This is a genomic window from Rahnella sp. BIGb0236 (assembly GCF_004364755.1).
GTDB lineage: Bacteria > Pseudomonadota > Gammaproteobacteria > Enterobacterales > Enterobacteriaceae > Rahnella > Rahnella victoriana.
The window spans coordinates 1-115,343 of record NZ_SOAO01000011.1; the positions used below are offsets into that span (position 1 = coordinate 1).

104 protein-coding genes and 3 tRNA genes (1 of these 107 running past the window's edge) are annotated in these 115,343 nt (G+C 54.0%); 44 read left to right on the top strand and 63 right to left on the bottom strand.

The annotated features are described in order from the left end of the window. Positions 1 to 392: 392 nt before the first annotated feature. Positions 393 to 1,820, bottom strand: a complete 1,428-nt coding sequence (sbcB, locus tag EDF78_RS19055; protein WP_133823669.1) for an exodeoxyribonuclease I — start codon at positions 1,818 to 1,820, stop codon at positions 393 to 395. A 227-nt stretch (positions 1,821 to 2,047) separates the two neighbouring features. Between sbcB and EDF78_RS19060 the strand changes: the two genes are divergently transcribed. Together EDF78_RS19060 and EDF78_RS19065 are read left to right on the top strand one after the other, a co-directional pair. Beyond that, positions 2,048 to 3,145 carry an FUSC family protein gene (locus EDF78_RS19060; protein WP_133823670.1) on the top strand — a complete coding sequence of 366 codons (1,098 nt, stop codon included), beginning with the start codon at positions 2,048 to 2,050 and terminating at the stop codon, positions 3,143 to 3,145. Positions 3,146 to 3,311: 166 nt separating this feature from the next. Then, positions 3,312 to 3,644 carry a DUF496 family protein gene (locus EDF78_RS19065; RefSeq protein WP_013574907.1) on the top strand — a complete coding sequence of 111 codons (333 nt, stop codon included), beginning with the start codon at positions 3,312 to 3,314 and terminating at the stop codon, positions 3,642 to 3,644. A gap of 77 nt (positions 3,645 to 3,721) precedes the next feature. Here the strand turns inward: EDF78_RS19065 and EDF78_RS19070 are convergent, their stop codons facing one another. The 7 genes from EDF78_RS19070 to vgrG form a co-directional block, all read right to left on the bottom strand. Beyond that, positions 3,722 to 4,681, bottom strand: coding sequence for a D-2-hydroxyacid dehydrogenase family protein (locus EDF78_RS19070; RefSeq protein ID WP_133823671.1), 960 nt, complete (start codon positions 4,679 to 4,681; stop codon positions 3,722 to 3,724). 84 nt (positions 4,682 to 4,765) lie between these two features. Next, the gene (cirA, locus tag EDF78_RS19075) at positions 4,766 to 6,739 is read right to left on the bottom strand and encodes a catecholate siderophore receptor CirA (protein WP_133823672.1); all 1,974 of its coding nucleotides are present in this window, start codon (positions 6,737 to 6,739) and stop codon (positions 4,766 to 4,768) included. Positions 6,740 to 6,789: 50 nt separating this feature from the next. Next, on the bottom strand, positions 6,790 to 7,896 hold the full coding sequence (locus EDF78_RS19080) for an ABC transporter substrate-binding protein (RefSeq protein WP_165497952.1): 1,107 nt from the start codon (positions 7,894 to 7,896) through the stop codon (positions 6,790 to 6,792). 212 nt (positions 7,897 to 8,108) lie between these two features. After that, positions 8,109 to 8,801, bottom strand: coding sequence for a hypothetical protein (locus EDF78_RS19085; RefSeq protein ID WP_133823673.1), 693 nt, complete (start codon positions 8,799 to 8,801; stop codon positions 8,109 to 8,111). Further along, positions 8,798 to 9,487, bottom strand: a complete 690-nt coding sequence (locus EDF78_RS19090; protein ID WP_133823674.1) for a hypothetical protein — start codon at positions 9,485 to 9,487, stop codon at positions 8,798 to 8,800. Before EDF78_RS19090 ends, EDF78_RS19085 begins: the two co-directional genes overlap by 4 nt. Then, on the bottom strand, positions 9,484 to 11,496 hold the full coding sequence (locus tag EDF78_RS19095) for a DUF3274 domain-containing protein (protein WP_243839467.1): 2,013 nt from the start codon (positions 11,494 to 11,496) through the stop codon (positions 9,484 to 9,486). The genes EDF78_RS19090 and EDF78_RS19095 overlap by 4 nt, the downstream gene beginning before the upstream one ends. Positions 11,497 to 11,671: 175 nt before the next feature. After that, positions 11,672 to 14,215, bottom strand: coding sequence for a type VI secretion system Vgr family protein (gene vgrG / locus EDF78_RS19100; RefSeq protein ID WP_133823676.1), 2,544 nt, complete (start codon positions 14,213 to 14,215; stop codon positions 11,672 to 11,674). 85 nt (positions 14,216 to 14,300) lie between these two features. Between vgrG and EDF78_RS19105 the strand changes: the two genes are divergently transcribed. Then, positions 14,301 to 14,570: a PAAR domain-containing protein gene (locus tag EDF78_RS19105; protein ID WP_131693225.1), complete on the top strand. Its 270-nt coding sequence runs from the start codon at positions 14,301 to 14,303 to the stop codon at positions 14,568 to 14,570. Positions 14,571 to 14,631: 61 nt separating this feature from the next. On the opposite strand, the gene ugpC is transcribed toward EDF78_RS19105, so the two are convergent. After that, positions 14,632 to 15,735 carry a sn-glycerol-3-phosphate ABC transporter ATP-binding protein UgpC gene (gene ugpC, locus EDF78_RS19110; RefSeq protein ID WP_095922465.1) on the bottom strand — a complete coding sequence of 368 codons (1,104 nt, stop codon included), beginning with the start codon at positions 15,733 to 15,735 and terminating at the stop codon, positions 14,632 to 14,634. A 276-nt stretch (positions 15,736 to 16,011) separates the two neighbouring features. Here ugpC and EDF78_RS19115 point away from each other — a divergent pair, with 276 nt between their 5' ends. The 6 genes from EDF78_RS19115 to EDF78_RS19140 all read left to right on the top strand — a co-directional run bounded on the left by EDF78_RS19115 (position 16,012) and on the right by EDF78_RS19140 (position 23,229). Continuing rightward, positions 16,012 to 17,238, top strand: coding sequence for an extracellular solute-binding protein (locus tag EDF78_RS19115; protein ID WP_095922464.1), 1,227 nt, complete (start codon positions 16,012 to 16,014; stop codon positions 17,236 to 17,238). Between the two features lie 76 nt (positions 17,239 to 17,314). After that, positions 17,315 to 18,616 (top strand): sugar ABC transporter permease, encoded by a 1,302-nt coding sequence (locus tag EDF78_RS19120; protein ID WP_095922463.1) that lies wholly within the window; start codon positions 17,315 to 17,317, stop codon positions 18,614 to 18,616. A 14-nt stretch (positions 18,617 to 18,630) separates the two neighbouring features. Further along, positions 18,631 to 19,482, top strand: a complete 852-nt coding sequence (locus EDF78_RS19125; RefSeq protein WP_095922462.1) for a sugar ABC transporter permease — start codon at positions 18,631 to 18,633, stop codon at positions 19,480 to 19,482. Positions 19,483 to 19,546: 64 nt separating this feature from the next. Beyond that, the gene (locus EDF78_RS19130; RefSeq protein ID WP_229921118.1) at positions 19,547 to 20,698 is read left to right on the top strand and encodes an arabinogalactan endo-beta-1,4-galactanase; all 1,152 of its coding nucleotides are present in this window, start codon (positions 19,547 to 19,549) and stop codon (positions 20,696 to 20,698) included. Between the two features lie 64 nt (positions 20,699 to 20,762). After that, positions 20,763 to 22,832, top strand: coding sequence for a beta-galactosidase (locus EDF78_RS19135; protein ID WP_133823678.1), 2,070 nt, complete (start codon positions 20,763 to 20,765; stop codon positions 22,830 to 22,832). A 79-nt stretch (positions 22,833 to 22,911) separates the two neighbouring features. Continuing rightward, positions 22,912 to 23,229, top strand: coding sequence for a glucose PTS transporter subunit EIIB (locus tag EDF78_RS19140; protein ID WP_131693221.1), 318 nt, complete (start codon positions 22,912 to 22,914; stop codon positions 23,227 to 23,229). Between the two features lie 252 nt (positions 23,230 to 23,481). Here EDF78_RS19140 and EDF78_RS19145 read toward each other — a convergent pair whose 3' ends face one another. Further along, positions 23,482 to 24,738: a maltoporin gene (locus EDF78_RS19145; RefSeq protein ID WP_133823679.1), complete on the bottom strand. Its 1,257-nt coding sequence runs from the start codon at positions 24,736 to 24,738 to the stop codon at positions 23,482 to 23,484. A gap of 279 nt (positions 24,739 to 25,017) precedes the next feature. On the opposite strand from EDF78_RS19145, the gene EDF78_RS19150 reads away from it, so the two are divergent. Together EDF78_RS19150 and EDF78_RS19155 are read left to right on the top strand one after the other, a co-directional pair. Next, complete coding sequence (locus EDF78_RS19150; protein WP_095922457.1) at positions 25,018 to 26,088, top strand: LacI family DNA-binding transcriptional regulator; 1,071 nt, start codon at positions 25,018 to 25,020, stop codon at positions 26,086 to 26,088. 74 nt (positions 26,089 to 26,162) lie between these two features. Next, complete coding sequence (locus EDF78_RS19155; RefSeq protein WP_133823680.1) at positions 26,163 to 26,639, top strand: DUF805 domain-containing protein; 477 nt, start codon at positions 26,163 to 26,165, stop codon at positions 26,637 to 26,639. A 26-nt stretch (positions 26,640 to 26,665) separates the two neighbouring features. Here the strand turns inward: EDF78_RS19155 and EDF78_RS19160 are convergent, their stop codons facing one another. From EDF78_RS19160 to EDF78_RS19200, 9 genes are read right to left on the bottom strand one after another with little or no spacing between them, the layout of a single operon-like run. Further along, positions 26,666 to 27,214, bottom strand: coding sequence for an alpha/beta hydrolase (locus EDF78_RS19160; RefSeq protein WP_133823681.1), 549 nt, complete (start codon positions 27,212 to 27,214; stop codon positions 26,666 to 26,668). Then, positions 27,211 to 28,050: a triphosphoribosyl-dephospho-CoA synthase CitG gene (gene citG, locus EDF78_RS19165; protein ID WP_133823682.1), complete on the bottom strand. Its 840-nt coding sequence runs from the start codon at positions 28,048 to 28,050 to the stop codon at positions 27,211 to 27,213. Before citG ends, EDF78_RS19160 begins: the two co-directional genes overlap by 4 nt. Then, a complete protein-coding gene (citX, locus tag EDF78_RS19170; RefSeq protein ID WP_133823683.1) occupies positions 28,028 to 28,567 on the bottom strand; it encodes a citrate lyase holo-[acyl-carrier protein] synthase in 540 nt (179 codons plus the stop codon). The genes citG and citX overlap by 23 nt, the downstream gene beginning before the upstream one ends. Further along, positions 28,567 to 30,093: a citrate lyase subunit alpha gene (citF, locus tag EDF78_RS19175; RefSeq protein ID WP_131693216.1), complete on the bottom strand. Its 1,527-nt coding sequence runs from the start codon at positions 30,091 to 30,093 to the stop codon at positions 28,567 to 28,569. The genes citX and citF overlap by 1 nt, the downstream gene beginning before the upstream one ends. A gap of 30 nt (positions 30,094 to 30,123) precedes the next feature. Then, positions 30,124 to 30,999, bottom strand: a complete 876-nt coding sequence (gene citE, locus EDF78_RS19180; protein WP_133823684.1) for a citrate (pro-3S)-lyase subunit beta — start codon at positions 30,997 to 30,999, stop codon at positions 30,124 to 30,126. After that, entirely contained in the window at positions 30,996 to 31,286 is a 291-nt protein-coding gene (gene citD, locus EDF78_RS19185) for a citrate lyase acyl carrier protein (RefSeq protein WP_015696741.1), read from the bottom strand. The genes citE and citD overlap by 4 nt, the downstream gene beginning before the upstream one ends. Before the next feature lie 15 nt (positions 31,287 to 31,301). Further along, positions 31,302 to 32,396 (bottom strand): [citrate (pro-3S)-lyase] ligase, encoded by a 1,095-nt coding sequence (gene citC, locus EDF78_RS19190; RefSeq protein ID WP_133823685.1) that lies wholly within the window; start codon positions 32,394 to 32,396, stop codon positions 31,302 to 31,304. After that, positions 32,383 to 33,270 carry a fumarylacetoacetate hydrolase family protein gene (locus tag EDF78_RS19195; RefSeq protein ID WP_131693214.1) on the bottom strand — a complete coding sequence of 296 codons (888 nt, stop codon included), beginning with the start codon at positions 33,268 to 33,270 and terminating at the stop codon, positions 32,383 to 32,385. Before EDF78_RS19195 ends, citC begins: the two co-directional genes overlap by 14 nt. A gap of 38 nt (positions 33,271 to 33,308) precedes the next feature. After that, positions 33,309 to 34,673 carry a 2-hydroxycarboxylate transporter family protein gene (locus EDF78_RS19200; protein ID WP_133823686.1) on the bottom strand — a complete coding sequence of 455 codons (1,365 nt, stop codon included), beginning with the start codon at positions 34,671 to 34,673 and terminating at the stop codon, positions 33,309 to 33,311. 371 nt (positions 34,674 to 35,044) lie between these two features. On the opposite strand from EDF78_RS19200, the gene EDF78_RS19205 reads away from it, so the two are divergent. Beyond that, the gene (locus EDF78_RS19205) at positions 35,045 to 36,661 is read left to right on the top strand and encodes a sensor histidine kinase (protein ID WP_095925159.1); all 1,617 of its coding nucleotides are present in this window, start codon (positions 35,045 to 35,047) and stop codon (positions 36,659 to 36,661) included. Beyond that, a complete protein-coding gene (locus tag EDF78_RS19210; RefSeq protein WP_166654478.1) occupies positions 36,661 to 37,347 on the top strand; it encodes a response regulator in 687 nt (228 codons plus the stop codon). Before EDF78_RS19205 ends, EDF78_RS19210 begins: the two co-directional genes overlap by 1 nt. A gap of 10 nt (positions 37,348 to 37,357) precedes the next feature. On the opposite strand, the gene EDF78_RS19215 is transcribed toward EDF78_RS19210, so the two are convergent. Together EDF78_RS19215 and EDF78_RS19220 are read right to left on the bottom strand one after the other, a co-directional pair. Then, positions 37,358 to 38,788: an EmmdR/YeeO family multidrug/toxin efflux MATE transporter gene (locus EDF78_RS19215; RefSeq protein WP_133823688.1), complete on the bottom strand. Its 1,431-nt coding sequence runs from the start codon at positions 38,786 to 38,788 to the stop codon at positions 37,358 to 37,360. A gap of 232 nt (positions 38,789 to 39,020) precedes the next feature. Continuing rightward, on the bottom strand, positions 39,021 to 40,505 hold the full coding sequence (locus EDF78_RS19220; protein WP_279586836.1) for an AMP nucleosidase: 1,485 nt from the start codon (positions 40,503 to 40,505) through the stop codon (positions 39,021 to 39,023). Between the two features lie 91 nt (positions 40,506 to 40,596). On the opposite strand from EDF78_RS19220, the gene EDF78_RS19225 reads away from it, so the two are divergent. Further along, a complete protein-coding gene (locus EDF78_RS19225; protein WP_133823689.1) occupies positions 40,597 to 41,238 on the top strand; it encodes a glutathione S-transferase family protein in 642 nt (213 codons plus the stop codon). A gap of 66 nt (positions 41,239 to 41,304) precedes the next feature. On the opposite strand, the gene shiA is transcribed toward EDF78_RS19225, so the two are convergent. From shiA to EDF78_RS19245, 4 genes are all read right to left on the bottom strand, one after another. After that, positions 41,305 to 42,624 carry a shikimate transporter gene (gene shiA, locus EDF78_RS19230; protein WP_133823690.1) on the bottom strand — a complete coding sequence of 440 codons (1,320 nt, stop codon included), beginning with the start codon at positions 42,622 to 42,624 and terminating at the stop codon, positions 41,305 to 41,307. 250 nt (positions 42,625 to 42,874) lie between these two features. Further along, positions 42,875 to 44,011 (bottom strand): lysozyme inhibitor LprI family protein, encoded by a 1,137-nt coding sequence (locus EDF78_RS19235; RefSeq protein ID WP_133823691.1) that lies wholly within the window; start codon positions 44,009 to 44,011, stop codon positions 42,875 to 42,877. Positions 44,012 to 44,136: 125 nt separating this feature from the next. After that, positions 44,137 to 44,212, bottom strand: a tRNA-Asn gene (locus EDF78_RS19240). A 150-nt stretch (positions 44,213 to 44,362) separates the two neighbouring features. Further along, complete coding sequence (locus EDF78_RS19245; RefSeq protein ID WP_133823692.1) at positions 44,363 to 45,571, bottom strand: pyridoxal phosphate-dependent aminotransferase; 1,209 nt, start codon at positions 45,569 to 45,571, stop codon at positions 44,363 to 44,365. Positions 45,572 to 45,774: 203 nt separating this feature from the next. Between EDF78_RS19245 and EDF78_RS19250 the strand changes: the two genes are divergently transcribed. Further along, positions 45,775 to 46,977, top strand: a complete 1,203-nt coding sequence (locus EDF78_RS19250; protein WP_131693209.1) for a gamma-glutamyl-gamma-aminobutyrate hydrolase family protein — start codon at positions 45,775 to 45,777, stop codon at positions 46,975 to 46,977. Here the strand turns inward: EDF78_RS19250 and EDF78_RS19255 are convergent. From EDF78_RS19255 to EDF78_RS19295, 9 genes are all read right to left on the bottom strand, one after another. Continuing rightward, the gene (locus tag EDF78_RS19255) at positions 46,963 to 47,382 is read right to left on the bottom strand and encodes a PIN domain-containing protein (protein WP_095922438.1); all 420 of its coding nucleotides are present in this window, start codon (positions 47,380 to 47,382) and stop codon (positions 46,963 to 46,965) included. The genes EDF78_RS19250 and EDF78_RS19255 overlap by 15 nt on opposite strands. Then, positions 47,382 to 47,615 (bottom strand): type II toxin-antitoxin system VapB family antitoxin, encoded by a 234-nt coding sequence (gene vapB / locus EDF78_RS19260; RefSeq protein ID WP_095922437.1) that lies wholly within the window; start codon positions 47,613 to 47,615, stop codon positions 47,382 to 47,384. Before vapB ends, EDF78_RS19255 begins: the two co-directional genes overlap by 1 nt. Before the next feature lie 209 nt (positions 47,616 to 47,824). Beyond that, positions 47,825 to 48,745 carry a dihydrodipicolinate synthase family protein gene (locus EDF78_RS19265; RefSeq protein ID WP_095922436.1) on the bottom strand — a complete coding sequence of 307 codons (921 nt, stop codon included), beginning with the start codon at positions 48,743 to 48,745 and terminating at the stop codon, positions 47,825 to 47,827. Positions 48,746 to 48,779: 34 nt separating this feature from the next. Next, positions 48,780 to 49,964, bottom strand: coding sequence for a Xaa-Pro peptidase family protein (locus tag EDF78_RS19270; RefSeq protein WP_095922435.1), 1,185 nt, complete (start codon positions 49,962 to 49,964; stop codon positions 48,780 to 48,782). Then, positions 49,961 to 51,058 (bottom strand): mandelate racemase/muconate lactonizing enzyme family protein, encoded by a 1,098-nt coding sequence (locus EDF78_RS19275; protein ID WP_133823693.1) that lies wholly within the window; start codon positions 51,056 to 51,058, stop codon positions 49,961 to 49,963. Before EDF78_RS19275 ends, EDF78_RS19270 begins: the two co-directional genes overlap by 4 nt. A gap of 10 nt (positions 51,059 to 51,068) precedes the next feature. Next, complete coding sequence (locus tag EDF78_RS19280) at positions 51,069 to 52,232, bottom strand: M20 family metallopeptidase (protein WP_133823694.1); 1,164 nt, start codon at positions 52,230 to 52,232, stop codon at positions 51,069 to 51,071. A gap of 82 nt (positions 52,233 to 52,314) precedes the next feature. Next, complete coding sequence (locus EDF78_RS19285) at positions 52,315 to 53,058, bottom strand: amino acid ABC transporter ATP-binding protein (protein ID WP_095922432.1); 744 nt, start codon at positions 53,056 to 53,058, stop codon at positions 52,315 to 52,317. A 10-nt stretch (positions 53,059 to 53,068) separates the two neighbouring features. Then, positions 53,069 to 53,782, bottom strand: coding sequence for an amino acid ABC transporter permease (locus EDF78_RS19290; RefSeq protein ID WP_095922431.1), 714 nt, complete (start codon positions 53,780 to 53,782; stop codon positions 53,069 to 53,071). Positions 53,783 to 53,828: 46 nt separating this feature from the next. Beyond that, the gene (locus tag EDF78_RS19295; RefSeq protein ID WP_119822283.1) at positions 53,829 to 54,647 is read right to left on the bottom strand and encodes an ABC transporter substrate-binding protein; all 819 of its coding nucleotides are present in this window, start codon (positions 54,645 to 54,647) and stop codon (positions 53,829 to 53,831) included. Between the two features lie 192 nt (positions 54,648 to 54,839). Between EDF78_RS19295 and EDF78_RS19300 the strand changes: the two genes are divergently transcribed. The 3 genes from EDF78_RS19300 to nac all read left to right on the top strand — a co-directional run bounded on the left by EDF78_RS19300 (position 54,840) and on the right by nac (position 57,827). Continuing rightward, positions 54,840 to 55,739 (top strand): GntR family transcriptional regulator, encoded by a 900-nt coding sequence (locus EDF78_RS19300; RefSeq protein WP_095922429.1) that lies wholly within the window; start codon positions 54,840 to 54,842, stop codon positions 55,737 to 55,739. 39 nt (positions 55,740 to 55,778) lie between these two features. Continuing rightward, positions 55,779 to 56,564 carry an SDR family oxidoreductase gene (locus tag EDF78_RS19305; protein WP_133823695.1) on the top strand — a complete coding sequence of 262 codons (786 nt, stop codon included), beginning with the start codon at positions 55,779 to 55,781 and terminating at the stop codon, positions 56,562 to 56,564. Positions 56,565 to 56,900: 336 nt separating this feature from the next. Beyond that, a complete protein-coding gene (gene nac / locus EDF78_RS19310; RefSeq protein ID WP_095922427.1) occupies positions 56,901 to 57,827 on the top strand; it encodes a nitrogen assimilation transcriptional regulator NAC in 927 nt (308 codons plus the stop codon). A 108-nt stretch (positions 57,828 to 57,935) separates the two neighbouring features. Here nac and EDF78_RS19315 read toward each other — a convergent pair whose 3' ends face one another. The 4 genes from EDF78_RS19315 to spy form a co-directional block, all read right to left on the bottom strand. Further along, complete coding sequence (locus EDF78_RS19315; protein WP_133823696.1) at positions 57,936 to 58,271, bottom strand: phage holin family protein; 336 nt, start codon at positions 58,269 to 58,271, stop codon at positions 57,936 to 57,938. Positions 58,272 to 58,525: 254 nt separating this feature from the next. Next, the gene (locus tag EDF78_RS19320) at positions 58,526 to 58,831 is read right to left on the bottom strand and encodes a CstA-like transporter-associated (seleno)protein (protein ID WP_119822285.1); all 306 of its coding nucleotides are present in this window, start codon (positions 58,829 to 58,831) and stop codon (positions 58,526 to 58,528) included. Further along, on the bottom strand, positions 58,824 to 60,890 hold the full coding sequence (locus EDF78_RS19325; protein WP_133823697.1) for a carbon starvation CstA family protein: 2,067 nt from the start codon (positions 60,888 to 60,890) through the stop codon (positions 58,824 to 58,826). The genes EDF78_RS19320 and EDF78_RS19325 overlap by 8 nt, the downstream gene beginning before the upstream one ends. Positions 60,891 to 61,180: 290 nt before the next feature. Next, positions 61,181 to 61,690 carry an ATP-independent periplasmic protein-refolding chaperone Spy gene (spy, locus tag EDF78_RS19330; protein WP_133823698.1) on the bottom strand — a complete coding sequence of 170 codons (510 nt, stop codon included), beginning with the start codon at positions 61,688 to 61,690 and terminating at the stop codon, positions 61,181 to 61,183. Positions 61,691 to 62,058: 368 nt separating this feature from the next. Between spy and EDF78_RS19335 the strand changes: the two genes are divergently transcribed. Further along, the gene (locus EDF78_RS19335) at positions 62,059 to 63,480 is read left to right on the top strand and encodes a PLP-dependent aminotransferase family protein (protein WP_133823699.1); all 1,422 of its coding nucleotides are present in this window, start codon (positions 62,059 to 62,061) and stop codon (positions 63,478 to 63,480) included. A gap of 10 nt (positions 63,481 to 63,490) precedes the next feature. Here the strand turns inward: EDF78_RS19335 and EDF78_RS19340 are convergent, their stop codons facing one another. The 7 genes from EDF78_RS19340 to EDF78_RS19370 all read right to left on the bottom strand — a co-directional run bounded on the left by EDF78_RS19340 (position 63,491) and on the right by EDF78_RS19370 (position 70,988). Next, on the bottom strand, positions 63,491 to 64,099 hold the full coding sequence (locus EDF78_RS19340; RefSeq protein ID WP_133823700.1) for an SIS domain-containing protein: 609 nt from the start codon (positions 64,097 to 64,099) through the stop codon (positions 63,491 to 63,493). Continuing rightward, positions 64,096 to 65,736, bottom strand: a complete 1,641-nt coding sequence (locus EDF78_RS19345) for an FGGY-family carbohydrate kinase (RefSeq protein WP_133823701.1) — start codon at positions 65,734 to 65,736, stop codon at positions 64,096 to 64,098. The genes EDF78_RS19340 and EDF78_RS19345 overlap by 4 nt, the downstream gene beginning before the upstream one ends. A 29-nt stretch (positions 65,737 to 65,765) precedes the next feature. Beyond that, entirely contained in the window at positions 65,766 to 66,719 is a 954-nt protein-coding gene (locus EDF78_RS19350) for an ABC transporter permease (protein ID WP_095922417.1), read from the bottom strand. Position 66,720: 1 nt separating this feature from the next. Beyond that, positions 66,721 to 67,710: an ABC transporter permease gene (locus tag EDF78_RS19355; RefSeq protein WP_095922416.1), complete on the bottom strand. Its 990-nt coding sequence runs from the start codon at positions 67,708 to 67,710 to the stop codon at positions 66,721 to 66,723. Further along, a complete protein-coding gene (locus tag EDF78_RS19360) occupies positions 67,703 to 69,241 on the bottom strand; it encodes a sugar ABC transporter ATP-binding protein (RefSeq protein WP_133823702.1) in 1,539 nt (512 codons plus the stop codon). Before EDF78_RS19360 ends, EDF78_RS19355 begins: the two co-directional genes overlap by 8 nt. 269 nt (positions 69,242 to 69,510) lie before the next feature. Beyond that, the gene (locus EDF78_RS19365; RefSeq protein ID WP_095922414.1) at positions 69,511 to 70,497 is read right to left on the bottom strand and encodes an autoinducer 2 ABC transporter substrate-binding protein; all 987 of its coding nucleotides are present in this window, start codon (positions 70,495 to 70,497) and stop codon (positions 69,511 to 69,513) included. Positions 70,498 to 70,742: 245 nt separating this feature from the next. Continuing rightward, positions 70,743 to 70,988, bottom strand: a complete 246-nt coding sequence (locus EDF78_RS19370; protein WP_133823703.1) for a hypothetical protein — start codon at positions 70,986 to 70,988, stop codon at positions 70,743 to 70,745. A 286-nt stretch (positions 70,989 to 71,274) separates the two neighbouring features. Here EDF78_RS19370 and EDF78_RS19375 point away from each other — a divergent pair, with 286 nt between their 5' ends. From EDF78_RS19375 to astE, 5 genes are read left to right on the top strand one after another with little or no spacing between them, the layout of a single operon-like run. Continuing rightward, positions 71,275 to 72,495, top strand: a complete 1,221-nt coding sequence (locus EDF78_RS19375; protein WP_133823704.1) for an aspartate aminotransferase family protein — start codon at positions 71,275 to 71,277, stop codon at positions 72,493 to 72,495. Between the two features lie 28 nt (positions 72,496 to 72,523). Continuing rightward, positions 72,524 to 73,597 (top strand): arginine N-succinyltransferase, encoded by a 1,074-nt coding sequence (gene astA / locus EDF78_RS19380; protein ID WP_133823705.1) that lies wholly within the window; start codon positions 72,524 to 72,526, stop codon positions 73,595 to 73,597. After that, positions 73,594 to 75,072 (top strand): succinylglutamate-semialdehyde dehydrogenase, encoded by a 1,479-nt coding sequence (astD, locus tag EDF78_RS19385; protein WP_133823706.1) that lies wholly within the window; start codon positions 73,594 to 73,596, stop codon positions 75,070 to 75,072. Before astA ends, astD begins: the two co-directional genes overlap by 4 nt. A gap of 10 nt (positions 75,073 to 75,082) precedes the next feature. Beyond that, positions 75,083 to 76,426, top strand: a complete 1,344-nt coding sequence (gene astB, locus EDF78_RS19390; RefSeq protein WP_133823707.1) for an N-succinylarginine dihydrolase — start codon at positions 75,083 to 75,085, stop codon at positions 76,424 to 76,426. A gap of 20 nt (positions 76,427 to 76,446) precedes the next feature. Continuing rightward, on the top strand, positions 76,447 to 77,427 hold the full coding sequence (gene astE, locus EDF78_RS19395; RefSeq protein WP_133823708.1) for a succinylglutamate desuccinylase: 981 nt from the start codon (positions 76,447 to 76,449) through the stop codon (positions 77,425 to 77,427). A 243-nt stretch (positions 77,428 to 77,670) separates the two neighbouring features. On the opposite strand, the gene EDF78_RS19400 is transcribed toward astE, so the two are convergent. After that, positions 77,671 to 77,760 (bottom strand) — tRNA-Ser (locus tag EDF78_RS19400). 276 nt (positions 77,761 to 78,036) lie between these two features. Between EDF78_RS19400 and EDF78_RS25850 the strand changes: the two genes are divergently transcribed. After that, a complete protein-coding gene (locus EDF78_RS25850; protein WP_243839468.1) occupies positions 78,037 to 79,269 on the top strand; it encodes a GolD/DthD family dehydrogenase in 1,233 nt (410 codons plus the stop codon). Positions 79,270 to 79,339: 70 nt separating this feature from the next. Here the strand turns inward: EDF78_RS25850 and EDF78_RS19410 are convergent. Next, positions 79,340 to 79,429, bottom strand: a tRNA-Ser gene (locus EDF78_RS19410). A 396-nt stretch (positions 79,430 to 79,825) separates the two neighbouring features. Here EDF78_RS19410 and EDF78_RS19415 point away from each other — a divergent pair. The 4 genes from EDF78_RS19415 to EDF78_RS19430 all read left to right on the top strand — a co-directional run bounded on the left by EDF78_RS19415 (position 79,826) and on the right by EDF78_RS19430 (position 83,798). After that, entirely contained in the window at positions 79,826 to 81,304 is a 1,479-nt protein-coding gene (locus EDF78_RS19415; RefSeq protein WP_119822296.1) for an oligopeptide:H+ symporter, read from the top strand. A 125-nt stretch (positions 81,305 to 81,429) separates the two neighbouring features. Beyond that, positions 81,430 to 82,371 carry a glyoxylate/hydroxypyruvate reductase GhrA gene (gene ghrA / locus EDF78_RS19420; RefSeq protein WP_095922405.1) on the top strand — a complete coding sequence of 314 codons (942 nt, stop codon included), beginning with the start codon at positions 81,430 to 81,432 and terminating at the stop codon, positions 82,369 to 82,371. 68 nt (positions 82,372 to 82,439) lie between these two features. Next, positions 82,440 to 83,180: a phosphatase gene (locus EDF78_RS19425; protein WP_095922404.1), complete on the top strand. Its 741-nt coding sequence runs from the start codon at positions 82,440 to 82,442 to the stop codon at positions 83,178 to 83,180. 60 nt (positions 83,181 to 83,240) lie between these two features. Beyond that, the gene (locus EDF78_RS19430) at positions 83,241 to 83,798 is read left to right on the top strand and encodes a molecular chaperone (protein ID WP_133823709.1); all 558 of its coding nucleotides are present in this window, start codon (positions 83,241 to 83,243) and stop codon (positions 83,796 to 83,798) included. Between the two features lie 310 nt (positions 83,799 to 84,108). On the opposite strand, the gene EDF78_RS19435 is transcribed toward EDF78_RS19430, so the two are convergent. From EDF78_RS19435 to mdtH, 6 genes are all read right to left on the bottom strand, one after another. Further along, entirely contained in the window at positions 84,109 to 85,602 is a 1,494-nt protein-coding gene (locus EDF78_RS19435) for a hypothetical protein (RefSeq protein ID WP_133823710.1), read from the bottom strand. Beyond that, on the bottom strand, positions 85,595 to 86,518 hold the full coding sequence (locus EDF78_RS19440) for a glycosyltransferase family 2 protein (protein WP_133823711.1): 924 nt from the start codon (positions 86,516 to 86,518) through the stop codon (positions 85,595 to 85,597). The genes EDF78_RS19435 and EDF78_RS19440 overlap by 8 nt, the downstream gene beginning before the upstream one ends. Beyond that, positions 86,515 to 86,877, bottom strand: a complete 363-nt coding sequence (locus EDF78_RS19445; RefSeq protein ID WP_133823712.1) for a GtrA family protein — start codon at positions 86,875 to 86,877, stop codon at positions 86,515 to 86,517. The genes EDF78_RS19440 and EDF78_RS19445 overlap by 4 nt, the downstream gene beginning before the upstream one ends. 450 nt (positions 86,878 to 87,327) lie before the next feature. Further along, on the bottom strand, positions 87,328 to 87,891 hold the full coding sequence (locus tag EDF78_RS19450) for a lipoprotein (RefSeq protein WP_133823713.1): 564 nt from the start codon (positions 87,889 to 87,891) through the stop codon (positions 87,328 to 87,330). A gap of 151 nt (positions 87,892 to 88,042) precedes the next feature. Further along, the gene (grxB, locus tag EDF78_RS19455; protein ID WP_133823714.1) at positions 88,043 to 88,690 is read right to left on the bottom strand and encodes a glutaredoxin 2; all 648 of its coding nucleotides are present in this window, start codon (positions 88,688 to 88,690) and stop codon (positions 88,043 to 88,045) included. 265 nt (positions 88,691 to 88,955) lie between these two features. Beyond that, positions 88,956 to 90,161 (bottom strand): multidrug efflux MFS transporter MdtH, encoded by a 1,206-nt coding sequence (mdtH, locus tag EDF78_RS19460; RefSeq protein WP_095922400.1) that lies wholly within the window; start codon positions 90,159 to 90,161, stop codon positions 88,956 to 88,958. Between the two features lie 212 nt (positions 90,162 to 90,373). On the opposite strand from mdtH, the gene rimJ reads away from it, so the two are divergent. From rimJ to murJ, 4 genes are all read left to right on the top strand, one after another. Further along, entirely contained in the window at positions 90,374 to 90,961 is a 588-nt protein-coding gene (rimJ, locus tag EDF78_RS19465) for a ribosomal protein S5-alanine N-acetyltransferase (RefSeq protein WP_013575017.1), read from the top strand. A gap of 10 nt (positions 90,962 to 90,971) precedes the next feature. After that, positions 90,972 to 91,625 (top strand): YceH family protein, encoded by a 654-nt coding sequence (locus EDF78_RS19470; RefSeq protein WP_095922398.1) that lies wholly within the window; start codon positions 90,972 to 90,974, stop codon positions 91,623 to 91,625. A 12-nt stretch (positions 91,626 to 91,637) separates the two neighbouring features. After that, positions 91,638 to 92,552 carry a Gfo/Idh/MocA family oxidoreductase gene (locus tag EDF78_RS19475; protein WP_119822301.1) on the top strand — a complete coding sequence of 305 codons (915 nt, stop codon included), beginning with the start codon at positions 91,638 to 91,640 and terminating at the stop codon, positions 92,550 to 92,552. Between the two features lie 191 nt (positions 92,553 to 92,743). Next, positions 92,744 to 94,279: a murein biosynthesis integral membrane protein MurJ gene (gene murJ / locus EDF78_RS19480; RefSeq protein ID WP_095922396.1), complete on the top strand. Its 1,536-nt coding sequence runs from the start codon at positions 92,744 to 92,746 to the stop codon at positions 94,277 to 94,279. A 66-nt stretch (positions 94,280 to 94,345) separates the two neighbouring features. Here murJ and argS read toward each other — a convergent pair whose 3' ends face one another. Then, complete coding sequence (argS, locus tag EDF78_RS19485; RefSeq protein WP_133823715.1) at positions 94,346 to 96,079, bottom strand: arginine--tRNA ligase; 1,734 nt, start codon at positions 96,077 to 96,079, stop codon at positions 94,346 to 94,348. A 227-nt stretch (positions 96,080 to 96,306) separates the two neighbouring features. On the opposite strand from argS, the gene EDF78_RS19490 reads away from it, so the two are divergent. Next, the gene (locus EDF78_RS19490) at positions 96,307 to 96,867 is read left to right on the top strand and encodes a VOC family protein (protein WP_133823716.1); all 561 of its coding nucleotides are present in this window, start codon (positions 96,307 to 96,309) and stop codon (positions 96,865 to 96,867) included. Here the strand turns inward: EDF78_RS19490 and EDF78_RS19495 are convergent. After that, a complete protein-coding gene (locus tag EDF78_RS19495) occupies positions 96,864 to 98,012 on the bottom strand; it encodes a PatB family C-S lyase (RefSeq protein WP_133823717.1) in 1,149 nt (382 codons plus the stop codon). The two genes, EDF78_RS19490 and EDF78_RS19495, sit on opposite strands and share 4 nt — an antisense overlap. A gap of 113 nt (positions 98,013 to 98,125) precedes the next feature. On the opposite strand from EDF78_RS19495, the gene cutC reads away from it, so the two are divergent. Next, positions 98,126 to 98,884: a copper homeostasis protein CutC gene (gene cutC, locus EDF78_RS19500; protein ID WP_095922392.1), complete on the top strand. Its 759-nt coding sequence runs from the start codon at positions 98,126 to 98,128 to the stop codon at positions 98,882 to 98,884. A gap of 344 nt (positions 98,885 to 99,228) precedes the next feature. Here cutC and EDF78_RS19505 read toward each other — a convergent pair whose 3' ends face one another. The 6 genes from EDF78_RS19505 to EDF78_RS19530 all read right to left on the bottom strand — a co-directional run bounded on the left by EDF78_RS19505 (position 99,229) and on the right by EDF78_RS19530 (position 103,446). Continuing rightward, the gene (locus EDF78_RS19505) at positions 99,229 to 99,432 is read right to left on the bottom strand and encodes a hypothetical protein (RefSeq protein WP_095922391.1); all 204 of its coding nucleotides are present in this window, start codon (positions 99,430 to 99,432) and stop codon (positions 99,229 to 99,231) included. 177 nt (positions 99,433 to 99,609) lie between these two features. Beyond that, on the bottom strand, positions 99,610 to 100,581 hold the full coding sequence (gene cmoB, locus EDF78_RS19510) for a tRNA 5-methoxyuridine(34)/uridine 5-oxyacetic acid(34) synthase CmoB (protein WP_133823718.1): 972 nt from the start codon (positions 100,579 to 100,581) through the stop codon (positions 99,610 to 99,612). Next, positions 100,578 to 101,321 (bottom strand): carboxy-S-adenosyl-L-methionine synthase CmoA, encoded by a 744-nt coding sequence (gene cmoA, locus EDF78_RS19515; RefSeq protein WP_095922389.1) that lies wholly within the window; start codon positions 101,319 to 101,321, stop codon positions 100,578 to 100,580. The genes cmoB and cmoA overlap by 4 nt, the downstream gene beginning before the upstream one ends. Before the next feature lie 136 nt (positions 101,322 to 101,457). Then, entirely contained in the window at positions 101,458 to 101,853 is a 396-nt protein-coding gene (locus EDF78_RS19520) for an MAPEG family protein (RefSeq protein ID WP_095922388.1), read from the bottom strand. A 111-nt stretch (positions 101,854 to 101,964) separates the two neighbouring features. Next, on the bottom strand, positions 101,965 to 102,783 hold the full coding sequence (locus EDF78_RS19525) for a DUF72 domain-containing protein (protein WP_133823719.1): 819 nt from the start codon (positions 102,781 to 102,783) through the stop codon (positions 101,965 to 101,967). An 87-nt stretch (positions 102,784 to 102,870) separates the two neighbouring features. Further along, positions 102,871 to 103,446, bottom strand: coding sequence for a hydrolase (locus EDF78_RS19530; RefSeq protein ID WP_095922386.1), 576 nt, complete (start codon positions 103,444 to 103,446; stop codon positions 102,871 to 102,873). A gap of 336 nt (positions 103,447 to 103,782) precedes the next feature. Here EDF78_RS19530 and aspS point away from each other — a divergent pair, with 336 nt between their 5' ends. From aspS to ruvB, 6 genes are all read left to right on the top strand, one after another. Further along, positions 103,783 to 105,579, top strand: coding sequence for an aspartate--tRNA ligase (gene aspS, locus EDF78_RS19535; protein ID WP_095922385.1), 1,797 nt, complete (start codon positions 103,783 to 103,785; stop codon positions 105,577 to 105,579). Further along, the gene (nudB, locus tag EDF78_RS19540; RefSeq protein ID WP_133823720.1) at positions 105,579 to 106,025 is read left to right on the top strand and encodes a dihydroneopterin triphosphate diphosphatase; all 447 of its coding nucleotides are present in this window, start codon (positions 105,579 to 105,581) and stop codon (positions 106,023 to 106,025) included. Before aspS ends, nudB begins: the two co-directional genes overlap by 1 nt. A gap of 25 nt (positions 106,026 to 106,050) precedes the next feature. Beyond that, on the top strand, positions 106,051 to 106,794 hold the full coding sequence (locus EDF78_RS19545; protein WP_013575035.1) for a YebC/PmpR family DNA-binding transcriptional regulator: 744 nt from the start codon (positions 106,051 to 106,053) through the stop codon (positions 106,792 to 106,794). A 109-nt stretch (positions 106,795 to 106,903) separates the two neighbouring features. Beyond that, a complete protein-coding gene (gene ruvC / locus EDF78_RS19550; RefSeq protein ID WP_015696865.1) occupies positions 106,904 to 107,425 on the top strand; it encodes a crossover junction endodeoxyribonuclease RuvC in 522 nt (173 codons plus the stop codon). Between the two features lie 87 nt (positions 107,426 to 107,512). Next, the gene (gene ruvA, locus EDF78_RS19555) at positions 107,513 to 108,127 is read left to right on the top strand and encodes a Holliday junction branch migration protein RuvA (protein WP_095925158.1); all 615 of its coding nucleotides are present in this window, start codon (positions 107,513 to 107,515) and stop codon (positions 108,125 to 108,127) included. A gap of 8 nt (positions 108,128 to 108,135) precedes the next feature. Then, entirely contained in the window at positions 108,136 to 109,143 is a 1,008-nt protein-coding gene (gene ruvB / locus EDF78_RS19560; RefSeq protein WP_047610532.1) for a Holliday junction branch migration DNA helicase RuvB, read from the top strand. 83 nt (positions 109,144 to 109,226) lie between these two features. On the opposite strand, the gene EDF78_RS19565 is transcribed toward ruvB, so the two are convergent. Both EDF78_RS19565 and EDF78_RS19570 read right to left on the bottom strand, forming a co-directional pair. Next, positions 109,227 to 111,605: a glycoside hydrolase family 3 N-terminal domain-containing protein gene (locus EDF78_RS19565; RefSeq protein WP_133823721.1), complete on the bottom strand. Its 2,379-nt coding sequence runs from the start codon at positions 111,603 to 111,605 to the stop codon at positions 109,227 to 109,229. Next, positions 111,602 to 113,014: an MFS transporter gene (locus tag EDF78_RS19570; RefSeq protein WP_095922382.1), complete on the bottom strand. Its 1,413-nt coding sequence runs from the start codon at positions 113,012 to 113,014 to the stop codon at positions 111,602 to 111,604. The genes EDF78_RS19565 and EDF78_RS19570 overlap by 4 nt, the downstream gene beginning before the upstream one ends. Positions 113,015 to 113,324: 310 nt before the next feature. On the opposite strand from EDF78_RS19570, the gene EDF78_RS19575 reads away from it, so the two are divergent. The 3 genes from EDF78_RS19575 to bglF form a co-directional block, all read left to right on the top strand. Further along, entirely contained in the window at positions 113,325 to 113,840 is a 516-nt protein-coding gene (locus tag EDF78_RS19575) for an Rrf2 family transcriptional regulator (protein WP_133823722.1), read from the top strand. A gap of 128 nt (positions 113,841 to 113,968) precedes the next feature. Beyond that, positions 113,969 to 114,631, top strand: coding sequence for an NAD(P)H-dependent oxidoreductase (locus EDF78_RS19580; protein ID WP_133823723.1), 663 nt, complete (start codon positions 113,969 to 113,971; stop codon positions 114,629 to 114,631). Positions 114,632 to 114,935: 304 nt separating this feature from the next. Further along, positions 114,936 to 115,343, top strand: partial view of a PTS beta-glucoside transporter subunit IIABC gene (gene bglF, locus EDF78_RS19585; protein WP_133823724.1) — the beginning only. It continues 1,464 nt past the right edge of the window; only the first 408 of its 1,872 coding nucleotides appear in the window; it begins with the start codon at positions 114,936 to 114,938; its stop codon lies off the right edge, out of view.

Sequence of the window (115,343 nt, forward strand, 5' to 3'; positions counted from 1 at the left end):
GCATCCGGAAACTGGTGACAATCCTGAATGCGATGGTGCGAGATGGTCGTGAATGGGCAGCAAATTAATCGCTGCCGGATTGACATTCGACACAGTTGCTCCCCCTTCGCAGGGGGAGGAGCAAACACACGACGGCTTAATCATACCGCTGTGGTTGAGTGAGTTAACTGCTCTGCTCCCACCCCTGCGAAGGGGAGGAGCAAACACACGACGGCTTAATCGTACCGCTGAGGTTGAGTGAGTTAACTGCTCTGCTCCCTCCCCTGCGAAGGGGAGGGCTGGGGTGGGGTATTAAAGCGAAATCAACGAGTTGAAGTTTGCTTTGACGAGAGGTTAGCCCTTTATACACCGCTCGCAGCCTTTCCCCTTCGCAGGGGGAGGAGCATCACCGGTTAACCCACCAGTTTCTTCCCATATTCAAACAGCGCCTTGAGAAGCGCCATCTTCTCAACGTCCCCCTCATGCAAATTATAGAGCGATTCAAGCTCTAAAATGTACGCCTGCACACGTTCGTCCGTCAGTTTCTCCTGCCGGTGCAACATCCAGCGCTTCTGCTCGGCATCGGTCAGCGTGGCGGGGTAGTTGCGCGCACGGAAGCGGAACAACAACGGCTCGATGCGGGAATCATTAAAAGTCAGATCCAGTGCGGGCAGATTTTCCGGACGGGTTTCCAGAATAATGCGCATTGCGGCGCGATCGGCATCGCTGAAGAAACCGTCGTACAGGCGGGCATCCACGTCATCGGAAGGTGTAAACGGTTCGGCTTCGGCAAACATCGTGACCACTTTCTCGCGCACCTGCGGGTTCTGCCGCAGTAACTGCAAATTCTCAAGACAACGCTGACGGTCAATCCCCAGCCGTTCGGCATTTTCCGGTAACAGCGTTTTGGCCGGTGCCAGCACCGGACATTTATTGATATGCACCAGCTTGACCGGCAGCGGAGACTGGCCCGCCTGCAACGCATCGCGGCGGCTGTACAGGCGTTCACGCATCTCATCAGGATTGAGATCCAATAACGTCGACATATCACCGGCGAGATCGCACATGATCACGGCGTTCTTATTTTCAGGATGCCAGGCCAGCGGCGCGACCCAGGCGGTATTACCGCGTGCTGCGCCAAACATACCGGAAACATGCACCAGTGGCGCCATCGCAGGGATGTCGATCAGGGTATTGAGTTTATGTTTGCTGCGGTGTTCAAGCAGAAAACTGAACAGACGCGGCTGCGCCTGCTTCACCAGTTTCGCCATCGCGATAGTCGCGTAAACGTCGGCCATCGCATCATGGGCATTTTCATGCTCGATGCCGTTGGCCCTGGTCAGATGCTCAAGGCGGAAACTCGGGAGACCGTCATCGTTTTCCGGCCAGTTGATCCCTTCCGGACGCAGCGCATAACAGGCGCGCATCACATCAAGCAAATCCCAGCGGGAGTTTCCGTTCTGCCAGCTGTAGGCATACGGGTCGTAAAAGTTGCGATACAGGATATTGCGGCTGACTTCATCGTCGAAACGGATATTGTTATAACCGACAATGCAGGTGCCCGGTACGCTGAATGCCTTGTGGATTTGCGCGGTAAACTCCGCTTCGGTCACGCCGCGTTCCAGCGCGATCTGCGGTGTAATACCGGTGATCATCACCGCTTCCGGTTCCGGCAGGTAATCGTCAGAAGGGCGGCAATAAATGACCAACGGTTCTTCGATGATGTTGAAGTCTTCGTCAGTTCTCACCCCGGCAAACTGCGCCGGACGGTCCAGCGCCGGATTCTTACCGAAGGTCTCGTAATCGTGGAAGTAGAACGTTTTTTGCGGCTTGTCTGACATTACGAAAATAACCTTAATCAGTGCGGAATGGGTAAACTCGACGGCGACTAGGATACCATCCGCCGCAATGAAGTCATGACAAAATGCACAGCCCCGGAACACATCGTTAAAATTTACATACACGCTGGCAAGATCCCCCAAAACCCTGATAAAAGCAGGGTGATCCCCTTTCCCAACTCGGCTAAACTACCGCCTAATCTGAATTCACGCCTTACGGCAGGCCTAACGTGCGTCTCGACAAGAAAATTTCTCCGCTGGATAACGTCATTTACCGTCATTACCGGATTACTCACGCCCTGCGTATCGCGGTGGCGTTCATTTTGACATTTCTGATTGTCCGGTTGACTGAAATCCCCGAAGGCACCTGGCCGCTGATCACCCTGGTCGTGGTAATGGGGCCGATTTCGTTTTGGGGAAATGTCGTGCAGCGCGTACTGGAGCGCATCAGCGGCACTGTTTTAGGTGCAGCTTCCGGGCTGATCGCGTTGTGGCTGGAGCTGTATTCATTTCCGCTGATGCTGGTGTGGTGCGGCGTCGTGATGTTCGTCAGCGGGTATCTGACCCTCGGTAAACGTCCTTATATGGCGTTGCTGATTGGTATCACGCTGGCGGTAGTTTGCGGGGCGGGGCCGGGCGACATGAAAATGGCGCTGTGGCGATCGGGCGATGTGATTTTCGGATCCCTGCTGGCGCTGCTGTTCGCCAGTATTTATCCGCAGCGTGCCTTTATTCACTGGCGTATGCAGATGGCGGATTATCTGATGTCGCTGAATAAACTCTACAGTGCGTGGTTGTCGCCGAACATGCTCGAACGCCCGCATCTGCATGGCAAAATGAAGACATCTATGAGCCAGATGATCAAGATGCGTTCTCTGTTCGCGCCCGCCAGTAAAGAATCTCATATTCCGCGCGAAGTGTTTGACGCGATCCAGACGCTGAGCCGCAACCTGCTGTGTACGCTCGAACTGCTGGCCGATGCTTACTGGAGTTCGCGCGAAAGTCATTTCCTGATGCTCAATGCCCGTACGTTGCGCAGCGCGCAGTTGCTGATGCTCAGCACGCTGGAAAAACTCAGCCAGATGTTGCTGAACGGCACCAAAGGTGACGAGCTGACGATCAACCACCAGCTCAATGAATCGGCGGAAGAACTTAAAGCACTGATGGCGGAAATGAACGCAGCGAATCATCTGGAAGCGCAGGTGTATGGCTACGTCTGGCTCAGCGCGCAGGTGGCCGAGCAACTGAAATCCATGGGTGACCTGATCACCATGACGATGCAAAAAGAAGACGCTCAAATAAGCAGCGTTAAAACGACGAAAGCATGAAGGGATTTTTGTCTGCGGCCTAAAACGGGTAAGATGGGCTTATTGGACGATTATCTGAGCGCGCAGCCCGATCTTTGCTACTCTTCCTGCTAAGCTTTTGCGTAAAGGCAGGCAAAGCGGTTGCGACAAGTCACTGAATCTGTGTAACTTAATCGAAGGTGTTAAAATGGACAATATCAATAAGCCGAGTTTCCAGGACGTTCTGGAGTTTGTGCGCATTTTCCGTCGTAAAAACAAATTACAACGCGAAATTGCTGATAATGAAAAGAAAATCCGTGACAACCAGAAACGTGTTCTGCTGCTCGACAACCTGAGCGACTACATCAAACCCGGTATGAGCATCGACGAAATTCAGGCGATCATTGCCAGCATGCGCGGCGACTATGAAGATCGTGTTGATGACTACATCATCCGCAATGCAGACCTGTCGAAAGAACGTCGTGAAATGTCCAAAAAGCTGAAAGCGATGGGCGAAATCAAAGCCAACGAAACCAAGTAATTTCGTCGCTGCTGAAAGCAAAAACCGGGTTCAGGCCCGGTTTTTTTACGCCTGTGATTTACGTTCAGGATTGAGCCTTATTCCAAAATGCGCAGCGGTTTACCCGCCAGAAATGCCTGAATATCCTCAACCGCTTCCCTGAAATAGACCTGATAATTGCCGTCGGAGACATAGCCCAGATGCGGCGTCGCCAGCACATTGGGCAGGGTCCGGAAAGCATGACCGGCGGGCAGTGGCTCAGCATCAAACACATCCAGACCGGCACCGGCGATCACACCGCGTTGCAGTGCATCAATCAGGGCGGGTTGATCGACAATTGCGGCGCGCGAGGTATTGATCAGCAGGGCGGACGGTTTCATCTGCGCCAGTTCGCTGACGCCGAGTAAACCGCGTGTCCGCTCGCCGAGCACCAGATGAATGGACACCACGTCGCTGGTTTGCAGCAATTCTTGTTTCGATGCGCAAAGTGTTACGCCATGTTCCGCTGCGCGTTCTGCGGTCAGGTTCTGGCTCCAGGCGCAGACATCCATGCCAAAAGCCTGCGCGATATGCGCCATCTTTTGCCCGATTTTCCCCAGTCCCAGCAGCCCCAGCCGTTTACCGCTCAGGCCAGCACCGAGCGTGCTTTGCCACGGGCCGTTCTGGCGCAGCGCATTATTTTCTGTGACCAAATGCCGTGCCAGCCCGAGGATCAGCGCCCACGTCATTTCGACCGGGGCGGATTGCCCGCTGCCGGTACCGCATACGGTCACGCCATGGCGCTTCGCGGCGGTCAGATCGATGGCTGCATTACGCATGCCTGAAGTGATCAGCAGTTTCAGATTGGGCAGACGTGCAAACAGCGCGGCGGTGAAGGGCGTCCGTTCACGCATAATCACCAGGATATCGGCGTCTTTCAGCGTCTCCGCCAGGGTATTTTCGTCTTCGATGTGTTCCGTCAGCGCACGGCATTCTACCTGCGGCGCGAGTGCCTGCCAGTCAGCCAGCGAAAGGGCAGCGTTTTGGTAATCATCAAGAATGCGGCATTGCAGTGGCATGAGAACCTCTTATCGGAAAAATAATGATAAGAGGTATAGCACTGAAACTGCCGGGGCGTGAAGCGACCCGGCAGGAGGTTATTGTCAGAAACTGTAATCGACAGCGGCGAAATATCTCCGGCCATCTTCGTTATAGCTGTAATCGTCGCGGTTGAGGTCTTTATCCGTCAGGTTGAGCACCCCGGCGCGGATTTTTACCGCTTTACTGACCTGATACGAACCGCCGGTGTTCCAGATGGTGTAACCGCCCGGCGTGGCGTTGCCGTCAGTGACGGTGCGGCTTTTGCCTTTATAGTTGGCGGAAATATAGAAGCTCCAGTCTTCCAGCGGTTTCCAGTCAACGGTCGCATTGCTGGTGTGGAACGGCAGTTCCGAGAGGGGCTTATTGCCGCCGTTACTCAGGTCGCGGGCGTCGTTGTAGGTGTAATTCAGCCTGAGGTTCAGCGTATCGGAAAGCGGCAAACCCAGTTCGGTTTCCAGCCCGCGGATCCGCGCCTTGTTGACGTTGTAATACCGGAAGATCGGATTGCCGCTGGCGTCGAAACCGACAAAGTTCTGATAAGTCGGTGCCAGATTGCGGTTGGCGGTACGGATCACGGTGATCATGTCGTCGATGTCGTTCTGGAACACTGTCGCGCTGGCGGTCACGTCTTCCAGCAAGCCTTCCTGACCGGCGTAATACAGGCCAAACTCCACGCTTTCGCTGGTTTCCGCTTTCAGATCTTTGCTGCCCACCACATTACAGCTGCCACGGCAGGAGGCACTTTGCCAGTCCGGGCTGAGTTGCAACAGGGAAGGGGCCTTGAACGCTGACGCCCAGCCACCTTTCAGTGTCACGCTGTCGGTGGCGTTGTAGACCAGATAGGCACGCGGGCTCCAGTTGACGCCGTAGTTTTCGTGGTCATCCATGCGCACGCCGCCGGTCAGCGCCAGATTTTCGAAGATACGCCATTCGTCTTCGAGGAACAGCGCGTACTGATTGGCCTGCGTGCTGCCACCGTTTTTCATGTTCACGCCGTCTTCCAGTTTGTCGTTGCGGTATTCGCCGCCGAACGTCAGAAACTGATTGTAATCGCCGAGCGGGATCACCACTTTGCCGTCGAGAGAGTTGTTTTTTGAGGTAATGGTTTCGGCGTTTTTGTTCTCGATATTTTCACCGTAGAAACGCAGCTCGGTATTCATCAAACCCCAGCGGCCGTTGTGGCCGAGAGAATAATTCTCGCGTTCGATACGGTTTTTATCCAGCGTATCGGAATCGCGATCCTGACGATCCAGACCGTAGCCAAAGGTCATGTCCTGATCTTCATCCGGCGTCAGGGAGAATTCGACGTTGGCGTTACGCGAGGTATACCCTTCAATGCGCGGCTGACCGGTGCTGCCGCTGGCGGAACTGGCCTGATCTTTCTGACGTTTACCGAGTGCGCCGTAAACTTTCACGCCCAGTAAATCGTCCACCAGCGGACCGCTGGCGAAGAAATTCCCGTTGCCGCTGTCACCGCGATCGCGGTGTTCCTGCACGGTGGTGTCGGCGCTCAGCGTGCCGTGCCATTTTGTACCGACTTTGCGGGTAATAATATTGACCACGCCGCCCAGCGCGTCAGAGCCATATAAGGAAGACATCGGCCCGCGCACCACTTCGATGCGTTCAATGGATTCCGCAGGGATCCAGCTTAAATCGAAATCGTTATGGCGGAATACCGCATTGCGGGAATTCACGCGCTTGCCATCAACCAGAATCAGCGTATAGCCGCTGCCCAGCCCGCGGATACTGACGCCCTGACGGTTATCGCTTTCATTGGTGATTTGCACGCCGGGGACATCTTTCAGTACGTCTTTGAGGTTTTGTACCGGTTTCTTTTGCAGGTCTTCGCGGGTGATCACGCTGATACTGGCGGGCGCATCTTTGAGGTTTTGTTCAATCGCGGAAGCCGTCACCACCATCTGATCTTCTTTTTCTTTCACTTCGCTGACGTCTTCCGCCATCACCGGACACGCGGCAGCAATCAGTTGTGCGAGCAGCCCGGCTTTGATCGCCGGTGTGAATGTCATCTTAGCCATGTTTTCTCTCCGTGAGATAAAAAGCCCCGGCAGCGCGGGGCGGTGTCCCTTTACTCTGTCCAGTAAGTGCCGGTCGGTTCGACGGCGAGGAACTGTTTATAAAGCTGTTGCTGCGTTTGCTGCGGATCGAGATCGGCAAACTTCTGCGGATAAAACGCTTTGGCGAAAACCTGAACGGCCAGCACGTTATACGGGGAATTGTAATAGTTGTGCCAGATGCCAAAACTGCGGCCATCTTCGACAGCTTTCAGGGTGCTGATGCCTTTGCGCGCCAGCAGCGGTTTCAGGCTGGCGCTGGCCTGTTCCGGCGTGGTTTGCGCGCCGAGCACTAAACCCGCAGGTTGCGGATCGCCAGCTTTCGGCGGTTTGCCACCACCGCTCACCAGATAGACATCCGGTTGTGCGGCAATCACTTTCTCCAGATTCACCTGACCGAGAGGGCCGGGCAGCAGAGGTTTGGCGATGTTCACGCCGCCCGCCTGATCGATAAAATCGCCCATATTGCCGTTACCGGCCGAGCGGCAGCATTCATCCGCCGTCGAGGCGCGTAACTCGATGAACACCTTCGGTTTATCCTGCTCAGGAATGTCTTTGGTGACGTCGGTGACGCGTCTGATATTGTCCTGATAGAAGCGGATATAGTCCTGCGCCTGCTTCTCACGGTTCAGCACTTTACCCAGCAGCTCCATGCTCGGCAGGGTGTTTTTGAGCGGAGAGGTGCGGAAATCCACAAACACCACCGGCACTCCGGCTTTCTGCAACTGCGTCACCAGTTCGCTTTCCCGGCCCGGCCCGTGGCCTGACAAACCAAAGATCGCCAGTTGCGGGTTCAGCGTCAGGACTTTCTCCGGACTGATGCTGTCGGCGCTGGTGTTGCCAATCAGCGGGATCTTGTCGATTTGCGGGAATTTTGCCTGATAGGTGGCGTAGGTTTGCGGATCAAGCTTACGGAAATCTCCCTGCCAGCCGACAATCCGGTCGAAGGGTTTCTGGCCTTCGAGCAGGGAAAGGGCGAAGAACAACCGGCCTTCTCCCAGTACCACACGCTGAATATCATCCGGCACGGTAACAGTGCGCCCGGCGATATCGGTCACGGTGACAGCCTGCGTGGCGAAGCTAAGCACGCCAAGCGTGAGTCCGGCTAATCCGCCAGCCATGCGCTTAGCGGTGAGCGTCGTGAAAAAATTCTGCTGATAATTCATCTTCTTCCGATTCCTTTACGTTTCCCTGAAGAGGCGCTAACAATAAAAGAAATGATAACGATTATCAATGCGGTTTACATTAGTGCGGAAGAGGAGGGAAAAACCGCCCCGAAAGGGCGGCGGGTAACATTACAATGGCTGGATTCAGGCAATGCGTGGATGTTTTTTCATTTTTCCTCAAGCCCTAACGCCGGATTACATTTCATATGATCCCATCCCTGATAATTTATTACATCGGGTACTTTTTGCGGGAAATCATCCCAATTTGAATGTAATTCCATTGTTGAACCTTTTAATCCATCTTTTGAAAGGAATTCCCTTCCCCATGCCCGCCCCGATGATTGTGGCGTAATCGTACCGCGCTCACCCTCTACGAAATAATCTATCCCCGGCCCCCCCGGGAGGATACGCGGATCATCAAACGGCGCTGAACTTACGTATAATCGCCCATCTTTTGTCAGAAAATAACCACGATCATTAACAACGGTAAGAGATTTGGCCTCTTTGCTGCTTGGGGCGTAGTCTCCTGAGATTGGTGCAGTTTGCCATGTCTGCCCATAATCTTTTGATACTATAAACGCCCCACCATCCCAGTCAGGAATAACTATATAACGCTCAGAGGGATGAATATATTTTTCTGAAAAAGCCCTGTAAAACTGGCTAGCTATTTCCGATTTCATTCCACGTTTTGTATCGACATAATTTAAAGCCCCCTGACAATAAAACCCCACAATTTCCAGATAGCGGTGATCGTCAAAACGGTAAATAATTTGTGCCGGTTTTTCGGTGGTGCGGCCATAACAACCGGCAATCAGTAAAAGCGCCGCCAGGCCGGCGGCAATGCGTGGATGTTTTTTCATTTTTCCTCAAGCCCTAATGAGGGATTACATTTCATATGATCCCATCCCTGATAATTTATTACGGCGGGTACTTTTTGCGGGAAGTTTTGCCAGTTTGAATAATATTGGATTGTTAAATTAGAGATATCTTTTTGTTTTATAAATTCCATGCCCCACGACCTTCCGGGAAATTGTGGAGTAATACTATGATTCTCACCATCAATATTATAATGAATGCCCGTCCCTCCCGGCATAACACGTGGATCATCAAACGGCGCTGAACTCACGTATAATCGACCGTCTTTTATCAGCATATACCCGCGATTATTAACGACAGTGAATGAAATTACGTCTTTTCGGTTTGGTCTACCGTCACTTATTGGCGCTACCTGCCACGTTTGCCCATAATCTTTTGATACTGCAAAACCTCCCACCTCCCAAGATGGGATCGCGATATATTTATCAGATGGGTGAATATATTTACTACCAAAAGCTTGATAAAATTGGCTTTGTACTTCTGATTTTATTCCGAGTGTTGTATCGACATAATTTAAAGCCCCCTGGCAATAATACCCCACTAATTCCAAATAGCGGTGATCGTCAAAACGGTAAATGATTTGCGTCGGTTTCTCACTGGTGCGGCCATAACAACCGGCAATCAGTAAAAGCGCCGCCAGACCGGCAGCAATGCATGGGCGTGTTTTCATGTTCTTTTTAATTCCTTTTCGGTCAGCGTTGGCGGCATCGGCCACTGGTAAACGGTGACCTCCTGGTTATGGATTGCAGGATAACGGGCCGCATGAATACGGGTGCGCGGGCCATAATCATTAACTACCTCAAATTCTCCCTTTGGTAAATACTCATCTGGATTGTTCATAAACTTTTTAATTAAATCTTTGTTTAACTTTCCGCTGCGGTAATATTCTGCGGTGTCATCATTGGGATTATATTCCCGCCGCCAGTCTGCACGGTGCAACAAACTCCGCCAGAATCTGCCGTCTTCAATAACGTGAGATTTACACTGACCGATGGCCAGATCGTAAGCCATTGCCATGTCTGGCGCTTTATCACTCATTACAATAGACGAATGCTGACTTAATACCGTAGATTGCGCCTCATCTATTTCCTTTCTGACTTCTTCCCTGGTTTTTGTACGACGGTAAGAAAAATATTTTTCTCCGTTAACATCAATAATCACCGCCGTTTCTATAACGGCTTGCCCCGCCGGATATAAATACGCACTCAGAATACGGCATTCATTCGTGGTTAAATTGTGCCCGGCCTGCATTGTGCTGAAAGGTTGATACGGGGGAACTTCCCGCCGTTCAGATACAGTGGTTTGGCTGGCAAGGTTGGCGCTGGCGATCTCAATATCCGGCCCGCTCATTTTTGAACGGTATTTTTCTTCTCCCTGATTGCGCTGCCCCTGCAATTCAAAAATAAAAGGCTCTGGCAGTTCTTCCCCCGTCACCGTCACATCATTAAACGAGTATGAAGCGTATGAAAACCAGTGCGCCGCGCCTGTATAAACGCCTTTACCCTGCGTTATTGGCCCCGCAAACCGGTACGGGGCGGAGGCTTTCACGCCTACTAATTCATCCTGCGCGAATACCCGCTGGCGCAGATTAGGGATGGTGTTGGCTATCTTGTCAGGGACGCCACGCCAGCCGAAGCCCTGTATCGGTTCAAGGGATACGGTCTGATCATTCGGGCAAAAGTAGTTATAAACCTTGCCGAAATTATTACGCCGGTGGCGCGGATCCTGATACCACGCCCCCGCCTTTTTAATGCAAATCGTATCGTACAGTTTTTGGGTGTCTGCTTCGCTATGCAGTCCGTCGCTGCCGTCCTGATACCTTGCGTTTGTACGCATAAGTGCGCAGAAGTTTTTAAAGGTTTTTTCGCGGGCGGCGGTGGTTTGCTGATTTCCCGGCAGGCCCATTTCCATGATCCGGTTTTCAAGTGAATAGGGCGAATGATTGAAAATCACGCAGTCCGCAGGGGCTAACCCTTGAGATTTAACCATCATATTGGCTAGCATGGTGATGATTGTCCCCTGACTGTGGGCGACGATATTGATCGCATCTTTTTCCGTTGTGGGATTTCGCCTGATTTCCATAATCAGATCGGCCAGCCGGTGCGCTGCAAACACCTGATAAATCCGGTGCGGATTATCATAAATGGGGTGTGTGCGGTCCGGCGCGTTATTCTGGCTTATGGCCTTGGGAATGCCCATCATTGCCCCGTTTGCGCCCGGCCCGAACATATCCGGGATATTTGTCGTGGCGTTGGCAAAGGTGCCGCCGCCTTTGGCAAAATTCGGATCTAAAACGTTGCTGTAATTATCAATATTTTTCCCGTCATGCCTTCTGATTGTCCATTCGTTATATTCCTGAAAAGCGTCATACGGCAGCGGCGTTTCAGGGCTGCGGTAAGTCTTTTGCATTTGCTTTATGTATTCTTCCTGATCAGCAACGTAGGTTGCGTGGTCAACCGGTTTGTAACCCCAGTAAAACGGAATAACGGGGGAAGCCACATCCGATAACACTTCCCGTTGTGTGTTATCGGTGTCAGTACACGTCTGCTGCTTTCCGTCTGCGTCCATGATTTGGAATTCTTTCTCTGACCATTCGTGACACGTCAGGTCATCGCGGCCTAAACGCTGATTCAGCCCCGCAATAATGCCTTTTTCCTGATTCTGATAGGCTTCCCCCACGTCGTTAACGCCGTGAACCAGAATCACAATGCAGGGCATAGGGCGCGGAACCGCGCATTTTGTGACGTACATCGATGGCCCCGCATCCGTAGGCACACCAATACAGCCTGTCGCCAGCCAGACCGGCGGGCGCGGCGGTGTCTTTTTTTCTGTGTTATCTGTCATGATGATTTCCCTATTCTTGTTCGTCGTGAATGAGTCTTAACGAATAACTTTCCAGTTCTGACGGGTTCAGCAAAGGAGAATGGCCGTCAGCGTCTGTGATCCCCTCAATCTGTACGCCGTTTTTAATCAGCATAAATTTCTGGTTGGTGAGCGGGTGATCCGGTTCCCCGTCGGCATGGAGTAAAAATTGCTGCGATAATTCACCGTTTTTGAAAACGGGTAATGCTTCCTGAATGCTGGCCGCAGGCAAATAACGCACATCCATGGCTTTATAAAGAATGCCCTGCGGCGCTAATACCTCAACCACGCCGTTTTTTATACGGATGCCCGCGCCACCGGACATCAGGACAATTTCATTTTTCGCATTGAAAGAAATGCGCCCGTTTGAACTGGTGGTGATCACGTCCCCGAATGCCGTTAGCTTGATTTCATCTTTTTGCGCTTTCAGGTGGAGCGGGCCACCTGCAGCTGTCAGAAAAATCCCCGCCTTACGGACGAAAACGGAAAATAGTTCCGCAGCGGCAACCGTAAAGCGGCCAAAAGCATTTAAGGACGTGTCCTTGTGCGACGTGGTGATCACGTTCTGACCCGCGCTGATTTGCGCGGTTTTCGGCGTCGTCTGGGCTATGCCCGCATCGGCATAGAGTGCGATCACCGGTTCGGCCAGCTTGTCAGTCGCCTGGCGTAATGCCTGCTGTTTGCCGGTGTCTGTGGCGGGGGTATCGCTGGCTGTGGTGCTGGCCGAAAGGGATTGCGCTAATTGTAAAGCCGCCTGCAGCTGGGCGACCGTCGCAGCCATGTCTGACTGATGGCCGCTGGCTTTTGGCTGTCCTTCTGTCGTGATATGCAGCCCCTGATCCGCACGTAACGCGCCGTGTTTATCCGTGCGGATTTCAAAACCTTCCCCGCGTGGTTCCCCGCTGGCGTCAACCAGATGGCCTAAATTGACCTGTGATTTTCCGTATTCGGTGGCCAGCTTGATATGTTCCTGATCCCGCTTATCTTCCATCCTCAATTTATTATTTCGTTGGGTGCGTATCACGTTGCGGGTGTTGTTGCGGTTGGTGACTACATCGGGATTTGTGGCGTCGTGCAGGGCGTGGGCAATGTATGGCCGTTCAGGATCGCCCCCCTCAAAGGCGATCGCGACTTCGGTATTATCCTGCAAAGGGAAATGGAAACCGTAAGTATCACCGGCATAAGGGCGGGCCAGCCTTACCGGCAGGCTTTCGTAGCCTTTTTTCCATTGATCTTCTAAATCGAAATGAAATTTCACGCGATAACGCCCGAAAGCATCAATATGTGCCAGCGTGTCATTAAACTTTAATGCGGAAATGCGGGCGGGAACAGTGCCGGAAATGCAGGGACGCGGCAGACGTTCAGGCCGGAAACAAACATCTTCACTGTAGGGAATGCCGCTTAATTCTGACCTGTAGGCATTTTTTCGGGAACCGGTGGCCTTCATGGCCGTCACAACAAAACTGTTTTTAAAGGCGTCGGAAAGGTTGCCGTCAATGATTAATTCCGTACCCGGCAGGATCTGCGGGCTGTCGGTTACTCCTGTCAGCCGGTGTTGTTCATTCAGCAGGAGTTCATGACGTATACGGGCATAAAAAACACTGGTCTCAGCGGGCTGGCCGCGCCCGTGCGCGTAACGTTCGCCGGGGGCCTGGTGTATGTCCGCGTAAATATATTGCGTACCCTGCGTTTTATCGTCGCCGCGGGTCACGTCTATTGTCTCTGTGGTGATGTCATAGTTACGCAGCGGGTAATAGTAGTTTTTTGCCATCACGCTGGCCGGCACCACATTATGACGGGCTTTCAGTTCGCGGATCGTATAATCATTGCCTGACATTCCCGCTTCGTTATACAGGCGGATGGCATGATTAAACAGGTACAGACTCTGACTGTCTGCAAAAACCATCGTAACAATTTCATCGTGTTTCGGGTGCTTCTCAAAGCGGAACCAGATCCCCACCTCAGAAAGCAAACGGCGGATAAACTGTAAATCGGTTTCGCCCCACTGTACGATCATTTCACGGCGGGGGTAAATCCACGCCAGACCATCAAAATTAATTTCATACCCTTCGAAATGATGTTCTTTGAGTATTTGCTTAACTAACTCAGGCACGGAAATATCCTGATAAATCGCGGAGCGCCGCTTGTTATTCATCAGAGCCATAGGATGAGATAAAGTTATTTCGTAAAGTGATTCATCTGCGGACGTGCTGAGCCGTTCAAATACGCTGATTACCCCTTCAACCTGCCGGTTTTTTTTCCAGTATTCTGAACCCGGTAAATAAAGCGACCAGGCCGGATTCGGTACACGCATTTCGAAAGAAGCGTATTGTTTTAACAGGCTGGTGGCCGGAATATCCTTCTGGTGTGAGGTGAAGCGAATAACATAGAAATAAGGTTCGCTTAATGCCTCATGCCCGGTGAAGGATTCAACGTCGGCGACGACATCCGAATTAAATAAGTGAAGTAAATAACGGTTTTGACTATTAACAGGATTAAAAATTGTTTCCGCGAGTGAAATCACATGACCGGTCATGATTTTATTTCCTTGAGATTAATATCCTTTTTAAACCGGTGGTATTATAGCGCCCGGCGGACTTAAAAAATAAAGGGAATTTAAAATGAAGCAACCATTAATCGTCACCGGAGATACCACAACTCACGGCGGAACGTTAAGGGAAGGGGAATATAATTTTACGGTTGATGGACATTATGCCGTACTTACCGGTCACGGCTTTTTATGTCCGATATGCAACGTGAGATCGGTTTTCCTGAACGGCGCGCCAAATATCCTGATCAACGGAAGACAGCGTATCAGGCAAGGGGATAAAGCCACCTGCGGCGCAAAAGCCCTGCATACGGGGAACGGCGTGAATGAACTTAACGGCTGAAATCCCTTTGCGGGGCAGGGCAGGGGCAAAACCGCCCGAAAGGGCGGCCTGAAGCGAGTGATTAATGCAGATGAGAAAGGCTTGGCGCGCTGATGCGCAGTCCGTCCTGGCTGAACACCATGCAGCGTTTGGCATCGAACCAGGTGGTCAGGCTCTGATAAGGGTTGAAGGCCATGTCGCCCGGCAGCAGCATTTTAAAACCGTCGGTGCCGTAACATTGCCCGAACAGGTACGTGCTGTTGCCCAGACGCTCAACCACTTCGCAGTTAAACTCCAGCACGTTTTCGGTTTCCTGCGACAGCAGATGTTCGGGGCGAATGCCAAGGGTGATTTTATCGCCCGCCGCCAGTTGGGCGGTGCTGAGTGCCAGCGTCAGGGTTTTCTCCGGCGTCAGTCGTACTTCCAGCCGCTCAGGCTGCCAGCTCAGCACTTCTGCGGGCAGGAAATTCATCTTCGGTGAGCCGATAAATCCGGCCACAAACTGATTTACCGGGTTGTAGTAAAGATCCATCGGCGCACCCATCTGCTCGACTTTGCCATAGTTCATCACCACGATTTTATCGGCCAGCGTCATGGCTTCGGTCTGATCGTGCGTCACGTAAACCATGGTGGTTTTCAGTTCCTGATGCAGCTTGGAAATGTGCAGGCGCATGTCCACGCGCAGTTCGGCATCCAGGTTAGACAGCGGTTCATCAAACATAAAGACCTGAGGGTTACGCACAATCGCCCGGCCAATGGCGGTACGCTGGCGCTGGCCGCCGGAAAGCTGCTTCGGTTTTCGGTCCAGCAGATGAGAAAGTTGCAGGGTTTTGGCGACCATCTCCACCTGATGACGAATTTCTTCCTTTGGCACGCCGTTCACTTTCAGTCCGTAACCCATGTTTTCGGCAATGGTCATGTGCGGATACAGCGCGTAAGACTGAAACACCATCGCCACGCCACGCCGTGACGGGTCAACGTCATTGACCCGCTGCTCGCCAATGTAAACGTCTCCTTCCGTAATGTCTTCCAGCCCGGCAATCATGCGCAGCAGGGTGGATTTCCCGCATCCCGATGGCCCGACAAAGACAGTGAACTCCCCGTCTTCAATATCAATATTGATGCCATGCAACGTCACGGTTTTATCGAAACGTTTGACCACATTTTTAAGTCTGATGCTGGACATGTTTGACCTCATAAAGAATTCATACCGCTGATGTTTCGGACTATAACCACCTTGTGTAAGCGTTTGCACAGGCGGGTTCGAATTTTGGAGAGAAGATCACACAATACGCATCTTTTTGTAGTGATTTATGGCTTGTAAGTTTAACGTATAACATAGTTTTCAGGACGACATTAATCACTATGCAATCAGCGTTTAAAGGGTTTTTGGCATGGGTTGTTGATTCGGTGTCGTGTTTAACCCTACAAAAATGTTATACCTTCACATTCAGGAGCAACAATGAAAATTACACACCTTACTGCCCTGGTACTGATGTCGTTAAGCCTTAGCAGCCAGGCCGTCCGGGCAGCCGAGGGTCAGTTACTTATCTGGGAAGATATTAAGAAATCTTCCGGTATTGCCGACGCGGTGAAAGATTTTGAAAAAGAGAACAACGTCAAAGTCGTGGTGCAAGAAACGCCTTATGCACAACAAACGGAGAAATTACGTCTGGATGGTCCGGCAGGTATCGGCCCCGACGTCGTCGTGATCCCCAATGACCAGTTAGGGACCGCTGTGGTTCAGGGGTTGCTGGCACCGATGACCCTCGACAAGGCATTTCTCGGCAGCTTTACCCCGTCGGCATTAAACGCATTCCAGCTGAAAGGCCAGACCTACGGCGTGCCGAAAGCCGTGGAAACGCTGGTGCTGATTTATAACAAAGATTTGCTGCCGCAGGCTCCGGCAACGCTCGACGAGTATTACACCTTCTCGAAAGCGGAAAGGGCGAAGGGCAAATACGGCCTGCTGGCCAAGTTTGACGAAGTCTATTACGCCTACGGCGCGATGGCTTCCATGGGCGGCTATATCTTCGGTAAAGACGCCAAAGGCGAAATCAACGTTGAAGATATCGGCCTGAACAAACCGGGCAGCATCGAAGCCATTACTTACCTGAAAAAATTCTATGCCGACGGATTATTCCCGGCGGGGATTGTCGGTGATAACGGCCTGAACGCCATCGATTCACTGTTTACGGAGAAGAAAGCGGCCGCGGTGATCACCGGCCCGTGGGCATTTCAGCCGTATGAAGCGGCGGGCATCAACTACGGTGTCAAAGCGTTGCCGCAGTTGCCGAACGGCAAACCGATGAGCTCATTCCTTGGCGTGAAAGGTTATGCGGTCTCGACGTACAGCAAGCAAAAACCGCTGGCCGAGAAATTCATCACCTTCATCAACCAGCCTAAGTACGCCAAAGTGCGTTACGAAGTGACCAAGGAAATCCCGGCACTGACGGTGCTGGTGAATGATCCGATGATCAAAAACGATGAGAAAGCCAATGCGGTGGCTGAACAGTCTACCCGTGCCACGGCCATGCCGGGTGTACCGGAAATGCAGGAAGTCTGGGGTCCGGCCAATAATGGCATCCAGCTGGGTGTGACCGGTAAACAACCGGTTGACGCGGCACTCAATGATGCCGTGAAAAATATCCAGATGCAGATCGAAGCGGCGAAAGCCAGCAACGAGTAACCGGTAACACCTCCGTATGTCTGACAAGAGGGCGTGAATTCACGCCCTCACCAGTGAAAGGAACATCTTTGTGTCTATGCGTCTTCATGAGGAAAACCCGGCGCCACTTTCTGCCAGCCACCATGCACCGGTGGCACTGGCTGTGGCGCTGATCCCCGGTTTTGGGCAGTTCTATAACCGGCAATGGGCCAAGGGAATCGTGTTTTTTATCATTCTTATTTGTTTCGCCGGCGTGTTCTATGATTTCCTGCGTCAGGGATTATGGGGGTTATATACGCTGGGCGAAGAAGTGCCGCGTGATAATTCCATATTCCTGTTAGCCAAAGGCATTATCAGCGTGCTGATCGGCGCATTTGGCGTGGGATTTTATTACTGGAGTCTGCGCGATGCGTGGGCTAACGGTAAACGTCGCGATCAGGGAGTGGAATTACCCGGCGTGCGTAAGCAATATCATTTATTGCTGCGTGAGGGATTCCCTTATTTAATGATCACGCCGGGCTTTATTTTGCTGGTGTTTGTGGTGGTCTTCCCGATTATATTCGGTTTCTCGATTGCGTTTACCAATTACAATTTGTATCACACGCCACCGGCGAAACTCGTCGACTGGGTGGGGTTCAAAAACTTTATTAATATCTTCACGCTGAATATCTGGCGCTCGACCTTGCTGGACGTCTTGCAATGGACGGTGGTCTGGACGGTGCTGGCGACCACGCTGCAATGTACCGTGGGCGTGATGCTGGCGATTCTGGTGAATCAGAAAGATCTGCGCTTCAAGGCGCTGATCCGCACCGTGCTGATCCTGCCGTGGGCGGTGCCGGGCTTCGTCACCATTCTGGTGTTTGCCGGCATGTTCAATGATTCCTTCGGCGTCATCAACAACGGCATTCTGGCGGCATTAGGCATTGAACCGAAAGCCTGGCTCACCGATCCGTTCTGGACTAAAACGGCGCTGATCATGATGCAGACCTGGCTGGGTTTCCCGTTTGTCTTTGCGATGACCACCGGCGTATTGCAGGCCATTCCGAACGATTTATACGAAGCCGCGACGATGGACGGTGCGAGCACCTGGAAGAAATTAAAAACCATTACGCTTCCGCTGGTCTTATATTCCATTGCGCCAATCATAATCACGCAATACACCTTCAACTTTAATAACTTCAATATTATCTATCTGTTTAATAACGGTGGCCCGGCGGTGGCCGGTTCGAATGCAGGCGGGACGGATATTCTGGTGTCGTGGATCTATAAACTCACCATGTCATCGTCGCAATATGCCATTGCCGCGACCATTACCATTTTGCTGTCGATATTTGTGGTCGGTATTGCGCTGTGGCAATTCCGTTCAACCAATTCATTTAAACAAGATGATATGGCGTAACCGGGGGAAGGGCTATGAGTAAGAACAGCAGTATTAAAAGAAACCGGTTTATTCGCCTGGGGCTGAGTTATTTCCTGTTGCTGATTGTGGCGGTGATCATTATTTATCCGCTGATCTGGACGGTCGGTGCGTCTCTGAATGCCGGTAACAGCCTGCTCAGTACGTCGATTATTCCGGAAAACGTCTCGTTCCAGCATTACAAAGACCTGTTTAACGGCGACGTGAATTACGTCGGCTGGTACTGGAACTCGATGAAAATCAGCTTCCTGACCATGATCCTGACCCTGATTTGCGTCAGCTTCACCGCCTATTCCTTCTCGCGCTTTCGCTTTAAAGGCCGTAAAGACGGGCTGATGCTGTTTCTGTTATTGCAGATGATCCCGCAGTTTTCGGCGCTGATCGCCATCTTTGTGCTGGCGCAGTTACTCGGCCTGATTAACAGCCATCTGGCGCTGGTGCTGATTTACGTCGGCGGCATGATCCCGATGAACACCTATCTGATGAAAGGCTATCTCGATGCTATCCCGAAAGATTTGGATGAATCGGCGCGTATGGACGGCGCGGGGAATTTCCGCATTTTCATCGAAATCATCATGCCGTTATCGAAACCGATACTGGCGGTGATCGCGCTGTTTTCCTTCACCGGACCGCTGGGGGATTTCATCCTCTCCAGCACCATTTTGCGTACGCCGGACAAGTACACCCTGCCGATCGGCCTGTACAACCTGGTGGCGCAGAAGATGGGCGCGAACTACACCATGTATGCCGCAGGCGCCGTGCTGATCGCCGTGCCGGTCGCCATTTTCTATCTTGCCTTACAAAAATACTTCGTCTCCGGCCTGACCGCTGGCAGTACAAAAGGATAATGTCATGACGTTATTTTCTAAGAAGATTTTCAACAAAAGCGCAATGGCCTGTGTATTGCTGGCGATGTCATTTTCGACCGTGGCGCAGGATGTGGTGATCAAAAAGGTCGCCAATGTTCCGGCGGATTTCATCAAAGGCGCGGACATCTCGACGCTGATTGACGTCGAAAAACACGGCGGCAAGTTCTTTGATCAGCACCACAAACAGACCGATGCGATGGAGATCCTCCGGCAGAACGGTTTTAACTACGTGCGCCTGCGTTTATGGGTGGATCCGAAAGACGCGCAGGGGCATCCGTACGGCGGCGGCAATAACGATCTCGCCACCACGCTGGAACTGGCGAAACGCGCCAAAGCGCAGGGGTTTAAAATCCTGCTCGATTTCCATTACAGCGATTTCTGGACCGATCCCGGCAAACAGTTCAAGCCGAAAAGCTGGGAAAAAATGGATTACCCGCAGCTGAAAACGGCCATTCATGATTACAGCCGCGAGGTGATCGCCAGATTACGTGCGCAGGGCACCGTGCCGGATATGGTGCAGGTCGGCAATGAAATGAACGGCGGCATTCTGTGGCCGGAAGGCAAAAGCTGGGGCGCGGGCGGCGGCGAGTTTGACCGTCTGGCCGGGCTGCTGAATGCCGCGATTTCCGGGGTGCGGGCGGACGAAAAAAATCCGTCTGACATCAAAATCATGCTGCATCTGGCGGAAGGCACCAAAAACGACACCTTCCGCTGGTGGTTCGATGAAATCAACCAGCGCAACGTGCCTTACGACGTGATCGGCCTGTCATTTTACACCTACTGGAACGGCCCGATTTCCGCCTTACAGGCCAACATGGATGACATCAGCAAACGCTACAACAAAGACGTGATTGTGGTGGAAGTGGCCTACGGCTATACCACTAAAAACTGCGACGCGGCTGAAAACAGCTTTACGGAAAAAGAAGCCAAAGACGGCGGCTATCCGGGCACGGTGCAGGGGCAGGCTGATTTCCTCAGCGACATGATCAACAGCCTGGTGACGGTGCCGGATCATCGCGGCAAAGGCCTGTTCTACTGGGAACCGACCTGGATCGCCGTTGACGGCGCAGGCTGGGCGACGCCCGCCGGTATGACCTACATCAATGACCACTGGAAAGAGGGCAATGCCCGCGAAAACCAGGCGTTATTCGGCTGTGACGGTCAGGTCCTTCCTTCTATCAAAGTGTTCAATTAATCCCTTTTTCCCCGGCTTCATTGGCCGGGGAGTTGATATTTCTTAAAGTTCCTAAGGACCAAGCATGACGAAATTTCCTCTTCTGAGCAGTAAGATTTCCGGGCTATTACATGGTGCGGATTACAACCCGGAACAGTGGCTGGAAAGCCCTGATGTCCTGATCCGCGATGTCGAAATGATGAAAGAGGCACGCTGTAATGTCATGTCTGTCGGGATTTTCAGCTGGTCGGCGCTGGAACCCGAAGAAGGCCAGTTCACGTTTGGCTGGATGGATCAGGTGCTGGACCGTTTACATGAAAACGGTATCTCCGTCTTTCTCGCCACCCCAAGCGGGGCGCGCCCGGCGTGGATGTCACAAAAATATCCGGAAGTTCTGCGCGTAGGCCGCGACCGCGTAAAAGCGCTGCACGGCGGGCGTCACAACCACTGCATGAGTTCGCCGGTGTATGCTGAAAAAGTGCAGCTGATGAACAGCGCGCTGGCGAAACGGTATGCCCATCATCCGGCGGTGATCGGCTGGCATATTTCCAACGAATACGGCGGCGAGTGCCATTGCAATCACTGTCAGACCCGTTTCCGCGACTGGCTGAAAGCCCGCTATATCACGCTGGATGCGCTGAACAAAGCCTGGTGGAGCACCTTCTGGAGCCACACGTACAGCGACTGGGCACAGATCGAATCGCCGTCACCGCAGGGCGAAAGCGGCGTTCATGGCCTCAATCTTGACTGGCGTCGTTTTAACACCGATCAGGTGACCCGTTTTTGCAGCGAAGAAATCCGTCCGCTGAAAGCGGAGAATCCGGCGTTACCGGCGACCACCAATTTCATGGAATATTTCTACGATTACGATTACTGGAAACTCGCCAGCGTGCTGGATTTCATCTCGTGGGACAGCTACCCGATGTGGCATACCCGCAAAGATGATATCGGTCTGGCGGCGTACACCGCGATGTATCACGACCTGATGCGCACCCTGAAACAGGGCCAGCCGTTTGTGCTGATGGAATCGACGCCGAGCTTCACCAACTGGCAGCCGGTCAGCAAGCTGAAAAAACCGGGCATGCACATTCTTTCTTCCTTACAGGCGGTCGCACACGGTTCGGATTCAGTGCAGTACTTCCAGTGGCGCAAAAGCCGTGGCTCGTCGGAGAAATTCCACGGCGCGGTGGTGGATCACGTCGGGCATATCGATACCCGTGTCGGGCGCGAAGTCTCCGAACTGGGCGGAATTTTATCCGCGCTGGCTCCGGTGGCGGGCAGCCGCGTCGACGCCAAAGTGGCGATTATCTTTGACTGGGAAAGCCGCTGGGCGATGGACGATTCCCTCGGCCCGCGCAATCAGGGGCTGGAATATGAAAACACCGTCGCCGGACATTACCGCGCGTTCTGGGCGCAGGGCATCGCGGTGGATGTGATAAATGCCGACTGTGATCTGACCGGTTATGACCTGGTGATCGCGCCGATGCTGTATATGGTGCGCGAGGGCGTTGGCGAGCGGATCACCGCGTTTGTGCAGGCCGGTGGCCGGTTTGTCGCGACTTACTGGAGCGGCATCGTTAACGAAAGCGATTTATGTTTCCTCAGCGGATTCCCCGGACCGTTGCGTCCGGTGCTTGGCATCTGGTCGGAAGAAATCGACAGCCTGACTGACGACCAGCACAACAGCGTCAGCGGTGTCGAAGGCAACGCGCTGGGGCTAAACGGCCCGTACCGTGCCAGTGAGTTGTGCGAAGTGATCCATCTGGAAGGCGCGGCGGCGCTGGCCACTTACGGCGATGATTTCTATGCCGGAACGCCAGCCGTGACCGTGAATCTGTTCGGCAAAGGGCAGGCGTATTATCTGGCTTCGCGCAATGATCAGCAGTTCCACGCTGATTTTTATACCGCGCTGGCCAAAGAGATGAAACTGCCGAAGGCGATAGATACCGAACTGCCGGAAGGCGTCACTGCAGCACGGCGCACCGACGGGGAAAGTGAATTTATCTTCCTGCAAAACTATGCCGCAGACAGCCAGACCGTGACACTGCCGGACGATTACCGCGATATGGTGCATGGTGGCGTATTGCCGCGCAAACTGACGCTTCCGGCACTGGGCTGCCAGATCCTGACGCGCCGGTTATCCGTTATTGCTTAAACCTTTATTTTAATACCGACGTGCAATCAGGAATTCCCGGTTGCACGTTTTTTTTCATTCCTGAAAGAGAGTAATCATCATGGTAAATATTAAAGACTTTATGCATGTATTCTCCGCGAAGAATAAAACCCCTGAAAATGATGCGCCGCCATCGACTGACGTAGCGTTATTAATTGATGCCCTCGGCGGGCGCGAGAATATTATTAACGTTGATGCCTGCATTACCCGTTTGCGGGTGACCGTAAAAGAACTCAAACGGGTGAACTCCGGCGCTATCCAGCAGACCGGTGCAATTGGCGTGGTGATTATTGGACAGGAAGTGCATGCGATATTCGGTAAACAATCCGACAGCCTGAAGAAATTAATGACTGAGAAATTTGGATTAAAAAGCAATTAACCCTTCTCTTTAAATAACGGCAAAAATAAAGGCAGCCCGACACAAGGCTGCCTTTATTGTTTCTTCTTTTTGTTGCGGATAATAATGATGCTGCTGTGCGGAGAAAAAACGTAACGATCCCCTACAAGAGAAATTAAGTTTTTGTCTGTCGCTTTATTACAATGAGGATATTTCTCTAATAACTAACACCTGTTTTTTTCAAAGTCATTGGAGTTGCAGCAAGGCAGCAACAGCTTCAAGAATGAAGGAAATTTACCACCAGGCTTCGACCTGAACCCCAAAGTTCCACGTATCAGATTTGGTGTGATCTTCAAAGGTATCGCCATGCTCTGAATCATTCAGATATGAAGCGAACACGCGCAGTTCAGGGCGTGACATAAACTCAGGACCGGCCGCCAGACCCATCGCCAGTGTATATTTCTGACCGCCTTGCTTATAGTTGGAACCGTTCTTGTAATCGTCTTTCTGATAGAACGTACCGACTTCACCGATGGTGCGGACATAATCTGTCCACTGGTATTGCGCACGGCCCACCAGAGAAACCAGTTCCGTGGTATCGGTATAATCGGTGATGTTTTCCGCGTGACCGTAAGTCAGCACGTGGTTCAGGCTGAACTTGCTGGTGATCGGGATCAGGCCGGTGATGATACCGCGATAACCGGTGGCGTCATTGGTGTAGTTCCACATATCGTACCAGCCGCCGCCCTGCGAAATCATGTTCTGCGCCAGACCCTTGTTGGCGTACTGCAACACCAGTTTGTTGTAACCGCCCCACATATCCTGACTGATTTCGCCGGTCAGCATCACGCCGTTATCCGCATCGTACAGACCGCCGTAGTCTTTCTGATCGTGCGTCAGGTTTGGCATGGCGTAGTCGGCACCGACTTCCATCCATGCACCGTTCCACGGTTTGATCCCGGCATAACGTACGTCGATGTAGTTGATGTTGACGTCGCTATCGCCATCCACGCGGTAATCCACGTCATTGGCATCGCCACGGATCCAGGCCACGGACAGCGCGCCATCGCCCAGTTTCAGGTTTTCAACACCGGCACCGGCACCGGAAATGTTCCAGTATTTGGTATCAATGATGTGTAAATCGTGGCGCTGGTAATAACGTTTACCGCCCCAGATCACCGCATCTTTATCCCACGGCACCAGCCCTTTAATTTGCAGATTCAGCTGACGCAGACCGAACTGGGCATCGTCGTTAACGGTGTTTTCATCATCATTGGAACCGTCGGATACCATGCTGACCATCGAGTCGACATAAAAACTCACATCGTCTTTCTTATAGACTTCGCTGCCCAGTTCGATTTCACCGTAGGTGTCATCTTCGTTGCCCAGACGACCGACTTTGTTTTTCTGGAATTGCTCCAGACTGCCGCTGCCGGAAACGCCAAGCCCGGAACGCAGATACCCATGAAAATCAATATCGTTTGCCACTGCCGGGCCTGCCGTAATGGCGAGTGAAACCGCCACAGCCAGAGTGCGTAAGTTGTGTTTCATTCTTTTTCCTTATGATTGTATGACGTTCACATTTACGGAATCTATAAGATACCCAGAAACAATAATGATCAATTTTACACATTCGGAATTGTGAGATATGTCTGGTAATTATGACGTTTTTGTTAATGCGGTGGTGATGCAAATCACGATTATATGCAATGTTAACGTATAACTTATGCAATGACCGGCTCTCCAGATTGAACTTTTAAATGAGATCCCGTACGTTGGCTCGATTATCATGAAACGAAGCAAAATCACGGGCCGCAGACTGGGGAAAGAATGAAATCAAAAAGTTCGACATTAGAAGATGTTGCCCGCTATGCCGGTGTCTCTTATCAGACGGTTTCGCGGGTATTGAATAAGTCGGCCAATGTCTCAGACGCCACCCGCCGCAAGGTCGAGCAGGCGATAGAAGTATTGCGTTATGTGCCGAACCGGCTGGCGCAACAACTGGTTGGAAAACAAAGCTTCACCCTCGGACTGGTGACCACCTCGCTGGCGTTACATGCGCCGTCGCAAATTGCCGCTTCCGTGAAGAAATACGCCCATCAGGCCGGGTATCAGGTGCTGATCTCCATGATTGATGAAGACGTGAATCAGAGCATTCAGGACTCCATCAACGAGCTGAAATCACAGCGTGTGGAACGGGTGATCATCAACATTCCGCTTGAAAGTGCAGAGGCAGAGCGGATTTACGAAAATAACCGCGACATTTTGTGTCTGTTCCTCGATGTCGATCCCACCAGCCCGGTGTTCAACGTGTGCTTCAATCCGGCCGATGGATCACGCGCCAGCGTGGAATATCTGCATGATTTAGGGCATCGCGAATTCGCCTTGCTGGCGGGGCCGGAGGATTCCGTGTCATCCCGTCTGCGTCTGAAAAGCTGGCAGGAAACACTGGCGGAGAAAGACATCCGTCCGGTGACGGTGATCCACGGTGACTGGAGTGCAAAAAGCGGGTATTACAGCGCGTTGCAGATTTTGCGGGAGACGCCGCAATTCACCGCCATGCTGGTGGGGAATGACCAGATGGCGCTGGGCGTGATCAGTGCGCTGCATCAGCATAACGTCGCCATCCCGCAGCAGGTGTCGATCATTGGTTACGATGACACCTACGACAGTGCCTTCTTCCATCCGGCGCTGACCACCGTCTCGCTGGATCTCGATTTGCAGAGCAAAGAGGCGGTTGAACATCTCCTGGCCGAAAGCCCTGAGGCGACATCGTCGAAAATTCTGCCGGCGCAACTGGTGGTGCGTAACTCGACGCGCGCGCCGGGGCAACAGGATAAAGATCTGAATCAGATTGCCGACCAGCTTGATATTCTGGCGAAGCAGTTGCGGGGGCATTAAGAAAACGCTCTGTTTGATTACGAATTGAAAATTAACGTTATAAAACTGATTAACCGGTAAAAGGACGTGATGAGATGACGGTATGGCAGTGTTATTTGCAGGGCTGGAAAAGGTATGTGGATTTTAATGGTCGGGCGACGCGCAAGGAGTTCTGGACATTTGCACTGGGCAACTTGCTGATCATTATTTTGCTGACCATGGGCGTGTCCTTCCTGTTCGCGCTGGCGGGGGATCCTCACAGCATCTTTTACGCTGGCGTGGCTTACACCCTGTTTGCCCTGGCGACGGCATTGCCGCTGCTGGCGGTGGGTGTCCGGCGCATGCATGACATCAACCGTTCCGGCTGGTGGTTTGGCTGTGTCTATCTGGCCGGCGTGGTCTCGCGCCTGCTAAATTCGATTCTGATGGAATACGCTTCACCGGAAACGTATGTCTGGATGAAAATCACGCTGGGCATTGCGCTGGGGTGGATCCCGCTGCTGATGATGATTTTCCTCTGTTGCCAGAAGTCTCAGCCTCCGCAGGCAATGCATTCCCGTATTGTTGAGTAACGCCATACTGAGTGCGTTTCCTGTCGTTATGTCGACACGTTTGCCGTCAGTCCGGCGGCAAACTGCTCCAGTTTTGCCAGCCCCCACGGCCATTCGCCAAACCCCGACTCGACATTGATGTGTCCGGCTTCGCCGATATCGGCCAGCTCGCAGCCCCATGCCTGTGCCCAAAACCTTGCCCGGCCGAAAGACAGCAACGGATCGGTGTGACTTGCCACCAGCAGCCCCGGTACGGCAAGCGGCACAGGCAAAATGTCGTCCTCCAGCCCGAAACGCAGGGGTTCCGCAGGCGCGACCAGCATCACCCCGGCGCAGTGTTGCGGGTGGCGGTTTGCCCACACCAGACTGGCGAGCGCGCCAAAACTGTGGCCGATCAGCAACAGCGGGGCGGGGGTGAGTTTTCTTTCGCGGTCAATAGCGTCTATCCAGCCTTCAAGATCGCCCTGTGACCAGTCGCGCTGGCGGATGCGCAGCCAGTGAGGGCGTTGCTCATGCCAGCGGCTTTGCCAGTGCCCGGCTTCGCTGTCGCGCAGTCCGGGAACCAGCATCAGGGTGATGTCAGACGCGGTGCTCATTGCGGGAAAGCCATTAATACCGTCGCCACCGCCAGTAAATCAGCACTGCCGCCGGGGCTGAGATGTCGGGCAATCAGCGCCTGATCCATCTGCTGTAAATCCTCTTTCTGCCAGCCCGATGTCAGTAACCGGCGGGCATAATCCTGCACGAAATGTAATCCGCTCAGCCCGCCGCGCGCCACCAGATTGGTATCCGGGTTATATGCCATCAGGCGCAGAAGGGCGTTCAGGCTGCGGCGTTCAGGATGGGTTTCGCTGTACCAGTGCGGAAATACGTGACGGCGCAGGGTAAGGAAACCGCTCTCCACTTCGCCGCGTGCGCCGGTCATGCCGTGAGCCTGAAACAGGCGTTCACCGGCCGTGGCGGGCTGACGGCAATGTTGTAATTCCCGTTCGACCAGACCTTGTGTCATGGCGGCCACTTCTGCGCATAAACCCTGACGGGTCAGCGGACGGTGGCCTGCGCTGAGCCTGCCTGCCGCCGTACACAACAACCCCAGAGAGAAAATACCGCCTTTGTGGGCATTAATCCCCTGTGTTGCGCCGAACATCGCCTGTTCACAGGCCAGACCGGCGGGGCGGATACGCATCAGCATCGCCGGTGCAGGCTGCAAAAAATCCTGCTGTCCCTGCGCCTGAAACTGATACAACCACGGTGCTATGGCGTCGATGCTGCGCAGAAACAACGGCAAATCCATGTCATCGTGCGAGCCGTTATTGGCGCTGTCCACCAGCCCCGGTTTGGGCGTCAGCCAGACTTCACTGCGCAGGGCGTCTGCCGCCAGCGTGGCGACGGACGGGGGGGAAAGTGATTCAGTGAGCGCGGTGCCAGCCATCGATCAGCGCCTCCACTTTTGAGATCACCTGATCCAGCGGGTGATGACGCGAACGGGCGCAGGCATGGGCAGGGCCGTGGCAGACCAGACAGCGGCGGCTGGCAAGGTCGAGTGAGCGTCGCCCTGTCACGCCTGCCTGCGGACAAATCACATCGAAATCCCATAAACGCCCGAGCGCATGAGATTGCTCCAGCGCGACGGTCGCTGCTTTCACTTCCGCTGCCGGATGTGCCACACACCAGAACGCTTCCGCTCCCGAAGGTAGCCAGAAAACCTGATCTTTCAGCACCGGCCAGCCGTGTTGCAGTAACATCACGTCGGCGCGTTGCAGCGCCTCGCGCATTACCTGACGGTAGCTCACGGAATCTTTCACCGGCCCCGGCGTGACCAGCGTGAGGGAGATCAGCGGCTGTGAGAATTGTGTCAGCCAGTCGGTTTGCCGCTGTGCACGCAGTTCCTTTGCTGCCAGCAAATCCTCCAGGCTGACGCCTGCCTGAGCAGGCGTCATGATGGTCATTATGCGTCCTCTTTTACCTGATGAACCACGTCGATCACGCTGCCGTCGCGATAGCGGATCACCCCCACGATACGGTCGGTGAATTCAATCGGTTTCGGCTCGCCGGTCAGGGAAATTGCCCGCTGGTACAGGGTTTCAATGTCCATGATTTTCATCCCCGCCTCTTCCAGCCGCTGACGGATTTCCGGACGTGCCGGATTCACGGCGATGCCGTGGTCGGTCACCAGCACGTCGATGCTTTCCCCCGGCGTCACGCGGGTTGTGACACGACGCACCACCGTCGGGATCCGGCTGCGCAGTAACGGCGCGACCACGATGGTCAGGTTGGCGGCGCTGGCAACGTCGCAATGTCCGCCGGAGGCGCCACGCATTACGCCGTCGGAGCCGGTGATCACGTTGACGTTAAAACCGGTGTCGATTTCCAGTGCGCTCAGGATAACGATATCCAGCTGATCACAACTCGCCGCTTTCGCGCCCGGATTGGCGTACACATTGGTGGAAATCTCGATGTGCCGCGGGTTACGGCTGAGCGAGGCCGCCGCTTGCCCGTCGAAACATTGCGTATCCAGCAGGGTGTCGATCAGACCTTTTTCATGCAAATCCACCAGACTGCCGGTGATGCCGCCGAGGGCAAAACGGGCGGTGATCTGGTTGCGTTCCATTTTTTCTTCCATGAAACGGGTACAGGCCGTCGCCGCCGCGCCGGAACCGGTCTGCATCGAAAAGCCCGGTTTGAAATAGCCTGAGTATTCGATGACTTCCGCTGCCGTACGGGCAATCATCAGCTCGCGCGGATTACTGGTGACACGCGCCGCGCCGACGCTGATTTTTGCCGGATCGCCGACCTGATCGACTTTTACGATGTAATCCACCTGATCCTGCACCAGACTGGCGGGCATGTTAGGGAAGGGCACCAGTTCTTCCGTCAGCAGCACCACGGTGTTGGCAAACTGTGCATCAACCATCGCGTAACCCAGCGAACCACAACAGGATTTACCGTGCGTGCCGTTGGCGTTGCCGAATTCATCGCTGCACGGCACGCCGAGAAACGCGACATCAATGTTCAGTTCGCCGTCCTGCAGCAACTTGACCCGTCCGCCGTGGGAGTGAATTTGTACCGGTTCTTCCATCAGCCCGTGCGAGATGGCATCGGCCAGTTTGCCGCGCATGCCGGAGGTATAAATACGGGTGATGACGCCATGGCGGATATGTTCGATCAGCGCCTCGTTGCAGGTCATCAGCGAGCTGGACGCCAGCGTGAGATTTTTAAAGCCAAGGTTCGCCAGTGTCGCCACGACGTGATTGATCACCTGATCGCCTTCGCGAAAAGCGTGATGGAAGGAAATGGTCATGCCGTCTTTCAGGCCGCTGCGGGCAATCGCCTGTTCCAGCGAATCACACAATTTACGGTGCAGACGGGCATCCGGATCGGAAAGATAAGGCGTCGTGCGGTGGGCGCCGTCAAACGGCACAAGGTGCCGGAGTTGCGGATAATGGCTGTGCAAAGTTTCAGTTAAATGACTCATGATAAAGATCTTCCTGTGCAAAATTGAGGGCTAGCGGCGCACGCCTGACGCGCTGGCGCGTTCAAGTACCACCTGTGCATGATTGATGATCGGGCCATCGATCATCTTGCCGTTCAGCGAAATCACGCCCAGACCGTTACGCTCACCTTCTTCAGCGGCAGCAATCACGCGGTGCGCGTAATCCACCTCTTCCTGTGTTGGCGCATAAGCGTTATGCAGCAGCTCAATCTGGCGCGGGTTGATCAGGGATTTGCCGTTGAAGCCCATTTTGCGGATCAGCTCGACTTCCCGCAGGAAACCGGCCTCGTCGTTGATGTCGGAATAAACCACATCGAAGGCATCGATACCGGCAGCGCGGGCGGCATGCAGCACGGCACAGCGGGCATAAAACAGCTCGGTGCCGTCGCCGCGCTCAGTTTGCATGTCCATCACGTAGTCGAAAGCCGCCAGCGCGATGCCGATCAGACGCGGTGAACAGCGGGCGATCGCCACGGCGTTAATCACGCCAATGGCCGATTCGATCGCCGCCATGATTTTGGTCGAACCGGGTTCACGACCGCAGTCTTTCTCGATGCGTTCGATATGTGCTTCCAGTTCAAAAATATCGTCCGGCGTATCGGTTTTGGGTAAGCGCACCACATCCACCCCGGCACGTACCACAGCCTCCAGATCTTTAAGGCCAAAGGGGGTGCTGAGCTGGTTGATGCGGACAACGGTTTCGATATCGCGATACATCGGATGCTGAAGGGCATGGAAAACCAGAATGCGTGCGGTGTCTTTTTCACGCAGCGAAACGGCATCTTCCAGATCGAACATGATGGAGTCCGGACGATAAATAAACGCAGTGGACAACATGGCGGCGCTGGCTCCCGGCAGGAACAGCATGCTGCGGCGCAGTTTTTTCATCGTAACGTCTCCCAGTTAATCTCTTCAGCCTGTGCCGCGCGCAGCACCGCACTTTGTACCCTGGCGCGGATCACACAATCGAGCGCGCCTTTATCTTCGATAATCAGTAAGCCTTCGGTCACGCCGAGGGCGGCGAGTGTCTCGCTGACCACGCTTCGGATCTGATCACCAAACTGTTTGATGACTTCGCTGTTGATCACCACATTCAGCTCACTGGCCGGGGCGATTTTGACCAGCAAATCGCTGGATTCAACCGTGCCTGCCAGCGCCTCCTTCACAATTTTCATTGGTTTTTCCTGCTGTTAACAAAGTGAGGGTGAAATAATACGTTCGTCGCCGTGTGCGGTTTCAGCGGGTGCACTGGCGAAATAATGTTGTTCGAGATGCGCATAGGTACCGGGCGGAACGATGTCGCGGATCCGTGCCAGTTGCTGTGTTTTGAGTAATGCACGCACCTCAGAGGCGGAAATGGCCCTGCCGCTGGCGTGACGTTTTCGCGGTAACTCGGTCACACTCAGGGGCGGCGACGCCGAGCGGGAAGGGGTTTCCAGCCAGTCATGCATATCGCAGTTGTACTGATGCGTGACCGGGCAGAAAGGCTCGCTGCCGACAAAACGATGGGTAATCCCCAGCGCCGGGGCGATGTACTGACGGAAAATCAGCAGATCCATCACGCTCCAGGCCTGATTGACCAGTCCGGCGTCCTTGAGGAAATAACCGGGGAAAGTCGCGCGGGAAATCAGATATTCCGAACCGGCATGCACCGTCACATTGGGAAGGTCTGCGACCCCCTGACGCACCATCTCCAGCCGTTCCTGAAACGGGAAATACGACACGTCTTCACTGACCACAAACACATGCAGCCAGTCGCAGGTCGCCGCCGCCTGTTCAGCCAGATAACGGTGACCAAGCGTAAACGGATTGGCATTCATCACTACCGCGCCGATACGCTGGCCGCGGTGATAATGGCGTTGCAACCCACGGCAATAATGGCTGATGCCTACCGGCGTGTTTTCCATCAGCACCGCCACCTGATCCCACTGCACCAGCGGATAAAACCCGCAGCCGCGAAAACGCTCAAGATTGGCGGGGCGGGTGTAGAGAAACAGATGGAAATGTCCGCCGGAGACCGCCAGATTTTCCACTTCGCCGAGCAGTCTGGCGCTGAGATTTTCACCGCGCCAGTCGGCGGCGACGGCCACACATTTGATGGTGTTGCTCACCAGTCCGGCGCATCCGACCAGCTGGTGGCCTGAACAGGCCACCACAAACTGCTCAATATCGTCATCCATGCCCAGCTGACTTTGTTGCAGCAGGGCGCGGATATCCTCCAGCATGCCTTGCGGCGGCTGGCTGACAGAGATGACGTGAAAGTCGGGCGTATTACGACTGAACATAAGCCGGGCTCAGCTGACGGTCGGTGGCAATCTTCATGTCTGCGGCGACAATCACATTGCTCAGATGGCCGATCTTTTCGATTTCCACTTCGATGCGGTCGCCGGGCTTCATAAACAGCGGTGGCACGCGTTTTTTCCCCACGCCCCCCGGAGAGCCGGTGATGATCACGTCACCGGCATGCAGCGTGGTAAAGGTGCTGATGTATTCAATCAGTTCAGCGACTTTGTGGATCATGCTGCGGGTGTTGTCTTCCTGCACCATGTTGCCGTTAAGCCACGTACGGATCGCCAGCGAGTGCGGATCCGGGATTTCATCGGCGGTGGTCATCCACGGCCCGAATGCGCCGGTCTGACGCCAGTTTTTACCGGCGGTAAACCAGGTGTGCTGCCAGTCACGGGCGGAACCGTCCATGTAGCAACTGTATCCGGCGACATGCGACAGGGCATCTTCGCGTGAGATATTTTCCCCGGCCGAACCGATGATCACCGCCAGTTCCCCCTCGTAATCAAACTCCACAGACCGGCTCGGTTTGATGACGGGAGAACCGTGGCCGGTTTGCGAGTCGGCAAAGCGCACGAACAAGGTTGGTGCCGGATTATGCTGGTCAAACTCTTTGCGTTTTTCGGCATAGTTCATGCCGACGCAGAGGATTTTTTCCGGATTCTGAATCACCGGCAGAAACGTCAGATCACTGAAATCGAGATCGACGGGCAGGGTAGCCAGTTCCTGAGCATGTGCCAGCCCGTTCCCCGCCAGCAGGGCTTTCAGATCCGGGTAAAGCTGTCCGAGATGACGACCCAGGTCGATCATGCCGTGCTCCGTTGCGATACCGTAGGACTTGCGCCCCTTATAGAGATAACTTGCCAGTTTCATAAAAATGTCCTGAATTTTAAAAAGGGTTGAACACGGCGTCAGGCAAGGAAGTTGCCGAGAACCAGCAGTGCAACCGAGACGTTGATCGCACCGCCGATACGGGTGGCGATCTGGGCAAACGGCATCAGCGACATACGGTTGCCCGCCGTCAGAATCGCCACGTCACCGGTTCCGCCCTGACCGCTCTGGCAGCAGGAGACGATGGCGACATCAATCGGGTGCATGCCGATTTTCTTACCGACGAAGAAGCCGGTGGCCACCAGCGCGCCGACGGTGCTGACAATGACCAGCAGATTAGAAAGGGTGAACGCGGCAACCAGTTCATTCCACGGGGTGATAGCCACACCGACGGCGAACAGGATCGGGTAGGTCACTGAGGTCTGGAAGAATTTGTAAACCACCTGAGAACCTTCGAGCAGGCGCGGAGAAACGCCATGCGCCAGTTTCAGGGCGACAGCCGCGAACAACATGCCGACCGGTGCAGGCAGGCCAATCAGTTTGTGCAACAGCATGCCGACCATGTACAGCAGCACGGCCAGCAGCGCACCGGCAGCGATGGTGGTGACATCGGTTTTACCGCCGGTACCGCTCAGCTTGCTGCTGTCTGCGGTGGCGTTTTTGGAGGACGGCATCAGCTGGCCTTCACCGGTCAGGTGCGGATAGCGTTTACCGAGTTGATTCAGTGAGCCTGAGATCACGATAGCCGTCAGACCGCCCAGCATCACAATAGGCAGAATGCGACCCAGTGCCACGCCCTGATCCATATGCAGTAATGTCGCATAGCCGATGGACAACGGAATGGCCCCTTCGCCTACGCCGCCCGCCATGATAGGCAGGATCAGGAAGAAGAAAATCTGGAAGGGTTCCATGCCCAGCGCCAGACCCACGCCCATCCCGGTTAACATGCCGATCACTTCACCGCACAGCATCGGGAAGAAGATGCGCATGAAGCCCTGAATCAGCACCTTGCGATCCATACTCATGATGCTGCCGACGATAATGCAGCAGATGTACAGATACAGAATGTTGGTGCTTTTATAGAACTTGGTGGTGGACTCGACCACTACATCGGGCAGCAGGCCGTAATAGACCAGCGCGGAAGGAATGAAAGTGGCGCAAATCGCCGCCGCCCCCATTTTGCCGATGAACGGCAGACGCTTGCCGAACTCGCCGCAGGCGAAGCCGAAGAACGCCAGCGTGGCGACCATCACCACGATATCGCTGGGCAGTTTGCCGTCGAGACAGTCAATGGCAATCAGCAATCCCGCCATGGCAAACAGCGGTAACGGAATAATGCCAATTTTCCAGGTATCGAGAATGTGCCACCATTTTTCTTTTAATGAGAGCTGTTTTGCGGAGGAAGAGGCCGCGGGAACAGAATAGGTGTCGTCGGTTGTACTCATGATGAATCCCCTGTGTCAATTTGTGCAGGGAGTGTAAGAGAGATAATTGCCGCTATTATGTGAGGTGCCGCAAATTAGAAACGGTATTTTAAAGGAGTGAAAGGTTTTAATGGTTTTAATTGATTTCAGACGTCGGCGTGAAATTATTTTACCGTGGTTTTTATGGTGTTATTTGTAATTATAATATTACTGTTAATTTATGGTGAAAAAGCTGTTGTGGATTTTGTTGTGCCTGCGAAATCGCTTGCTGTGCCTGCGATTGTTCTGCGGCACATCTCGCAACTTTCAGTGTTCCTTCTGACGGAAATACTGCCGGATGATAAAGTGCACACAGGGTTTATTAATATCACTGCCTAATAATGAGTGTTCAGATGCGTTTCCGGCCTTCTTTTCAGATAAAGCTTTTTCTTTATCTCATGGTGTTATTTATGGCGCTGTTTTCCATTGTGGGGGTTTATTACTATCAGGATATTCAGCGGCAGTTATATGAAGATATGGGAATTCGTGCAAAAGTTCAGGCGGAAGAAATTGCACTTATTCCCTCTTTAATCTCGGCAGTGGAAAATAAGGATATTACGGAAATTAATAGTTTGATGAGGAATATCTCTGCCCGCAGCGACGCCAGTTATATGGTCATTGGTGACGGCAAGGCAATGCATCTGTTTCATTCCATTTATGCCGACCGGGTCGGTACCACGCTGGTCGGCGGTGATAACGAAGAAGTGCTGGCGGGTAAAAGCACGACTACCATCCGGCTGGGCGGTATCGGGCTGTCGCTGCGCAGTAAAGCGCCGATCCGTAATGCTGAAGGTCAGGTGATCGGCATCGTGTCTGTCGGTTATCTCACCAGCCACATTAATAATCTGACGCTTGAGAAAGTGATCAGCATTCTGCTGGCGGCCGCCATGCTGTTACTGGCGCTGTTCACCTTCTCATGGTTTTTTTCGCGCTCAATCAAAAAACAGATGTTCTCGCTGGAGCCACGCGAAATCGGCCTGCTGGTGAGACAGCAAAAAGCCCTGATGGAATCGATCTACGAAGGGGTGATCGCCATTGACGATCAGTTTCGTGTTGCGGTGATCAATCAGGCGGCTAAAAAATTGCTCGGTCTGGATGCACCATCCCGTGAACTGCGCGGCCTGCCACTTCAGCAGGTCATCGCACCGGTCAGTTTCTTTGACCCGCAGGTGATGCTGGAAAAAGACATCCACGATGAGATCTGCCTGTTCAACAGCCTGACGGTGATCGCCAGCCGTGTACGGATTATGTTGGAAAATGAGCTGCAGGGCTGGGTGATTACCTTCCGCGATTGCAGCGACATTGACCGGCTCAGTATTCAGCTCAGTCAGGTGCAGCGTTATGCCGATAACCTGCGCGTCATGCGCCATGAGCAACTTAACTGGACGGCGACGCTGGCGGGGTTGCTGCACATGGGACGCTATGACGAGGCGATCCGCTACATCGAAGCGCAGTCAGAAGGGGCGCAGGAGTTACTGGATTTCGTCTCGGCACGCTTTTGCTCGCCAAGGCTGTGCGGACTGTTGCTCGGTAAATACGCCCGTGCGCGGGAAAAAGGCGTTGAACTGGCTTTTGACCCGGCCTGTGAGTTAACCCGGTTGCCTGTAGCACTCAGTGAAACCGAGCTGATGTCGATTATCGGCAACCTGCTGGATAACGCCATCGAAGCCACATTGTTGCGGGGTCATGATGCGGGGCCGGTTGAGGTCTATATCGCTTCCGGCGCGAGTGAGCTGGTGATTGAAGTCGCTGACCATGGCATCGGAATCGCACAGGAGCGGCGGGAACAGATTTTCACGCTGGGCGTGACCTCCAAGTCGCAGGGCGATCACGGGCTGGGGCTGCATCTGGTGGCCAGCTATGTCAGCCACGCGGGTGGCTTTATTGAAGTTTCGGATAACCCGCCGACCGGCGCGGTGTTTTCGGTCTTTATCCCGGACAACGTCACGGAATTTGAAGAGAGTAAATGATGCAAGCCGAAATGATTGACGTAATGATTGTGGAAGATGAAAACCAGCTGGCCCGGCTGTATGCCGAGCTTATTGATAATCACCGCTGGCTGCGGCTGGTCGGCGTCGCGTCCACATTGCGGGAAGCAAAGGCGCTGATCGAAGAAAAGCGTCCACAGTTATTACTGCTGGATAATTATCTGCCGGACGGACAGGGGATTTCGCTGATTGAACACGATCTGTTTAAGAAGGCTCACTGCTCGGTCATTTTCATTACGGCGGCCAGTGATATGCACACCTGTAGTCAGGCGATCCGCTGTGGTGCTTTTGATTACATTCTTAAACCGGTGTCATGGAACCGCCTCCAGCAATCGCTGGATCGCTTTATTCAGTTCAGCCAGACCCAGCGGGCATGGAAAGTGGTGGATCAGCAGAACGTAGACAGCCTGTATCAGCTTCAGGCAAAAGATTTCACGCCGAAAGCGGGAAACAAAGGCATTGAAGAAAACACGCTGAATCTGGTGGAAGGCATCTTCTTACAGGGAGAACCACGCTGTTATTCGGTGGATGAAGTGGTCAGTGAAACGAAGCTGAGTAAAACGACGGCACGCCGTTATCTCGAGCATTGTGTGCAGAAAGGGGATTTGCGGGTAGAAATGCTCTACGGCAAGATCGGCCATCCCCGCCGGATGTACCGGCGGGCGTAACCGCAAAAGATTATTCTGTCTTTTTGGCTCTCGGGTATTTCCACAACCAGCGGCCACTGGCCATTCGCCAGTAGAAGAACAGGCCGCGCACGATCCAGTCGAGGAACATGCCGAGCCAGATGCCGACCACGCCGAAGCCCAGAACAATGCCAAGGAAATAGCCCACCACGATGCGACAACCCCACATGCCGAGCATCGACACATACATGGTAAAGCGTGCGTCGCGCGCGCCTTTCAGGCCTGCCGGCAACACCCACGACGCGGCCCAGAATGGCATGAAGGCGGCATTCAGCCAGATCAGGATTTTGACGACGTCAATAACGTCCTGTTCATTGGTATAAAACCGTGCCAGTAGCCCGGCAAAGGGCACAGAAAGGAACGCCAGCACGCACAGCCCGAAGGTGGACAGCCAGAAAATATGCCGCAACTGACGCTCGGATTGCGCAATTTGTCCTTTACCCAGACGGGTTCCGACGATAATGGTCGATGCCGACCCCAGCGCGTTGCCTGGCAGGTTAATCAGTGCCGCAATGGAGAAGGCAATAAAGTTACCGGCGATGACATTGGTGCCCATGCCTGCGACAAAAACCTGTGTCAGGAGTTTACCGCCGTTAAACAGCACGGATTCGATACTGGCAGGAATACCAATGCCTAATACTTCACGCAGAATATTGGTATTGAGTGGCAGGAAGTAGCTTTTGAGCGAGATTTTCAGCGACGGATTGAACCCCACCATCAGCACAAAAATAACCGCGAGCGCGCCGATATAGCGGGCAATGGTCAGCCCCAGACCGGCACCGATAAAGCCCAGCCCGTGCCAGCCGAAACAGCCGTAGATCAATACGCTGCTGATCATCAGATTGAGGATGTTCATGCCGCCATTGAGCAGCATCGGGATCTTGGTGTTACCGGCACCGCGCAGGGCGCCGGAACCGATCAGCGCAATCGCTGCCGCGGGATAGCTCCAGCTGCTCATTTGCAGGTACGACAGCGCCAGTTCTTTCACTTCAGGTTCTGCATTGCCCGCGATCATGTCGATGATCACATGCCCGGAAAATTGCAAAAGTATCGCCAGCAGTACGGCAAACACCGTCATGATTGCCAGAGACTGGCGGGCGGCGGCGCGGGCGCGCTCATGATCGAGTTTTCCGAGGCTGAACGCCACCACCACCGTGGTACCGAGATCGACCGCCGCGAAGAAGGAAATCACCACCATGTTAAAACTGTCGGCAAGCCCTACGCCCGCCATCGCTTCCTTACCCAGCCAGCTGACCAGAAACGTGCTGAGCACCCCCATCAGCAGGACGCAGGCATTCTCGAAGAAGATAGGGACGGCGAGGGGCGTAATCTCACGCCAGAACAAGGTACGGTAAGAACGCCTTTTCAGATACCAGGGCGTGCGCTCGATGGCTTTGCGCAAAGAGACGATGACGTTTTGCAAGAGAGTTCCAGGGTGGCAGAAAGTAGAACAGCGTTTTAATTTATGATGGTAAAAGACTGTGCAATATGCAAAGTCTTTTTTTGGAAATCCTTAATTCCCCGTCATATTTCGTGCCGCAGATGCGTTGGCTGCGTTTAATAACCCGAGTCACTTACTTAATGTAAGCTCATCGGGATTATCAAACTTGCCGCCTGCCTGCAACACGAACTATTTAGGGGAGCCAGAGTGGTTATCAACGGAACGGCGGTTCATTAAACGTGCGCAATTTGCGTGAATGCAGATGATCGCCCTCGGCGCGTAACAGGTCGATGGCGCAGATACCGATTTGCAGATGTTCTGAGATTGCGCCTTCGTAGAATTTATTCGCCTGACCCGGCAGCTTGATTTCGCCATGCAGCGGTTTATCCGACACGCAAAGCAGTGTCCCGTAAGGCACCCGGAAACGGTAACCCTGCGCGGCGATGGTGGCGCTTTCCATATCGACTGCGACGGCGCGGCTGAGGTTAAAACGCAGCGCCGACGCGGCATAGCGCAATTCCCAGTTGCGGTCATCGGTGGTGACCACCGTCCCGGTTCGCAGCCGTTGTTTGACCTGTTCACCGGGCATACCGCTCATCATTTTGGTGGCGTCGTACAGCGCACGCTGCACTTCGGCAATGCTCGGAATAGGGATATCCGGCGGCAACACCGCATCCAGTACATGATCGTCACGCAGATAGGCGTGCGCCAGTACGTAATCGCCGATCGACTGCGTTTCGCGCAATCCGCCGCAGTGACCAATCATCAGCCAGACATGCGGGCGCAGTACCGCCAGATGATCACAGATGGTTTTGGCATTTGCCGGACCGACCCCGATATTGACCAGCGTAATCCCCGTACCGTCGCGGGCAATCAGATGATAGGCGGGCATCTGGTGTTTTTTCCAGGCCAGATCGGACACCGCCTGCTCAGGATTCTGCGTTTCCGCCGTGATGAACACGCTGCCCGCACAAGCCAGTGCCTCATACGGACTTTCCGGATCGGCAATCTGCGCGCAGGCCCAGCTGACAAATTCATCGACGTAGCGGGTGTAGTTGGTGAACAGTACATAGGGCTGAAAATGTTCGATCAGCGTGCCGGTGTAATGGCGCAGGCGTGCCAGCGAGAAGTCGGCGCGCAGTGCGTTGAAATGTGACAGCGGGAAGATGTCGCCGGGATAATGCAGGCCATCCGCCGTTTCATCGCCAATTTGCGACAGTTCCGTGGTCGGAAAATGCTTCGCCAGCCCCGCGCTCATCGAACGGTCCAGCATCAGGTCCGAGCCGTCAATCACGTACGAATAGGGGATTTCCTGCTGAGACGGCACCACTTCAATCACGGCGTCGTATTCCTCTTCCAGCAGGGAAAGTTGTTCCAGCAGGTAATGGCGGAACAGCTCCGGATGCGTGATGGTATTGGCATAACGTCCGGGATGAGAGAAGCGGCCATAGGCTCGGGTCGGGTTTTTGGCGGGCGTTACGCCGTCCCAGCTGACCCGCAGTTCGGGATAAACAAACAGCCCGGCGGCACGCGCGGCAATATCCGGCAGCGTTCCCTGAACGATGAAATCTTTAATCGCATCCCGCAGGGCGGCTACCGAGTTGGTATACATCTCTTCGAGCTTCTCAATCGCCTGTGAAGCGGTGAGGGACTTGTTATCCATACGCTTTTCCTTGGTTCTTCGTTTATCATCATTCACTCTAAATATGGCTTGTCTGACCGGCGTCGCCAATGTTTTATTAGGATAGAAAAGCCGGATGGCGCTTTTATGAACGAACAGGAGAAAGCAGATGATCCGGGTATGGGGCAGAAAAACATCGTCAAATGTTCAGGCACTGATGTGGTGTATCGGCGAGTTAGGGCTGGAGTACGAGCGGTTTGATATCGGGCACAAATACGGTGGCAATGACACGCCGGAATTTCTGGCGATGAACCCCAATGGCACGGTGCCGGTGCTCCGCGATGGCGAAGGCAGTCCGTTGTGGGAAACCGGTGCCATTCTGCGTTATCTGGCAGGAAAATACGGCGCGGATGAATTCTGGCCAAAAGACGCGGAGCGCCGGGCGGAAATCGATAAGTGGACTGAATGGGCAAAAATCGGTGTGGCGATGAATTTCACCGCGCCGGTGTTCTGGATGGTGGTGAGAACGGCGGCGAAAGATCAGGATCATCAGGCATTAGAAAAATCATTGCAGAACCTGAATAAGAAACTGGCGATTGCCGAGGCGCAGATAGCCAGGCATGGCTATCTTGCCGGAAGTACATTCTCACTGGCCGATATACAGTTTGGTCACAGTCTGTACCGCTACTTTGATATTGCGATTGAACGGCCTTCGTATCCGGCAATCGAACACTATTATGAAAAGCTCAAACTACGCCCGGCGTTTGCGGAACATGTGATGGTGTCTTATGACGAGTTGCGGGTGGTGTAACCCTGTCTGAAATGTCAGAAAGCCCGCTTAAAACCGATTAAGCGGGCTTTTTTAATGGTCTGCGGCTCAGTGTGGCTGAGGCGTTTTCATCAACATTGCCGTGAGGGCGGAGAGCAAACAGCCCGCCATCAGATAAATGGCGACGGAATGCCATTCACCGCCGGAGAAGTTCAACAATGCGGCGGCAATAAACGGAGTAAATCCACCGCCGACAACGCTGGCGACCTGATAACCCACACCGGCTCCGCTGTAGCGGTAACCCGCGCCAAACATTTCCGTAAACATCGGTTGCTGGACGCATACCACCATATCGTGGGCGATATTCGCCAGCAGCAGCGAGAAGATCACCACGCCGACAATGGAACGGGCTTCGAGCGCCATAAAGAACGGGAAGGCACTGAGTGCGCCAACTAATGCGCCGGTAATATAGATGCGGCGACGCCCGAAACGATCCGCCAGCCAGGCAAACAAGGGAATGGTCAGGCAACTGATACCACCGACCAGCAGCCCGATATTCAGAAACAGTTCCCGCGACAGCCCGAGGTTATGCGTCGAGTAGTTAAGCGCGAACGCGGTGACAATGTACATCGTCAGCAATTCGCACAGGCGCAGAAGGATGATTTTCAAAAATGCGCCGGGATGGCGAATCAGGGCTTCGAATACCGGTAAACGTTTTTTCGCCTCTTTAGGCAGCTGTTCCTGAGCACGTTCAAACTCGACTGATTCTTCCATGCCGTTACGCACCCACAGTGCGCCCAGCACCAGCACCACGCTGAACAAAAACGGTAAACGCCAGCCCCAGTTCAGGAACTGCGCGTCGGTGGTCAGGCTGCTTATCAGGGACACCAGTCCGGTCGCGAGCAACAACCCGACGCCATATCCCATCTGGATCCCGCTGCTGTAGAACGCCTTTTTACCCGCAGGCGCACTTTCCACGGCCAGCAACGCCGCGCCACCCCATTCGCCGCCTACGGCAAATCCCTGAATGGCACGTAAGGTGACCAGCAGCGCCGGCGCCCACCAGCCAATCGCCGCGAAAGAGGGAAGAATGCCAATACACGCGGTGGCAATGCCCATGATCCAGACGGTCATCATCAGCATCCGTTTACGTCCCAGACGATCGCCGAAATGACCAAAGACAATGCCGCCCAGCGGACGGAATAAAAAGCCAACGCCAAAGGTGGCAAATGCTGCGAGGGTGCCCATTGCCGGGTCGATTTGCGGGAAAAATTCGCTGTTAAAAACCAGTGCCGCAGTGATGCCGTAGAGCAAAAAATCGAACCAGTCGACCACGGCGCCGACGAAGCTTCCCCAGGCGGCGCGGCGGGCGCGATTAAATGAAGGTATCTCCTCATCGGGGCGGGGGGTAGCGAGCGTGGAGTCCATAATTTTCCTGTCAGTTTCTCAAATTTCTGGAATTTCTTGTTATTAAATCCGCTGGAAGGGCGCGCATGTTGCGTGACGCAAAGATAAAACCGCTACTGAGACTACAGCGTCAAGGGGCGGGTGAAAACGCTTTTGCAACGTGAAAGGGTAATTTAATGCGGGGAAAGGTGAGTATGGCGGGCAACAAAAGCAAAAAGCCCGCTTAAGTTTCCTTAAGCGGACCTGAGTCAAACCCATCACTGACTGAAGATCAATTCGTGACTTTCACGACACCGTATTTGGACGCCTGATCCTGATAGACCACAGTTCCGTCGCTATTCTTGATGATTTTGACCGTCAGGACATCATTATCCATGCTGTTCTGTGCGAATAAGGTGAAATTCTCGGTAAGCTTTATATGCAGTCCGTCAGAATAGGCTTCACCGGCCTGACTGGGATAATTCCCGCTGTTCATATTATAAAGCGTAGTGATGTGGTTATTGGTGACCTTTAAGTCGCTGTCGTTAAAGCAATTATCGACATATCCAGCCGATGTCACCGGGCCGCAGGTTATAATGGCGGTGAAGCCATTTTTATATTTTTCCTCTTCGGCGATGTGATATTTAGCGGCTTTGATATTTTGGTCAGCCAGCGGACTGCCGTTTTGTTTCGCTTTTTCATACCACGCGAGCGATTGTTGGTAGTCTTTCTCCACGCCGATACCGTTGGCGTAATCATAGCCCAGATCGATTTGTGCATTGGCATCATTGGCTTCGGCTGCCTGGCGGGTCAGCGATAACCCTTTACTGACATCCTGTGTAACACCTTTGCCATATGTGTAAAGGAAACCCAGTCGCTGAATTGCCGAAGTATTTTTATTTTCAGCAGACTTTTCCAGCCAGGTGATGGCTTCGCGTTTCTGCTGCGCATCGCCTTCACTTAGCTTTATCCCCCATTCCACCTGTGCTTGCGGATCTCCGGCTTCAGCTTTGAGTTGAAGATCGGATTTGACGGGCGCTGGTGGGAGAGTCGTGGTGGCAGGATGTTGCGAAACTTCCGTGATTGCGGCTGTTTGCTGTGTTGTGGGCTGTGCCGTATCGCCTAAAAGTGTATGCAAATCCAGTATTCGAGCCTGATAGGCTGACTGCAGCGTCTGGATCGTAGTGGCTTTGCCGCGGACGTCCTTCAGCCATGACAGCTGAGATTTACGCAACAGAGCTTTGTTTTGTGGCTGCTGCTCAAGCACCTGACCATACAATTTGCTGAGTTGGGAATCCATGTCGGAAAGAGAAGGCGTTGAACAAATGGTCAGTTCAATAAATCCAGATGCTTTCTCACAATCAAATGAAGCCCCGTACGCCAGTGGTGTCAAACCACAAAGCAGTCCTGCTAACCATGCACTCTTCATTGCAGCCTCTTTTTCAATCCAAATGAAAGATATCGGCCTGAAAGCAGGGGACTTTAGCGATAAAGTGGTATTAAGCACAAAAGCAAAAAGCCCGCTTAAGTTTCCTTAAGCGGGCTTCTCTAATATGGCTCCTCTGACTGGACTCGAACCAGTGACATACGGATTAACAGTCCGCCGTTCTACCGACTGAACTACAGAGGAATCGTGTGAACGGGGCGAATAATAGCGAGTGCCCCGTGGCATGTCAAAGGGGAAACTGCATAAATGCGTGCGTTTGCTGATACTTTAGTCAAGTTGTTGAGAATAGAGTCAAAATGGCCTGTTTCCGGCATCAGACAGGCCTTTTCAGCATTAACGCAGTTCACGGCACGCGCGGCTGATCCGCGTGCAGGCTTCCTGTAAACGGCTGTCATCAATGGCGTAGGCAATGCGTAAATACCCCGGTGCGCCAAACGCAGAACCCTGAAGGGTGGCGACATGGGCCGATTTCAGCAGATAAGCCGCAAAATCTTCATCAGTGTGAATGATGTCACCGGAAGGCGTGGTTTTGCCTGTCATGCCCTGGCAGTTGGCGAACACGTAAAATGCCCCCGGCGGCACTTGCGCACTCAGGCCATCAACGTCATTGATGCAATCCATAATCAGGGTACGGCGGCGGGTCAGGATCTCGATCCATTCGGTGATGAATTCGCTGCCCTGTTCCAGCGCGGCCACGGTCGCTGCCTGAGAAATCGAGCTGGGGTTGGACGTACTTTGCGACTGCAAAATTTGCATCGCTGAAATCAGCCACGCCGGACCGCCCGCATAACCCAGACGCCAGCCTGTCATCGAATAGCCTTTGGATACGCCGTTGATGGTCAGGAGCCGGTCTTTCAGACGCGGTTCGGCTTCCGCCAGTGTGGCGAACGTGCCGGGCACGAAACAGATCTGCTCATAAATATCGTCTGCCATCACCAGCACATGGGGATGGTCCAGCAGAACGGCGGCCAGCGCGCGGAGTTCGTCGGCGGAATATACGGCGCCGGTCGGGTTGTTAGGGGAATTGAGGATCACCCAGCGGGTCTTCGGGGTGATCGCCGCGGCCAGATCTTCAGGCTGCAACTTCCAGCCATGAGTTTCCAGACAGGCAACCTTCTTCGATTCGCCTTCTGCGAGCGTCACCATATCCGGATAAGACACCCAGTAGGGCGCAGGAATAATCACCTCATCGCCCGCCGAAACGGTGGCTAAAAGTGCATTGAAGATCAACTGCTTGGCACCGCTGCCTGCAATGACTTCCTCCGGACGGTAGCTGATCCTGTTTTCGCGATTAAACTTAGAGATGATGGCCTGTTTGAGCGCGGCGGTACCGGCAACGGCGGTGTATTTTGTGTCACCTTGTACAATCGCGTCGATGCCTGCCTGCTTAATATGCTCAGGCGTGTCGAAATCCAGTTCACCTTCGCCAAGGTTAATGACATCAGTCCCTTCCGCGCTCAGCGCGCGAACCTGGTCGGAAATCGCCGCAGTCGGCGAAGGGCGCACGCGGCGTAAACGCGGTGCAAGAAATTCAGCAGACATTGTTTCCCCTGTTTGAACAATAACAAAATTGTATTATGTGAATCATTAAAACCAATTTAAACTTACCATTCTTCTTTTTGCTTTGCTCATAATTTCTTCGTGCTGAGCAGGATTTTACCGGCGGAAATGGCCGGGTAGCCCGTTTTACTGACCTGCTGTCAGCGGCTTACCTGAACTTTCCTTTTATATTTCAAGGTTGTCTTATGGCTTTTATTTTTGTTGCGCACGACACACCGGAACCGTCGCTGTATGGCGCGATGGCAGCAATACTGGCGGCACAAAAACATTTACCTCTGGCGCACCTGCCGGTGAGCTGGGACATTGCACGTTATCCGGATGCCTGTCAGCACGTCATCGGAGAAGGGCAACTGATGACCAGCGGACTGTTGTGGACGGAACGCCTGAACCCCCAAAGTGCGGGCAGGGTGATGGAGCTGGACGAGTTACTGGATACCTTTGGTACGCAGGATGTGGTGATCCCGCTTGGTCCGATGCAGATCATTCAGTTCACGCACATTGCGCGGCAGGTACGCGAAAATGCGTTTGATTACGAATTGATCAACGTGGAGCGTTCCAATCAGGGCTATGCGTTCAGCCGTCATGGTCAGATTGATGAAACGGCCGGATGCTGGTGGCGTGACCGCTACGGGCGCTGGATAAATCATAATACTCCGCCGCAAACCGGCACTTCGCTGCGTATTGCTCTGGTGGGCGCGCAGTCAGATCAATGCAGTGTGTATCCCGCCACGCTGGCGGCGCTGGGTGATGCGGCAGACGCACTCTCGCTGTCGCTGGATATCGTCTATGCCGCGCCGCTGGCGCTGGAAGAACATCTGCATGAAGTGATGGAAAACGTGGATGGCATTTTGCTGCCGGGTGGGGCGGCGATGTGTAACGTTGCCGGACAAATCTGTGCAGCGCATTACGCCCTGAACCGTAATATTCCCGTTCTCGGTCTGTGTCTGGGAATGCAAACCATGACCACCGCTCTCGTGCAAAAAATGCTGGGTTCCGAAAAAGCTAACCTGACGGAAGCCGACCCGGATGCGGAGATCAAAACCTTTATTCCGCTGGCCGATACGCCGACCTTTCCGGTGCATCGTCTGGGCAATCACCTGATGTATTCACGGGCAGGCAGCAGGCTGCATGACATTCTTGGCGGTGAATATCCCGTGCGTTATAACCACCGCTTTCACCTTGACCCCGGGCTGAAACCTGCGCTGGAAGAGTATGGCGTGCAGATCAGCGGAACAGACATCACCGGCAAGATTGCGGACGGTATCGAATACACCCGGCATCCGTTTTATCTCGGTGTGCAGGGGCATCCTGAGCTGTCGTCATTGCATGTAAAACCCCATCCGTTGCTGATGGCATTTTTAGAGACGGCGGGCTTACAGCGCCGTTAAGATCGGACCGACCCAGTTTTCTGTCAGCAGCCCGTCCACGCGGGCGAACTCGTGCAGGTTGTTGGTCACCATGACCATGCCTGCACTTCGCGCCTGTGCGGCGATATGCATGTCGTTTACGCCAATCAGGTTGCCGCACTTTTCGAGACAGGCACGGATGTGTCCGTAATGCGCGGCCGCTTTCTGGTCATAATCGATGATACGCAGATGGGAGACGAACTCCTCGACCGCCAGCTTGTTTTTGACAGGGCTGGCACTTTTCGCAATGCCATGCAGCAATTCCGCGTAGGTGATCATCGAGATGGCCAGCTGATCCGTGTGCTGGTTGAATTTTGCCAGCACACTCATCGGCCTGCGTTTCAGTATGTAAATAACAATATTGGTGTCCAGCAGATAGGTCAGCATTAAAACGTGTCCCTGTCAGACTGATCTTGTGATGCGCGATCTGCCATAAAGTCGTCAGTGACGCGCAGTTCACTGCCGAAAAAATTATCCCAGCTGTTATCGGCGGGGGTTAATACCAGTGAATTCCCTACTTTTCTTATCGTCACGATTTTTACCTCATCAGGAAAACGGCATTCTGCCGGAATACGTACGCTCTGCGTTCTGTTGTTTAAAAAGACGGTGCCTTTAGGCATGTCGATACTCCTCAGTGGTGTTATGTAAGCCAAAACTTCTGCTCAAATACTACTCGCCTGAAAAATATAGTGCAAAGGTATATACGTGGTGATGGGATGGCAAGAACAGAAAAAAAAGCATTATCCGTTTTGCGTGATGTCTCGAAAAAGGGGATGCAACAAAAGAAAATCCCCGCCTGCTCAGACGGGGATTGCCGCAAAAATGTGGATTACTTCAGGGTGACGCCGGAACGTGGATCGGCGGCCAGACGGCGAAGCTCCTGTTCCACCAGACCGATAACGTCCGGTTCCAGGTCAATCAGCGGTGCGCGTACATGGTGACCGTCAAACCCGCGCAGATTCATCGCTGCTTTCACCAGTTGCGGCTGGCCGAAACGGCGGGCAAGGGCACGGTACGGATACCAGAGACGGTGCAGTTCGCGGGCCGTATTGGCATCGCCGTTCTCCAGTGCGCGGTAGGTCGCCAGAATGATCTCCGGCAGCGCGCCGCTGTTGGTGGTGCTGATGCCGTCAAAACCACACATCATCGGCCCTAAAAATGCCAGATCGGAAGCGCAGAACAGACGCAGACGTCCGCCCAGACGGTTAGCAATCTGGTCGATAGCGGTCGGGTTCAGATCACCCTGTTTGATGCCGACCACGCCTTCGATATCGGCCAGTTGTTCCAGCACCACCGGCGGCAGCGTTATGCCGATACCCGGCGCGTTATACACCAGAATGCCGGTGCGCGATAACGGTGCCATCTGTTTGAAGAAGCTGATGATTTGCGCATCGGTCACTTCAGACACGAACGGAGGCGTAACCATTGGCAGGCCGCCCAGATCGCCCGCCAGTTGGGTTAAATCACGTACCACACGGGCGTCGGATCCGGCGCTGCACAGCATCACCGGCACACGGTCGCCGACCACTTCCATCACATGACGGAACAGTGTGGCGCGTTCGTCTGCGGTCATCGCCGGGAATTCACCGTAGGTGCCGCCAATCAAAATGCCGTCATAACCGAGGCCGATCACCCGCTCGATGTTGCGTGATAACCCGGCAAAATCAAACTCGCCACCTGCCGTAAAAGGCGTCACGGTAATGTTAAAAATCCCCTTCAGGCGTGCCTGACTTTCACTGATGTCTTTCATTTATTCGGTTCCCATCATCTTGTTAAAGGCAAAATCAAAGTAAGGTCAGCGGACGATCCACCGTGCCGAGGGCGCGATAGCCGCTTTCGGTGACCACGATGGTTTCGCTGACGCCGACGGTGAATTCACCGTAAATGCGCAGCGCAGGCGGGATATGGAAGGTCATTCCCGGTTGCAGTTCGGTGGTAATGCCGCTGTAAAGGCTGAGGATCGCGCCTTCGCCCCAGTCCGGTGCGAACGACACGCCAATCGAATAGCCGGTGCGTTTTTTGAAGTTATCGGTGTAGCCTGCGCGGTCGATGACGGCCTGACACGCCAGATGTGGCGCTTCACAGGTTGCCCCCGGCCGGATGGCATCGAGCGCAGCCTGCAAGGCTTCCTGACAGACTTTCTCCATTTCCAGCGCAATGGCAGGCGGTTTGCCGAGCCACGCCGAACGCATCAGGGCGGCGTGATAACGGTCGTGCGTGGCGGCCATTTCGAGGAAAATCGGGTCGCCGTCCAGAATTTTACGGCGACGCCATGTGCCATGCGGTACTCCGGTGCGCGGGCCGCTGGAGACCAGAGGTTCCATGCCCATGTATTCCGAACCGGCGGCAATGGCCGCGCCCATCATGGCGGAGACCAGGTCGTTTTCCGTGGCACCTGCGGCAATCGCCGCGCGGCCTGCCAGCATCCCCGCATCGACGTAACGGGCGGCGTGCGCCATTTTTTCCAGTTCCGCGTCCGATTTCACGGCGCGCAGTTGTTCGATCACCCCGGCCGCATCGTGGATAGTGCCGATTTCAGCCTGCAACGCTTCATACACGGCAATCGGCAGGAACCAGCCGCGCTTGTCGATACCAATCCGGCTTTTCATCCAGCCGCGCGCTTTGAGTACATCAAGCAGGAAATTCACCGGATTATCGCCGTCGGTATAAATAGCGGCGTCGCGGATAAAGGTGTTGGAGATGAAGTTAAAATATTCCAGCTGACGGATAACAAAAACCGGGTCGCCTTCCACCGGCAACACCAGCGTCTGGAAGGTGTAATAGCCGGGGGTTTGCTGGCCGGTCAGATAAAAGATGTTTTCCGGGCCGGTGATCACCATCACGTCCAGACCGGCGTTCACCAGTAACTGGCGCGCCTTGACCATGCGCTGCTGGTATTCGGCTTCACGAAATGCGGATTCTGCGCCGGGTACGACGCGGCCCAGATCGGGCAATGCTGTTGCTGTCATTGTTCAAACTCCTGAATAAATTCTGCCTGGGAAGGGGTAAAGCGGATGCCGAGCCCCGCGCCCGGCTGGCTGCTGAGTAACCCCTGATGATAGGTAAGGCCGTGAACCGGGTCGTTGCCCAGCCCGTCGGCACCGTAAAGTTCTGCATATGCGGGCTGGCAGGCACGGGCGACGTGCAGCGCAGCGGCGGTTGCGGCACCGCCTTCGTTCATCTGACCGATCATAAAAGGCACACCGGCAGCGTTGAGTCGTCGGGCGGCGTCAATCGTCGGCGCAATGCCGCCCATTTTGACCAGTTTGAGATGGGCCATGATCTTGCCGTTAAGCTGCAAAATACGGTCTAAATCCGCCTCGCTGCTCATGCTTTCATCGAGCATCAGCGGCACCGGGCTGGCGTCGGCAAGGGCCGGATAATAGTGCGCATTGGCATCGGACACCGGCTGTTCGAGATAACGCATGTCGAATTTCGCCAGCGCCGGTAAATGGCGGCGGGCGTCTTCCGGCTGCCACTGGCCGTTAGCGTCAGCAGACAAACTGATCTCATGCCCGAACCGGCGGCGCAGGGCACTGAGACGCGCTTCGTCTTCGGCAAATGAGGCCACGCCGACGCGCAGTTTGAGCTGGGTAAACCCGCGTTCCACGTAGGCGGTGGCCTGTTGCAGCATCTGATCCATCGGCGTCCAGAACAGCGTCTGGTTGGTGTGATAGCTGACCGTTTCGCTGTTTTCCGCCCCGGCCAGTTGCGCCACGCTGATGCCTTCCTGACGGGCGATGAGATCATGCAGCGCGATATCCAGCATCATCCGCGTCGGTGCCAGAAAATCCGCCAGCAGGTGCGGCAGAGTGAGCAGCAGCGTGCTGGCAGGCTGGCTGAGATCCAACTGATGCAGCGCCCGGATCACGTCACTCAATACCCGTTCGGCGGGGTAGCCATTGAGATAAGCGATGTTGATACGCACTTCGCCCAGTCCGTTGACGTTTTTGTCTTCAAGCAACAGATACAAGGTGTCCAGCCCCGGCACACTGCCGGAAGAGGCGGTGTAAAGTTGCAGATGCGGATAACGCAAATCGGCGCGATATAACGTAGCTTTCACCGGCTTCCCCTCAGCGTTTCAGCATTTTTAATGCGACATCGCAGTAAATTTTGCTGCCCGCCACGAATTCATCGATGGGGATAAATTCATCGGGTTTATGCGCAACGGCCAGAGAACCGGGGCCGATGATGATGCCTTTGGTACCGAGACTGCGGAAATGCACTAAGTCGCATCCTCCCTGAAAGCCGAACGGGCCGGGTTCCGGATTGCCTTGTGCGGCGCAGGCTTCCACGCCCGCCACCACAATCGGGTCATCGGAATCGGTTTCCGTCGCGCCGCCGGTGGTCGGCTTATAAGTGACGATTTCGCTGCGCACACCGAACTTGTCGTGCGCCAGTTGCAGTAAATCCTGAATTTCCTGTTTGACGGTGTCTTCGTCTTCGCCCGGCACCATGCGGCGGTCGAGCAGCAATTCGCAGGCACCCGGCAGCACGTTATCGGCATGGCCGCCGTTAATGCGGGTCACTGTCAGGCTGGCATTGCCGACCAGCGGATGGCAGCGGCAGCGCACGGTGTGCTGGTGCGTTTCTTCCACCAGCCCGAGCAATTTTGCCGCGCGGAAAATGGCGTTTTCGCCCAGTTCCGGCGTACCGGAATGCGCGGTAACACCGTGAACGCGAACCAGCGGACGTAAACTGCCTTTGTGTGCCGAATACGTGGTGTTAGACGTCGGTTCGCCGATCACCACGTAATCGATATGTGCCGGGGCTTCGCGGACGTAAAACTTCGCGCCTTCGCTGGCGACTTCTTCATCGGCGACGAAAATCGCCATCAGCGTGCCGCTCCAGTCATTCCGGTTGGCGGCGAGCCAGCGCATGGCTTCGATCATGGCGATCAGCGGGCCTTTGGCATCGCAGGCACCGCGGCCATATAACCTGCCATCGCGTTCGGTCAGGGTGAAGGGATCCTGCTGCCAGCCTTCACCGGCGGGAACGACGTCGATATGGGTGTTAAAGGCAAAGCACGGGCCGCTGCCGTTTTCCAGCCTGCCGATGACGTTGGTGCGTCCCGGCGCGTACTCGCTGAGCGTCATGTCGAAACCGATTTCACTGAGCATGGCGCTGATCAGTTCTGCCGCTTCGCGTTCGCGTCCCGGCGGGTTTTCGGTGTTAATCGCGACCAGTGCAGCCAGATCGCGTTTCATTCTGCTGATATCGGGCGATGAAAGGCTCATCGGTGTCTCCTGAAAACAGTGTTGTGGCAAAAGTCAGGCCCCTGGTGAGGGCGCAATAGGTGTCTGGTGGTGCTGAAAATGATCAATGTAAGATTTGATCTAAGAAACGTTGCGCCCGCAGGCTGACGTCGCCGCCGAAGAATTTTTCGCCGGTCGCGTTTTCGATAATCTCGCCGTTTTCCATAAAGACGATTTGGTTGGCGGCGCGTTTGGCGAAGCCCATTTCATGCGTCACCACAATGCTGGTCATGCCCTCGGCGCTGAGATCGGCCATCACATCCAGCACTTCGCGGATCATTTCCGGGTCGAGTGCCGAAGTGGGTTCATCAAACAGCATCAGTTTCGGTTTCATCGCCAGCGCACGGGCAATGGCGACGCGCTGCTGCTGGCCGCCGGAAAGCTCATCGGGGAACGCATCGGCTTTATCCGGAATACGCACTTTGCCGAGCAGTTCCAGCGCCTGCGCTTCGGCTTCGCTCCGGCTGACGCCCAGCACGGTCATCGGTGCCAGCATGATGTTTTCAGCAGCGGTCAGATGAGAAAACAGTTCGTAGTTCTGGAATACCATGCCGATATCCTGGCGCAATTTATGCGGTTCCATGCTGGCGTGGGTGATGTCCTGATTGCGGAAGAAAATCGATCCGCCCTGGATCGGTTCCAGCAAATTAATGCAGCGCAGCAGGGTGGATTTTCCTGAGCCGGACGGGCCGATCAGCACCACGGTTTCGCCCTGAACCACATTCAGGGAACAGTTTTTAAGCACGTGTTGTGCGCCAAAATGTTTATCGACGCCGATGATTTCCAGAACGGGTTTGGATTTACTCACGGGCTTCTCCTCAGTTTGGCGTGCTGCTGCGCAGCAGGCGTTCAGTCAGTGACAGCGCGGGTTTCTTGCGCTTTTTAGGATCCAGCGAGCGTTCCAGCCACGCCTGTCCGACCATGAAAATGGAGGTCAGCACCAGGTAGTAAATCCCGGCGGCGCACAGTGCTTCGAAATAGCGGAAGCTGGCGCTGGCGGTCTGGTTGGCGATCAGCAGCAGTTCCTGCACGGCAATCACTGACACCAGCGCACTGGATTTCAGCATGCTGATCATCTGATTCCCCATCGGCGGCAGCACAATCCGCGCCGCCTGTGGTAACACAATCTTGCGCATGATCTGGCTTTGGGTCATGCCGAGCGCCATCCCTGCGGTTCGCTGACCGCTGCGCACGGCCTGTAAACCGGAACGTAAAATCTCTGCCATATAGGCACCTTCATTTAATGAAAGCGCCATCACCGCACAGGTAAAGGCCGAGAAACGCAGGCCGAAAGTCGGCAGTACGTTGTAAACAAAAATAATCTGGAACAGCACCGGCGTACCGCGGAACAACCAGAGATAAAAGAACGCCAGTACGGAACCCGCCCGGAAGCGGGATTCCTGCAACAGGGCCAGAACCAGCCCTGCGATAATGCCGAAGAACAACGAGCACACCGTTAACAACAAGGTCATTAATGCGCCCTGAAAGAACGCCGGTGAGAACAGGTATTGCCAAACAAGATCAAGCGACATGAACTTTCCTCAACGTCAGGGCAACGCTTTTCTACACTTCAGGATGTCAGAAGATGGATACGGAAGCCGGGAACTGCCATTTGGTGATGAGTTTCTGGTAAGTGCCGTCTTTCACCAGATCCTGAAGGCCTTTTTCCAGCAGCGATTTCATTTCGGCATCGCCTTTACGCACCGCAAAACCGATATGGGTGTCAGCTTCAAACTCGTCACCGACGGCTTCGAAGGTGTCACCTTTTTCGCTCAGTAAGGCCACGGCACCCGGTGTGGACAGGAATTCCGCGTCAGCCCGTTTTTGAGCCACCGCCACGGCGGAATCCGTCGCGGCCGGGAAGGTCAGTACGGTCAGCGCCGGTTTTTTGGCATCCAGACATTTCTGGTTATCCGCCCGCGCCTGACTCTCTTCAATCCCGCCCAGCGTCACGGCAATGTTTTTGCCGCAGAGCGACAAATCGCGGCCGGTGATTTTTTCCGGATTGCCTTTCGCCACAATCACCCGGCTGCCGATTTTCAGATACGGCACAAAATCCACCTGTTCAGAGCGGGTCGGGTTGATGTACATCGCCGAGTTGATGATATCGAGGCGTTTCCCCTGTAACGCAGGGATCAGCCCTTTGAACTCCATCGACATCGGTTCCGGTTTCAGCGCCAGTGCTTTCGACAGGGCGGTGATCAGATCGATATCGAAACCGGTCAGCTTGCCGTCTTTGGTGAATTCAAACGGCATGAACGTGGCAGCAGTGCCGTACGTCAGCTGACCTTTGCTGACCAGTGCAGGCGCGGCGGCCTGGCTGAACAGCGGGGCACTCAGGCAAATAGCGGCCAGAGAGATGGCGGCATATCGACGCAAAAAAGCTTTTTTTGACATGACAGACTCCCGTTTCCCATGAGCAGGATTGCTCTTTGTGTCTCATTAAATACAATTAAATTTGTGAGTCAAGGCTCTTTTTTGGTGCATTAATTGCACGATTTGGGGGCTTTATAACCAGACTTCACCATCCTCAAGGCTTGTGATATTGTACAAACCTAAACAACAAATACTTTCAGGTACTGCAACTCCATGACCCAAACTACGACAGCCAGCGGAAGGCGTCTGGCAAACCAAATCCTTGACCTGATACGTGAAGCAAGATTTGAGCCAGGTCATCATCTCAGGGAACAACAACTGGCCGATATGCTCGGCGTTTCGCGCACGCCGGTACGTACTGCGCTGAAATTGCTGTGTGAATTGGGGATTATCGAAGCCCGGCGCAATCAGGGTTTTTTTCTGCTGAAAGCCTTTGATGAACTTCAGCGGATCAGCATCGATATTCCCGCCAGCAGCGATCAGGATTTGTATGAGCAACTGGTGAAGGATCGCATTGCCGGAAAGTTGCCGGATTCCCTGACCCAGACGGAAATCGCACAACGCTATGACGTCGATCGCGGGGTGCTGGCGCGGACATTGTTGCGGCTGGCGGAAGACGGTCTGATCGCCCGTAACAAGGGGCATGGCTGGTCGTTTTTACCGACGCTCAATACTGACGTGGCACTGAGTAACGGCTACGGTTTCCGTCTGATGATTGAGCCGGGCGCGCTGATGGCGGCAGGTTTTCACGCCGATAAAAGCGCACTGCGGCGTCTGCGGATGCAGCATATCTATCTGATTACTCACCCGGATATTCTGGCCGTGGATGGCCGTCAGATTTTCGAAACGGACGCCACCTTCCACGAGCTGCTGGCGGAATTCAGCGGCAATATTTTCGTTTTACAGGCGATCCAGCAGCAAAACCGGCTGCGCCGCCTGCTGGAATTCGGCAGTTACACCAATAAACAACGCGTGCGCGAATGGTGCGAGGAACATGTCGCGATCATCGACGCCGTGCTGGAAGGGCGGATGGAGGCGGCGGCGGAGATGATGCGCAGTCACCTGCAATCGGCTTATCAGATGGTGCTCAACAAAGTCAGCAAGGTTGGGTGATCCGCTGTTTTTGTCATACGTAAACCAGAGGAAAAAGTGATGGATTTTGGTATTCAGGGCCGCGTGGCGCTGGTCAGTGGTGCGGGCGGCGGCTTAGGCCGTGCGATGGCCATTGCCCTGGCGGGCGAAGGCGTTCAGGTGGCGGTCTGCGGGCGTACGCTGAGTGCGTTGCAGGAGACGGTCAGCCTGATTAAAAAGCAGGGCGGCACCGCGCAGGCGTGGGTGCTGGATCTGACGGCACCGGAAAGCTTCGATGACGTGCTGATGCAGATCCGCCGCACACTGGGTCCGGTCGGGATCCTGGTTAACAACTCCGGCGGGCCGCCGCCGACCAAAGCCGCAGGTGTCGCGCCGGAAGCCTGGCAGACGCAATTTTCAACCATGGTCAGTTCGCTGATCCAGCTCACCGATAAAGTGCTGCCGGATATGCACAACGCGGGCTGGGGGCGGATCATTACCAGTACTTCGTCCGGCGTTATTGCCCCGATTGCCAGTCTCGGGATGTCGAATACGCTGCGCATGGCGCTGGTCGGCTGGTCAAAAACACTGGCTTCTGAAGTCGCGGACGACGGCATTACGGTTAACGTCATGGTGCCGGGACGCATTTCTACTCAGCGTTTGGGGCAGCTTGATGCCGCCCGCGCCGGGCGTGAAGGCACGTCGGTGGAAGACGTTGCGGCGAAAAGTGCCGCCAGCATTCCGGCCAGACGTTACGGAAAACCGGAAGAGTATGGCGCGGTGGCGGCGTTTCTCGCCAGCCAGCAGGCTTCGTATATGACCGGTTCAGTGATCCGCGTGGATGGCGGCATGATCCCGTCAATATAAGCACTTCATCTGAGCGTGATGTCACGGCAGCGTGGCGTGACATCACAGATATTAACCCTGCTAATTTATAAGTCTGCTCCATAAGAATGCATTATGTTGGTGCACTCTTGTGATGCAGAGCCTTACATTCGGCTTAATTTTTTCTGGTCTTCCCGGTTTTTCTTCCCCTCCCGTAATCGTTTTCTCTTATATCTTGCGATGTTAGCCCCGGCGACGGGCGTTTTTCCGCTGTGCGCCGGAGATTGGCGTAAATCTTGCTTTTATCAGTCACGCTTATTATTCACACCAATAACGACAGCCCGGGGTAAACCCTTTTCGCGCAAGATGGAGACCGAGATGAATCTCAGACGTCTGAAGTACTTTGTGAAAATCGTCGATATCGGCAGCCTGACGCAGGCCGCTGATGTTCTGCACATCGCCCAACCGGCATTAAGTCAGCAACTGGCGACACTGGAAGGGGAATTGCAGCAACAATTGCTGATTCGCACCAAGCGCGGCGTCACTCCCACCGAAGCCGGTAATATTCTTTATTCCCATGCGCAGGCGATTTTACGCCAGTGCGACCAGATCCACAGCGCGGTCAACAACGCCGGTCAGTCCCTGAGCGGGCAGGTTTCAGTCGGTCTCGCGCCGGGAACGGCGGCTTCTCAGCTGGCGCTGCCGTTATTACAGGAAGTCCGCAAGCAGCATCCGGGTATTCTGTTGTATCTCAACGAGAATTTCGGCACCGCGCTGGGCGATTTAGTGCTCAACGGGCGCATGGATATGGCCGTGTTTTACGCCACCCATACCGCGACCGGGCTGAGCAGTCAGCCGCTGATGAAAGAAGATTTGTATCTGGTCGGAGCGCATTCCGTGCCGAATCCGGGGAAATATGTCGAACTCAGTGATGTGGCGAGACTTAACCTGTTTATGCCGCGTTCGCACAATGTCATGCGCCGTCTGGTGGATGATGCCATGGCGGTGCGCCGTTTAAGCGCCAATATTATTGGTGAAATTGAATCCTCCGCCACGCTGACGGCTGTTGTCGCCAGCGGGCTGGGGTCGACTATCCTGCCGGAGTCTGCCGCCCGTGCCATGACCGGCCCGGCGAAAGCCTGGATGTCCTGCATCAGCAGCCCGTCGATACAGGTGCCGCTTTCACTTTGCGTGTCAGAAACGCTGGCGTTATCGCAGGAAGCGATGGCCGTGAAGAAGATCCTGCTGTCACTGGTCTTCGAACAAACCGCGCCGGTGCTGGAACCGATGCTGGTGGCAAGTTAAGCGGGGCGTAACCTGTCAGCTACCAGAACAGGCAAAAAAATCCCCGGCGTATGCAGGTTGCCGGGGAAGAAGTGGAAGAAGTGGAAGAAGTGGAAGAAGTGAATGTGCTTATTTGGGCACCGGATTGTAGTTATCGATATAACCCGCGATTTTCTTGCCCACCAGCGTGAGCAGCGGACCGGCAAACACGCCTCCTAAACCGGCGACGATCATTAACCGGTCATCGCTTGCATCCCGCGAAAGAACAAAAATACTCACCAGCATCCCGGTGAAACAAGAAACGACAATTTGCAGAAGACAGGCTTTCAACTCTTCAATAAACGGCTTACGTGTTCTCAGCATGATATAGCGGACCAATCCGCCCCACGCCGACATCCCGACAATAGCAAGTACGATACCGTGCTCCATTAATACGATATCCCGGGCTTGTGCTGCACCAATCATGACCTTTTCCTCAGAAGTTAAAATTAAACCGATATAAAACGAATGCGGTCAAATTAGCAGCAGAGGCGTTCGGGCGAAAATCACAAGGCAACACATTTCAATGTGAGGTTTTGAGGCGGTTATCACAGGGGATGTAAAAATATAAATGAGCTCACGGAACAATGGAATACAGGGCGAAGGAGATTCCTGCGGGCAGCCTTCCCCTGTTGAAAGGGGAAGGTCCATGTTCTTTTATTGTGCCGAAGGATACTCACTCAGCACGGACATTTCCCCATTTTCCCGCCTTCGCTCGGGAACCTCGCTTCCAGACATCGCCGGTGGAATTCGCGCTCGGTCATGGGTTGCATTTCCGGGTGCCGGACCTGCATATGCCGGACATAATTCTGATAATCCTGCACACCGACCATCAGGCGGAAACTTTGCGCGGTGCGTTTGATCGCCAGTTTCAGCCAGTCGGTGACATTGTGCGGTTTCGGCTGCACGGTGAATAAAGGCTGGCAGCGGATAATGTGCAGCGCAGCAGGCCGCGATATTTTGAATAACGCGCGGGACTCAGACATGGCGGGCCTCGCGACGTTGTACGATGGCGGTTTCATGCACTGTCGGGGTGTCGGATTGCAGCGCGCGGCGGATAACGAAGAACGCTGAAATCAGCATAGTGACCGCCACCAGCATGAAGAAGCCGCACAGGATGGCGTTGATCTGATTGTTCAGCACGATGGTATGCATGTCTGCCAGCGTTTTGGCCGGTTTGATGAGTTCGCCACTGTCGATCCCGGCATTGAATTTCTTCGCCTGCGCGAGGAAGCCAATTGACGGTTTTTCATGGAAAATCTTCTGCCAGCCCGCTGTCATGGAGGTGATAAACAGCCAGACGGTCGGCAAAATAGTCACCCACGCATAACGCTGTTTTTTCATTTTGAACAGCACGACGGTCCCCAGGATCAGCGCCATCGACGCCAGCATCTGGTTACCGATACCAAACAGTGGCCACAGGGTATTGATGCCGCCCAGCGGATCGACCACGCCCTGATATACGAAGAAGCCCCAGCCTGCGACGGCGACGGTCGTACCGGCGAAGGTGCCTATCCAGGAACGGTTATTGGCCAGAGAAGGGACGGCGACGCCCACCAGATCCTGCACCATAAAGCGGCAGGCGCGGGTGCCGGCATCCACGGCGGTCAGAATAAATAAGGCTTCAAACAGGATGGCGAAGTGATACCAGAAAGCCATCATCGCGCGGCTGTTGAACACCTCGGTAATAATGTGCGCCATCCCGACGGCGAAGGTCGGTGCGCCACCGGCACGGGAAAGTACCGACTGTTCGCCCACATCTTTGGCGATCTGGGTCAGGATTTCCGGTGTGATGACAAAGCCCCAGCCGTTGATCACCTGCGAGGCACTTTCCACCGTGGTGCCGATCAGGGCTGCCGGTGAGTTCATGGCAAAATACACACCCGGGTCGATAACGGACGCACAAATCAGCGCCATGATCGCCACGAAGGATTCCATCAACATCGCGCCGTAACCGATAAAGCGGATGTGACTTTCGCGCTCAACCAGTTTTGGCGTGGTGCCGCTGGACACCAGCGCATGGAAACCCGAAATCGAGCCGCAGGCGATGGTGATAAACAGGAACGGGAACAGGCTGCCGGAGAACACCGGGCCGCTGCCATCAATAAAGCGGGAGACGGCGGGCATTTTCATTTCCGGCATCGCGAAGACGATACCGACCGCCAGACCGGCGATCACGCCAATTTTCAGGAATGTCGACAGGTAATCGCGCGGCGCCAGCAGCAGCCAGACCGGTAAAACGGAGGCGATAAAGCCGTAGATCACCAGCACCCAGGTCAGCGTGGTGCCGTGCAGGGTAAAGAATGGCCCCCAGTAAGGATCGGCGGCGACATTGCCGCCATATACGATGGCCAGCATCATCAGCACAAAGCCAATCACCGACACTTCTGCGATTTTCCCCGGACGGAGGAAACGCATATAGATGCCCATAAACAGGGCAATCGGAATGGTGGCGGCAATGGTGAACAGACCCCACGGGCTGTCAGCCAGCGCCTTGACCACCACTAAGGCCAGCGCGGAAAGAATGATGATCATCACACCGAGCGCGCCGAGCATGGTCACGACGCCAGCGAAATGACCCAGTTCCTGTTTCGCCATTTCACCCAGAGAGCGGCCATCGCGACGGGTGGAAATGAACAGGATCAGGAAATCCTGTACCGCGCCCGCCAGCATCACGCCGACTAAAATCCAGATGGTGCCCGGCAGAAAGCCCATCTGAGCCGCCAGGATCGGGCCGACCAGCGGGCCTGCGCCTGCGATTGCCGCAAAGTGGTGACCGAATAACACCCATTTGTTGGTTGGCACGTAATCCAGCCCGTCATTATGACGTTCGGCGGGCGTCATGCGTTTGTCATCGAGTTCAAAGACTTTTTCAGCGATGAACAGACTGTAGAAACGGTAGGCAATGCTGTAACAGGCAATGGCGGCGACCACCAGCCAGAGGGCATTAACGTGTTCGCCACGGCTCAGGGCCAGCATTCCAAAGGCAAAAGCCCCGATTAACGCCACCACCAGCCAGGTAATCCCGGACTTGACGCTTTTCATGATGTACAACTCCTTGTGAGTGGTCCTGCTCAGGCAGGCCACTTTTTATGTAGAGAGTGTGAGGTAGAGGTAAGGGTCGGCGCAGCCGTCATAACGTTGCACCTATGTTAAATTACTGTTTAAAAATAATGTTTTTGAACAAAAAAGTATGAAGTTAAAGATGAATCTGTGATGGGGTTGACGCTTTGCGCAGGGAACGCAGACCGGCTGGCAGAAAAGTTGTGGCGGGGTAGCAAAAAAACAAAAAAAAACCGGCCACGAGGGGCCGGTGTGTTCTCAGAGGTCAGTGATTATTCAGCGGTTGCTGGTTTTTCCTGGCTTGGTTTGTGGTCACGCATCTGTTCCATTTTGGCAGCGCGTTTCTGGTAGTTCTCATTGAACTGTTTTTTCTGCTCAGGTGTCAGCAGGTTGTACATTTTGTTTTCAGCACGGGCGCGGTCGAGCATACGGTCAGACTGGGCTTTGGTGATGGTATCAATCTGCGATTTCACTTTGGCTTCATCGAAGCTGTCGGACGCCACCAGGCTGTGCATCTGATCCATCTGCGCTTTCATTGCTGCGCGGTCAGGACGCGCGCCGCTGTCTTTCATGATCTCTTTCATCTGAGTTTTTTGCTGCTCAGTCAGGTTCAGGCCAGCGAACGGACTCATGTGGTGCGGGCCTTTATGGTGCAGCATTTTGCCGTGCGGCGCGGTCGTTGCGTCAGTTGCCGGTGTGGCGGTGGTTTCAGCAGCGAACGCGAAAGAAGCAGAGCTAAGAGCCAGAGTTGAAGCCACAATCATTGCGGTAAGTTTACGCATAATTAAATTCCTCATTGGAGATTCAGGCAATTCGCCCGTTTTGTTTCGACGTAAACAAGTCTACTCATTCCAATGAATAGTAATGCGGGGAAGATGTAAAAGAGTGAAAGGCGAAATGTCATTTTTCCGGCGATCATGGAGAAAATGTTTAGAAAGCGTAAGGTTGCGCGAACAGGTGTGAAGGATGGTTCGGATAAATCTGAGTAATGCGGTGAGTAACCACATTAACACGGTGAATGTTTCACCACCAGACCTCTCTGGTAAAGAGTGATGAATGTTGTGCCGCGGTTTACTTCAGGTAAAAACGCCACAATCAGGCATAATAGTTATCATTTGATTAACAACATCTATAACAGTGCTGATGACTTATGGCTGAATCCCGTTACGAAACGCTGGCGCGCACATTGCGCAGACAAATTGAGACCCAGGTCTGGCTGCCGGGCGACCGTCTTCCTTCATTACGCGATACCTGCAAACAATCCGGCCTGAGCCTGATGACGGTGTTGCAGGCGTATCAGTTGCTGGAAAGTCAGGGCGTCATTGTCGCCCGTCCGCAGTCCGGCTATTACGTGGCGGCGGGAGCGCAGCGTCCGGTGCGGGCTGCGGCAGATGAACGGCTGCATGCGGCGGAACAGGTGGACGTGAATGACGCCATTTTCGATATTCTGAAAGCCGGGCAGGATCCTTTTGTCGTGCCGCTCGGTTCAGCCTTTCCTGATCCGACACTTTTCCCTCAGCCCCGTCTGGCGCGTTCTCTTGCCAGCGCCGTCCGCCGCATGTCGCCGCACAGTGCGATTGCCAATCTGCCGCCCGGCAACGAAGAACTGCGCCGCAGCATTGCCAGGCGCTATGCGCAGAACGGCATTGAAGTGGCCCCGGATGAAATCGTCATTACCTCGGGTGCGATGGAATCCCTTGGTCTGAGTTTGCAGGCGGTAACCGAACCGGGCGACTGGGTTGCCATTGAGTCACCGGCATTTTATGGCGTATTGCAGGCCATTGAGCGGCGCAAATTGAAAGCCGTCGCCATTCCCACCGACGTGCGATACGGCATGGATCCGGATGCACTGCAACAGGCGCTGGAAACCTATCCTGTCAAAGCCTGCTGGCTGATGTCGAGTTTTCAAAATCCGCTGGGATGCAGTTTGCCGCCGGAGAACAAGGCAAGGCTGGTTGAGTTGTTGCACAAGCATCAGGTGGCGCTGATCGAGGACGACGTTTACAACGAACTGCATTTTGGCAGCGAACGGACAGTACCGCTGAAAGCGTCGTCTTACCGCAGCGAAATTCTGCATTGCTCCTCTTTTTCAAAATCTCTCGCACCGGGTTTTCGTGTGGGCTGGGTGGCGGCGGGAGCGTATGCCGAACGTATTCAGCGCCTGCAGCTGATGAGCACCTTGTCAGCCAGCGTGCCGGTACAACTGGCGCTGGCCGATTATTTGCACAAGGGCGGTTACGATACGCACCTGCGGCGCTTACGGCGCATGCTGGAACAACGGCAGATGGCGATGCGTCATGCGATCCTGGCGGAGTTTCCGGCGCAGGTGTCGGTGACACAACCGGCGGGGGGCTATTTTCTGTGGCTGGATCTGGGCGATAACGTGGATGCGGCGCGGGTTTATCAGCGCGCGCTGGCCAAAGGCGTCAGCGTCGCGCCGGGCACCATGTTCTCCGCCGATGAGCGTTTCAGTCACTGCATCCGCATTAATACCTCGTTCGAATGGGGACCGCACACCGCGCGCGCCATCTCGGTACTGGCGGCGCTGGTGGCGGAAGAGATTAACGGGTGAACGTCACGTCTCAGACATCCTGCTCGCGCAGCGTTTTGCCGACATTGCCGCCCGGATGGACCTTCAGCAGGCGCTGCTGATCGAAGCCGTTACGCAGCATAATGTTGCCGCACAGTGCATCGAACACCGCCAGCACCAGCACGATGGAGGTGGTGGCCAGCATATTCAGCGGATCGATTTCCCGCTGGATATGCGTTTTCAGCACCAGCGTGGCGGCGCGGGCTATGGCGGAATCCAGATTCTCCGTGACACTGATGATCGCCACCCCTTTGGCTTTCAGCGTCGGTAACAGGCGCGTCAGCTCTTCGGAGTTGCCGCCGCGGGAAATCAAAATCATCAGATCGTTGCTGCGCATAAAACCCAAATCGCCGTGCGCGGCATCGGTGGCGCTGAGATACACCGCAGGCTGTTCAACGCACGCCAGCATATGCGCGATTTTCCGCGCCGCAATCCCCGACGTGCCCACGCCGGTGACGGCAATTTTGCCCTTACAGCCGGTCACCAGCGTCAGCAGTTGCTGCCAGATATCGGCATCAAGATGGTGCTGCAATGCCAGCAATTCCTGACTGTAGGTTTGCCAGCCCTGACACGCGAGGGCAAATTCTTCCTCTGCATTCATTCGGTTTCCCCCTGCATCAGGCGGCGGTATTTCATGCTGTCGTGGTACATCTCATGGAATACGCGGTATTTGCGATCGTAATACTCTTTGATTTTGTTGGTCTGCGGCGTGACGGTTTTGCCGATGCGACTCATCGCCGCCATGGCTTCCGGCAATGAGTCATACGCGCCCGCCGCGACGGTGCCCATCATGGCGCTGCCGAGTAACATCGCTTCGCTTTCTTCCGGCAATAACATCGCGCAGCCGGTCGCGTTGGAATGCTCCTGCACAAACACCGGGTTCTTGCTGCCGCCGCCGCTGGCCATCATGGTATCGATGCGGTAACCGCTCTGGTTCATGGTCTCGATAATGTGACGGGTGCCGAGCGCCAGCGCCTGAATGGTCGCCAGATAATGCAGCGCCATGTCTTCCGGCGTGCGTGACAGTTTCAGCCCGGTCAGCGTACCGGTCAGCGTCGGATTGGCGCGCGGTGAACGGTTGCCGTGGAAGTAGGGCAGCATATGAATGTCTTTGGTCAGGAAGGCGATATTCTCCGGTTCGCCGGCCATTTTGCGCAGGATGCCGTTCAGCACTTCATAAATCGTTTTGCCGCTGTCTTTGCCCTGTTTCAGCAAATCCTGATAACACGGGTGCGACTGGATCACGTGGTCAATCAGTGCGCCTGTCGTGGATTGCCCGCCTTCGTTCAGCCAGTAATCCGGCAGGATCGCCGAGTAATACGGTCCCCAGATGCCGCCGATATAACGCGCGCTGCGCGACATCGCCATGTGCGCCGTGGAGGTGCCGCCAATCAGCGCGATGCGGTTGTCGAAATCGGCGGATTCACCGGAAGCGCCGCTGGCCCCGAGAATGCCGAGGCTGCCTGCGTGGGCGTCAATAATCGACACGCTGACCGCCGTGCCCGCCATCAGCCCCATTTCCGCCGCGGCGCGCTGAGTCAGGCCGTGGCCGAGCGGTTCGCCCATGGTTTTCACTTCGCTGCCGATTTTCGCCGCGTTGTTTTCCAGCAAATCTTCCAGCCCGATCTGGCGGAAATAGCTCGGGTCCCAGCGGTCTTCGTGACCGATGTAGGTCCATTTGCAGACGGTGGAACAGAGTGACCGCGTGGTGTCCTGCGTGGCGCGCCAGGTCAGGAAATCCGGCAGGTCAAACAGATGCCCGACGTTGTTCCAGGTGGTCGGCATATGCTGTTTCAGCCACAGCAATTTTGGCGTCTGCATTTCCGGCGAAATAATCCCGCCGACAAACTCCAGCACGCGGTGACCGGTGGCGTTGATGCGCTCAGCCTGCGTGATGGCGCGGTGATCCATCCACACAATGATGTTCTGCTCGCTGCGTCCGGACGGGCTGACAGTCAGCGGTTTGCCTTCTTTATCCAGCACCACCAGCGAACAGGTGGCATCAAAGCCGATGCCTTTGACCTGAATCGGGTTGATGTCAGCCTGATTGACCGCGTCTTTTACCGCGTTACAGACCGACTGCCAGATCTCATCGGAAGATTGCTCAACGAAATCGGCTTTCGGGCGGTACAGCGTGATCTCACGGCTGGCCTGACCGACCATGCGGCCGGTCATGTCGAATACGCCCGCACGGGCGCTGCCGGTTCCTACGTCAACTCCAACAAAATAACTCGCCATGTTCTTTCCCTTCGGTAAAAAGCTTTCGCTTAAGATTTTCTGTTTTGCAGAGCGATAAACAGGATCAGGACGCCGCCCCACAGGGCCATTGTCAGGTAGCTGCTGACGCCCATCAGGTTCAGGCCGCTTTCCAGCATTTGCAGCACGATCAGCGCCAGTACCAGCCCGATGACCCGGCCAAATCCGCCGTCGGGGTTAATCCCGCCGAGTACGGAGGCCAGAATGGTCACCAGCAAATACGAATCGCCATAGCCTGCTTTTGCCGAGTTAAATTTGGACATCATCAGCAGTGCCGCGCCCCAGCCGAGCAGGGCGGAAAGCACGTACACCGCAATGGTCACTTTGTGAGTGTTGACGCCGCTGAACCGTGTGGCCTGTTCGTTGGACCCCATCAGATACAGACTGCGGCCGAGGGTGGTGTGTTCGAGTAACACCCACAACAGCAGTGCCACCAGCAGGAACAACAACAGGGCGACGGGGATGCCCAGCAGGCTGCCGTTGCTGAGATACTGGATTGCCGCCGGAAAGCCGGAGATCACCGCGCCGTTGGTCAGCAGAATATTCAGTCCGGCAATCAGCGTCATGGTGCCGAGCGTTGCCAGAATCGGCGAGACACCGATATACGCAATCAGCGCGCCATTGAGCACGCCAATTGCCACCGCCACCGCCAGACCGGCGAGCATCGCCAGCACGAAATATTGCGGCTGACCCGGATGCGCCACCAGAATGGCGGCCATCGCCAGCGAACAGGCGTTAGCACCGGCAATCACGGAAAGGTTGATGCCGCCGGTGAGCATGGTGATGCCCATCCCCAGCGCCAGCATGCCCAGCACCGGCAACTGCGAGGAGATCGACTGGAAATTGCCGACGCTGTAAAAACTGCCGCCCAGCGTGAACGAGAACAACACGGCCACGGCGACGATGATCAGCAACTGCAAACGGATGATGCGGTCGCCGGGGAAGAATCGGGTTAAGGTCGTCATGTCACATCCCCTTTGCCAGTTTGCGTTTTTCATTCCACGCGGTGCTGCTGATGCTGACCAGAATGATCACGCCGCTGAAAACCTGATGCCAGTAAGACGAAATACTCAGCAGTGTCAGGCCGTTTTGCAGGAAGGCCAGCAACATCACACCGAGAAGGGTGCCGGTCAGCGAGCCGCGCCCGCCGGTCATGCTGGTGCCGCCTAATACCACCGCCGCCAGTACTGTCAGTTCATAACCCAGCAAAGAGTTCGGGGCGACTGACTGGGTAATTTGCGCCTGTACCACGGCGGCAATGCCCGCCAGCAATCCCATAAATCCGTAGACGTAAAAATGCAGCCGCAAGATGTTCAGGCCGAGGCGCGATGCGGCGTCACGGTTGCTGCCCATGGCATAAATCTGACGCCCCACGCGGGTGCGGTTCATCAGTACGCCGGTGGCGATAATCACCCCCAGCAGGCTGAGCAGCGGCAGTGTCAGGCCATAGTCGTACCCGTCGGCGGCCGTAAAGGAGAACCAGTTAATGCCGTTCATAAACCAGTCGGGGAAACCGTACAGCCAGGTGCCGTTGGTCAGATACACCAGCAACCCGTAGAACAGGTTCAGCGTGGCGATGGTGATAATGATCGCCGGAACGCGCAGCCAGTACACCAGAAACCCGTTGACCAGCCCGAGCAGCAAGCCGGTGCCCATCGACAGGGCAAACGCCAGCGGAAAGCTGCCGCCATGATGAATGATGTAGCTCGCCATCACGTACTGGCCGATGGAAGTGACGGCCGGGAAGGAAATGTCGATGCCACCGGCAATCAGCACCACAAACAGTCCGCAGGCCAGAATGCCGAGAATGGCATAACTGGTGGCGACGTCAGTCAGGTTGCCGAGCGTCATAAATTCACGGGTACTGAGACTCAGGCCGATGACCAGCAGCAGTACCAGCAATCCCAGCCAGAATTCATGCCGGGAGAACAGTTTCGAGAGAGAAGTGTTAGCCATTGATCGCCTCCGCAATCTGCGCTTCGCTGCTCTGGTGCGGCGCGAATTCCGCCACCAGCTGGCCTTTGCGCATCACCAGCACGCGGTGACTGTTGTAATATGCTTCAGGAATTTCATCGCAAATCATCAGCACCGCCATGCCGGACTCCGCCAGATCGCGGGCGATGCGATAAATTCCTTCTTTGTTGGCGATATCCACGCCGACGGTCGGCGAATCGAGGATCAGGATATGCGGCTGCGTCGCCACCCATTTGGCGATGGCGATACGCTGCGCATTCCCGCCGGAAAGCGTCTTCACCGGTAAACCACTGTCCGAGACTTTGATGTTCAAATCGCGGATCAGGTCTTTTACCACTGACGCGGCCTTGCGGTGATCCATCAGCCCGGTGCCGGTATGCAGCTTGTCGAAAATCGACACCAGCGTGTTGTCGTAAATGGATTGCTCCATGATCAGCCCCTGCGTCAGCCGGTCTTCCGACACATAAGCGATACCGTGGCGGATAGCGTCGCGGTTGCTGTGAAATTTCACCGCCTTGCCGTTGACGCGGATTTCGCCGCTATCCGGCTGGCTCATGCCGAACAGGCTCAGACAGAGTTCGGTGCGCCCCGAACCGAGCAGGCCGATAACCGAGGTGATTTCGCCCTGACGCAACGACAGCGAAATATCCTGATACTGGCCTTTGCGGCTCAGATGGCTGACTTCCAGCAGCGGCGTCACGTCGGCGGGCGCGCGGTGCGGCAGATGACTGTAGGTAAAACGCTGTCCGGTCATCAGGAACGCCAGCTCATTGCTGTCGAGTTCACTGGCCGGATAGGTGCCGACCAGTTTGCCGTCGCGCATCACACTGATCCGGTCGGCGACTTCCATCACTTCATCCAGACGGTGACTGACAAACACCACGCAGATACCGGCGGCTTTCAGCTCATTCACCACCCGCAGCAGGCCGTTGACCTCGGTGCGGGTCAGGGACGCCGTCGGTTCATCCATGATCACCAGACTGGCGTCAGCAGCGATGGCACGGCATATTGCCACTAACTGGCGGTCGGCGATCGACAGCTTTTCGACTTTACGATCCGGATCCAGAGAAACTCCGACCCGTTGCATCGCCGCCACAGCTTTTTTGCGCATTGCCTCGCGATGTACCCAAAAATCACCCCCCGGTAAATAACGGTGAATGGCAATATTTTCGGCGACCGATAAATTGGGGAATAAAGACAAGTCCTGATAAATCACCTGAATGCCGTAATAAGAAGAAAGTTGCGGCGTCAGGGTATGAAAGAGTTTTCCGTCCAGCGTAATGGCCGCGCCTTTTTCCGGCTGATAAACCCCGGAAATGACTTTAATAATGGTGCTCTTGCCGCAGCCGTTCTGACCCGCAAGACAATGCACTTCGCCTTTATTCAGCGTCAGGCTGACATTATCCAGCGCTAATACGCCGGGGAATTTTTTACTGATTTTCTCGAGGCTGATAAAAGTTTCTGCAGGGGCAGGGGACGTGTGCGTACTGGACGACGGAGTGAGAGTGTTCATCACATTATCCTTACAACATACCCTTCATACTTCGCGCTGTGGATGCGTTGGCTGCACTCGCTCACCCGAATCACTTACTTATGTAAGCTGATCGGGATTCACTCATTTGCCGCCTTCCCACAACCCGAATTATTTGGGGTATAAGTTTTTAATGTCTGATTAGAAATTCAGATACGGCACAGCAAACATCGCCGTATCTGTTTCTATTTGCCTGGTGTGGCGCTGGAGATAAATTTATCTCCGGTAAATAAAAGAATTAAAAAACGAAATCAGAAGCCGAGTGATTTCGCATTCTCTGGTGTGACTTCCAGAATCTTATTAAAACGAATCACGTGTTTATCCATGTCCACATCAGCTTTGCCTAAACCTTCGATACTCAGGTCTTTGGTGACTTCTTTACCCTGCAACAGCTGGTCGGCGACGGTGACTAAAGCGTAACCGGCATCTTTCGGATCCCACAGCAGCACTTTCTTCACATCACCGCGCATCAGGTATGGCGCAGCCTGAGCAGGCATGGCGATACCCACAACGGCGATTTTGTTTTTCGCCCGTTTCTGCTGAACGGCCTGACCGGCACCGATCGGGCCGAGAGAGCCGAAGCCGATAATCCCTTTCAGGTCAGGATAGGTTTTCATCAGATCCAGCGTCGTGGAGTAAGACTTGTCGATGTTTTCTGCCACCGGCAGGCGTGAAGTGACTTCATGCATATCCGGGTATTTTTCTTTCTGATATTTAATCGCGGCATCTGCCCAGGCGTTATGCAACGGCACGGTCAGGGAACCGACATAAATAGCGTAACCGCCTTTGCCGCCCATATCTTTTGCCAGCTCATCCATATTCGCTTGCGCATATTTCTGGCTGTCGATGGTTTCGATATCCCACTGACCAATCTGCTGATCCGGCGATTCATGGGTTAATACCACGATGCCCTGATCGCGGGCTTTTTTCAGCACCGGCTCCAGCACTTTGGCATCGTTCGGCACCACGATAATGGCATCGACTTTTTTGGCGATGAGATCTTCAATCACTTTGACCTGCTGCGCCGGGTCCGGCGTTGACGCACCGACCTGATAGGCATTCACATCCAGTTTTTGCGCGGCTTCTTTTACGCCGACTTCCATGCGGGTGAACCAGGGAATGCCGGTGACTTTGGCGACGACGGCGATGTCGTAAGGCTTGGCGGCGAATGTCGGTGTCGTGAATAACATGCATGCTGAAACCACACATGCGTTAACTAATGCGAGGTTAAATTTCATGTCTGTACCTTTCTTATGATGTTCTGTTCTGGTGTAGGGGAACGGGCAGTGGTGATGTAATCCACACTCAGAGATTAACTGAAGGGGAAAGCGGTTTTCGCGCAGACGTGAATGGAATGTGATCAAAGCCCTTTATTGTTAATTTAAGTATTCTTTAATGTTAAATATAAGTTAATTAAAATCTAAAGTCAGTGGCCAGGAAGACAGTTGCGGCGCGTTACCGATAACAAATTAACCATATTGGATCATTGTATTAACAATAAAAGAACATCACGGGCGTGAATGCGCCCTTTTTCAGAAAGCAAAGCGACCTGCTGCGTTTTATTTGCGCAGAGTGTGAGGGCAGTCACGCAGATCCGATGCGCGATAAAAGTGCGTGCGCAGCACCGCAAAGGTGCAGTCGTTCTTAAGGGTGCATGGCGGATACGCGCCGGATCACAGTCCTGCACAATAAATCCCGCCGAAATGAAAATAACTCCCTGCATACTCATTCTTTACCCCTCGTTGCTGTGAAAGGGGATTTTTTCTTTTATTCATTTTTTATGCAATTAAAGTGAATAACAGCCGGTTTTAAGTGGTTGTTTTTTCTGGATGTGACATTTTTTATTCACTTTTTTCCTTTGCTGGCATGAAGACTGCACTCTATGATGTGACTGAGTGAGATTATTTATTAACTTTTAAATAACAAACTAATAACGAGCATTCCTGCCGGTATGGGGGGCGGACGCCTGCACCCTGAATTCAGCCAGTCACTGGCCTTACATTGAAGAGGTTTATATGGAACACCAACAGCAACCGCAAAACGTCAGCCGCCAGAACTTCGATGACTGGATGGTGCCGGTGTATGCCCCGGCGGCGTTCATTCCCGTGCGTGGCGACGGATCCTGGCTGTGGGATCAGGCTGGCAAAGATTATGTCGATTTTGCGGGCGGCATCGCTGTCAATGCGCTCGGCCACGCGCATCCGGAAATCCGTAAAACTCTGCATGAGCAGGCGGATAAAGTCTGGCATCTGGGTAACGGCTACACCAACGAACCGGTGCTGCGTCTGGCGAAACAGCTGATTGATGCCACCTTTGCGGACAAAGTCTTTTTCTGTAACTCCGGCGCAGAAGCCAACGAAGCGGCGCTGAAACTGGCGCGTCTGGCTGGCAATAAAGCGGGCGGCGAAAAGAATGAAATCATCGCCTTCAAAAATGCGTTCCACGGACGCACCTTATTTACCGTCACCGCAGGCGGTCAGCCGAAATATTCTGAAGATTTTGCGCCGCTGCCTCCGGCCATCACCCATCTGCCGTTTAACGATCTGGCGGCGGTGGCCGGACAGATTTCCTCCCACACCTGCGCAGTGATTGTCGAGCCAATTCAGGGCGAAGGCGGCGTGGTGCCTGCGGACAGTGAATTCCTGCAAGGTCTGCGCGAACTCTGCGACAAACATCAGGCCGTGCTGATTTTCGATGAAGTGCAGACCGGCGTTGGCCGCACCGGTGAGCTGTATGCCTATCAGCATTACGGCGTGGTGCCGGATATTCTGACCAGCGCCAAGGCGCTCGGCGGCGGTTTCCCGATCGGCGCAATGCTGACCACGGATCGCCTGGCGGCGTTATTCCAGCCGGGCACACACGGTACCACTTACGGCGGTAACCCGCTGGCGACGGCGGTGGCGGGCAAAGTGTTTGAACTGGTCAATACGCCGGATGTGCTGTCGGGTGTCAGTAAACGCCACGAATGGTTTATCGCCGGGCTTAAGCGTATCAACGACCGCTATCAGGTGTTCAGCGAAGTCCGTGGTCAGGGGCTGCTGCTCGGTGCGGTGATGAGTGAACGTTATAAAGATCAGGCCAAACAACTGAACACGCTGGCGGCAGAAGAAGGGTTAATTGCGCTGATTGCCGGACCCAACGTGCTGCGTTTTGCGCCATCACTGATTATTCCCGGTGCGGATGTGGAAGAAGGGCTGAACCGCCTGGAACGTGCCGTGGCGCGCCTGTGCGTATGATTCATTGGGTTAAATGAGGTAGAGCATCATGATGTTGATTCGACCTGTGCGGCCCGGCGATCTCGCCGATATCCTGCAGTTGTCAGGCAAAACCGGCATCGGTTTAACGTCTTTGCCCAAGGATGAAGCGCATTTACGCGGGCGTATTGAACGCTCTGTGGCGACCTGGGAAGGTCGTCTGGATAAAGGCGAGCAGGGTTATCTGTTCGTGCTCGAAGACACGGAACAGCAGAAAGTGGTGGGCGTCAGCGCCATTGAAGTCGCCGTCGGGCTGAGCGAACCCTGGTACAACTTCCGCCTCGGTACGCTGGTTCATGCCTCTAAAAGCCTGAATATCTATAAGCCGGTGCCGACGCTGTTTCTCAGTAACGATCACACCGGTTACACCGAACTTTGCACGCTGTTTCTCGATCCGGATTGCCGCCACGGCAAAAACGGCCAGTTGCTGTCGAAAGTCCGCTTCCTGTTTCTGGCGGCGTTCCGCGAGTATTTTTCGCGCAAGGTGATTGCCGAGATGCGCGGCATGTCAGACGACAGCGGCCATTCACCGTTCTGGGACAGCGTCGGGCGGCATTTTTTCGGTATGGAATTCGCCGAAGCCGACCGCCTGACCGGCATGGGACAGAAATCCTTTATCGCCGAACTGATGCCCAAACACCCTTTATATACCGAACTGCTGAGTCATGAAGCGCGCGAAGTGATCGGCGAAGTCCATCCGCAAACCGCCCCGGCGCGGGCCGTGCTTGAAGGGGAAGGGCTGCGCTACGAAGGTTATGTGGATATTTTCGATGCCGGCCCGACGCTTGAAGGGGAAATCGATCAGTTACGTGCGGTAAAAGAGAGCCGTCTGCTGCCGGTGCGGCTGGCAGAACACCGCAGAGACCGCGACGAGCCGCTGTATCTGGTCGCCAACGAGCAATATCAGAACTTCCGTGCCCTGCTGATACCCGGCTGCGAAACGCCGGAAAACCTCACCCTTAACGCCGAAGAAGCTGAATTGCTCGGCGTGGGCGAGGGCGATGCTTTACGCGCCGTGGCACTTTTTCCCGGCAGCACGATCACGCCTGCCACCCAAATTCTTAAAAAGGAAAGTCTCGCATGATGCAACCTGCACTTTTTATTCAGGGCCAGTGGCGCAGCGGACAAGGCGCGCAGCTGAACAAAACCAATCCGGCGGATAACACCTTGTTATGGTCGGCGCTGAGCGCCAGTGCGGAGGATGTCGATGCCGCCTGTACCGGCGCACGCACGGCATTTCCGGCATGGGCGCGTAAAACCGTGGCCGAACGCGCAGAGGTGATTCAGCGTTTCGCGGATCTGCTGACGGAACACAAAACCCGGCTGGCGGAAATCATCAGTCAGGAAACCAGCAAACCGCGCTGGGAAACGCTGACCGAAATTCAGGCGATGATCGGCAAGGTGGCGATTTCACTTGAGGCAAATCAGCAACGTACCGGTGAGAAACACACGGCAATGCCGGACGGTGAAGCCGTACTGCGCCACCGGCCACACGGCGTGCTGGCAGTATTCGGCCCGTATAACTTCCCTGGTCATCTGCCGAACGGCCATATTGTTCCGGCCCTGCTGGCGGGGAATACGCTGGTGTTCAAACCGAGCGAGCTGACGCCGAAAACCGCCGAAGAAACGGTGAAATTATGGCAACAGGCCGGGCTGCCGGACGGCGTACTGAATCTGGTTCAGGGCGGACGCAGCACCGGCGAGGCACTGGCGGCCTGCGCCAATATCGACGGCCTGCTGTTTACCGGCAGCGCGGGCACCGGCTATCAGTTGCATCGTCAGCTGGCGGGGCAGCCGGAAAAAATTCTGGCGCTGGAAATGGGCGGCAACAATGCGCTGATCGTCGAGCCGGTGAAAGATATTGATGCGGCAGTCAATCTGACCCTTCAGTCGGCGTTCATTTCTGCCGGTCAGCGTTGTACCTGCGCACGCCGTTTGCTGGTGAAAGCGGGCGCGGCAGGCGATGCGTTTATCGCCCGTCTGTTGGATGTGACCATGCAACTGCGCATTGGTGGCTGGAACGACGAGCCGCAGCCGTTTATGGGCGGTGTGATTTCTGATGCGGCAGCACGCAACATGCTGAAAGCGCAGGATGAGTTGCTGGCGCTGGGCGGCAAGCCGTTGCTGTTGCTGACCCGTCCGGATCCGCTCAATACCGTGCTGACGCCGGGCATTATCGATCTGACCGGCGTGGCGGGCATTCCTGATGAAGAATACTTCGGTCCGTTGCTGAGCATTTACCGTTACAGCGATTTTGATGAGGCCATCGCGCTGGCCAATCAGACACGCTTCGGGCTGGCGACCGGGCTGATCTCCGCTGAGCGGGATCAGTTTGAGCAGCTATTATTGGAAGCAAGGGCAGGCATTGTTAACTGGAACAAACCGCTGACCGGCGCATCAAGCAACGCGCCTTTCGGTGGCATCGGCGCTTCAGGCAATCATCGCCCGAGTGCGTATTACGCGGCGGATTATTGCGCCTGGCCGATGGCCTCGCTGGAAACAGACAAGCTGGAACTCCCTGCGACGTTGTCGCCTGGTATTGATTTAAGTGCAACCTGAGGAGACAGGCATGTCCGGATGTGAAGCAAATTTCGACGGATTAGTCGGGCCGACCCATCATTACGCGGGGCTGTCGTTCGGTAACGAAGCCTCGACAAAAAACCAGAACGCGGTGGCAAACCCGCGTCTGGCGGCAAAGCAGGGCCTACTGAAAATGAAAGCGCTGGCCGATCTTGGTTTTGCGCAGGGGATTTTGCCGCCGCACGAGCGCCCGCATCTGAGCACGTTACGCAAGATGGGCTTTGGCGGCAGCGACCGCGAAGTGTTGCTCAAGGCGCAGGCCTATTCGCCGCGTCTGCTGTCATCGCTGAGTTCGGCATCCTCCATGTGGGTCGCCAATGCTGCCACGGTTTCGCCGTCGGCAGACAGCGCGGACGGGCGCGTGCATTTCACCGTCGCCAACCTGAACAATAAATTTCACCGCGCCATTGAGGCGGAAACCACGTCCGCGATTTTGCGTGCCACGTTCCATGCTGATAAGTATTTTGCCCATCATGATGCGCTGCCGCAGGTGGCGGCGCTGGGCGATGAAGGGGCGGCTAATCACAACCGGTTATGCGGTGCCTACGATAAACCCGGCGTGCAGGTATTTGTTTACGGACGTGACGGGCTGGTCACCGGTGAAAACGAGCCGGTGCGTTATCCGGCGCGTCAGACACGTTTAGCCAGCGACGCCGTGGCGCGTCTGCATCAGCTTGATGAAAAGCGCACGGTGTTTATTCAGCAGAATCCGCAAGCCATCGACAGCGGTGTTTTTCACAACGACGTGATTTCGGTCAGCAACGGAAACGTGCTGTTCCACCATGAACAGGCGTTTGTGAATTCAGATAAAGCGCTGGCGGAAATCCGCAAAAAAATGGCGGCGCTTGAGCTGGATTTCTTACCCATTGAAGTGCCGCAGTCGAAAGTATCGCTCGACGATGCGGTGGCGACGTATCTGTTTAACAGCCAGTTGCTGAGTAAAACGGATGGCAAAATGATGCTGGTGGTGCCGGAAGAATCGCGGCAGCACAGCGGCGTCTGGGCGTATCTGTCGGCGCTGAAAGACAGCGGCGGACCGGTCGATCAGATTGAAGTGTTTGATCTGCGCGAAAGTATGCGTAACGGCGGCGGCCCGGCCTGTCTGCGTCTGCGGGTGGCGCTCAACCGCAACGAACTGAATGCAGTAAATGTCGCCTCGCTGATGAGTGACAGTCAGTTCGCACGGCTCAACACCTGGGTGGACACGCATTACCGTGACCGGATGCAGACCAAAGATCTGGCGGATCCGCAACTGCTGACCGAAGTGCGCACGGCGTTAGATGAGCTGACCAATATTCTCGGGCTGGGTGCGATTTATCCCTTCCAGCGCTGAGCCATCACAGGAGTGAGTGTATGTTTGATTTACTGGCGACGACGCTTTCCGGCGACGCGGTGACAGAACCCGCCGGACAAACCGAAACGCTGGACTGGCAATGGCGCGGCGAAGGTATCCTCGAACTGTCACCGCGCCAGCCGTGTGAGGTGGCGGTGGTGATTTCCGCCGGTATCCACGGTAATGAAACCGCGCCGATAGAATTGCTGAATCAGCTGGTCAGTGAGTTGCTTGCAGGCGAACGGCCGTTGCGCGTCCGGCTGCTGGTATTGCTGGGTAATCCGCCATCGATGCGCATCAATAAGCGATTTGCCGATGCGGACATGAACCGCATGTTTGGCGGACGTCATGCGCGTTATACGCCAAACGATGAAACCCGCCGGGCGCAGGAACTCGAGCAGGTGATGGCGCTGTTTTACCGCAGTGCGACGGCTGCGGGCACCACGCAGCGGTTCCATTACGATTTGCACACGGCGATCCGCGGATCGAAACATGTGCGTTTTGGTTTATTGCCGCTACAGTCGCGACCAAAAAGCGACGCGATGCTGGCGTGGCTCGGGGCCGCCGGGCTGGATGCGCTGGTGCATCACCGTTCGCCGGGTGGCACTTTTACGCATTTCAGCAGCGATGTTTTTCAGGCTGACAGTTGCACACTCGAACTGGGCAAGGCGCTGCCGTTTGGCAGCAACGATCACACGCAGTTCACCGGTATCCGCCGCGCGCTGGAAACGCTGGTCAGCGGCGAACCGTTGCCCGTGCGTGAAGCCACTGCGCCGCTGATGCATTACCGCGTGGTGCAGGATGTGATCCGCTCAGAAGACGATTTCCGGCTCTTTATCCCGGCGGATGCACTGAATTTTACGGCGTTCACCCAGGGTTTTGTGATCGCGCAGGAAAGCGGCAAAACTTACCGGGTGGAAGCGGAGGAGGAAGTGGTGTTGTTCCCTAATCCAAATGTGGCCCTGGGATTAAGGGCAGGGCTGATGCTGGTGAAGATGTGATGAGTAAAAGCAATGTAGTTGCCATTAAAACCCCACCCCAACCCTCCCCTTCGCAGGGGAGGGAGCAGCTCGAGTGTTTACTCTTCCCCCTGCGAAGGGGGAGGCGGGGAGGGGGTATTAATGGCGGCACGAGAAGCTGAGGTGTGTGCAGGGAATGATGTTGCCTGCCAGCAAAATCGCCCCGGCATGAACCACACCAAAAGAAAAGGGCCCTGATTTTCATCAGGACCCTTTTCTTTAATATGGCGGTGAGGGAGGGGTTCGAACCCTCGATACGATTTCTCGTATACACACTTTCCAGGCGTGCTCCTTCAGCCACTCAGACACCTCACCGTGTTCGTTACAGCGCGAGCATTGCAACGGGGCGCTACTATAGGGAGACAGCCGAAAAGGGTCAAGCAGAATTTCGGCGTTTTGCATCAGACGCTCAGAGTCTGTGCAGCCCTGCCGGATTGACCTCCAATCTGTGAAACACCTCAATAGCCGTTGCTACTGAGTGCCATTCTCTCAGGCTGCTGGCAATGAGAGAAAGGTTTCATCCCCCGCCTGTTTTTTATACTCAATCCGCGTCCCTTCCTCACAATAATTTTCAATCAGGATACAGCGGAAATGACTTCATCACCTGCCTTTGAAAACCCGTCAGAAATGTCGAAAGTCGTCTTTGGTATGCCCGTCAAACTTTTCTGGGGCTATATCGCCATTGCTATTTTTATGACCGGCGATGGCGTCGAACTGGCTTTTTTATCGAAATACATCATTGATATCGGCTTTAACGTTTCGCAAAGCGCGATGGTCTTCACTGTCTATGCCGTCACTGCTGCGATTGCCAGCTGGTTGTCCGGCGGCATCAGTGAGATTTATGGCCCGCGTAAAATTATGGCGCTGGGCGTTGTCTGGTGGGTCGTGCTCCATGTGCTGTTTATCCACTTCGGACTCGCTGCCAAAAATTATCCGTTAATTCTGGTGTTCTACGCGCTGCGCGGTTTTGCCTATCCGCTGTTCTTCTACGCGTTCTATGTGCTGGTCGTACAAAGAACACCTTCACACAGGCTGGCGTCGGCGACCGGGTGGATCTGGTCGATGTTCACTATCGGTTACGGCATTATCGCTTCGTTTCTGCCGAGCATTGCTGTTGTGACTGGCGCATCGGCAGGGATCGGACTGGCGATCACCGAACTGATGCTCCAGCTCGGTGCCACCGTCGTGATGGTGGATAAGGCTCCACAGGTTGTCGTGCAGGCCGGGAAACTTACCGGTGACGGGTTCGGGATCGCGGCTGATTTGTCGGACATCGCCGCCATTCCCGCGCTGATTGAGCAGGTTATCGGCCGTTACGGGAGGATTGATATTCTGGTGAACAACGCCGGGATCGGCATTCTCGAAGCGGCCTCTCAGGTGAAAAAAGAGAGCTGGGATGCCACATTGTTAGTGAATCTGACCGCACCCTATTTTCTCTCGCAGGCTGCCGGAAAGTACATGATTGCTCAGAAATACGGGCGCATTGTGAATATCGCTTCGCAGGCGAGTGTGATTGCGCTGGAGAATCATGCGGCGTATTGCACCAGCAAGGCCGGTCTGGTGATCGCGTCAAAAGTACTGGCGGCGGAGTGGGGGCAATTTGGCATAACGGTCAATACGATTTCACCGACGGTGGTAGAAACAGAATTAGGTAAACGCTACTGGCAGGGGGAAAGAGCGACGGCCATGACGGCAAAAATTCCCGCAGGTCGATTTGCGATGCCGGATGAAATTGCCGGTGCGGTAGCCTATCTGGTCAGTGAAAAGGCCGGGATGATCACCGGCGAAAATCTTATCGTTGACGGTGGCTATACGATTATCTGAGGTCGGTTTTACGAATTGTGCAAACCAAAAAAAAGGTCCTGATTTTCATCAGGACCTTTTTTCTTTAATGTGGTGGAGAGAGAGGGGTTCGAACCCTCGATACGATTGCTCATATACACACTTTCCAGGCGTGCTCCTTCAGCCACTCAGACACCTCTCCAGCTGTCAGCCACACCGCAGTGCTGCTGACCGGCGCTAATGTAGGGAAAACTGAGGTCAGCGTCAACCCTCTTTTGCAGGATCTTTACCGATTAGACAAACTTAGAACAATCTGATGATTTACAGAGCAAAAAATGCGTGAAGGATGAGCAGCGGTCATGCGGTCACGTTGCGTGATTAATCTCGCTTATCATCGTGAATAAATAATTAGCATAACTGCATAAAAGCACAATTTACCGGCAAACGCTTTTTGTGACGGCAAAATAGCAAGATATGTTGTGGCGATCGCCGGTGGTAGCGGTATAACAATGCACTCTAAAAAAATGCTTCGTATAAGAACTGCACAAGTCACCATTTGAAGCAGAGTTTATCTATCAGATAAGGACAGGGGTCTTTCTTGAGTCAGTCAAATAACACCACATCGCAGCACCGGACGGCGATACCTGCCGGCGCGGGCACGTTATTCTTCGTTCAGACATTCGCGACGCTCGGCTTTGCGGTGCTGTATTCCACGCTGGTCCTGTACGCGACCAAAAAACTCGGCTTCAGCGAAGATAACGCCAACGCCATCATGGGCGTGTTCGGCGCGTTCAACTACGGGCTGCACATGTTCGGCGGCTACCTCGGCGGGCGTTATCTGAGTAACCGGAATCTGTTTGTGCTGGGCATGGTGTTGCAGGTCTTTGGCTGCGCACTGATTGCGCTGGAGGGCGTGACCGGGTTGTACTGGGGGCTGGCAATGTTCCTGACCGGCAGCGGGCTGAATGTCACCTGCCTGAATATGATGCTGACGCAGCGATTCGCGCCGGACGATGACCGCCGGGAATCCGCGTTTCTGTGGAATTACGCCGGGATGAACCTCGGCTTCTTTATCGGTTTTGCGGTGGCAGGGTATTTCCAGCTGAGCGAAAACTACCGTGCGCTGTTCCTGTTCGCCACGCTGGGGAATGTGGCGGCGATTGTCGTGACGATCTCCCGCTGGTCAATTCTGGCTGATATCAGTACGCCGCTGAAAGACGTCAGCCGCAGTCAGTGGTTGCGCAGACTGGCGGTCGGTATTGCCATTCTGATCGTGCTGGTGCCGGTGATCCGTATGTTGCTGACCCACGCAGAATTCAGCAGTTACTTTGTCGTCGCGCTGGGCATTGTGATTTTCGCCTTGATGACGCTGGTCACTTTCCGCCATCGTGATGCGGATGAACGCCGCCGGATGAAGGCGTATCTGCTGCTGGCGCTCGGTTCGCTGGTGTTCTGGACGTTATATCAGCTGGCACCAATGGGGCTGATGTTGTTCTCTGAACATAATATCGACCTGAACGTTTACGGTATCCGCGTGGCACCGCAGTGGATCCAGAACATCAATACCGTTGTGATCGTCATTGGCGGCCCGCTGATGGCGCTGTGGTTCAATCGCCTGCGTCAGCGCGGCTGGAACATCGATATTCCGGCGCAGTTCTCGGCATCCCTGTTCTGTATGGGGCTGGGCATGCTGGTACTGCCTTTCGGCATCCATCTGGCGGGCGGCGACGGTCTGGTGGCGTTCAAATGGATTGCCATCAGCTATCTGCTGCAAAGTATCGGTGAGTTACTGATTTCGCCGATCGGCTACGCCATGATTGGCAAACTGGCTCCGGCGCGTTATCAGGGCGTGATGATGGGTTGCTGGATGATGGTTACAGGCGTGGCCTCGGTACTGGCGAGTTACATTTCCGGGCTGATGCCACAAAACGCGGGCAGCACGCCGGTGCTGACCAATCCGGGCTACAGCCAGGTATTCAATGCGCTGGGCTGGGGAGCGGTTGCGACGGGTGTTGTGCTGCTGGTGCTTATTCCGCTGCTGCGCCGGATGATCCGCCGCGAGCCTGCCACCGCCTGATGTTATCGCAGTATCACCATGTCACCTTACAAGCCCCGGATTCCGGGGCTTGTTCTTTTTTACTCCACAGGGTTGCATCCTGATGATATTCAGGGAAATCTGTCTGTTCACAGGAGGCTTCCCCGATGAACATTATTTTTTACCACCCTACAGCTGATGCAAAACCCTGGATTGACGGAATAACCCAACGATTGCCGCAGGCCAACATGCGCGTGTGGAATGCCAGCGATGACCAACCGGCGGATTATGCGCTGGTCTGGCGACCGCCGCATGCCATGCTGGCGGCGCGTACCATGCTGAAAGGCATTTTTGCGCTCGGGGCGGGGGTCGATGCGATCCTCACGCAGGAACAGCGTCAGCCGGGCACCTTGCCTGCCGGTGTGCCGCTGTTGCGCCTTGAGGATACCGGCATGGCGTTGCAGATGCAGGAATACGCACTGGCCTGCGTGCTGCGTTATTTCCGCCGGATGGATGAATACCAGCTGTTCCAGCAACAGAAGCAGTGGCGTCCGCTGACACCGCACTCCCGCAGTGATTTTACTGTCGGTATTCTCGGTGCCGGCGTGCTCGGCAGTCGCGTGGCAGAGGCGCTGGTGGCGATGCAGTTTAACGTCCGCACCTGGAGCCGCAGTGCCAAGTCGCAGCAGGGCGTGCAGAGTTTCTTTGGTGATGACCAACTGGCGGCGTTCGCCGGGGGCTGCAAAGTCCTGATCAATCTGTTGCCCAATACCCCGCACACCGCCGGTATTCTCAATCATCAACTGTTCACACATCTCCCGCATAATGCCTATCTGATTAACCTTGGCCGTGGCGGACATCTGGTGGAAGGCGATTTGCTGCGCGCGCTCGACAGCGGGCAGATTGCGGCGGCCACGCTCGACGTTTTTGTCGAAGAGCCGTTGCCGGGCATGCACCCGTTCTGGTCGCATCCGCGTGTCAGCATCACGCCACACGTCGGTGCGGATACCTTGCCGGAGCAGGCGATGGACAGCATCGTCAGCAATATTCTGGCGATAGAAGCGGGGCGCGAGCCAGCCGGACGTGTCGATCCTGCGCGGGGTTACTGACTTTCATCTGCTAACATTATCAATGCTGCGGTTATTTCGCCGCAGCGGAATACTTTCGAGGAGAGCACATGCCGTACCCGGTTGATTTACATATGCATACTGTTGCCAGCACCCACGCCTACAGCACGTTACATGATTACATTGATGAAGCAGCGGAAAAGGGCATTAAGCTGTTTGCCATTACCGATCATGGCCCTGATATGGCCGATGCGCCGCACTACTGGCACTTTATGAATATGCGGGTCTGGCCGCGTCTGGTAAACGGGATCGGTATCCTGCGCGGTATTGAATCAAACATTAAAAACATTCATGGCGATATCGACTGTACCGGCCCGATGCTCAAAGAAATCGACGTCATTATTGCCGGTTTCCATGAGCCGGTCATGCAACCTGTCGATAAAGAGACCCATACTGCGGCGGTGATTGCGGCGATGGCTGGCGGTGAAGTGCATATTATTTCCCATCCGGGTAACCCGAAATACCCGATTGATATTCCGGCCGTGGCGGCCGCTGCCGCGAAATATAACGTCGCGCTGGAGCTGAATAATTCGTCGTTTATTCATTCACGCGTCGGCAGTGAGCCAAACTGCCGCGCCATTGCGCTGGCAGTCAAAGAAGCCGGTGGCTGGCTGGCGCTGGGATCGGATTCGCATATCGCGTATTCCCTCGGCGGCTTTGAACATTGCGAACGTATTTTGCGCGACATTGATTTCCCGCAAGACCGTATCCTTAACGTCAGTCCGCGTCGTTTCCTTGATTTTCTGGAAAAACGTGGCCGCGCGCCCATTGCTGAATTAAGCGAACTGTGACATTGTCGCGACCAAATTGCGGGTGATTAACCCTTTTCACTGTCTGATCTGGTGACTGTTATGAATGAATTTTCCATTGTCTGCCGTGTGCTGGGCACGCTGTTTTACCGCCAGCCGCAGGATCCGTTACTGGTTCCGCTGTTTGGTCTGATTCAGGACGGCAAGCTGCGTGAACACTGGCCGCTGGAGCAGGATGCGTTGCTGATCCGTTTGCAGGAAAGCGCCAATCCTGAAGCGCTGGCCGCTGAGTTTAACCGTCTGTTTGTCGGCTCAGAATGCGCGGTATCGCCTTTCCGCAGCGATTACGTTGAGGGTGCCAGCGAAATGGATGTGCGGACATTCCTGCAACAGCGCGGCATGCCGTTGGGTGAAACACCTGCCGACCATTTCGGTGCCATGTTACTGGCGGCCTCCTGGCTGGAAGACCAGTCGCAGGAAGACGAAGTCAGTGCGCAGATTACCCTTTTCGATGAGTTACTCTTCCCGTGGTGCGGAAAATTCCTCGGCAAAGTAGAAGCCCATGCCACCAGCGGTTTCTACCGCACGCTGTCTGAAATCAGCCGCGAAGCCTTGCAGGTCATGCGTGACGAGCTGGAAGAACATATCTCGAAGCCGTAAATTGTTGATTTCATGTTTGTCAATTCCCCCCCAAAATGCCCTCTAAAACCAGGATCAGAATTTCCTGTTTTAGGGGGTACTACATTCAGTTTTCTACGACTTTGAAACCGCCAGGGCTCTCTAGCCTGAATCGCGGTCATCTTGATAATTTTCTTTCATTTATGCGCTCTTATGTCCTGGCAATGTCTGAATGTCTATCCCGTGGGCGGTATAAAGTCGTTCTGTGAGTGACTAGGAGCCAGTAAAATTAGCTGGATGCTATAAAAAAAGGCTCTGATTTAAAGAGCCTGAATGAGTAGTTGTATTTTAATTAAATCTTATTTCTTTTGTAAACTATAAAGTATGAACTTATGTTTGCTATTTTTTTATACTCTATATGATAATCATCTAAATTTATTTCTGTATCAGAGAAAACAACATCGAAAGGCTTTGTGTTGAATCCATCTTCATAGTCTTTTAGGGTGATCACCGTATATATCCTTTTGGCATCCATGCAAGAAGATAGCGTGTTAAATTTAAAAGCATCCTTCGCAATTATTAATGAGGAGTCATTGTGTATGTTTAAACAGTCATTGCTTTGTTTTAAAAATAAATTTTCGACCTTGTTTTTATCAAGGTTGATATGTAAGGATAGTAAGGATATGATTATTAATGTAATGTAAGCTATTGGTTTGTTTAATTTTGCAATGCAAAGAAAGCTAGCGGAGAATATCAATGAGTAGAATGGAATTGAAGGGTAAATATAGCGTGACATTTTATATGGCGCAAAGTATATGGCGCCAATAATAAAGACAGAGATGGACATAAAAATCCATATTCTAAATCTTTCATTTTCAGATCCTTTAACTGCGTAATAAATGGTATATAAGCTTGCCAATATTACCAGTATTGTGAGAATTGGGAATGAAGATGCTATGTCGCTATAAATTTTAAAGGCTGCTAGTATGTTGTCTTGAAACGAAAAAACCTTACCTGCTGCTTCAGTAGTACGATAGTTAATGTTAAAGTATCGAGGGTAAATAGCGAAGGAGAATATCAGGCTAGTAATAAAATAAAAAGAAAGTTTTTTAAGATATGAGTCTCCACATATTTTCTTGAAATTTATTAAAAGTAATAGAGATGAGGGTATTATCAAAAATATAGAAAAATACCCAGTTAAAAAGGTAACTCCAGTTATGAATGCGTATAGTGCTAGTTGAGAATATTTAATTTCAGAAGATTTAAAAGCTATATAGGTATAATATACATAAATAACAAATATCATTTCCTGAAATTGATAAGGCCGAAGGAAAGCGGTGTTTGATATTGCAAGGTATGATGTGTAAGCGATAAAGGCACACAAAATAGAGGCATGTATATGTCCAGTAAGTTTTACTATAAGCTTTACTGTAAAGAAAAATGAAATGCACATAAATAAAACATTTAACTGAGCTAACCAAAAAACAATGTTAGACACAGATGACATTTCTAATGGGCTCATCCACAGGCGTAAAAAACTATAATATAAGTTGCTATGTGGTAAATCTCGATTGTTTATCCAAAGTTTCCCAATGTCTTTGAAGGCATTGAATATTCCTCCATGAGGAAGATACATTGAACTTCGAATCTCATCACCTGTCATACCAAAAAATCCGTCGCCAAGAGTGCTAAATCCAATGGATTTGTATGATGACAATATGATTGAAAGCGACTCATCCACGTGCAGACCAGTTTTTATGGAAATAAAGTACTCACGTAACATTATAAGAATAACAATGCATAATATGAATGTTAACTCATGGGAGTATTTGAGCTTGTTAAACATCTTTTTTTTTCCTTACTATATATCTAGGTCTGTTTTTAACTTCTACGTATATTCTGCCTATATATTCCCCCAGAACACCTATTCCTATCAATTGTACGCCTCCAAGAAATAGTATAGACACGAGCAAAGATGGATAACCTCTTACCGGGTTCCCAAATACTAGTGTATTAACAATCATCCATGATCCATAAACGAAAGCTACACTAGCAACTAATAACCCAATATATGTCCAAATACGCAGAGGTATTGTGGAAAAACTAGTAATTCCTTCGAGTGCCAGGTTCCAGAGTTTCCAACCATTAAACTTAGTGGTACCAGCTACGCGTTCAGCGCGTGAGTATTCAACGACATCCGTTCTGCCACCAACCCAACTAAGAATGCCTTTCATGAATAAATTTCGCTCAGGCATTAGCTTTATACTTTCAACTATTTCACGAGACATCAGACGAAAATCACCCACGTTCTCTTCAATTTTTGGGTTGCTGATTTTGTTGTGTAACTTGTAGAACCATTCTGCGGTTTTGCGCTTCACATGCCCGTCATTGGAACGGTCGGTGCGCTTTGCTAAAACCATATCTGCACCATCCTTCCATTTTTCGATGAGGATTGGTATGACTTCTATTGGATCCTGTAAATCCACATCGATAGGAATAATAGCATCTCCCGTTGCTTGATCTAGTCCGGCAAATAAAGCAGGTTCTTTCCCAAAGTTTCTCGTGAATGATATTGGAACAACAAACTCATCGGATATTGCCAACCCGGTAATGATTGATTCAGTAGCATCCTTGCTACCATCATTTATGAATATTATTTCAACTAAATAGGGCTTGAGGGCTTCAAGTTCACGCACTGCTTTATAAAAAATAGGGATTGCATCTTCTTCATTGAAGACAGGGACAACAAGAGAAATCTTCATTTCTCCTCCTTAAACACCACAAATTTTGAATATAGAAAACCTATAAACAGGCTAATTGTTGAGAAAACGATAAGCGTCAGTAGTGGGTTAAGTTCGATTTTATCTGCGACGAAACCACACAAAAGAGCCAGACACCCCATAAACCCTACATACATGAAGTATTTGATCGGTGTGTGTTCTGATTGGAATGTCCATTTTGCATTCACAAAGAAGCTAAACGTAACGGCCACGCAAAATCCTGAGAAGTTGCTGATCATTTGGTCTTGATCGGAGAGGAGATACATTATTGCAAATGTTAGCCAATGTATGGCCGTGTTAAGGCCACCGACCAGAGTATATTTAATGAAGACTTTTAACATGTTGAGTTTCTTATGTAGAACGATTGACGGATCCTAACACCTACTTCATGGAAGGCAAGGAAGCGTAAAGAAATGTTATGCATTTTTACATGCACTCAGACCTAACCGCACCCATTAACTTTATTCCCTGACAAGTCATTAGCGCATGCTAGCCCGTTCAAAAACGAAGGGTCCATTACTAAGCTGTGTATATAACCAGTTATTGTGAGGCGTTCTTGCCAAAATATTTCGACATTAAAAGAGCTATCATTAGCAGTGTCACTCAGGGTCAGCAATGCAGCCAGATCCTGACAGCAGGGCGGTTCGCTTAGATGTAGTACTTACTGGAAGAACAGTTACTGCAGGATCTGGATGACGCGGAAGAAGACGACCAGTAATCCTGACGACTGACATAAAAAAGCCCGGCGGTGAGTGATCACGCCGGGCTTTTTCATGGCAAGGTTTTGCCGGTCAGTCAGTGAACGGGATCACCAACTGTCCCGGTTTCACTTCTATCCCTTTCGCCAGATTTTTCGCCATCGCTTCGCCTTTGCTGCGATCGCCATTAAGCACATACGCCGGGCGCTGGTTGAAATAGGTGTTCAGCGAGTTGTTCAGATAAGGCATCAGGCCTTTCATCACGTTATCCATTTTCTCAGGTTTGATGGTGTAATCAGATACCTGCATATCCCGCAGGAAAATGGCGCCTTTTTCACGGTCATAGGTCGGATGCGCTTTCAGGGTCAGGTGCATATCGGCTTTCTGCGGGCCGAACAGGGAGGAAATATCGACATGAGCGTCGCCGGTCAGCGTCACGATGCCCGGCTCAGCGCGGCCAATCTGGCTGCTGAGATGGGTCAGTACCAGTTTTGCATCCACCAGTCCCGGAACACCCAACTGTTTTTCGAAGTTGTTGTTCTTTTGCAGATAATCATTCACCTGCTGTTCGCTGATGGTGTACTGCGTCAGCTGGTTACAGCCTGCCAGCAGGCTGGCACACATCAGTACGGCGGCACCTAAAAATCGCTTTGTCATTCTTCCCTCATTACGTAAAAACTATTTTGTCAGCATGACCGCAAAGCGGCATTGCTCCAATCAGACAACGCTGATTAGCCTAAGTGCTGAAGGGAGGGAAGAAAAGGGGAAATTGCCGGAAGCGCACTTCCGGCAGATAGGATTGACGGGCTTAACTTGCCAGGCGGGTGAGTAAATTAACCTGCGTTTGTTTCGCCATGTTGTCGCGATAAGCCTGCACACGTGAAGGCCAGTCGATACCCTGAACAATCGACAGTGAACGCAGCAGCGGCCACAGATTAATATCATCCTCAGAAAGTTCGCCATTCACCGCATTCGGCTCGACGATCAGCTTGTCGAGTGCGCGCAAATCCTGACTGATTTTCTTCACCAGACCTTCGGAATGTTGCAGGTGTTCCGCGAAGCTGCCACTGGCGGCCTGTTTTTTATCGGAGAAGTATTTACGGGCTTCCGGCGTGGAGAATTCTTCCAGCGGCGCGGTAGCAAAACGCGGCAACAGCAGGCGACCGGTGTATTCAGAAACCTGACGCAACCATGCGGCCACCGGGGCATTCAGCGGGCCGGTCAGCAGTGGCTTACCGTCGCTTTTGTCGATGTAATGCACGATGTCCATGCTCTCCGGCATGAAGCCGCCATCCTCTTTTTGCAGGATCGGCACCATCTTTTTACCCACCATCGAAACGGGCGTTTTTTCATCGTCGTTGAGCAGCACCTTGATCTCAACCGGGATATTTTTCAAACCGAAAATCATGCGTGCTTTCACGCAGAATGGGCAATGTTCGTAAACGTAAAGTCTCATCGTTTTTAGCTCCTGTTATCGCCGGCGCTGACCTGTAGGGTGCATGAAAACAGCCGGATGTAGGTTCGGATTTTATCTAACGCTATGATTCAGTATGGGTATAGATGCGGGTGAGATCAAACCTACCTGTCATGCTTGTCGCTGTCACTGTGTTGGCTACGCTCGTTTACCCGAATCACTGACCTTTGTCAGCTCATCGGGATTCACCCGCTTGCCGCCTTGTTACAACGCCAATCATTTTGGGTATTAAAAAATGAGTAAAAGATCAGCCACCGCTGAGCATGGCCGGTTCGATGCGGCGCAGGTTGAACTGCCAGTACAAACCGGTGAGGGTAATGAAACCCACGACGCCGAGTAAAAACCACGGCAGTTCAGGCAGATCCAGGGCGCGGCCGGTGTCGTACATCCAGCCGCCACCGGTGTAACCGATAACGCCGCCAAGCGCCAGACCGAGACGGCTGAAGCCCATGTAGCTGCCGCGCGCGCGGGCATCGGCCAGTGATGCGCTGAGGGTTTCACGCGCCGGTTCGGCAATAATGGAGCCGATATAGAAGAAGCCAATCAGCAGCAATAACGGATTGATAGAGGTGACCAGCCCGACCGGCAGCAGGCTGAGTGTCATGATCAGCAGGCCGAACATCAGACGCTGTTCGAGACGGAAACGTTTTTCGCTCCAGCGGGCAATCGGATACAGCAGCGTCAGGGACAATACGGCTTCGACGGCATACATCCATTTCACCGCCGCCGGACTTCCGGCAACATCATTGACCGCGATCGGCAGCATCAGCATCACCTGCACGGTCAGCATGTAATAGCCGGTCAGCGTCAGCACATAAGCCAGAAAACGACGGTCGCGTAACACGCGCATCATGCCTTCGCGCATCGGCGTACGCAGGGTGGAAATACGGTAAGCGGGTAACAGCCAGGCGTTGCAGGCCGCTGCCAGACAGAAAATAGCGGCACCCGCCCAGCAGACATAATGAAAATCGTACTGCAACAGCCAGCTGCCGATCAGGGCGCCAATGACGGCACCCGCGCTGTCCTGCATCATCATCAGGGAGAAGAAACGGCTGCGCTCGTGCGGACGGGTGAGTTTGATGACCAGCGCGGTACGCGGCGGATCAAACAAGGTGCCGCCAAGGCCGGAGAGAATACAGGAGCACACCAGGATCCACGGCTGGTCAGCCATCGCCATGGTGGCAAATCCGGCGGCACGCAATAACATGCCGGTGATGATCATCGGTTTTGCGCCAAAGCGGTCGGCAATCGCGCCGCCAAAAATGCCTAATCCCTGCTGTGTCAGCTGACGTACGCCCAGTGCCAGACCGACGGCCATGGCGGCCCAGCCAAGCTGATCGACAAATCGGATCGAGATCAACGGAAAAACCACGAAAAAGCCTAAAATAACCAGCGCGTTGTCTAATAACAGAAAATACTTACCCAAGCTCCGAGCTTGTGATACCAGAGACATGCTTCACCATGAGCGATTATTTGTATCCTGTCCGGCAGATACAGAAAGGAGAAAAGACGCATCCAGTCTGAACCGGAATCGGGCAATTAGATAGGGCGCTATTGATAATATTTTTTTATCGTCAAGCCGCGTTCTGACTGGCAGAATTAGCGGTGATCTGTCGTTTCCTATAAATTCTATTTATCGACCCATGCGGGATGTGGAGGGAAGGGATGTTTGGCTACAAATCTGCCGTGCCAAAGGTGCGGCTTACCACTGACCGGATGGTCCTGCGCCTGGTTCATGACCGCGATGCGCACCGGCTGGCTGAATACTACGCTGAGAACCGGGCGTTTCTGAAACCCTGGGAACCGGTCAGGGATGAAAGTCATTGTTATCCTTCCGGCTGGCAGGCGCGTCTGGGGTTAATCACCGAGATGCAAAAACAGGGCAGTGCTTATTATTTTATCCTGCTCGATCCGGACGAAAATCGTGTGATGGGCGTGGCGAATTTCAGTAATGTGCTGCGCGGTTCCTTCCATGCCTGTTTCCTCGGCTATTCGCTGGGTCAGGAATGGCAGGGCAAAGGGCTGATGCAGGAAGCGTTGCAAACCCTTATCCGCTATATGCAACGTCAGCAGAAAATGCACCGCATTATGGCCAATTACATGCCACACAATAAACGCAGCGGTCAGCTTCTCGAACGCCTCGGATTTGAACGTGAGGGTTACGCGAAAGATTACCTGCTGATCGACGGCAAATGGCAGGACCACGTGCTGACGGCACTCACCTGGCAAGAATGGACACCCCCGTCCCGATAAGGAGAGCAAGATGAAACATGAACTCAGCGCCCGGGAAGCCCGTGTCGTGGGCTGTATGCTGGAAAAACAGCTCACCACGCCAGAACAATATCCGATGACCCTCAACGGCCTGACCACGGCCTGCAATCAGAAAACCAACCGCGAACCGGTCATGGAACTGAGCGAAAGTGACGTTCAGCAAACGCTGGATCTCCTGCTGCGTAAACACATTATCCGCACCCTCAGCGGCTCGCGCACCATGAAGTACGAGCATCGTTTTTGTAACTCTGAATTCGGCAATCTCAAATTTTCCCCGCAGGAAGTGGCGGTGGTGACCACACTGTTGCTGCGCGGCGCACAGACGCCGGGCGAGCTGCGCACCCGCACCAACCGCCTGCATGATTTTTCCGATGTCGGCGAAGTCGAACAGACGTTGACCGAACTTGCGAACCGCGAGGACGGCCCGTTTTGCGTGCGTCTGGCCCGCGAACCGGGCAAACGTGAAAGCCGGTTTATGCATCTGTTCAGCGGCGAAGTCAGTGACGCGGTCAGCGCCGCCGACGAACCTGCGTTCAGCGCCGCGCCGGAGAGCGCCGGTCTGGCGGCACGGGTAGAAACGCTGGAGGCGGAAGTCGCGGAACTGAAGCAGCGTCTGGAAAATTTGTTGCAGCATCTGGCCGATTAACAGGAGCAGAGTGTGAGTAAATTGCGTATTGGTGTTATCGGGCTGGGCGGTATCGCGCAAAAGGCGTATCTGCCGGTACTCAGTCATGCACAAAACTGGACGCTGGTGGGCGGTTTTTCCCCTAATCAGCAGAAAGCGCAGGCGGTCTGCGACAGTTACCGGATGGCGAATTATTCGCGGATGGACGAGCTGGCAGGGCAGTGTGACGCCGTTTTTGTGCACAGCAGCACCGCCAGCCATTTTGAAGTGGTCGGACAATTGCTGGCGCAGGGCGTGCATGTGTATGTTGATAAACCGCTGGCTGCAGAACTTGATCAGGCTGAACAGTTGGTTGAACAGGCGCATAAAGCGGGTAAAACGCTGATGGTCGGTTTCAACCGCCGCTTTGCGCCGTTGTACCGCAAGCTGAAGGACCAGATGCAAAATCCTGCGTCGGTGCGCATGGATAAGCACCGTACGGACAGCGTCGGCCCACACGATCTGCGCTTCACCTTGCTGGATGATTATCTGCACGTCGTCGATACCGCGCTGTGGCTGGCGGGCGGCAATGCCAGTCTGGAAAGCGGCCTGATTCAGATTAACGAAGCGAATCAGATGCTCTACGGTGAACATCATTTCCTGTGCGGCGAAACGCTGGTCACCACATCGATGCATCGCCGTGCGGGCACTTTCCGCGAGAGCGTGCAGGCGGTGACTGAGGGCGCGGTGTATCAGCTGGACAACATGCAAATCTGGCGCGAAGAGCAGCAGGATATTCTCACGCAACTTCCGGTGCCCGGCTGGCAAAGTACGCTGACGCAACGTGGATTTGTCGGTGCCATTGAGCACTTTGTCGATTGTGTGAGCAATCACACTGCGCCGGAAACCAGCGGTGAGCAGGCGATTTATGCGCAGGCAATGATCGAGAAAATCTTGCAGGCAGACTAGGGAATACCGCGCAGGATGGTGCGGTTAACAATCTATAACAACATAAAACAACTGCCGGTGGCTATTGCATGGCGGATGCGTAGACTAAGCGCATCTTTGAGCCATGCCGGTTCATCTTTCACGCCTGCTGATGCAGGCGTGGTCGTTTAACTGTCTGAATTACAAGCAAACCGGTAAACAAGAAAAGTGACATGAATCTACTTAAATCTTTGGCAGCCGTCAGTTCAATGACGATGTTCTCACGTGTATTAGGTTTTGCCCGCGATGCCATTGTGGCTCGTGTGTTTGGCGCCGGAATGGTCACCGACGCCTTTTTTGTGGCGTTCAAACTGCCCAATTTACTGAGACGTATTTTTGCAGAAGGCGCATTCTCGCAGGCTTTCGTGCCGATTCTGGCGGAGTACAAAACGCAGCAGGGCGAGGAAGCCACGCGCACCTTTATTGCTTATGTCTCGGGGCTGCTGACACTGGTTCTGGCGATAGTCACGGTGCTGGGTATGATCGCTGCGCCGTGGGTGATTTATATTACCGCGCCGGGCTTTGTCGATTCGCCGGACAAATTTGCGCTGACCAGCTCGCTGCTGCGCATCACCTTTCCGTATATCCTGCTGATTTCACTGGCCTCGCTGGTCGGGGCGATCCTTAACACCTGGAACCGTTTCTCGATACCCGCTTTTGCACCGACCTTCCTCAACGTCAGTATGATCGGTTTTGCGTTGTTCGCGGCACCGTATTTCCATCCCCCGGTGCTGGCGCTGGCCTGGGCGGTGGTGGCCGGTGGGTTGCTGCAACTGGGTTACCAACTGCCGCATCTGAAGAAAATCGGCATGCTGGTGTTGCCGCGTCTGAATCTGAAAGATGCCGGTGTATGGCGTGTGATGCGCCAGATGGGACCGGCGATTTTAGGGGTTTCTGTCAGCCAGATTTCCCTGATCATCAACACGATCTTCGCGTCATTTCTGGTGTCCGGTTCCGTTTCATGGATGTATTACGCTGACCGCCTGATGGAGTTCCCTTCCGGCGTGCTGGGCGTGGCGCTGGGCACCATACTGCTGCCGTCGCTGGCACGCAGTTTCTCCAGCGGTAATCATGGCGAATACAACCGCCTGATGGACTGGGGCTTGCGTCTGTGCTTCCTGCTGGCGCTGCCAAGCTCTGTCGCACTGGGCATTCTGGCGAAACCATTGACGGTCGCGTTGTTCCAGTACGGCAAATTCAGTGCGTTTGATGCCTCGATGACGCAACGTGCGCTGGTAGCGTATTCCGTCGGCCTGATGGGTCTTATCGTCGTGAAAGTGCTGGCACCGGGCTTCTATTCGCGTCAGGACATCAAAACGCCGGTGAAAATTGCCATCATCACCTTGCTGATGACGCAGGTGATGAACCTGGCCTTTATCGGACCGCTGAAACACGCCGGGCTTTCCCTGTCGATTGGGCTGGCGGCCTGTCTGAATGCGTCCCTGTTGTACTGGCAACTGCGTAAGCAGGACATCTTCCAGCCACAACCGGGCTGGAGAATTTTCCTCATCAAGCTGATTGTTGCCGTGGTAGCAATGTCCGCAGCATTGCTTGGCATGATGTACGTGATGCCAGCCTGGGACGTGGGCGGTATGGCCTATCGTCTGGCGCGTCTGGCGGCCGTAGTGGCCGTGGGCGTGGTGGCTTACTTTGCTGTGCTCGGCCTGCTGGGTTTCCGTGTGAAGGAATTTGCCCGCCGGTTAGATTGATTCATCCGAATCTCAGAAACACAAAAGGGCGCCAGAGCGCCCTTTTTTAATGCCACAAACCGCGAATTACATGCGTTCTACGGTTTCGATACCCAGCGTATCCAGACCGGTTTTCAGCGTGCGCTGAGTCAGCAGTGCCAGTTTCAGACGGCTGTTGCGGCTGGTTTCGTCTTCTGCGTTCAGGATCGGGCAGTGCTCGTAGAAGCTGGAGAACAGACCGGCCACGTCGTACAGATACGCGCACATGGTGTGCGGCGTGCCTTCGCGGGCGACGACAGTCAGCACTTCTTCGAACTGCAACAGGCGGGTGGCCAGCGCGGCTTCGCGTTCTTCGCTCAGTACGACCGGTTGGGTCAGGCTGTTCACGTCGATGTCAGCGCGTTTGAAGATGGAGGCCACGCGGGTGTAGGCATATTGCATATAAGGCGCGGTGTTACCTTCGAAGGCCAGCATGTTGTCCCAGTCGAAGATATAATCCGTGGTCCGGCTTTTTGACAGGTCAGCGTATTTGATTGCGCCGATACCTACCGCGTTCACCAGTTTTTCCAGCTCTTCAGCGTCTTTCAGTTCCGGGTTCTTTTCCGTGATCAGCTTACGTGCGCGGTCAATCGCTTCATCCAGCAGATCAGACAGTTTCACCGTGCCGCCAGAGCGGGTTTTGAACGGCTTGCCGTCTTTGCCCAGCATCATGCCGAACATGTGATGTTCGAGCGCCACGGAATCCGGCACGTAACCGGCTTTACGGGCGATGGTCCACGCCTGCATCAGGTGCTGATGCTGACGGGAGTCGATGTAATACAGAACGCGATCCGCACCCAGTGTTTCGTAGCGATATTTCGCGCAGGCGATATCGGTGGTGGTGTACAGGTAGCCGCCATCTTTTTTACGGATGATGACGCCCATCGGGTCGCCTTCTTTGTTTTTGTATTCATCAAGATAGACAACCACCGCGCCTTCGCTGTCGACCGCCAGCCCTTTGGCTTGCAAATCGGCAACGATGCCCGGCAGCATGCTGTTATACAGGCTTTCACCCATCACATCGTCTTCGGTCAGGGTGACGTTCAGGCGGTTATAGGTCAGCTGGTTTTGCTTCATGGTCACGTCGACCAGTTTGCGCCACATTTGCAGGCAATATTCGTCGCCGCCCTGCAACTTCACCACGTAGCCACGTGCACGTTCGGCGAAGGCTTCGTCTTCGTCATAGTTTTTCTTGGCGGCACGGTAGAATTCTTCGAGGTCAGACAGGTTCATGTCCGCCGCGTTTTCGTTCTGCACTTTTTCCAGATAGGCGATCAGCATCCCAAACTGTGTGCCCCAGTCACCGACATGGTTAGCGCGGATCACTTTATGACCGAGCAGTTCATTGGTACGCACGGCCGCGTCACCGATGATGGTGGAACGGATGTGACCGACGTGCATCTCTTTTGCCACGTTCGGCGCAGAGTAGTCGATGACGATGGTTTGCGGTTCAACCGGCGTGATGCCCAGTTTTTCGTCGTTAAGTGCGCTGTCAACGTGTGCGCCCACGAAAGCAGGGTCCAGGAAGATATTGATAAAGCCCGGTCCGGCGATTTCGACTTTGTTAGCAATACCGTTCAGGTCTAACAGTTCAACCACTTTCTCTGCCAGTTGTCGTGGTGGCATACCGAGTTTTTTCGCCACGGACATAACACCATTAGCCTGATAGTCGCCAAACTGTGCTTTAGCGGACTGACGGACTTGCGCTTCGCTGTCGGCAGAAGCGCCTGCAGCGATCAGCGCCTGGCTGACTTTATCTGAAAGAAGTGACTGAATATTCACCGAAGTACCTTTATTTAGGAATGTGGTTGTTTGCTGTTCATCCCAATGCGGACGAACCTAAAATGATGCGTGTTTATATCATATTAGCCCCGCGGCGTCAGTATCGCCGCATGAAGGCAGGTGAGGAAAACGCGTTTCTGCGGCATGTCTCTGGCAACCGGATGAAAGGCTGTGTAAATTACCCGACCCTGAAGACAAGCAAACTAAAATGAGACAGGATAACGGCCATGAAACAGGTGACTGAGTTAGAGGATTTAGCCGGAGATTTGCCGCGTTTTGCCGGTGTGCTGACGGCGTTTGCCGCCAAATTGCAACTCAATCTCGGCGATTTTCATGCGGATCATATTTCAGTCCGTTGCCATCAGAACACCACGGCGGACCGCTGGCGGGCAGGGCTGGAACAATGCGGCAGCCTGCTGAATGAAACCCTGATTAACGGGCGGCCGATTTGTCTGTTTTCGCTTAACGCGCCTTTGCAGGTCGGCCCGCTGAGTATCGATCTGGTGGAATTGCCGTATCCCGGTGATAAGCGTTATCCGCATGAAGGCTGGGAGCACATTGAGATTGTCCTGAAAGGTGACGAGGACGATTTGTATACGCGGGCGCTGGCACTGATTGCCGACGAAGCGCTGATGACGCCCGGTATAAAACTGAAACAAAGTGCGCCAAAGGGCGAGAATGAGCGGTTGCCTAACCCGACGCTGGCGATCACCGACGGGTCAGTGACCATCAAATTCCATCCCCACAGCTTGCGCGATATTGTTGCCAGCGAGAAGGCTGAAGGCTAACGTTCGAGCGACTGCAAGGCGGCCTCCATGCGGTCCATTGCCTTTTCCAGCAATGCCCGCTGGCAACCGAAATTGATGCGCACAAAACCGGGAGCACCAAATGCTGCGCCGCCGGAAAATCCGACGCCAGCTTCTACAAAGAACCGGTACGGATCCTGAACCGGCAATGCGCTGGCATCAATCCAGCCGAGATACGTGCCTTCCGGTGGCAGCATGCGTAATCCCGGCATGGCGTTGATTCTGGCTGTCACTAATTCCCGGTTTACGCGCAAATAGTCGAGTTGTGCGCTGAGCCATTCTTCTCCGTCACGGTAAGCGGCGGTCGCAGCGACATAGGCCAGAATATTGACGTGCGGAACGATGCCTTCGCTGGTATCGAGAAAGTTTTTTCGTAACTGAGGATTAGGGATGATGGCCATTGAGGCGCCGAGACCGGCCAGATTGAAGGTTTTCGACGGCGACAGCAGGGTAATGGAACGCTGTTCTGCATCGGCATTGAGCGAGGCAAACGGGATATGTTTCAGCCCCGGTTCGAGGATCAGGTCGCAGTGAATTTCATCGCAGCACACCACTAAGTTGTGGCGTCGGGCGAACTCCTGCTGTTCCAGCAACTCTTCGCGGCGATATACCGTTCCGCCCGGATTATACGGGTTGCATAACATCAGCAACTTTTCGCTGCCATCCATTTGATTTTTGGCAGCGGCGAAATCGGCCACCCACCGCTGATTCTGCTCAATTACATTAACCGATTTAAAGTGACGCCCTTCGGATTGCGCCGCCTGCATAAACGGCGGGTAAATCGGCGTGGGCATCAGGCTGGTCTCATGCTGACTCACGTTGGCGCGCACGGCGACGTTTAATCCGCACACCAGCCCTGGTAACCAGACAATCCATTCGGGCTCAATAGCCCAGCCATAACGTTCTGCCAGACGTTTTACCACTAAATCAGTCAGTTCCGGCGGAGTAAAACCATACCCGAAGACGCCTTCGGCGACGCGTTGCTGTAACTCTTTGATAACCTGCGGCGGAGACGTGAAATCGGTATCGGCTACCCAAAGTGGAATGACATCCTGATGGGAGTATTTATTCCACTTAACGCTATCACTGTGACTGCGGTCTACCCATAAATCAAAATTGAGTGTCATAGTTAGCTTTCCTAAGCAAGCAGGTTGGGCGGGGATGCTCATCTCAAAGCCTACGCGACATGGCCGGTTACAGACAAGTGTTGTAGCATAATGCCGTAATCAGGAGAGATCACATGACTAAATTAGAAGTGTGTTGTTACAGCGTGGACTGTGCGTTGACAGCAGAACAAGCCGGAGCCGATCGCGTCGAATTATGCGCCAGTCAGGCTGACGGCGGTATTACGCCGAGTTACGGCACCCTGAAACTGGCGAAGGAAAAAGTGACCATCCCGGTACATCCGATTGTACGTCCGCGGGGCGGTGACTTTTGCTACAGCCAGAGTGAGTTTGAGGTGTTGAAAAGTGACATCGCCTGTATCCGCGATCTCGGCTTTCCCGGGCTGGTCGTCGGTATGCTCGATGCGGAAGGGCATATTGATATGCCAAGAATGTGGGAAGTGATGGCGCTGTGCGGCGATATGGCCGTGACATTCCATCGCGCATTCGATATGTGTCTTAACCCGAAGATCGCATTAGAGCAGTTGACTCAGTTAGGGGTGGCGCGCATTCTGACTTCAGGCCAACAGCAAAATGCCGAGGTCGGATTACCGATGCTTCGGGAACTGAATCAGCTGACGCGTGGTCCTATTATTATGGCGGGCGCGGGTGTGCGGCTGACCAACCTGCAAAAGTTTGTCGATATCGGGCTGACCGAATTGCACAGCTCAGCAGGGCGTCAGGTGCCTTCTTCCATGCGCTACCGCAAAGCCGGTGTCACCATGAGTTCTGACACGGATTTTGATGAATTCAGTCGTTATTGCGTAGACGGCGATATTGTTGCCGCAATGAAAAGCACATTGCAGTTTGACGATGAAATATCCCGCACGGCGTAACGACAGCAAATTTAACCGGGTCACACGACCCTTATTGCGTCGCCCTGCGCAAGTACCAGGCCCCGTCACATTGGCGGGGCTTTTTTTATGCGCTCAGCCCCAGGTGAGCAATGCCACGCCAAACATTCCTGCTTTCACGACCAGGCACATCACAAAAAGGCCTAAAACAATCACGGCCCGGTCAAACAGGAATCGGATCCTTCTGCGCATTGGTTTCCCCACGAAATATTCGCGTACTGGTGAATAGGTTTTGCCGAGTTTATACACGAAATGATATGAATCAATCCATTGATTAAGCATACAGAGAGGAAGATTTACAAAGGCTTGTGATAGGGCGCAGGAGGCTACTTCTCGTAGAAATTTTTAATTCTGATGGCGACGTCGATATTGGCCCAGTGTAATTCGTTCTCCTGATGCAGGCTGCTGCTGCCATCTTCCCAGGAAACGTAATACGACACGTTGTCCGCTTGTGATTCAAAAGTATTCATGACAGTACCTTTGATTTCACCGGATCTGTGTTTCACGATGCTGCCTTTAGGGAACTTCATACATCCTCCCGTAACGTCAACGACGATCTCCGCCAGAAAACCCCGATAGCTTTCTGAAAGGTTAGACCTTTTTAACGCAGGATGTACAGCGCAGCGTGAGAGAATATACGGATAAAGTGTGAGGATGATTGACAGGGCACATGCCGCCAGAAAAATCTCCGGCGGCAAAAAGGCAGGTTATGGCTTGCGTGCAATCAGCAAGGCACGGCGTGGTGCCGGATAGCCTTCGATGGTTTTGCCCGGATCGTTCGGGTCGAGGAATTCCGCCAGTGATTCGCTGGTCATCCAGTCGGTGCGACGTTGCTCTTCCAGCGTAGTGACGCTGACGTCCGCAATACGCACATCAACAAACCCACATTTGATCAGCCAGTTTTTCAGTGCGGCGGCGGAAGGGATGAAGTAAATATTGCCCATCTGCGCGTATCGATCCCCCGGCACCAGCACCTGTTCACTGTCGCCTTCGATGACTAAGGTTTCCAGCACCAGTTCGCCTTCGCTGACCAGCTGATTTTTCAGCTGCAGAAGATGATCCAGGGGCGAACGACGATGATACAGCACGCCCATGGAGAAAACGGTATCAAACGCATTCAGTTCAGGCAGTTGCTCGATGCCCAGCGGCAGTAAATGCGCACGCTGATCGCCGCCCAGTAATTTACGTACGGCCTCGAACTGACACAGGAAAAGCTGCATCGGGTCGATACCGACCGCCAGATGAGCGCCTGCGCCAATCATGCGCCACATATGGTAACCGCTGCCGCAGCCGACATCTAAAATGGTGCGCCCCGCCAGCGAGGAAATGTGCGGAAGAACGCGATCCCATTTCCAGTCTGAACGCCATTCGGTATTGATTTCCACGTCGTACAGCGAAAACGGCCCTTTGCGCCACGGCATCATGTTGCGCAGCAGATTTTCAATCCCTTCGCGCTGACCGGCTGGCAAAGGCATTTCCATATTCGCGCTGACGCTGTGCAGCAAATCCAGACGCTCCGGCTGCAACAACGGCAGGCGATCGACGGAGTTAAACCACAATTTGAACTTGCCGTGCAGGGATTCTTTCTGCCATGCGGTCAGCTGTGAAGGCAGGGTATTGAGCCAGGGACTTAACGGCCCTTTGGCGATAACGCGATAAAAATCACCAAAATCAATCATTGTGCGTCTCCGGCTTTCAGCGCAATCAGTGAGCCGAAGTTAAAGCACTGGAACCAGACTTCCGTGTGCTGGAAACCAGCCTGACGGAGGCGGGCTTTATGGGTTTCAACGGAATCGGTCAGCATGACGTTTTCCAGCATGCTGCGTTTCTGGCTGATTTCCAGTTCACTGTAGCCGTTCGCCCGTTTGAAATCGTGATGCATATTGAACAGCAGTTCGCCGACATCTTTATCTTCAAAGCTGAATTTTTCGGAAAGCACCAGCGCCGCGCCCGGACGCATGCCCTGATACACCTGATTCAGCAAACGCTGACGGTCAGCGGGTTCGAGGAATTGCAGGGTAAAGTTGAGCACCACCATCGAGGCGTTTTTCAGCTCGATATCCAGAATATCCGCTTCGATGACGTTTACCGGCGTGTCCGCGCGGAAAGCATCAATGTGGCGACGGCAGCGCTCCACCATGGCGGGGGAGTTATCGACAGCAATAATTTCGCAGCCCGGCACCTTAATGTTGCGACGCATTGACAGCGTGGCAGCACCCAGCGAACAACCCAGATCATAGACATTGGAGTCAGGTTGTACGAAACGCTCGGCGAGCATACCAATCATCGAAATGATGTTGGAATACCCCGGAACAGAGCGTTGGATCATGTCGGGGAAGACTTCAGCGACACGTTCATCGAACGTCCAGTCGCCAAGTTTATCTATCGGTGCAGAAAACAGCGTATCGTGGTTTGCCATAGCGGTGAGTCAGGCCAAAAAGATTGTGGGTAAAAAGTTGAGGGCAGATTTTAGCAGATACTGGCGCAGGCAGATACCTGCGCGCCCGGGAGTTACGTCAAAAGGGCATCAGAACGGTGGGGGAAAGGGGCAGCGATCAGTCAAAATTTAGAAATTGAGACCACGGCAGATAGATAATATTGACCACCACCATCAGCACCAGCGAAATATAGGTGGCTGCCATGCCATTGCGGCGCCAGGCAAACTCCCGGTTTTTCAATCCGTAATAATGGAATAAACGTCCAAGGATCAGTAATAAACCGCAGGCGTGCACGGTCCAGATGGCCGCTCCGTTCATTTCCATATACAGCAGTAATAAACAGCCGATCGGCAGATATTCAACGGCGTTGCCGTGAACGCGGATGGCGGTTTGTAATTCATAGGAGCCGCCGTCGCCGGTGGCAATGCGGTATTGCATCCGCAGACGAACAACATCGAAAGAGAGTTTGATTAAAAGTATGGCGGCAAGCACGACATATAACGCGCTAATCATGGTGACTTCCTTGGTTAATCCCTGTTTCCCGGCGGAACAATACGGCGGTTCCGCAGCGCCACTATGATAACGGGACGGGGCAACACTGTCGTCAGAAAAACACGAAAATTCTCAGAACAGCGCATCCTGTTCCGGCCAGTCTGGCGCGGGCTGAACGGAAGGCAGACGCTGGCGCAGATCCTGCCACAGGCTGCGTGCCTGCTGAGGCGCATCGGAACAATCAGGCGTATGAATAAACAGGTAAGGCGACAGCCCCTGAGATTGCCAGTCGCTGAACTTAGTGATCCACTGGCCAAACAGCGGGCGGTTGGCGTCCAGGCTGTCCCCGCCGATAAACCGTACAATGGGCCGCGAGGCGGTCGCCAGCGCATGCACTGGCAGGACAGGTTTTTTCCGCTTCGCTTCACGTACCGCTTCTGTCACCGATTTTGAGCTGTGAACCGGGCGGCTGTCGAGAATGGCACGGTTAATGCCGCGCTGATGCAATCCCTGATTCAGCGCCCGTTCGGCGTCACCTTTATTGAAGAACTCCCCGTGACGCACTTCCACGCCGTAATCAAAACCGGCGGGCAGGGCATCCAGAAATTGCCACAAACGGTCGAGGTGCACCGGGGAAAACGTGGCCGGAAGTTGCAGCCACAGTTGCCCGATACGTTCACCGAGCGGTGCGAGTGTGCGGTAAAACATATCGACCTCTTCCTGACAGTTCGACAGCGCGGCTTTATGGCTGATGGCGGAAGGGAATTTGAAACAAAAACGAAAGGTCTCCGGCGTCATGTCGCGCCAGCGCATCACCACATCCTGTTTGGGCAGGGCGTAAAAAGTCGTGTTGCCTTCGACACAATTGAAGTACCGCGCGTAATCCGCCAGATCACGCAAACCCACCTGTGTCCAGGCGTTGTGGTGCCATTGCGGTAAGCCAATATACATATCGCTGCTCCCTGTTTTCTGAGCCGGAATTCCCAAATAAAACGCCGCCTCATCGGGCGGCGTTCAGGCATGAAAATCAGGGTAACGTTACTCTGGCAGAGCGGCAAGCACTTCGGCAGTGGAACGTACGCGGCTGATACGCGGGAAAATAAACTGCATGCTCGACTGATGATGATCGTTGTTGTGCGCGCTGCACGCATCTTCAGCGATCACCAGTTCATAGCCGTGTTCCCAGGCGTTACGCGCGGTCGATTCCACGCCGATATTGGTGGAAATACCCGCCAGCACGATGCTTTTAATGCCGCGACGGCGCAGTTGTAAATCCAGATCGGTGCCGTAAAACGCGCCCCACTGACGTTTGATCACCAGCAGATCGCTGTCGGTTACGCCCAGTTGTTCCGGGAATTCCCACCAGCTTGCCGGTAAACCGCCTTCCGGCGCAGCCGCAGGAATATCGACAGGCTGCTTCAGCGCTTCGTCGAAGGAATCAGACCAGCCGACGCGGACCATCACCACCGGCGCGCCCAGCTTACGGAAACGGTTTGCCAGTTCAGTGGCATTATCCAGCACCTGTTGTGCGGTGTGCGGGCCACCCGCGAACGGTAAAATCCCTTTCTGTAAGTCGATCAGCACCAGCGCGGTGGTTTTAGGGTCAAGTTTCATGTTTAGCTCCCGGTTTTCAAAATGGGTAATGAGAGAAAGGAATCATTTACTGCGTGTACAAAGGGGATTGCGCGAGTCTATGCTAACGGGCGGATCAAATTGGGGATAATTTTGTTAAATTATGTGTAGCAAGCAACAGGTGTGAATTTCCGCGCCTGCGTTGACGTGTTCGCACTTATCCTTCGCCGGAAATTCCTTTATAATAGCCGCCTTTTTTCGACCTGAATAAAACCCATTCCGCGCGCTGCTGAGTTTTGCGGCGGGCGACCAGAGTCAATAACCGTTTCTGTGCCTGTGAGCCATGAGGCCGGGTAGTGGGATCAAAAGGATACCGTTATGCGTACTGTATATTGTGGAAAACTGAATGCGTCCAATGTGGGCCAGGAAGTAACATTGTGTGGCTGGGTTAACCGTCGCCGTGATTTGGGTGGTTTGATTTTCATCGATATGCGTGACCGCGAAGGCATCGTTCAGGTTTTCTTCGACCCCGATCAGGCAGAAGCCTACAAACTGGCGTCTGAACTGCGTAACGAGTTCTGTATCCAGTTAACCGGCACCGTGCGTGCGCGCCCGGAAAGCCAGTTCAACAAAGACATGGCGACCGGTGAAGTGGAAGTGTTCGCCAGCAAGCTGAACATCATCAACCGCTCAGAATCGCTGCCGCTGGACTCCAACCACGTCAACACCGAAGAAGCGCGTCTGAAATACCGCTATCTGGATCTGCGCCGCCCTGAAATGGCGAACCGCCTGAAAGCGCGTGCCAAAATCACCAGCTTCGTGCGTCGTTTCATGGACAGCCATGACTTCCTCGACATCGAAACCCCGATGCTGACCAAAGCCACGCCGGAAGGTGCGCGTGACTATCTGGTGCCAAGCCGTGTGCACAAAGGCAAGTTCTACGCCTTGCCGCAGTCCCCTCAGCTGTTCAAACAGCTGCTGATGATGTCCGGCTTTGACCGTTATTATCAGATCGTAAAATGCTTCCGTGATGAAGATTTACGTGCTGACCGTCAGCCAGAATTTACCCAGATTGACGTGGAAACATCTTTCATGAGCGCCGAACAAGTGCGTGAAGTGATGGAGAAACTGGCCCGCGAACTGTGGCAGGAAGTGAAAGGTGTGGATCTGGGCGACTTCCCGATCATGACTTTCGCAGAAGCAATGCGTCGTTACGGTTCCGATAAGCCGGACCTGCGTAACCCGATGGAAATGGTCGATGTCGCTGACCTGATGAAAAACATCGAGTTCAAAGTGTTCGCCGATCCGGCCAACGATCCGAAAGGCCGCGTGGCCGCGTTGCGCGTGCCAGGCGGGGCTTCCCTGAGCCGTAAGCAAATCGACGAATACGCTAAATTCATCGAAATCTACGGCGCGAAAGGTCTGGCTTACATCAAAGTGAATGAAGTCGCGAAAGGCCTGGAAGGTATCCAGAGCCCGGTGGCGAAATTCCTTAATGAAGACCTGCTGTCAGCCCTGATTGAACGCACCGGCGCACAAGACGGCGACATGATCTTCTTCGGCGCAGCCAGCGCCAAGATCGTGACCGACGCGATTGGCGCGCTGCGTCTGAAAGTTGGCCGTGACCTGAAAATCACCAAAGAAGACATGTGGGCTCCGCTGTGGGTCATCGACTTCCCGATGTTTGAAGACACCGACGAAGGCGGCCTGAGTGCCATGCACCACCCGTTCACTGCGCCAAAAGACATGACCGCAGAAGAACTGGCGGCGAACCCGGTTTCCGCTATCGCGAACGCCTACGACATGGTAATCAACGGCTACGAAGTGGGCGGCGGTTCCGTGCGTATCCACCGCAGCGAAATGCAGCAGACCGTGTTCAGCATTCTGGGGATTAACGAGCACGAACAGCGCGAGAAATTCGGCTTCCTGCTCGACGCCCTGAAATACGGCACGCCTCCGCATGCCGGTTTGGCATTTGGTCTGGATCGTCTGGTGATGTTGCTAACCGGTACGGATAATATCCGTGACGTGATCGCCTTCCCGAAAACCACCGCTGCGGCGTGTCTGATGACCGAAGCCCCAAGTTTTGCCAATCCGGCATCACTGCTGGAGCTGGGCATTGCGGTAGTCGCGAAAAAAGAAGTGACACCAGACACAAATACAGAGAATAACTAATGAGCTATAAGCGTCCTGAGTCGATACTGTGCGTCATCTACGCCAGCAACACCGGCAGGGTGCTGATGCTCCAACGTAAGGATGACCCGAACTTCTGGCAGTCGGTAACCGGCAGTCTGGAGGACGGGGAATCCCCGGATCAAACCGCGCAGCGTGAAGTTCTTGAAGAGGTCGGTATCGACATTGCAGGTGAAAACCTGACTCTGCAGGACTGCGACCGCTGCGAGGACTTTGAAATATTTGCGCATTTGCGCCATCGCTATGCTCCCGGCGTGACCCGTAATAAAGAACACTGGTTCTGTCTGGCGTTACCCGACGAGCGTGATGTGGTTCTCACCGAACATCATGCATACCGGTGGCTCGATAAACCGGAAGCGGCAGCGCTGACGGTCTCTCCGAGCAACCAGCAGGCGATTGAAGAATTTGTAAACTATTCGGTCTGTTAAGACTTTAGACTTTTTGGAGATATTTATGGCAGGTCACAGTAAGTGGGCCAATACCAAGCACCGCAAAGCGGCGCAAGATTCTAAACGCGGCAAAATTTTTACCAAAATCATTCGTGAGCTGGTTACCGCAGCACGTCTGGGCGGCGGCGATGCAGGGTCAAACCCGCGTCTGCGCGCGGCCATTGATAAAGCGCTGTCCAACAACATGACCCGCGATACCCTGAACCGCGCGATTGCGCGTGGCGTCGGCGGTGACGAAGACACCAACATGGAAACCATCATTTATGAAGGTTACGGCCCGGGTGGCTCTGCCATCATGGTTGAATGTCTGAGTGATAACCGCAACCGTACCGTGGCGGAAGTGCGTCATGCCTTCACCAAAACCGGTGGCAATCTGGGTACCGACGGTTCCGTGGCTTACCTGTTCTCCAAAAAAGGGGTGATCACTTTCGCTCCTGGCCTGGACGAAGACGTGCTGATGGAAGCCGCGCTGGAAGCGGGCGCAGAAGACATCATTTCTTACGATGACGGCGCTATCGACGTCTTCACCGCCTGGGAAAACCTGGGTGAAGTGAAAGACGCGCTGGAAGCGGCAGGTTATAAAGCGGATTCCGCAGAAGTCACCATGATCCCATCGACCAAAGCCGACATGGATGCAGAAACTGCACCGAAACTGTTGCGCCTGATCGACATGCTGGAAGATTGTGACGATGTGCAGGAGGTTTACCACAACGGTGAAATCTCCGACGAGATCGCAGAAACTCTGTAATCTCAGTGCCGCCGGTGGCTGCCACCGGCTGGCTATCCTGTTGTGCCTCAGCAGTTTATACTCTCCCCAACTTTCCAAAAAAAACGACAACACAAGGCGTTGACTGGCTATGGCTATTATTCTGGGGATCGACCCCGGTTCGCGTATTACCGGCTATGGCATTATCCGCCAGACAGGGCGTCAGCTGAGCTATCTCGGCAGCGGTTGTATCCGCACCGTGGTTGACGATATGCCGGGGCGTCTGAAACTGATTTACGCCGGTGTGTCGGAAATCATTACGCAATTTCAGCCTGATTTTTTTGCCATCGAATCCGTGTTTATGGCGAAGAACGCCGACTCGGCATTAAAGCTGGGACAGGCGCGTGGGGCGGCGATTGTCGCAGCGGTAAATCAGGATTTGCCGGTGTTTGAGTACGCGGCGAGGCAGGTGAAACAGACCGTCGTCGGTACCGGTGCTGCTGAAAAATCGCAGGTGCAGCATATGGTGCGTTCGATCCTGAAATTACCGGCGAACCCGCAGGCGGATGCCGCCGATGCGCTGGCGATTGCCATCACCCATTGTCACATGAGCCAGAATGCCATCCGGCTCAGCAGCGATAAATTGCAGATGGCGCGCGGACGTATGCGATAGACGCCGCAAGTCCATGGGGCTGGATATCCATCCAGCTTTTTTTATGATATAAACATCGCTGCTTTTGACCTGATAAGGAAAATGAACGTGATAGGCAGACTACGAGGCATTATTCTGGAAAAACAGCCCCCTTTGGTGCTGCTTGAAACCAACGGCGTGGGCTATGAAGTGCATATGCCGATGACCTGTTTTTATGAATTGCCGGAACTGGGCCAGGAAGCTATCATATTCACGCAATTTATCGTCCGTGAAGATGCCCAGTTGCTCTACGGATTTAACGATAAACAAGAGCGCGCGCTGTTCCGTGAACTGATTAAAGTGAACGGCGTCGGGCCGAAGCTGGCGCTGGCGATCCTGTCAGGCATGTCGGCACAGCAGTTTGTCAGTGCGGTCGAAAAGGAAGAAATCACCGCATTAATTAAGTTACCCGGCGTCGGTAAGAAAACCGCAGAACGCCTGGTTGTCGAAATGAAAGACCGGTTTAAAGGATTAAACGGTGATCTATTTAACAGTCATACTGATATCACGCTACCTGCATCGTCGTCGAAAGCTAAAGAATCTGACGCCGAAGGCGAGGCCGTTGCAGCCCTGATATCCCTCGGATACAAACCCCCAGAAGCCAGCCGCATGATCAGCAAGGTTGCCAAACCGGGCGCCGAATCTGAAACGTTAATTAGAGAAGCGCTGCGCGCGGCGCTGTGAGGTAAACGATGATTGAAGCTGACCGCCTGATTTCTTCCGAAGTCTTCAGTGAAGAAGAGGTCATTGACCGTGCGATCCGCCCGAAGCTGCTCAACGAATACGTCGGTCAGCCTCATGTGCGCTCGCAAATGGAAATCTTTATTCAGGCGGCTAAGCAACGCAAAGATGCGCTCGATCACCTGTTGATTTTCGGCCCTCCGGGACTGGGAAAAACCACGCTGGCTAACATCGTGGCGAACGAAATGGGCGTGAATTTACGCACCACGTCGGGGCCGGTGCTGGAAAAGGCCGGTGATCTGGCCGCGATGCTGACCAATCTCGAGCCGCACGACGTGCTGTTCATCGATGAAATCCACCGTCTTTCGCCCGTCGTTGAAGAAATTCTTTATCCGGCGATGGAAGACTATCAGCTGGATATCATGATCGGTGAAGGCCCGGCGGCACGTTCCATCAAACTTGATCTTCCGCCCTTTACCCTGATTGGTGCCACCACCCGCGCGGGTTCCCTGACGTCTCCTTTGCGTGACCGTTTCGGGATCGTGCAGCGTCTGGAGTTTTATCAGGTGGCAGATTTGCAGCACATTGTCGGGCGCAGTGCGTCATGCCTTGGGCTGGAGTTGTCGGAAGAGGGCGCACATCAGATTGCCCGCCGTTCACGCGGTACGCCGCGTATCGCCAACCGTCTGTTGCGCCGTGTGCGTGACTTTGCCGAAGTCAAAGGCGACGGCACCATTAACGGTGATGTGGCCAACGGCGCGCTGGATATGCTGGACGTCGATGCCGAAGGCTTCGATTACATGGACCGCAAACTGCTGCTGGCGATTATCGACAAGTTCACCGGCGGACCGGTCGGACTGGATAACTTAGCGGCGGCGATCGGCGAAGAACGCGAGACGATTGAAGACGTCATCGAACCCTTCCTGATCCAGCAGGGCTTTATTCAGCGCACACCGCGCGGTCGCATGGCAACCAATCATGCGTATAAGCACTTTGGTATCGCGAGAGAAACGGAATAACCGGTTCTTTGCGCAGGGTTCTTGTGCCAGAAAGTCAAACGGACGCCCTGAGCGTCCGTTTTGCTTATCTCAGCCAGCAGAAATTACTGACTGACCTCACAGCGGCTGACCATCCGCCAGTGACGCGGCAACTCCCGCACTTCGCCGGACAGCGTGATCTTGCCACGCGCATGAATATCCCTGCTCGACGACCCTACCTGTACCTCGACAAAACCCGGTTCCACGATGCGTTTACCCGCATGATTTGTGAAATTCAGCATGTCGGTGGGGATGCTGAAACTCAGCGTGGCGGTTTGTCCGGCGTCCAGTTCAACGCGTTCGAAAGCTTTGAGTTCCTGCACCGGACGCACCAGTGATGCCACGCAGTCGCGCAGATAAACCTGCACCACTTCGCTGCCCGCCTGCTTACCGGTATTGGTCACTCGTATCTGCACCTCGATGTCGCCATTTTCGATAGCGACCGGTTGCTGATTGAGTTGCAGATCGTGATAGCGGAACGTGGTGCCGCTCAGCCCGAAGCCAAACGGGTATTGTGCGCCAAAGTGGAAGGCAATCGGCGTGCCGCCACTTTTCAGTTTGTGATTGTAATAATAGGGCATCGCCCCGGCGCTTTTCGGCACGGATACCACCAGACGTCCCGACGGTGCCTGTTTGCCGCTGATGATATCGCTGATCGCGCGGCCGCCTTCCTGACCGGGCGCGAAGGCCATCAGGTATCCCGCGACGTTGTCTTCCAGCCCGCCGAGAGAATACGGACGGCCTCCGGTCATCACCACAATGGTCGGTTTGCCGGTCGCCACAATGTCTTCGAGCAACTGCTGCTGAACGCCGGGCAGTTGCAGGCTGTCAGTATCAGAACCTTCCCCGACCGTTCCGCTCTGGAACAATCCGGCCAGATCGCCGACAAATACCAGTGCGACGTCACTCTCCTGCGCCAGTTTCACGGCCTGTGGGATAAGCGCGGTACTTCGTGATACCGGCGATTTTTGCATGGCTGAGCCGGCATCGCCGGGGAAGACCGGCGCGCCCGCTGTGCGTTTTTCAAGAATATGACAACCTTTTGCATACCGGATATTTTGTTCACCGTAAGCGTCGCGCAAAGCCTGTAACGGCGTGATGACCTGTTCCGTCTGCGCTTCCATTTCGCTGATGATCAGATGCACAGGGAAGCTGTAACCGCTGAGTAAGGCCAGCGGATCATCTGCCGTCGGGCCGATGACGGCGATTTTCTGGCCGGGCCGGGGCCTGAGCGGCAGGATGCCATTGTTTTCCAGCAGGGTGATGGAGCGGACGGCGGCTTGCCAGGCCAGTTCCCGCGTGGCGGGTTGCTGCAATTGCGGCTGAGGCACACTGGCGTAAGGTTGCTCAAATAATCCGAGGCGGAATTTTTCGGTCAGCACGCGGGCGACAATCTCGTCAATTTTCGCCATATCAATCAGCCCCCGCGACACCGCATCGGCCAGATGTTGCGCGCAGTCGCCTTTCGGTAATTCGATATCCAGACCGGCATTAAACGCCAGCGCGGCGGATTCTGCATCGTCATGGCTGACGCCATGATGCTGATGCAGCAGACTGACGCCGCCGTAGTCGGCGACAATCAGGCCATCGAATCCCCACTGTTCGCGTAACACTTCCGTCAGCAGGAAGTGATCGCTGTGGCACGGCTGGCCGTCGATATCATGATAGGCAGGCATCACCGAACCGGCATTCGCCAGTTTTACCGCCATTTCAAACGGCAGCAGGAAGGTGTCATTCAGCTCGCGGAAACCGAGATGCACCGGCGCATGGTTGCGCGCCCCTTCGCTGAAAGAATGCCCGACGTAATGTTTCAGCGTTGCCAGCAGGTCACGTTTTTCGCCCTGCAAACCGCGCACGTAAGCCGTCGCCATGACGCCAACCAGATACGGATCTTCGCCAAAGGTTTCTTCGGTACGTCCCCAGCGCACATCGCGCGACACATCCAGCACCGGCGCCAGCCCCTGATGACAACCGACGCGTTGTGCTTCGTCGCGGATCGCGGCGGCAATCTGCTCCATCAGTTCTGGATCCCAGGTAGAGGCATAACTCAGTGATGAGGGAAACAGCGTGGCATCTTTGCACAGCAGGCCGACCAGACACTCTTCGTGGAACATTGCCGGAATACCCAGCCGCGTGTCTTCCACCAGCGTTTTTTGCAGCCGGTTCAGCGCCCGTACGCCTTCCGCCGGGCTGACCACGTGCGTGCCGAGCGGGCGGGTAATTTGCCCCGCGCCGGACTTCAGTTGTTGTTCCAGCGCGTCACTCTGCTTGTGACCGGCAAAATCGTCGCTGAGATCGGTACGCTCCTGATGATTGCCGTTGCTGTCGAGGATCAGCCAGAACGCATGCATCTGGGCGAATTTTTCCTCCGGCGTCATGCGTGCCAGAAGATCGGCGACGCGGGTGGCAACGGGTTGTGAAGCATCCTGATAAAGGTGAGTCATCTTGCATCTCCTTGATTAATCAAAGGGCGGGTACCGCTGAGCACGGGTTCCTCTTCGCCGCCGAAAGAACGGCGGGTGGCGAGGGATGCCGCGATGTTCTGCATCGTGCGGCTGTTAAGTTTGTAGGTAAACAGCAGGGCGGCCATCAGCAGGAACAAGGCGCACGGCACCAGCGTGAACAGCGAATTGATGGTCAGCATCACGCCAGAGCTTTGCGTGACGGCATTCGGCACATAATCGACCATGCCGAGAACCCAGCCGACGATGGCGCCGCCCAGCGCCAGTCCGAATTTGATGGCAAACAACGCGGTGGAAAACACCAGCCCGTCAAGACGGCGGCCGGTACGGGATTCCTCGTGATCCACCACGTCGGAGAACATCGTCCATTGCAGCGGCGTCGTGAGATTCTGGATAAAACTGAACACCAGATTGAAGGCGAAAATAAGGCCAATGGAAGGAGACGGGATAAAGAAAATAGCCGCGTTACACACCACAAACGTCAGGATCGTCCACTGATAGGATTTAACCCGGTCGAATTTTCCTAATAATTTTTCAGACAGTAACGCGCCAAATAATGAGGCGATCATGCCAAAAACAATAAAATTGAAAATCAGATCCGGGCGGGCGAGAACATATTTCACGTAATACATGGTCGCGGAGCCACGGATTACCACCGCGCACAACAGCAGAATATTAAAAATAAACACGATGCGCCATTGTGCGTTATTCCACAGTAATTTCAGATCGCTCAGCATCGAACCGGAGGTGTCATTGCGCGGATGATAACGCTCGCGCGTCATGGCGAAACAGCAGAAAAATAATACGATGCCGAGTAATCCCATCAGGCTCATGGCGTAGAAATAGCCTTTTTGCGGATTGCCCGCGCCCAGTTTTGCCACCAGCGGCAGGGCAATCACCGTCACCACCAGTCCGCCGATAAATGACAGCGCAAAGCGCCACGACTGCAACGAATGACGCTCGCGCGGATCCAGCGTTAACGCCCCCGGCATCGCGCAATACGGCACATTAATGGCGGAATACACCAGGCTTAATAAGGTATAAGTGATTGTCGCGTAGATGATTTTTCCGGTCGGGGAGACATCCGGCACGTAAAACGTGATCAGGCAACAGACACCAAACGGGATCGCAAACCACAGCAGCCAGGGACGGAATTTCCCGTAGCGCGAGGTTGTCCGGTCTACCAGTGCGCCGATACAGGGATCCACACAGGCATCCACGGCACGCACGACTAAAAATAATGTGCCCATAATCGCGGCGGGTAAACCAAAAACATCCGTGTAGAAATAGGCCAGAAACAAGGTCGCAGTTTGCCAGACCAGCGCACTGGCCATATCGCCGAGTCCGTAGCCAATCTTATCTTTTACTGAAAGAACCGGAGTGATCATCATTATTTGTTACCTGCTTTGGGTAAGGAGAGATAACCGACTGAAATTAATTAATGTCTTTGACGAAAAGAAAGATAAACAGCATGGAGAAGTAAAATGTTGCCAGAAGTATTGTGAATAGAATCGAGTCAGACAATTGAGGAAACGAATATACAAATTACGTTTTTTGATTTTGTTTTTTATTTGTGAGCGGGTTCAAACTGAGCGCGGACTTTTGGCCTGACTTGCAGAAATCCCTGCTTTTGGTGTCAATTTCGGGGCAACTGGTGTTTAATTAAGAGTCATTCCGTCTTAGTTTGGAGTTAAAGGTTGTATGTCCCATATCAGCGCTGGCGTGGAATACGCACTGCATTGCCTGCTGTTTATCGCTCATCCGCAGGGAAGTGTGACGGAAGCCAGTGTCCGCGATTTATCTGAACTTCAGGGCGTGCCCTTTGATTACGTCGCCAAACTGTTCACCAAACTGCACAAAGCGAAACTGATCATCGCCACCGAAGGGGCGAAGGGCGGCATCCGGCTGGCGAAGCCGCCACACGAGATCACCGTTCTGGATGTGGTTGATGCTATCGACGGGCATAAAAAGCTGTTCGACTGCAAGGAAATCCGCAACCGATGCGCCGTGTTTGACAACGATCCGCCTGCCTGGGCGAGTTCGGGCCTGTGTGCGATCCATTCCCTGATGATCGACGCCGACAACAAAATGCGCGATGTGCTGGCTGCGCAAACCCTGGCCGGACTGGCCTCGCAGTTTGGCCGTAAAGCGCCTCCGGAGTTCGAACAGCAGATCACCCGCTGGTTAGGTGATAAAGGCTCGCGCCGCATTATCTGATTCCTTGTCTTTTTTTATTTCACACTGGCACTTGCCAGCGGGATAGCATTGCGCGTATTTTTAACTACGACAAAGTTAGTCCTAGTTTAAATGCGCGCCGTTAACGGCGAAGATCAGGAAGGAAAAACATGAAAATTCTACACGTCGATGCCAGTTCAAAATTTCATCAATGGTCAAATTCCCGGGCACTGGGGCGTTACTTTATTGAGCAACTGGAACAGAAAGGGGTCGATATCGAGATCGACTATCTCGATGTGACGGAAGATGTGCAGCCGCACGTGTCAGCGGAATTTGTGCAGGCGACCTACACGCCGGAAGCGCAACGTACGGACCGCATGCGCGACGTGCTGGCGGAGTCCGACGCCCTGTGTCAGCGCGTGATGGCAGCCGATGCGCTGGTCTGTGCGATGCCGATGTATAACTGGACGATCCCGTCGACGTTTAAAACATTCATCGACAATATTATCCGCACAAACATCACCTATGACCTGCACGCCGACGGCAGCATTACCGGCAATCTGGGCGATAAGAAAGTATTGTTTATCACCACGCGCGGCGCGGATCTCAGTGAAGGCAGCCCGTTCGCCAATATGGATGCGATGACGCCGGTACTGAAAAATGCGTTTGGTTTTATCGGCGTGGAGAACCCGTGGTTTGTGGATGCGCAGCCGCTGCAATTCTCTGATGAAGCCGCACGCGAAGCCGGTTTAGCCAAAGCACGCGGTGAGCTGGATGCCGTTTGTGGTGAATGGGCGCAGAGCCTGATTTGCGCAGAAACCACCCCCGCCTGAGCCGTAAACGCATAAGCGACGCTCAGGGATGAGCGTTGGTCTGCACAAAGTCTGAAGCCGATCACAGTTTCATCATCCGGCGAATATTACGACTTGTTTCTGTTTCCGATTCGCCAGAGAATCCGTTTCAGAAAGCAGGATTGTTACTGTCTGACAGGCAAAACCTAAACTTCTCGTTTCTTCGTGTATGACGAAGAGACCGGACGTTTAGGTTTTTTTTTGGCCTGAATTCAGGGGCAGGCCGCCCCTTTGAAATACAACGGCAATGTCGTGCACGACGCCCTTACTCTGATGAGACAACACCATGGAATACAGAACATTAGCCGATGAAATTCTCCGCGGAGTGGGCGGAAAAGACAACGTCAACAGCGTGGTGCATTGTGCCACCCGTTTACGCTTCAAACTGAAAGATACCCGCAAAGCCGATGCTGCCGGGCTGAAAGAAAATCCGGGTGTGATCATGGTGGTCGAAAGCGGCGGTCAGTTTCAGGTCGTGATCGGCAACCATGTTGGCGCGGTGTATGACGCACTGGTCAAAGGCAGCGCGCTTTCTGAAAACAGTGAGGATGACACCGACGATAAAGGCAGTTTGTTTGCCCGGGCGATAGATGTCATCTCCGGCATTTTCACGCCGTTTATCGGCATCATGGCGGCATCGGGGATCCTGAAAGGTTTTCTGGCACTGGCGCTGGCCTGCGGCTGGCTGATGCCG

What these genes read in the sequence shown, in the direction of transcription:
- sbcB (WP_133823669.1), bottom strand. Translation starts at nt 1,820, where the DNA reads ATGTCAGACAAGCCGCAAAAAACGTTCTACTTCCACGATTACGAGACC.
- EDF78_RS19065 (WP_013574907.1), top strand. Translation starts at nt 3,312, where the DNA reads ATGGACAATATCAATAAGCCGAGTTTCCAGGACGTTCTGGAGTTTGTG.
- EDF78_RS19070 (WP_133823671.1), bottom strand. Translation starts at nt 4,681, where the DNA reads ATGCCACTGCAATGCCGCATTCTTGATGATTACCAAAACGCTGCCCTT.
- cirA (WP_133823672.1), bottom strand. Translation starts at nt 6,739, where the DNA reads ATGGCTAAGATGACATTCACACCGGCGATCAAAGCCGGGCTGCTCGCA.
- EDF78_RS19080 (WP_165497952.1), bottom strand. Translation starts at nt 7,896, where the DNA reads ATGGCTGGCGGATTAGCCGGACTCACGCTTGGCGTGCTTAGCTTCGCC.
- EDF78_RS19085 (WP_133823673.1), bottom strand. Translation starts at nt 8,801, where the DNA reads ATGAAAAAACATCCACGCATTGCCGCCGGCCTGGCGGCGCTTTTACTG.
- EDF78_RS19090 (WP_133823674.1), bottom strand. Translation starts at nt 9,487, where the DNA reads ATGAAAACACGCCCATGCATTGCTGCCGGTCTGGCGGCGCTTTTACTG.
- vgrG (WP_133823676.1), bottom strand. Translation starts at nt 14,215, where the DNA reads ATGACCGGTCATGTGATTTCACTCGCGGAAACAATTTTTAATCCTGTT.
- EDF78_RS19105 (WP_131693225.1), top strand. Translation starts at nt 14,301, where the DNA reads ATGAAGCAACCATTAATCGTCACCGGAGATACCACAACTCACGGCGGA.
- ugpC (WP_095922465.1), bottom strand. Translation starts at nt 15,735, where the DNA reads ATGTCCAGCATCAGACTTAAAAATGTGGTCAAACGTTTCGATAAAACC.
- EDF78_RS19115 (WP_095922464.1), top strand. Translation starts at nt 16,012, where the DNA reads ATGAAAATTACACACCTTACTGCCCTGGTACTGATGTCGTTAAGCCTT.
- EDF78_RS19120 (WP_095922463.1), top strand. Translation starts at nt 17,315, where the DNA reads ATGCGTCTTCATGAGGAAAACCCGGCGCCACTTTCTGCCAGCCACCAT.
- EDF78_RS19125 (WP_095922462.1), top strand. Translation starts at nt 18,631, where the DNA reads ATGAGTAAGAACAGCAGTATTAAAAGAAACCGGTTTATTCGCCTGGGG.
- EDF78_RS19130 (WP_229921118.1), top strand. Translation starts at nt 19,547, where the DNA reads ATGTCATTTTCGACCGTGGCGCAGGATGTGGTGATCAAAAAGGTCGCC.
- EDF78_RS19135 (WP_133823678.1), top strand. Translation starts at nt 20,763, where the DNA reads ATGACGAAATTTCCTCTTCTGAGCAGTAAGATTTCCGGGCTATTACAT.
- EDF78_RS19140 (WP_131693221.1), top strand. Translation starts at nt 22,912, where the DNA reads ATGGTAAATATTAAAGACTTTATGCATGTATTCTCCGCGAAGAATAAA.
- EDF78_RS19145 (WP_133823679.1), bottom strand. Translation starts at nt 24,738, where the DNA reads ATGAAACACAACTTACGCACTCTGGCTGTGGCGGTTTCACTCGCCATT.
- EDF78_RS19150 (WP_095922457.1), top strand. Translation starts at nt 25,018, where the DNA reads ATGAAATCAAAAAGTTCGACATTAGAAGATGTTGCCCGCTATGCCGGT.
- EDF78_RS19155 (WP_133823680.1), top strand. Translation starts at nt 26,163, where the DNA reads ATGACGGTATGGCAGTGTTATTTGCAGGGCTGGAAAAGGTATGTGGAT.
- EDF78_RS19160 (WP_133823681.1), bottom strand. Translation starts at nt 27,214, where the DNA reads ATGAGCACCGCGTCTGACATCACCCTGATGCTGGTTCCCGGACTGCGC.
- citG (WP_133823682.1), bottom strand. Translation starts at nt 28,050, where the DNA reads ATGGCTGGCACCGCGCTCACTGAATCACTTTCCCCCCCGTCCGTCGCC.
- citX (WP_133823683.1), bottom strand. Translation starts at nt 28,567, where the DNA reads ATGACCATCATGACGCCTGCTCAGGCAGGCGTCAGCCTGGAGGATTTG.
- citF (WP_131693216.1), bottom strand. Translation starts at nt 30,093, where the DNA reads ATGAGTCATTTAACTGAAACTTTGCACAGCCATTATCCGCAACTCCGG.
- citE (WP_133823684.1), bottom strand. Translation starts at nt 30,999, where the DNA reads ATGAAAAAACTGCGCCGCAGCATGCTGTTCCTGCCGGGAGCCAGCGCC.
- citD (WP_015696741.1), bottom strand. Translation starts at nt 31,286, where the DNA reads ATGAAAATTGTGAAGGAGGCGCTGGCAGGCACGGTTGAATCCAGCGAT.
- citC (WP_133823685.1), bottom strand. Translation starts at nt 32,396, where the DNA reads ATGTTCAGTCGTAATACGCCCGACTTTCACGTCATCTCTGTCAGCCAG.
- EDF78_RS19195 (WP_131693214.1), bottom strand. Translation starts at nt 33,270, where the DNA reads ATGAAACTGGCAAGTTATCTCTATAAGGGGCGCAAGTCCTACGGTATC.
- EDF78_RS19200 (WP_133823686.1), bottom strand. Translation starts at nt 34,673, where the DNA reads ATGAGTACAACCGACGACACCTATTCTGTTCCCGCGGCCTCTTCCTCC.
- EDF78_RS19205 (WP_095925159.1), top strand. Translation starts at nt 35,045, where the DNA reads ATGCGTTTCCGGCCTTCTTTTCAGATAAAGCTTTTTCTTTATCTCATG.
- EDF78_RS19210 (WP_166654478.1), top strand. Translation starts at nt 36,661, where the DNA reads ATGCAAGCCGAAATGATTGACGTAATGATTGTGGAAGATGAAAACCAG.
- EDF78_RS19225 (WP_133823689.1), top strand. Translation starts at nt 40,597, where the DNA reads ATGATCCGGGTATGGGGCAGAAAAACATCGTCAAATGTTCAGGCACTG.
- shiA (WP_133823690.1), bottom strand. Translation starts at nt 42,624, where the DNA reads ATGGACTCCACGCTCGCTACCCCCCGCCCCGATGAGGAGATACCTTCA.
- EDF78_RS19235 (WP_133823691.1), bottom strand. Translation starts at nt 44,011, where the DNA reads ATGAAGAGTGCATGGTTAGCAGGACTGCTTTGTGGTTTGACACCACTG.
- EDF78_RS19245 (WP_133823692.1), bottom strand. Translation starts at nt 45,571, where the DNA reads ATGTCTGCTGAATTTCTTGCACCGCGTTTACGCCGCGTGCGCCCTTCG.
- EDF78_RS19250 (WP_131693209.1), top strand. Translation starts at nt 45,775, where the DNA reads ATGGCTTTTATTTTTGTTGCGCACGACACACCGGAACCGTCGCTGTAT.
- EDF78_RS19255 (WP_095922438.1), bottom strand. Translation starts at nt 47,382, where the DNA reads ATGCTGACCTATCTGCTGGACACCAATATTGTTATTTACATACTGAAA.
- vapB (WP_095922437.1), bottom strand. Translation starts at nt 47,615, where the DNA reads ATGCCTAAAGGCACCGTCTTTTTAAACAACAGAACGCAGAGCGTACGT.
- EDF78_RS19265 (WP_095922436.1), bottom strand. Translation starts at nt 48,745, where the DNA reads ATGAAAGACATCAGTGAAAGTCAGGCACGCCTGAAGGGGATTTTTAAC.
- EDF78_RS19270 (WP_095922435.1), bottom strand. Translation starts at nt 49,964, where the DNA reads ATGACAGCAACAGCATTGCCCGATCTGGGCCGCGTCGTACCCGGCGCA.
- EDF78_RS19280 (WP_133823694.1), bottom strand. Translation starts at nt 52,232, where the DNA reads ATGAGCCTTTCATCGCCCGATATCAGCAGAATGAAACGCGATCTGGCT.
- EDF78_RS19290 (WP_095922431.1), bottom strand. Translation starts at nt 53,782, where the DNA reads ATGTCGCTTGATCTTGTTTGGCAATACCTGTTCTCACCGGCGTTCTTT.
- EDF78_RS19295 (WP_119822283.1), bottom strand. Translation starts at nt 54,647, where the DNA reads ATGTCAAAAAAAGCTTTTTTGCGTCGATATGCCGCCATCTCTCTGGCC.
- EDF78_RS19300 (WP_095922429.1), top strand. Translation starts at nt 54,840, where the DNA reads ATGACCCAAACTACGACAGCCAGCGGAAGGCGTCTGGCAAACCAAATC.
- EDF78_RS19305 (WP_133823695.1), top strand. Translation starts at nt 55,779, where the DNA reads ATGGATTTTGGTATTCAGGGCCGCGTGGCGCTGGTCAGTGGTGCGGGC.
- nac (WP_095922427.1), top strand. Translation starts at nt 56,901, where the DNA reads ATGAATCTCAGACGTCTGAAGTACTTTGTGAAAATCGTCGATATCGGC.
- EDF78_RS19315 (WP_133823696.1), bottom strand. Translation starts at nt 58,271, where the DNA reads ATGATTGGTGCAGCACAAGCCCGGGATATCGTATTAATGGAGCACGGT.
- EDF78_RS19320 (WP_119822285.1), bottom strand. Translation starts at nt 58,831, where the DNA reads ATGTCTGAGTCCCGCGCGTTATTCAAAATATCGCGGCCTGCTGCGCTG.
- EDF78_RS19325 (WP_133823697.1), bottom strand. Translation starts at nt 60,890, where the DNA reads ATGAAAAGCGTCAAGTCCGGGATTACCTGGCTGGTGGTGGCGTTAATC.
- spy (WP_133823698.1), bottom strand. Translation starts at nt 61,690, where the DNA reads ATGCGTAAACTTACCGCAATGATTGTGGCTTCAACTCTGGCTCTTAGC.
- EDF78_RS19335 (WP_133823699.1), top strand. Translation starts at nt 62,059, where the DNA reads ATGGCTGAATCCCGTTACGAAACGCTGGCGCGCACATTGCGCAGACAA.
- EDF78_RS19340 (WP_133823700.1), bottom strand. Translation starts at nt 64,099, where the DNA reads ATGAATGCAGAGGAAGAATTTGCCCTCGCGTGTCAGGGCTGGCAAACC.
- EDF78_RS19345 (WP_133823701.1), bottom strand. Translation starts at nt 65,736, where the DNA reads ATGGCGAGTTATTTTGTTGGAGTTGACGTAGGAACCGGCAGCGCCCGT.
- EDF78_RS19350 (WP_095922417.1), bottom strand. Translation starts at nt 66,719, where the DNA reads ATGACGACCTTAACCCGATTCTTCCCCGGCGACCGCATCATCCGTTTG.
- EDF78_RS19355 (WP_095922416.1), bottom strand. Translation starts at nt 67,710, where the DNA reads ATGGCTAACACTTCTCTCTCGAAACTGTTCTCCCGGCATGAATTCTGG.
- EDF78_RS19360 (WP_133823702.1), bottom strand. Translation starts at nt 69,241, where the DNA reads ATGAACACTCTCACTCCGTCGTCCAGTACGCACACGTCCCCTGCCCCT.
- EDF78_RS19365 (WP_095922414.1), bottom strand. Translation starts at nt 70,497, where the DNA reads ATGAAATTTAACCTCGCATTAGTTAACGCATGTGTGGTTTCAGCATGC.
- EDF78_RS19370 (WP_133823703.1), bottom strand. Translation starts at nt 70,988, where the DNA reads ATGAGTATGCAGGGAGTTATTTTCATTTCGGCGGGATTTATTGTGCAG.
- EDF78_RS19375 (WP_133823704.1), top strand. Translation starts at nt 71,275, where the DNA reads ATGGAACACCAACAGCAACCGCAAAACGTCAGCCGCCAGAACTTCGAT.
- astA (WP_133823705.1), top strand. Translation starts at nt 72,524, where the DNA reads ATGATGTTGATTCGACCTGTGCGGCCCGGCGATCTCGCCGATATCCTG.
- astD (WP_133823706.1), top strand. Translation starts at nt 73,594, where the DNA reads ATGATGCAACCTGCACTTTTTATTCAGGGCCAGTGGCGCAGCGGACAA.
- astB (WP_133823707.1), top strand. Translation starts at nt 75,083, where the DNA reads ATGTCCGGATGTGAAGCAAATTTCGACGGATTAGTCGGGCCGACCCAT.
- astE (WP_133823708.1), top strand. Translation starts at nt 76,447, where the DNA reads ATGTTTGATTTACTGGCGACGACGCTTTCCGGCGACGCGGTGACAGAA.
- EDF78_RS25850 (WP_243839468.1), top strand. Translation starts at nt 78,037, where the DNA reads ATGACTTCATCACCTGCCTTTGAAAACCCGTCAGAAATGTCGAAAGTC.
- ghrA (WP_095922405.1), top strand. Translation starts at nt 81,430, where the DNA reads ATGAACATTATTTTTTACCACCCTACAGCTGATGCAAAACCCTGGATT.
- EDF78_RS19425 (WP_095922404.1), top strand. Translation starts at nt 82,440, where the DNA reads ATGCCGTACCCGGTTGATTTACATATGCATACTGTTGCCAGCACCCAC.
- EDF78_RS19430 (WP_133823709.1), top strand. Translation starts at nt 83,241, where the DNA reads ATGAATGAATTTTCCATTGTCTGCCGTGTGCTGGGCACGCTGTTTTAC.
- EDF78_RS19435 (WP_133823710.1), bottom strand. Translation starts at nt 85,602, where the DNA reads ATGTTTAACAAGCTCAAATACTCCCATGAGTTAACATTCATATTATGC.
- EDF78_RS19440 (WP_133823711.1), bottom strand. Translation starts at nt 86,518, where the DNA reads ATGAAGATTTCTCTTGTTGTCCCTGTCTTCAATGAAGAAGATGCAATC.
- EDF78_RS19445 (WP_133823712.1), bottom strand. Translation starts at nt 86,877, where the DNA reads ATGTTAAAAGTCTTCATTAAATATACTCTGGTCGGTGGCCTTAACACG.
- EDF78_RS19450 (WP_133823713.1), bottom strand. Translation starts at nt 87,891, where the DNA reads ATGACAAAGCGATTTTTAGGTGCCGCCGTACTGATGTGTGCCAGCCTG.
- grxB (WP_133823714.1), bottom strand. Translation starts at nt 88,690, where the DNA reads ATGAGACTTTACGTTTACGAACATTGCCCATTCTGCGTGAAAGCACGC.
- mdtH (WP_095922400.1), bottom strand. Translation starts at nt 90,161, where the DNA reads ATGTCTCTGGTATCACAAGCTCGGAGCTTGGGTAAGTATTTTCTGTTA.
- rimJ (WP_013575017.1), top strand. Translation starts at nt 90,374, where the DNA reads ATGTTTGGCTACAAATCTGCCGTGCCAAAGGTGCGGCTTACCACTGAC.
- EDF78_RS19470 (WP_095922398.1), top strand. Translation starts at nt 90,972, where the DNA reads ATGAAACATGAACTCAGCGCCCGGGAAGCCCGTGTCGTGGGCTGTATG.
- murJ (WP_095922396.1), top strand. Translation starts at nt 92,744, where the DNA reads ATGAATCTACTTAAATCTTTGGCAGCCGTCAGTTCAATGACGATGTTC.
- EDF78_RS19490 (WP_133823716.1), top strand. Translation starts at nt 96,307, where the DNA reads ATGAAACAGGTGACTGAGTTAGAGGATTTAGCCGGAGATTTGCCGCGT.
- EDF78_RS19495 (WP_133823717.1), bottom strand. Translation starts at nt 98,012, where the DNA reads ATGACACTCAATTTTGATTTATGGGTAGACCGCAGTCACAGTGATAGC.
- cutC (WP_095922392.1), top strand. Translation starts at nt 98,126, where the DNA reads ATGACTAAATTAGAAGTGTGTTGTTACAGCGTGGACTGTGCGTTGACA.
- EDF78_RS19505 (WP_095922391.1), bottom strand. Translation starts at nt 99,432, where the DNA reads ATGAAGTTCCCTAAAGGCAGCATCGTGAAACACAGATCCGGTGAAATC.
- cmoB (WP_133823718.1), bottom strand. Translation starts at nt 100,581, where the DNA reads ATGATTGATTTTGGTGATTTTTATCGCGTTATCGCCAAAGGGCCGTTA.
- cmoA (WP_095922389.1), bottom strand. Translation starts at nt 101,321, where the DNA reads ATGGCAAACCACGATACGCTGTTTTCTGCACCGATAGATAAACTTGGC.
- EDF78_RS19520 (WP_095922388.1), bottom strand. Translation starts at nt 101,853, where the DNA reads ATGATTAGCGCGTTATATGTCGTGCTTGCCGCCATACTTTTAATCAAA.
- EDF78_RS19525 (WP_133823719.1), bottom strand. Translation starts at nt 102,783, where the DNA reads ATGTATATTGGCTTACCGCAATGGCACCACAACGCCTGGACACAGGTG.
- EDF78_RS19530 (WP_095922386.1), bottom strand. Translation starts at nt 103,446, where the DNA reads ATGAAACTTGACCCTAAAACCACCGCGCTGGTGCTGATCGACTTACAG.
- aspS (WP_095922385.1), top strand. Translation starts at nt 103,783, where the DNA reads ATGCGTACTGTATATTGTGGAAAACTGAATGCGTCCAATGTGGGCCAG.
- nudB (WP_133823720.1), top strand. Translation starts at nt 105,579, where the DNA reads ATGAGCTATAAGCGTCCTGAGTCGATACTGTGCGTCATCTACGCCAGC.
- EDF78_RS19545 (WP_013575035.1), top strand. Translation starts at nt 106,051, where the DNA reads ATGGCAGGTCACAGTAAGTGGGCCAATACCAAGCACCGCAAAGCGGCG.
- ruvC (WP_015696865.1), top strand. Translation starts at nt 106,904, where the DNA reads ATGGCTATTATTCTGGGGATCGACCCCGGTTCGCGTATTACCGGCTAT.
- ruvB (WP_047610532.1), top strand. Translation starts at nt 108,136, where the DNA reads ATGATTGAAGCTGACCGCCTGATTTCTTCCGAAGTCTTCAGTGAAGAA.
- EDF78_RS19565 (WP_133823721.1), bottom strand. Translation starts at nt 111,605, where the DNA reads ATGACTCACCTTTATCAGGATGCTTCACAACCCGTTGCCACCCGCGTC.
- EDF78_RS19570 (WP_095922382.1), bottom strand. Translation starts at nt 113,014, where the DNA reads ATGATGATCACTCCGGTTCTTTCAGTAAAAGATAAGATTGGCTACGGA.
- EDF78_RS19575 (WP_133823722.1), top strand. Translation starts at nt 113,325, where the DNA reads ATGTCCCATATCAGCGCTGGCGTGGAATACGCACTGCATTGCCTGCTG.
- EDF78_RS19580 (WP_133823723.1), top strand. Translation starts at nt 113,969, where the DNA reads ATGAAAATTCTACACGTCGATGCCAGTTCAAAATTTCATCAATGGTCA.